This window comes from Enterococcus sp. S22(2020), from assembly GCF_020295385.1.
Lineage (GTDB): Bacteria > Bacillota > Bacilli > Lactobacillales > Enterococcaceae > Enterococcus_L > Enterococcus_L dunnyi.
Genome location: NZ_JACFUD010000004.1, coordinates 1 through 115,343, shown reverse-complemented (window position 1 = coordinate 115,343; position 115,343 = coordinate 1). Strand labels below are relative to the sequence as shown.

The 115,343-nt window shown below is 37.8% G+C and carries 102 protein-coding genes, 3 tRNA genes and 2 other annotated features (1 of these 107 running past the window's edge); of the genes, 14 read left to right on the top strand and 91 right to left on the bottom strand.

The features are described from left to right. Positions 1-441, bottom strand: partial view of a ribose-phosphate diphosphokinase gene (locus tag H3T55_RS09115; RefSeq protein ID WP_087641162.1) — the beginning only. The gene continues 525 nt to the left of window position 1, outside the view; only the first 441 of its 966 coding nucleotides appear in the window; it begins with the start codon at positions 439-441; its stop codon lies beyond the left edge, outside the window. Positions 442-685: 244 nt separating this feature from the next. Between H3T55_RS09115 and H3T55_RS09110 the strand changes: the two genes are divergently transcribed. The 4 genes from H3T55_RS09110 (at position 686) to H3T55_RS09095 (ending at position 4,836) form a co-directional block, all read left to right on the top strand. Further along, positions 686-1,879: a serine hydrolase domain-containing protein gene (locus tag H3T55_RS09110; protein WP_225534232.1), complete on the top strand. Its 1,194-nt coding sequence runs from the start codon at positions 686-688 to the stop codon at positions 1,877-1,879. Between the two features lie 424 nt (positions 1,880-2,303). Next, the gene (locus H3T55_RS09105) at positions 2,304-3,059 is read left to right on the top strand and encodes a metal ABC transporter ATP-binding protein (RefSeq protein ID WP_225534231.1); all 756 of its coding nucleotides are present in this window, start codon (positions 2,304-2,306) and stop codon (positions 3,057-3,059) included. Further along, positions 3,056-3,910, top strand: coding sequence for a metal ABC transporter permease (locus H3T55_RS09100; RefSeq protein ID WP_087641159.1), 855 nt, complete (start codon positions 3,056-3,058; stop codon positions 3,908-3,910). The genes H3T55_RS09105 and H3T55_RS09100 overlap by 4 nt, the downstream gene beginning before the upstream one ends. After that, positions 3,907-4,836 (top strand): metal ABC transporter substrate-binding protein, encoded by a 930-nt coding sequence (locus H3T55_RS09095; RefSeq protein WP_225534230.1) that lies wholly within the window; start codon positions 3,907-3,909, stop codon positions 4,834-4,836. Before H3T55_RS09100 ends, H3T55_RS09095 begins: the two co-directional genes overlap by 4 nt. Before the next feature lie 48 nt (positions 4,837-4,884). On the opposite strand, the gene H3T55_RS09090 is transcribed toward H3T55_RS09095, so the two are convergent. From H3T55_RS09090 to H3T55_RS09060, 7 genes are all read right to left on the bottom strand, one after another. Then, entirely contained in the window at positions 4,885-6,423 is a 1,539-nt protein-coding gene (locus H3T55_RS09090) for an ABC-F family ATP-binding cassette domain-containing protein (RefSeq protein WP_225534229.1), read from the bottom strand. A gap of 141 nt (positions 6,424-6,564) precedes the next feature. Further along, positions 6,565-6,711 carry a hypothetical protein gene (locus H3T55_RS09085; RefSeq protein ID WP_225534228.1) on the bottom strand — a complete coding sequence of 49 codons (147 nt, stop codon included), beginning with the start codon at positions 6,709-6,711 and terminating at the stop codon, positions 6,565-6,567. Positions 6,712-7,118: 407 nt separating this feature from the next. Further along, positions 7,119-8,318 (bottom strand): amidohydrolase, encoded by a 1,200-nt coding sequence (locus tag H3T55_RS09080; RefSeq protein ID WP_225534227.1) that lies wholly within the window; start codon positions 8,316-8,318, stop codon positions 7,119-7,121. A 15-nt stretch (positions 8,319-8,333) separates the two neighbouring features. Further along, complete coding sequence (locus H3T55_RS09075) at positions 8,334-9,167, bottom strand: MetQ/NlpA family ABC transporter substrate-binding protein (protein ID WP_087641155.1); 834 nt, start codon at positions 9,165-9,167, stop codon at positions 8,334-8,336. 53 nt (positions 9,168-9,220) lie between these two features. Next, the gene (locus H3T55_RS09070) at positions 9,221-9,901 is read right to left on the bottom strand and encodes a methionine ABC transporter permease (RefSeq protein ID WP_225534226.1); all 681 of its coding nucleotides are present in this window, start codon (positions 9,899-9,901) and stop codon (positions 9,221-9,223) included. A 16-nt stretch (positions 9,902-9,917) separates the two neighbouring features. Beyond that, positions 9,918-10,994, bottom strand: coding sequence for a methionine ABC transporter ATP-binding protein (locus tag H3T55_RS09065; protein ID WP_225534225.1), 1,077 nt, complete (start codon positions 10,992-10,994; stop codon positions 9,918-9,920). Positions 10,995-10,996: 2 nt separating this feature from the next. Further along, positions 10,997-11,830: a MetQ/NlpA family ABC transporter substrate-binding protein gene (locus H3T55_RS09060; protein WP_225534224.1), complete on the bottom strand. Its 834-nt coding sequence runs from the start codon at positions 11,828-11,830 to the stop codon at positions 10,997-10,999. 68 nt (positions 11,831-11,898) lie between these two features. Next, positions 11,899-12,148 (bottom strand) — a binding site (T-box leader). A gap of 70 nt (positions 12,149-12,218) precedes the next feature. After that, positions 12,219-12,450, bottom strand: a binding site (T-box leader). Between the two features lie 257 nt (positions 12,451-12,707). On the opposite strand from H3T55_RS09060, the gene H3T55_RS09055 reads away from it, so the two are divergent. The 4 genes from H3T55_RS09055 to H3T55_RS09040 all read left to right on the top strand — a co-directional run bounded on the left by H3T55_RS09055 (position 12,708) and on the right by H3T55_RS09040 (position 14,300). Continuing rightward, on the top strand, positions 12,708-13,115 hold the full coding sequence (locus H3T55_RS09055; RefSeq protein ID WP_225534223.1) for a DUF4234 domain-containing protein: 408 nt from the start codon (positions 12,708-12,710) through the stop codon (positions 13,113-13,115). After that, positions 13,087-13,464, top strand: a complete 378-nt coding sequence (locus H3T55_RS09050; protein ID WP_225534222.1) for a DUF2752 domain-containing protein — start codon at positions 13,087-13,089, stop codon at positions 13,462-13,464. Before H3T55_RS09055 ends, H3T55_RS09050 begins: the two co-directional genes overlap by 29 nt. Positions 13,465-13,663: 199 nt before the next feature. Further along, positions 13,664-13,736 (top strand) — tRNA-Thr (locus H3T55_RS09045). A gap of 75 nt (positions 13,737-13,811) precedes the next feature. Further along, positions 13,812-14,300 carry a GNAT family N-acetyltransferase gene (locus tag H3T55_RS09040; protein WP_225534221.1) on the top strand — a complete coding sequence of 163 codons (489 nt, stop codon included), beginning with the start codon at positions 13,812-13,814 and terminating at the stop codon, positions 14,298-14,300. Between the two features lie 397 nt (positions 14,301-14,697). On the opposite strand, the gene rpoN is transcribed toward H3T55_RS09040, so the two are convergent. After that, entirely contained in the window at positions 14,698-16,023 is a 1,326-nt protein-coding gene (gene rpoN / locus H3T55_RS09035) for an RNA polymerase factor sigma-54 (RefSeq protein ID WP_225534220.1), read from the bottom strand. A gap of 59 nt (positions 16,024-16,082) precedes the next feature. Between rpoN and H3T55_RS09030 the strand changes: the two genes are divergently transcribed. Beyond that, positions 16,083-16,154: transfer RNA gene (locus H3T55_RS09030), tRNA-Arg, on the top strand. Positions 16,155-16,737: 583 nt separating this feature from the next. On the opposite strand, the gene H3T55_RS09025 is transcribed toward H3T55_RS09030, so the two are convergent. From H3T55_RS09025 to H3T55_RS09005, 5 genes are all read right to left on the bottom strand, one after another. Continuing rightward, on the bottom strand, positions 16,738-17,712 hold the full coding sequence (locus tag H3T55_RS09025; RefSeq protein WP_225534504.1) for a tetratricopeptide repeat protein: 975 nt from the start codon (positions 17,710-17,712) through the stop codon (positions 16,738-16,740). Positions 17,713-17,842: 130 nt separating this feature from the next. Then, positions 17,843-18,133: a hypothetical protein gene (locus H3T55_RS09020; protein ID WP_087641147.1), complete on the bottom strand. Its 291-nt coding sequence runs from the start codon at positions 18,131-18,133 to the stop codon at positions 17,843-17,845. A gap of 157 nt (positions 18,134-18,290) precedes the next feature. Further along, on the bottom strand, positions 18,291-18,962 hold the full coding sequence (locus tag H3T55_RS09015; RefSeq protein WP_225534219.1) for an ABC transporter ATP-binding protein: 672 nt from the start codon (positions 18,960-18,962) through the stop codon (positions 18,291-18,293). A 4-nt stretch (positions 18,963-18,966) separates the two neighbouring features. After that, positions 18,967-20,058: an ABC transporter permease gene (locus H3T55_RS09010; RefSeq protein ID WP_225534218.1), complete on the bottom strand. Its 1,092-nt coding sequence runs from the start codon at positions 20,056-20,058 to the stop codon at positions 18,967-18,969. A gap of 137 nt (positions 20,059-20,195) precedes the next feature. Continuing rightward, the gene (locus H3T55_RS09005) at positions 20,196-20,777 is read right to left on the bottom strand and encodes a TetR/AcrR family transcriptional regulator (RefSeq protein ID WP_225534217.1); all 582 of its coding nucleotides are present in this window, start codon (positions 20,775-20,777) and stop codon (positions 20,196-20,198) included. Between the two features lie 365 nt (positions 20,778-21,142). Here H3T55_RS09005 and H3T55_RS09000 point away from each other — a divergent pair, with 365 nt between their 5' ends. After that, complete coding sequence (locus tag H3T55_RS09000) at positions 21,143-22,045, top strand: C40 family peptidase (RefSeq protein WP_225534216.1); 903 nt, start codon at positions 21,143-21,145, stop codon at positions 22,043-22,045. 267 nt (positions 22,046-22,312) lie between these two features. Here H3T55_RS09000 and H3T55_RS08995 read toward each other — a convergent pair whose 3' ends face one another. Continuing rightward, the gene (locus H3T55_RS08995; protein ID WP_225534215.1) at positions 22,313-22,579 is read right to left on the bottom strand and encodes a hypothetical protein; all 267 of its coding nucleotides are present in this window, start codon (positions 22,577-22,579) and stop codon (positions 22,313-22,315) included. A gap of 122 nt (positions 22,580-22,701) precedes the next feature. Here H3T55_RS08995 and H3T55_RS08990 point away from each other — a divergent pair, with 122 nt between their 5' ends. Continuing rightward, positions 22,702-23,400 carry a response regulator transcription factor gene (locus H3T55_RS08990; RefSeq protein WP_225534214.1) on the top strand — a complete coding sequence of 233 codons (699 nt, stop codon included), beginning with the start codon at positions 22,702-22,704 and terminating at the stop codon, positions 23,398-23,400. Next, complete coding sequence (locus H3T55_RS08985) at positions 23,390-24,889, top strand: sensor histidine kinase (RefSeq protein ID WP_225534213.1); 1,500 nt, start codon at positions 23,390-23,392, stop codon at positions 24,887-24,889. The genes H3T55_RS08990 and H3T55_RS08985 overlap by 11 nt, the downstream gene beginning before the upstream one ends. A gap of 302 nt (positions 24,890-25,191) precedes the next feature. On the opposite strand, the gene glmS is transcribed toward H3T55_RS08985, so the two are convergent. The 62 genes from glmS to map all read right to left on the bottom strand — a co-directional run bounded on the left by glmS (position 25,192) and on the right by map (position 101,403). After that, a complete protein-coding gene (gene glmS, locus H3T55_RS08980) occupies positions 25,192-27,003 on the bottom strand; it encodes a glutamine--fructose-6-phosphate transaminase (isomerizing) (RefSeq protein WP_225534212.1) in 1,812 nt (603 codons plus the stop codon). Positions 27,004-27,445: 442 nt separating this feature from the next. Next, complete coding sequence (locus H3T55_RS08975) at positions 27,446-28,978, bottom strand: glycoside hydrolase family 55 protein (protein ID WP_225550151.1); 1,533 nt, start codon at positions 28,976-28,978, stop codon at positions 27,446-27,448. A 51-nt stretch (positions 28,979-29,029) separates the two neighbouring features. Beyond that, the gene (locus H3T55_RS08970; protein WP_225534210.1) at positions 29,030-29,860 is read right to left on the bottom strand and encodes an energy-coupling factor transporter transmembrane component T family protein; all 831 of its coding nucleotides are present in this window, start codon (positions 29,858-29,860) and stop codon (positions 29,030-29,032) included. Continuing rightward, the gene (locus H3T55_RS08965; protein ID WP_225534209.1) at positions 29,857-31,566 is read right to left on the bottom strand and encodes an ABC transporter ATP-binding protein; all 1,710 of its coding nucleotides are present in this window, start codon (positions 31,564-31,566) and stop codon (positions 29,857-29,859) included. The genes H3T55_RS08970 and H3T55_RS08965 overlap by 4 nt, the downstream gene beginning before the upstream one ends. 97 nt (positions 31,567-31,663) lie before the next feature. Next, positions 31,664-32,215, bottom strand: a complete 552-nt coding sequence (locus tag H3T55_RS08960) for an ECF-type riboflavin transporter substrate-binding protein (protein ID WP_087641134.1) — start codon at positions 32,213-32,215, stop codon at positions 31,664-31,666. Between the two features lie 11 nt (positions 32,216-32,226). Next, positions 32,227-33,084 carry an S-adenosyl-l-methionine hydroxide adenosyltransferase family protein gene (locus H3T55_RS08955; RefSeq protein ID WP_225534208.1) on the bottom strand — a complete coding sequence of 286 codons (858 nt, stop codon included), beginning with the start codon at positions 33,082-33,084 and terminating at the stop codon, positions 32,227-32,229. A 233-nt stretch (positions 33,085-33,317) separates the two neighbouring features. After that, entirely contained in the window at positions 33,318-34,673 is a 1,356-nt protein-coding gene (gene glmM / locus H3T55_RS08950; RefSeq protein ID WP_225534207.1) for a phosphoglucosamine mutase, read from the bottom strand. Between the two features lie 68 nt (positions 34,674-34,741). Then, complete coding sequence (locus H3T55_RS08945; RefSeq protein WP_225534206.1) at positions 34,742-35,887, bottom strand: YbbR-like domain-containing protein; 1,146 nt, start codon at positions 35,885-35,887, stop codon at positions 34,742-34,744. Then, positions 35,884-36,771, bottom strand: a complete 888-nt coding sequence (cdaA, locus tag H3T55_RS08940; protein ID WP_087641130.1) for a diadenylate cyclase CdaA — start codon at positions 36,769-36,771, stop codon at positions 35,884-35,886. The genes H3T55_RS08945 and cdaA overlap by 4 nt, the downstream gene beginning before the upstream one ends. A gap of 141 nt (positions 36,772-36,912) precedes the next feature. Beyond that, positions 36,913-37,257: a YrdB family protein gene (locus tag H3T55_RS08935; RefSeq protein ID WP_225534205.1), complete on the bottom strand. Its 345-nt coding sequence runs from the start codon at positions 37,255-37,257 to the stop codon at positions 36,913-36,915. Positions 37,258-37,368: 111 nt separating this feature from the next. Further along, entirely contained in the window at positions 37,369-41,040 is a 3,672-nt protein-coding gene (gene nifJ, locus H3T55_RS08930; protein WP_225534204.1) for a pyruvate:ferredoxin (flavodoxin) oxidoreductase, read from the bottom strand. Positions 41,041-41,274: 234 nt separating this feature from the next. Continuing rightward, complete coding sequence (locus tag H3T55_RS08925; protein WP_225534203.1) at positions 41,275-42,381, bottom strand: DUF3114 domain-containing protein; 1,107 nt, start codon at positions 42,379-42,381, stop codon at positions 41,275-41,277. 138 nt (positions 42,382-42,519) lie between these two features. Further along, entirely contained in the window at positions 42,520-46,548 is a 4,029-nt protein-coding gene (locus H3T55_RS08920) for a pectate lyase-like adhesive domain-containing protein (RefSeq protein WP_225534202.1), read from the bottom strand. Between the two features lie 28 nt (positions 46,549-46,576). Next, a complete protein-coding gene (locus tag H3T55_RS08915) occupies positions 46,577-47,164 on the bottom strand; it encodes a hypothetical protein (protein WP_225534201.1) in 588 nt (195 codons plus the stop codon). After that, a complete protein-coding gene (locus H3T55_RS08910) occupies positions 47,161-47,793 on the bottom strand; it encodes a hypothetical protein (protein ID WP_225534200.1) in 633 nt (210 codons plus the stop codon). Before H3T55_RS08910 ends, H3T55_RS08915 begins: the two co-directional genes overlap by 4 nt. Before the next feature lie 6 nt (positions 47,794-47,799). After that, a complete protein-coding gene (pilM, locus tag H3T55_RS08905) occupies positions 47,800-48,840 on the bottom strand; it encodes a type IV pilus biogenesis protein PilM (protein WP_225534199.1) in 1,041 nt (346 codons plus the stop codon). A 29-nt stretch (positions 48,841-48,869) separates the two neighbouring features. Next, positions 48,870-49,652: a prepilin peptidase gene (locus H3T55_RS08900; RefSeq protein ID WP_225534198.1), complete on the bottom strand. Its 783-nt coding sequence runs from the start codon at positions 49,650-49,652 to the stop codon at positions 48,870-48,872. Positions 49,653-49,713: 61 nt separating this feature from the next. Next, positions 49,714-50,193, bottom strand: a complete 480-nt coding sequence (locus H3T55_RS08895; protein WP_225534197.1) for a prepilin-type N-terminal cleavage/methylation domain-containing protein — start codon at positions 50,191-50,193, stop codon at positions 49,714-49,716. A gap of 95 nt (positions 50,194-50,288) precedes the next feature. Beyond that, positions 50,289-51,500, bottom strand: a complete 1,212-nt coding sequence (locus H3T55_RS08890; RefSeq protein WP_225534196.1) for a type II secretion system F family protein — start codon at positions 51,498-51,500, stop codon at positions 50,289-50,291. A gap of 3 nt (positions 51,501-51,503) precedes the next feature. Continuing rightward, complete coding sequence (locus tag H3T55_RS08885; protein WP_225534195.1) at positions 51,504-52,634, bottom strand: type IV pilus twitching motility protein PilT; 1,131 nt, start codon at positions 52,632-52,634, stop codon at positions 51,504-51,506. 23 nt (positions 52,635-52,657) lie between these two features. Next, positions 52,658-54,403, bottom strand: a complete 1,746-nt coding sequence (locus tag H3T55_RS08880; RefSeq protein ID WP_225534193.1) for a GspE/PulE family protein — start codon at positions 54,401-54,403, stop codon at positions 52,658-52,660. A 28-nt stretch (positions 54,404-54,431) separates the two neighbouring features. Continuing rightward, entirely contained in the window at positions 54,432-56,468 is a 2,037-nt protein-coding gene (locus tag H3T55_RS08875; protein ID WP_225534192.1) for a hypothetical protein, read from the bottom strand. Beyond that, entirely contained in the window at positions 56,452-57,174 is a 723-nt protein-coding gene (locus tag H3T55_RS08870; protein ID WP_176372839.1) for a PilW family protein, read from the bottom strand. The genes H3T55_RS08875 and H3T55_RS08870 overlap by 17 nt, the downstream gene beginning before the upstream one ends. Before the next feature lie 17 nt (positions 57,175-57,191). Next, entirely contained in the window at positions 57,192-57,863 is a 672-nt protein-coding gene (locus H3T55_RS08865) for a type II secretion system protein (protein WP_225534191.1), read from the bottom strand. Between the two features lie 457 nt (positions 57,864-58,320). Further along, positions 58,321-59,661 carry a type I glutamate--ammonia ligase gene (glnA, locus tag H3T55_RS08860; RefSeq protein ID WP_087641116.1) on the bottom strand — a complete coding sequence of 447 codons (1,341 nt, stop codon included), beginning with the start codon at positions 59,659-59,661 and terminating at the stop codon, positions 58,321-58,323. A 42-nt stretch (positions 59,662-59,703) separates the two neighbouring features. Beyond that, positions 59,704-60,087 (bottom strand): MerR family transcriptional regulator, encoded by a 384-nt coding sequence (locus H3T55_RS08855; protein ID WP_087641115.1) that lies wholly within the window; start codon positions 60,085-60,087, stop codon positions 59,704-59,706. A 146-nt stretch (positions 60,088-60,233) separates the two neighbouring features. Next, complete coding sequence (locus tag H3T55_RS08850) at positions 60,234-61,559, bottom strand: DUF6056 family protein (protein WP_225534190.1); 1,326 nt, start codon at positions 61,557-61,559, stop codon at positions 60,234-60,236. A 119-nt stretch (positions 61,560-61,678) separates the two neighbouring features. Further along, positions 61,679-62,920, bottom strand: a complete 1,242-nt coding sequence (gene hflX, locus H3T55_RS08845) for a GTPase HflX (RefSeq protein WP_225534189.1) — start codon at positions 62,918-62,920, stop codon at positions 61,679-61,681. A gap of 3 nt (positions 62,921-62,923) precedes the next feature. Continuing rightward, on the bottom strand, positions 62,924-63,844 hold the full coding sequence (gene miaA, locus H3T55_RS08840; RefSeq protein WP_318652970.1) for a tRNA (adenosine(37)-N6)-dimethylallyltransferase MiaA: 921 nt from the start codon (positions 63,842-63,844) through the stop codon (positions 62,924-62,926). Positions 63,845-63,849: 5 nt separating this feature from the next. Further along, positions 63,850-64,614: a glycerophosphodiester phosphodiesterase gene (locus tag H3T55_RS08835; protein WP_225550149.1), complete on the bottom strand. Its 765-nt coding sequence runs from the start codon at positions 64,612-64,614 to the stop codon at positions 63,850-63,852. A gap of 95 nt (positions 64,615-64,709) precedes the next feature. Next, positions 64,710-65,675 carry an NAD-dependent epimerase/dehydratase family protein gene (locus H3T55_RS08830; protein ID WP_225534186.1) on the bottom strand — a complete coding sequence of 322 codons (966 nt, stop codon included), beginning with the start codon at positions 65,673-65,675 and terminating at the stop codon, positions 64,710-64,712. Between the two features lie 178 nt (positions 65,676-65,853). After that, complete coding sequence (locus H3T55_RS08825; RefSeq protein WP_225534185.1) at positions 65,854-66,372, bottom strand: hypothetical protein; 519 nt, start codon at positions 66,370-66,372, stop codon at positions 65,854-65,856. 15 nt (positions 66,373-66,387) lie between these two features. After that, positions 66,388-68,784 (bottom strand): C39 family peptidase, encoded by a 2,397-nt coding sequence (locus H3T55_RS08820; protein WP_225534184.1) that lies wholly within the window; start codon positions 68,782-68,784, stop codon positions 66,388-66,390. A 197-nt stretch (positions 68,785-68,981) separates the two neighbouring features. Continuing rightward, a complete protein-coding gene (locus H3T55_RS08815) occupies positions 68,982-70,406 on the bottom strand; it encodes a lipopolysaccharide biosynthesis protein (protein WP_225534183.1) in 1,425 nt (474 codons plus the stop codon). Between the two features lie 92 nt (positions 70,407-70,498). After that, complete coding sequence (locus H3T55_RS08810; protein WP_087641107.1) at positions 70,499-71,419, bottom strand: lipopolysaccharide biosynthesis protein; 921 nt, start codon at positions 71,417-71,419, stop codon at positions 70,499-70,501. A gap of 24 nt (positions 71,420-71,443) precedes the next feature. After that, positions 71,444-72,268, bottom strand: coding sequence for a LicD family protein (locus tag H3T55_RS08805; RefSeq protein WP_087641106.1), 825 nt, complete (start codon positions 72,266-72,268; stop codon positions 71,444-71,446). After that, positions 72,265-73,641, bottom strand: coding sequence for an O-antigen ligase family protein (locus H3T55_RS08800; protein WP_225534182.1), 1,377 nt, complete (start codon positions 73,639-73,641; stop codon positions 72,265-72,267). The genes H3T55_RS08805 and H3T55_RS08800 overlap by 4 nt, the downstream gene beginning before the upstream one ends. A gap of 29 nt (positions 73,642-73,670) precedes the next feature. Then, complete coding sequence (locus H3T55_RS08795) at positions 73,671-74,651, bottom strand: glycosyltransferase family 2 protein (RefSeq protein WP_225534181.1); 981 nt, start codon at positions 74,649-74,651, stop codon at positions 73,671-73,673. Between the two features lie 7 nt (positions 74,652-74,658). Next, the gene (locus tag H3T55_RS08790; RefSeq protein WP_225534180.1) at positions 74,659-75,711 is read right to left on the bottom strand and encodes an NAD-dependent epimerase/dehydratase family protein; all 1,053 of its coding nucleotides are present in this window, start codon (positions 75,709-75,711) and stop codon (positions 74,659-74,661) included. A 9-nt stretch (positions 75,712-75,720) separates the two neighbouring features. Beyond that, positions 75,721-76,425 (bottom strand): IspD/TarI family cytidylyltransferase, encoded by a 705-nt coding sequence (locus H3T55_RS08785; protein ID WP_225534179.1) that lies wholly within the window; start codon positions 76,423-76,425, stop codon positions 75,721-75,723. A gap of 3 nt (positions 76,426-76,428) precedes the next feature. Then, a complete protein-coding gene (locus H3T55_RS08780; RefSeq protein WP_225534178.1) occupies positions 76,429-77,310 on the bottom strand; it encodes a LicD family protein in 882 nt (293 codons plus the stop codon). A gap of 204 nt (positions 77,311-77,514) precedes the next feature. Further along, positions 77,515-78,339: a glycosyltransferase gene (locus H3T55_RS08775; protein ID WP_225534177.1), complete on the bottom strand. Its 825-nt coding sequence runs from the start codon at positions 78,337-78,339 to the stop codon at positions 77,515-77,517. Positions 78,340-78,353: 14 nt separating this feature from the next. Beyond that, on the bottom strand, positions 78,354-79,748 hold the full coding sequence (locus H3T55_RS08770) for a sugar transferase (protein ID WP_087641099.1): 1,395 nt from the start codon (positions 79,746-79,748) through the stop codon (positions 78,354-78,356). A 136-nt stretch (positions 79,749-79,884) separates the two neighbouring features. Next, positions 79,885-81,039 (bottom strand): EpaQ family protein, encoded by a 1,155-nt coding sequence (locus H3T55_RS08765; RefSeq protein ID WP_225534176.1) that lies wholly within the window; start codon positions 81,037-81,039, stop codon positions 79,885-79,887. A gap of 29 nt (positions 81,040-81,068) precedes the next feature. Further along, positions 81,069-83,030 (bottom strand): hypothetical protein, encoded by a 1,962-nt coding sequence (locus tag H3T55_RS08760; protein ID WP_225534175.1) that lies wholly within the window; start codon positions 83,028-83,030, stop codon positions 81,069-81,071. Positions 83,031-83,072: 42 nt separating this feature from the next. Further along, positions 83,073-85,217 carry a glycosyltransferase family 2 protein gene (locus tag H3T55_RS08755; RefSeq protein WP_225534174.1) on the bottom strand — a complete coding sequence of 715 codons (2,145 nt, stop codon included), beginning with the start codon at positions 85,215-85,217 and terminating at the stop codon, positions 83,073-83,075. A gap of 105 nt (positions 85,218-85,322) precedes the next feature. Further along, the gene (locus H3T55_RS08750) at positions 85,323-88,466 is read right to left on the bottom strand and encodes a glycosyltransferase (protein WP_225534173.1); all 3,144 of its coding nucleotides are present in this window, start codon (positions 88,464-88,466) and stop codon (positions 85,323-85,325) included. Next, positions 88,456-89,673, bottom strand: a complete 1,218-nt coding sequence (locus tag H3T55_RS08745; RefSeq protein ID WP_087641095.1) for an ABC transporter ATP-binding protein — start codon at positions 89,671-89,673, stop codon at positions 88,456-88,458. The genes H3T55_RS08750 and H3T55_RS08745 overlap by 11 nt, the downstream gene beginning before the upstream one ends. Before the next feature lie 50 nt (positions 89,674-89,723). Then, positions 89,724-90,518 (bottom strand): ABC transporter permease, encoded by a 795-nt coding sequence (locus tag H3T55_RS08740; protein ID WP_087641094.1) that lies wholly within the window; start codon positions 90,516-90,518, stop codon positions 89,724-89,726. 151 nt (positions 90,519-90,669) lie between these two features. After that, on the bottom strand, positions 90,670-91,014 hold the full coding sequence (locus tag H3T55_RS08735; protein ID WP_087641093.1) for a hypothetical protein: 345 nt from the start codon (positions 91,012-91,014) through the stop codon (positions 90,670-90,672). After that, entirely contained in the window at positions 91,014-91,355 is a 342-nt protein-coding gene (locus H3T55_RS08730; RefSeq protein WP_225534172.1) for a DUF2304 domain-containing protein, read from the bottom strand. Before H3T55_RS08730 ends, H3T55_RS08735 begins: the two co-directional genes overlap by 1 nt. Beyond that, the gene (locus tag H3T55_RS08725; protein WP_087641091.1) at positions 91,355-92,083 is read right to left on the bottom strand and encodes a glycosyltransferase family 2 protein; all 729 of its coding nucleotides are present in this window, start codon (positions 92,081-92,083) and stop codon (positions 91,355-91,357) included. The genes H3T55_RS08730 and H3T55_RS08725 overlap by 1 nt, the downstream gene beginning before the upstream one ends. Positions 92,084-92,211: 128 nt before the next feature. Beyond that, the gene (gene rfbD / locus H3T55_RS08720) at positions 92,212-93,054 is read right to left on the bottom strand and encodes a dTDP-4-dehydrorhamnose reductase (protein ID WP_225534171.1); all 843 of its coding nucleotides are present in this window, start codon (positions 93,052-93,054) and stop codon (positions 92,212-92,214) included. A gap of 182 nt (positions 93,055-93,236) precedes the next feature. Beyond that, complete coding sequence (gene rfbB / locus H3T55_RS08715) at positions 93,237-94,265, bottom strand: dTDP-glucose 4,6-dehydratase (RefSeq protein ID WP_225534170.1); 1,029 nt, start codon at positions 94,263-94,265, stop codon at positions 93,237-93,239. A gap of 24 nt (positions 94,266-94,289) precedes the next feature. After that, positions 94,290-94,862, bottom strand: coding sequence for a dTDP-4-dehydrorhamnose 3,5-epimerase (gene rfbC / locus H3T55_RS08710; RefSeq protein ID WP_225534169.1), 573 nt, complete (start codon positions 94,860-94,862; stop codon positions 94,290-94,292). A gap of 13 nt (positions 94,863-94,875) precedes the next feature. Then, complete coding sequence (gene rfbA, locus H3T55_RS08705; protein ID WP_087641087.1) at positions 94,876-95,745, bottom strand: glucose-1-phosphate thymidylyltransferase RfbA; 870 nt, start codon at positions 95,743-95,745, stop codon at positions 94,876-94,878. 127 nt (positions 95,746-95,872) lie between these two features. Beyond that, on the bottom strand, positions 95,873-96,586 hold the full coding sequence (locus H3T55_RS08700) for a glycosyltransferase family 2 protein (protein ID WP_225534168.1): 714 nt from the start codon (positions 96,584-96,586) through the stop codon (positions 95,873-95,875). Beyond that, entirely contained in the window at positions 96,587-97,420 is an 834-nt protein-coding gene (locus H3T55_RS08695) for a glycosyl transferase family 2 (RefSeq protein ID WP_225534167.1), read from the bottom strand. Next, positions 97,420-98,202 carry a glycosyltransferase family 2 protein gene (locus H3T55_RS08690; protein ID WP_225534166.1) on the bottom strand — a complete coding sequence of 261 codons (783 nt, stop codon included), beginning with the start codon at positions 98,200-98,202 and terminating at the stop codon, positions 97,420-97,422. The genes H3T55_RS08695 and H3T55_RS08690 overlap by 1 nt, the downstream gene beginning before the upstream one ends. Before the next feature lie 224 nt (positions 98,203-98,426). Then, positions 98,427-99,566, bottom strand: coding sequence for a glycosyltransferase family 4 protein (locus tag H3T55_RS08685; protein WP_087641083.1), 1,140 nt, complete (start codon positions 99,564-99,566; stop codon positions 98,427-98,429). A gap of 132 nt (positions 99,567-99,698) precedes the next feature. Then, positions 99,699-100,613 carry a YihY/virulence factor BrkB family protein gene (locus H3T55_RS08680; protein ID WP_225534165.1) on the bottom strand — a complete coding sequence of 305 codons (915 nt, stop codon included), beginning with the start codon at positions 100,611-100,613 and terminating at the stop codon, positions 99,699-99,701. A gap of 25 nt (positions 100,614-100,638) precedes the next feature. Continuing rightward, entirely contained in the window at positions 100,639-101,403 is a 765-nt protein-coding gene (map, locus tag H3T55_RS08675; RefSeq protein WP_225534164.1) for a type I methionyl aminopeptidase, read from the bottom strand. A 365-nt stretch (positions 101,404-101,768) separates the two neighbouring features. On the opposite strand from map, the gene H3T55_RS08670 reads away from it, so the two are divergent. After that, a complete protein-coding gene (locus H3T55_RS08670; RefSeq protein WP_087641080.1) occupies positions 101,769-102,212 on the top strand; it encodes a flavodoxin in 444 nt (147 codons plus the stop codon). Between the two features lie 52 nt (positions 102,213-102,264). Here the strand turns inward: H3T55_RS08670 and H3T55_RS08665 are convergent, their stop codons facing one another. Further along, positions 102,265-102,837, bottom strand: coding sequence for a TetR/AcrR family transcriptional regulator (locus H3T55_RS08665; protein ID WP_087641079.1), 573 nt, complete (start codon positions 102,835-102,837; stop codon positions 102,265-102,267). A gap of 244 nt (positions 102,838-103,081) precedes the next feature. On the opposite strand from H3T55_RS08665, the gene H3T55_RS08660 reads away from it, so the two are divergent. Further along, on the top strand, positions 103,082-104,320 hold the full coding sequence (locus H3T55_RS08660) for an aminopeptidase (protein WP_225534163.1): 1,239 nt from the start codon (positions 103,082-103,084) through the stop codon (positions 104,318-104,320). Positions 104,321-104,417: 97 nt separating this feature from the next. On the opposite strand, the gene H3T55_RS08655 is transcribed toward H3T55_RS08660, so the two are convergent. From H3T55_RS08655 to H3T55_RS08595, 13 genes are all read right to left on the bottom strand, one after another. Next, entirely contained in the window at positions 104,418-105,272 is an 855-nt protein-coding gene (locus H3T55_RS08655; protein ID WP_225534162.1) for a hypothetical protein, read from the bottom strand. Between the two features lie 243 nt (positions 105,273-105,515). Continuing rightward, positions 105,516-105,589 (bottom strand) — tRNA-Arg (locus H3T55_RS08650). Between the two features lie 106 nt (positions 105,590-105,695). Next, complete coding sequence (eis, locus tag H3T55_RS08645) at positions 105,696-106,883, bottom strand: enhanced intracellular survival protein Eis (RefSeq protein ID WP_225534161.1); 1,188 nt, start codon at positions 106,881-106,883, stop codon at positions 105,696-105,698. Between the two features lie 135 nt (positions 106,884-107,018). Next, positions 107,019-108,422: a PTS sugar transporter subunit IIC gene (locus H3T55_RS08640; RefSeq protein WP_225534160.1), complete on the bottom strand. Its 1,404-nt coding sequence runs from the start codon at positions 108,420-108,422 to the stop codon at positions 107,019-107,021. A 281-nt stretch (positions 108,423-108,703) separates the two neighbouring features. Then, on the bottom strand, positions 108,704-109,117 hold the full coding sequence (locus tag H3T55_RS08635) for a DUF3284 domain-containing protein (protein ID WP_087641074.1): 414 nt from the start codon (positions 109,115-109,117) through the stop codon (positions 108,704-108,706). Next, positions 109,117-109,314 carry a DUF3188 domain-containing protein gene (locus H3T55_RS08630; RefSeq protein WP_087641073.1) on the bottom strand — a complete coding sequence of 66 codons (198 nt, stop codon included), beginning with the start codon at positions 109,312-109,314 and terminating at the stop codon, positions 109,117-109,119. Before H3T55_RS08630 ends, H3T55_RS08635 begins: the two co-directional genes overlap by 1 nt. 21 nt (positions 109,315-109,335) lie before the next feature. Next, the gene (locus H3T55_RS08625; protein ID WP_087641072.1) at positions 109,336-109,554 is read right to left on the bottom strand and encodes a hypothetical protein; all 219 of its coding nucleotides are present in this window, start codon (positions 109,552-109,554) and stop codon (positions 109,336-109,338) included. Between the two features lie 81 nt (positions 109,555-109,635). Continuing rightward, positions 109,636-111,066: a PTS sugar transporter subunit IIC gene (locus tag H3T55_RS08620; RefSeq protein ID WP_412523573.1), complete on the bottom strand. Its 1,431-nt coding sequence runs from the start codon at positions 111,064-111,066 to the stop codon at positions 109,636-109,638. 148 nt (positions 111,067-111,214) lie between these two features. Next, positions 111,215-111,535: a PTS lactose/cellobiose transporter subunit IIA gene (locus H3T55_RS08615; RefSeq protein ID WP_087641070.1), complete on the bottom strand. Its 321-nt coding sequence runs from the start codon at positions 111,533-111,535 to the stop codon at positions 111,215-111,217. 37 nt (positions 111,536-111,572) lie between these two features. Next, positions 111,573-111,893 carry a PTS sugar transporter subunit IIB gene (locus H3T55_RS08610; protein WP_069661642.1) on the bottom strand — a complete coding sequence of 107 codons (321 nt, stop codon included), beginning with the start codon at positions 111,891-111,893 and terminating at the stop codon, positions 111,573-111,575. A gap of 549 nt (positions 111,894-112,442) precedes the next feature. Further along, entirely contained in the window at positions 112,443-113,279 is an 837-nt protein-coding gene (locus H3T55_RS08605) for an SDR family NAD(P)-dependent oxidoreductase (RefSeq protein WP_225534158.1), read from the bottom strand. A gap of 313 nt (positions 113,280-113,592) precedes the next feature. Next, on the bottom strand, positions 113,593-114,318 hold the full coding sequence (locus tag H3T55_RS08600; RefSeq protein ID WP_225534157.1) for a hypothetical protein: 726 nt from the start codon (positions 114,316-114,318) through the stop codon (positions 113,593-113,595). 219 nt (positions 114,319-114,537) lie between these two features. Further along, positions 114,538-114,681: a metallophosphoesterase gene (locus tag H3T55_RS08595; protein ID WP_225534156.1), complete on the bottom strand. Its 144-nt coding sequence runs from the start codon at positions 114,679-114,681 to the stop codon at positions 114,538-114,540. Between the last annotated feature and the right edge of the window lie 662 nt (positions 114,682-115,343).

Sequence of the window (115,343 nt, the reverse complement as noted above, 5' to 3'; positions counted from 1 at the left end):
AGGAATATCAAAGAATCCCTGCACCTGAACTGTATGTAAATCAAGCGTCAGCACTCGTGTTGCTCCTGCTTCTTCTAACAAATTCGCTACTAATTTTGCAGTGATCGGTTCTCTTGGTTTTGCTGTGCGGTCCTGTCTAGCATAGCCATAATAGGGTAAAACAACATTGATTGTTTTCGCACTAGCACGTTTTAATGCATCGATCATGATCAATAACTCCATTAAATGATCGTTTACCGGTAAATTAGTTGATTGAATCAGAAAGACATGATCCCCACGAATACTCTCTTCAATATTGATTTGAATCTCTCCATCACTAAATTGACGAACCGTACTCTTTCCTAATTCAGTCCCGACAACCTCAGCTATTTTCTCAGCTAAAGGACGATTGGCATTCAAACTAAAGATCCGTAATGTTTTATCCTTGTATTTTTGGGTCATGATTTCCTCCGCACTTTCGATATTTTTACTCTGTATTTTTACTCAAAGCTTCATTTTCCATTCTACCATTGATTCGATAAAAAATCATGAATCTTTTTCTTTCTTACTAGAAAATAAGTGTTTTTATATTGTCTCTTTTTTTATTACAGTATACTTACAAAATTGTTCGTTGATTCACACAGAATCAAATTGCGTTTCTTTTCCTCATCAGTAAAATAAGAACTATATTGGAGGTGATTCGCTTATGCGGCATTCAAAACATCACAAAGGATCAAACTCATGGCTGCCTATGCTCGTTATTTTACTACTTTTTGTAGTTGTAGGCTTGGAAATATATTTGCTATTTTTTCAGCATCAATCTCATTCTGTTTCCAAAAGTGCTACAAGCGAAACAACACTTCCGTCTACACGATCCTCTGCTTCTCTAACCACAGATGCAAAAAGAAAAGAAAACTTCGATCAGACGGTCGAACCGACTTCAGAACTTGCTGATCGATTAAATCAACAATTGATCGATAAAAGTTTTGTTGGTACGGCTCTCGTTGTCCATAAGGGTCAGATCATTTTGCAAAAAGGATTTGGTTATGCAAATGTATCTGAAAATACTCCGAATACCTATCAGTCAACCTTTCAAATTGGTTCTATCCAAAAAGCAATGACTTGTGTGTTGATTTTACGGCAAGTCCAATCTGGTCATTTATCCTTAGAGCAAACCTTAGATCAATTTTATCCTACTGTGCCTGGAAGTCATAAAATAACGATTCGACAGCTATTAGCTATGCGTTCTGGTTTGTACCAAAATGAATACCCTACAGAGATGATGTCTGAAGATGACTTTCTCCGTTTTTCGATCAACCATGCACGAATGGGAGATTACGACAAATATAAATATGACGGCGTCAATTATCGAATTTTAGCAGGTGTTTTAGAGCGTGTGACCAATCAAACCTATCGTGAATTGTTTGAGCAAGCCTTCGTTCAAAAAATACAACTGACCCACACTTCTTTTTATGATGATTTCCTAAATTCTTTCAATCGTACTTATGCGTATGAAAAAATCGACGGCAACGATTTGGGAAATGAAATCACGGACAATCAGCTAACCTTTGATCAAGAAGTTGGTACAGGTAATGTAGCAATGACTGTCGGTGATCTTTATCGCTTTTATGCAAACTTATTCGAAGGTCATTTGATCGACCAAACACTCAGCGATAAAGTGTGGACACCCGAAACTGAAACAAAGTATATGGGCGGTCTCTATAATTTTCCTACTTATATCAAAGGACATGGCTCAGAGGCTGGCTTTGAATCTAATGCATTATTTTCTAAAGATCAACAAGATGCGGTGATCCTTCTATCGAATCAGCATCCGAAAGATAAAACAAATTCAGATTTAGCTAATGCGATGTTCAATTTACTTGGCCCTTACAAAGCTTAATTATTTTACTTCCTTTGAGAAACTGTGACACATTTAAAGAGAGGTTGAGACAGAAGTGGCTAATCCCGAGAAATAAGAAAGAATTCACGAAAATTGTTTTCCAAATTTTTGTGAATTCTTTCTTATTTCTGACCTTCAAAGCTTAGGGCTTTAGCCCTTAGCATTTGATGAGATCGGAGTGAAACGTAGTGGGATTGCTTCTGCTCTCACCGTTTATCCAGATTCCAGGTATCTGGGATTTGACTCACAGAGTTTTGTCCCAGACCCTTTCATTCTAAATATATAGCGAGACAAAAGCAGCTCCTTCTATTTCTCAGAGCTAAACGCTTTTGTCTCGTTTTTTTAGGTTCACCTAAAAAAACTTGATTTCATTTTAGCTTTGTCTTATACTAATTTTAAGGCAAACCTAAAAAGGAGTTTTTTTATGTCTATAACTAATAATAATATTACAGTCCAGCATTTGACTGTCAGCTATCAAGGTCAAAAAGCATTACAAGATATTTCATTACAGCTCTCTTCTGGGAGTATTACCGGTATCATTGGGCCAAATGGCGCTGGTAAATCGACTTTTTTGAAAGGATTGCTCGGTCTGATCAAAACGGAGTCCCGAAACGTTTTGATCGGTGACACACCGATCGACACTCAGAAAAAGCGAATCGCTTATGTAGAGCAACGCAGTGCATTAGATTTATCATTCCCGATCAATGTTCTAGAAGTTGTCCTTTTAGGAACCTACCCTAAATTAGGCTTATTCCACCGTCCTGGTAAGCTGGAAAAAGAAAAAGCCTTAGCTGCTTTAAGAACTGTTCAACTGGAAGCTTTTGCCAAACGACAAATCGGCGAGTTGTCCGGTGGTCAGCTGCAACGTGTCTTTATTGCCCGGGTACTGGCTCAAGATGCAGATATCATCGTTTTAGATGAACCTTTCGTCGGGATCGATATGACTAGTGAAAAGGTCATTATGGATATCCTCAAAGCATTGAAAGACGTTGGCAAGACGATCATTATTGTCCATCATGATCTGCATAAAGTTGCTCATTATTTCGATGAAGTGGTCATTTTAAAGAAAGAATTGATTGCTTTCGGACCTGTAGCAACGACTTTTACCAACAGAAATATTCAACTCGCTTATGGCGAATCTATGGGCGATATTATCATCAAAGGAGTGGCTGATGCATGATCACAAATTTTATTGACGGTTTGATCCGTTACCAGTTTTTACAAAACGCACTGATAACCTCGATCATTGTCGGGCTTATCTCAGGAATCATCGGTTCATTTATCGTTTTAAGAGGCATGTCATTGATGGGAGATGCCATTTCTCATGCGGTGTTACCAGGTGTCGCAGCTTCTTATATGTTTGGTGCAAATTATATTTTCGGTGCATCTATCTTTGGTATTTTAGCAGCATTATTGATTGGCTTTATCACACAAAAAAGCCAATTGAAAAATGATACTGCGATCGGTGTAGTCTTCAGCTCCTTTTTCGCACTAGGGATCATCATGATTTCTTTTGCAAAAAGCTCCACTGACCTTTACCATATTCTTTTTGGAAATGTGTTGGCTGTTCGTGATTCAGATATTTTGATCACTGCAGTCGTAGGTATTCTCGTATTGCTATTTGTGGGCGTGTTTTATAAAGAGCTGCAAATTACATCATTTGATCCTACAATGGCGCAAGCATATGGATTGAATGTTCAATTTTTCCACTATGCGCTGATGTTTCTATTAACATTAGTGGCCGTTTCTTCATTACAAACTGTTGGAACGATTTTAGTGATCGCGATGCTGATCACACCCGCAGCTACAGCCTATCTTTTGACGAATCATTTACCGACAATGATCGGGCTTGCTTCTTTGTTCGGCATTTTAAGTTCAATTATCGGCTTGTTCTTTAGTTATTCTTATAACCTAGCATCAGGAGCAACCATCGTTTTAACTGCTGCCGGATTCTTTATTCTAGCTTTTCTATTTTCACCAAAAAAGGGATTATTTTTTGCAAACAAACCGAAGGAGGACCTCTCACTATGAAAAAAATAGTCATAACTATTGCTGCATGTGCAAGTTTATTTTTATTAGCTGCCTGTCAATCGAAATCAGAGACGTCATTAGATGAAAAGAAACTAAATATCGTAGCAACTAACTCGATTCTTGCTGACATGGTAGAAAATGTTGGTGGCGATTTAGTGAATATCCACAGCATTGTCCCCGTTGGAACTGATCCACATGAATACGAACCGCTACCTGAGGACATTGCCAAAGCATCAGAAGCTGATATTCTATTTTTCAATGGATTAAACTTAGAAACTGGCGGAAACGGCTGGTTCAGTAAATTGATGGAAACAGCTCATAAAAAAGAAAATGAAGATTATTTCTCTGTCAGTCAGAATGTCACTCCCATGTATTTAACAAGTGCTGGCCAAGAAAATGAGCAAGATCCTCATGCTTGGTTAGACATCCAAAACGGTATTTCATATGTAGAAACGATTCGAAATACGTTGATCGATAAGGACCCAGAAAATGAAGCAAGTTACAATAAAAAGGCAGACGACTATATCAAAAAGCTTGAGACTTTGGATCAAGAAGCAAAAGAGAAATTCGCTGATATACCAAAAGATCAAAAACTATTGGTAACTAGTGAAGGGGCGTTTAAATATTTTTCTAAAGCCTATGGGTTGACGGCTGCCTATATTTGGGAGATCAACACCGAAAGCCAAGGCACACCTGATCAAATGAAGCAGATCATCGATCAAATCCGACAAACCAAGGTGCCCGTACTTTTCGTCGAAACAAGTGTTGATAAACGTAGTATGGAACGCGTATCAAAAGAGACTAAATTACCAATCTACAGTACCATTTTCACAGATTCTCTTGCCAAAAAGGGAGAAGATGGAGATAGTTACTACACAATGATGAAATGGAATCTGGATAAGATCCATGAAGGCTTGATGCAATAAACGATAGAAAGTAGCCGCACCTTTGATGAACGAAGGTACGGCTATTTTTTATCTGATCATCTCCTCAATATCGATGATTCGATCAGCGATATCAGCATAAAATTCTTCTTCATGTGAAACGATGATGATCGTTCCTTGATAGTCTTGAATTGCTTCACGCAGACTTTCCTTTGCAGCTGCATCGATGTGATTCGTTGGCTCATCTAGAAAAATCAGATTGCTCGTTTCCATCGTCAATTCACATAATTTTACTTTTGTTTGCTCCCCTCCGCTCAATAAGCGCAGCTGTTGATTTACCAATTTATCTGGCAATCCGCATTTAGCTAAAAATGTCCGAATTTCTTTGACCGTCTTTTTAGGAAAACGATCGCTTAAATAAGCTAATGGAGTCAAATAATCATTTTCCCATGTTAAGTCTTGAGAAAAATAGGCTATTTTGGTATTGGCTGGGTATTGAAATTCGCCGCTCAGTGATTTGATTTTTCCTGTCAGTGTCTTGATCAGCGTTGATTTTCCGATTCCATTGAATCCTTTGATCGCAACCTTTTCACCACTATGAACAGATAAATCGATTGGGGCTAGCAATGGCTTTTCATACCCAATCACTAATTGATCTGTGATCAACGCTAAACTGGCAACGATCGACTGATAAGGGAAAACGATATGTGGTGTCATTAGACTTCCAGGTGGTGTCAGTCTTTCTAGACGATCTAATTGCTTTTGGCGGCTTTTTGCCATGGTTGCACGATTTCCTGCTTTGTATTTACGAATATACGCTTCTGCTTTTTCTATTTTTGCCTGCTGGGCGTGATATTGTTTCAAGTAGCTTTCTTTATTCAGCTCTTTTTGGGCAAAGGATTTTTCGACATTTCCGGTATATTTTGTCAGCTTGCCGAATTCAATATCACAAATACAGTTTGTTACAGCATTCAAAAAATGATAATCATGCGACACCAGAATAAACGTACCGTCAAAATTAGTTAAATAGCTGATCAGCCACTGAATATGAGTATCATCCAAATAGTTCGTCGGTTCATCTAAAAGTAGTACATCAGGCTCTTCCAGTAACAGCTTCGCCAAAATCACTTTGGAACGCTGTCCGCCGCTCAGCTCCTTCATCGAACGATCCAACCCGATCGCTTCGATTCCTAATCCGTTCGCCAAATCATTGATGATTGGATCTATTTGATAAAAATCACTTTCATCCAGTTGCGTTTGCAGGCTGCCTGCCCGCTCTAATAATTTATCTTCGCCAGTCTCACCATAGATCGAATACAATTCATTGATTTTAGACTCGATCTCATATAGCGGTTGGTACGCTTGATGTAAAAATTCACTGATCGTACTTTCACCGGTCACCTCCATATACTGATCCAAGTAACCGATTTTGATATTGTTTTGCCAAGTAATTGCTCCCTCGTCTGCAAGTATTTCTCCTGTTAAAATTTTTATCAGCGTTGATTTTCCTACACCATTTTGACCAGTAAGTCCTAGATGGTCTCCTTTATTCACACGTAAAGAGGCATCTTCATAAAGTATTTTTTCCCCGAAACGCTGGGTCAGATGTTCGATCGTTAATAAACTCATGTAGTTCATTCCTTTTCCATTTTATTTTGTAAATCACGTGACACGTCCATTCGTTCAGTTTCTGCTATCGAACACCAATGCTCCGCACGTAATATCTTAGGTAAACAAAAAACAAGCGATCAAAAATAAGTCTCCCTTATCTCATCCCTTGTTTACAATCAACAAAGAGAGTGAGCCAAACGAAACATCCGTTTTGCGCCACTCTCTAAGTCCGAATAAACGGCAAGAAAAAAGCAGCTCTTTCGGAAATAAGCCGAAATTTTCAAAAATTTGAAGAACAATTTTCATAAATTCCTTCTTATTTTCTCGGAGCTTAACGCTTTTGTCTTAGCCTCTCATTCACTTTTATTAAAAGCCATGGTCATCGTTTAAAATACAACACGAAATAAGACTAAGGCTTAGTCTAAATTTGCTAGTATTCTAACGATGAAGATTTCTTCTATTAAGCTCCGCAACAATGCTTCATCACATTCATTTGTTGGGAGCTGCTTCTTTTGACAAATTTATCTGAAAGAACAAACATTCTTGATCACCTTTCTTTACAGAACATATTTTAGCATATTCATTTTAAAAAGCAAAATAATCATTTGTTTATTCTTTTTAGTAAAAAACGAGCTTGACACCTAACCGAATAAACAACTGGAGCAGAAGCAATCCTCGTAGAAATAAATGCTTCTGCCTAGCCGTTTTTCATTTTATTCAGCGGCACCTAAGTATGATAAAGCATAGCTCACATGAAATTCAGTCGCTAAAGCTAAGCCCGCTTCATCGATATCAAATTTTTCATGATGGTGCCCATATTGAGTATCCGTATTTTCTAAATTGCGTGTACCTACACGTCCATAAACACCGGGAGCTTTGAGCAAGAAGTCCGCAAAATCATCTGCACCCAAGCTCTTTGTATGATCTGTCACGACATTTTCGATGCCCACGATTCCAGCAGCTACTTTTTGAGCCAACTCCGTTGCTGTATCATCATTGATCAACGGACCTGCCGCGTCATGAATCTGAAAAGAAGAAATTTTCGTGCGATGTGCTTCTGCGATTTGATTTGCGATTTCTTCCACACGTTTCAAGACAAATGCACGCGTTTCATGACTAAAGGCTCTCACCGTTCCTTCGATCGTTGCGTGATTTGCAACAATGTTATATCTTGTCCCAGCATCCAATACACCAATCCCAATAACGACTGGATCTAAAGGGCTAACTTCTCTAGCTGCGATTTTTTGTAATTCTACGACGATGCTTGCTGCAGATAAAACAGCATCACGACCAACGTTTGGTTGTGCCACATGGCTGCTCAAGCCCTCTACTTCGATTTTAAAAATATCACAAGAAGCATTTGTTGCTCCTTTCGTTGCGACTAATTTACCGACAGGAACACTCGAATCTAAATGGATACCAAAAACCTGATCGACATTCTCAACAAATCCTCCTTCTACAAACTGACAAGCACCTGCTCCGATTTCTTCTGCTGGCTGAAACGCAAGCTTGATCGTTCCGGCAAAGTCTTCTTCACGATTCTTTAAAATTTTTGCGGCGCCTAATAATGCTGCTGCATGGCCGTCGTGACCGCAGGCATGATTTAAGCCAGGATTCTTAGACTGATAAGGTTTTCCAGTGGCGTCTTCCAATTCCAAAGCATCGATATCTGCACGCAGGATAATCGTCTTCCCTTGGCCTTTTTTTCCTTCGATCGTTCCTAATGCGCCTGTTTCACCCACTGCTTCAAAAGGAATTCCTAACTTGGTCAGCTCTTCTTTGATTCGTTTGATCGTTTCATATTCTTTTAAACTTGCTTCAGGATATTGATGGAAATGGCGTCTTAAGGCAATGACTTCCTCTGCATTTTGCTTTATTTCTTCTTGGATCGTTTGTTTTGTTGTGACTGTCATAGTGATTTCCTCCTCTTATTTTCTTCCGAATGTTTCCCAAGCTGGGATACTTGAGCCTTTTGATGTTTCTTCGATCACTTTTTTAGTTTCTTCTTGTTGGTAAGTGTCCACTACTTTATTGTATGTTTCGTTGTCTTCATCTTCCTTACGGGCAACGATGATATTTACATATGGTTTTGATGTTTCATCTACTGGTTCTAGGAAAATTGCATCTTTTGCTGGTACAAAACCAGCATCGACAGCCATTCCACTATTGATGACAGAAGCATCGATGTCTTGAAGTGCTCTAGCCGTCTGAGAGGCATCTAGTTCAGTGATTTTTAAGTTCAATTTGTTTTCAGTGATGTCATTGACCGTAGGTGTTTGTTTTTTCGCCGGATCTACTTTGATCAAGCCAGCGCTTTGTAAAAGTAGTAAGGCACGTCCGCCATTCGTTGCATCATTTGGAATAGCGATTTCTGCCCCATCTTTCAATTCTTTCACGTCTTTGATTTTTGATGAATAGATCCCCAACGGTGCGCTGACCGTATTTCCGATCGACACTAAATTTGTTTTATGTTCTTCGTTATAGTTATCCAGAAAAATTTGGTGTTGGAATGAGTTCAGGTCGATTTCTTTTTCAGCTAAGGCTGCATTAGGTTGTGTATAATCAGAAAACTCGATCAATTGAAGGTCGATCCCATCTTTTTTTAGTCGCTCTTTAACTGATTCTAAGACTTCATTGTTGGCGCCTACCACGCCTAATTTTACGACTTCAGTTTTTTCACTTTTGGCAGTGCCGGAAGAACATCCTGCTAGGACAACCCCAACTGTTAATGCTAAACCAATGATTTTTACAAATTTTTTCATGCTATTTCCTCTTTTCAAGTAGTTTTTTATTTGCGGTTTTATTAAATAAATGATCAATGAGATGTTTTTCGAATCAACGTATTACTGATAAATTGACTGGCAAATACTAAAACCAAAATAATCAATGTTGCTACGATCGTCACATCCGTTTGAAATCGATTATATCCTCTAGTAATGGCTAGATTGCCCAAGCCTCCAGCTCCAATTGCACCTGCCATCGCAGTCAAACCGATCAAATTGATAATCGTTACAGAAGAAACACGAATAATACTTGGCAAGCCTTCAATGAGATATACTCTAAAAATGATCCCTAAAGGACTTGTCCCCATTGATTCAGCCGCTTCGATAACCCCAGGGTCGACCTCAAGCAAAGCATTTTCGATTTGTCTGGCAAAAAATGGAATCACTCCTATCACCAGCGGCACTAAAGCAGCCGTTGTACCAATCGTTGTTCCTGTTAAAAAACGAGTGATCGGCTGGATCAGCGCCAGCATAATGATAAAAGGGATGGATCTACATACATTGATAAATTTTTCTAAAATACTGTAAAGAACTGGTCTTTTTAAAATACCTTTTGGACCAGTTGCTACTAAAATGACCCCAAGTAGAGTCCCTAAAACTCCTGCAATTATTGCCGTCCAAAAAACCATATATAATGTTTCTATTGTACTGCTAATAAATTCTTGCTTTAGTTCGATAACATTTGGAAAATACTGTTGGAAAAAATTCTGCATAACTTCCGCTCCTTCATTATTGCGATACCGCTGGTAATGGTATGACGTTATTTGTTGAACCTGCTTCTTTTAAAATTTTGACTTTTACTTCTTGTTCCTGTAAGAAGTTCAGAGCCTTCTCTCTTTGTGTTTCTTCTCCCGAAAGAATCACGATCAAATTGCCGATCGGAACATTTTGTAAAATCTCGACATTCCCGTAAAGAATATTTGTAACCACATGGTATTGACTGTACAGTTGTGCAATCAACGGCTCACTTGTTTGCTCTCCCACATACGAAAATTCTACCAATACTTCATTTCCACCTAAATTTGTCAAGCTAGGATGCTGAACGATCGTCTCTAATGCTTGATCGATATGAGTTGCTGTTCGAATGAAATCCTTCGTCAAGGCTTCTTTTGGCTGGCTGAATACTGAAACAATGTCGTTTTGTTCAATGACTTGCCCAGCCTCCATCACAGCAACTTTATTACAAATTTCTTTAACAACTTGCATTTCATGTGTGATCAAAACGATCGTCAATCCTAGTTCTTTATTCAATTTTTTTAGTAGATCAAGAATTTGAATCGTCGTCTTAGGATCGAGCGCACTAGTTGCTTCATCACAAAGTAAAATCTCAGGATCATTGGCTAATGCTCTGGCAATCGCTACCCGCTGTTTTTGACCACCAGAGAGTTGACTCGGATAGGCATCTTTCTTGTCTGCCAACCCAACCAGATCCAGTAATTTTTCAATTTTTTCTTTTCGCTGCATTTTATTTAGACCAGAATATTTCAATGAAAAATCAATGTTCCCAAAAATCGTTCGTTCCTTCATTAAGTTAAAATGTTGGAAGATCATCCCAATTTTCTTGCGTTGTGCCCGTAATTCCTTCGGTGAAAAGGAAAGTATATTTTTTTCATTGATGATCACTTCCCCAGCCGTTGGCCGCTGCAATAGATTGATTACTCGGACCAATGTACTTTTTCCTGCGCCTGAATAACCTACGATTCCAAAAACATCCTCTTTTTCAATAGTTAATGTGACATCTTTTACTGCCTCTATCGCTTTTTTCTTTTGATAAAACGTTACGTCAATATGTTTTAATTCGATCATCTTTAATCCTCCTGCAATTCTTTTGGAACAAACCAATAATTTTCTTGGTTATGTTCATTTAAATAGGTTTTAAATTCTTTGGAGTGATAGGCATCAACAACTGCTTTTGCCCAATCACTCTCTTTATTTTTTTCATCGATCGTCGCGACTAGTTCATATTCTTTTAACACATCTTCTGAAAGCAGGCTTTCTTTTGGATCAAGTTTTGCACTGTAGACGATACTTCCTGGAATAACCGCAAAATCTAGATCTTCTAAACTTCTCGGAATTTGTGCAGAAGTCATTTCTACAAATTCCAGTTCTTTCGGATTGCTTACAATGTCATTTTTTGTTGCTTTGACGGGATCTATACCTTCTTTCAATTCGATCCAACCTGCCTTTTGCAGCAGATTGAACGCTCGAGCTGTGTTAGATGGATCATCTGGGATTCCAACCTTATCTTTCTTCTGAACATCCTCTAACTGACTTTTTCGACCTGGAAATAGACCTGCTGCTACTGTTGGAATCGGTGTGATGCCGATCAGATGAGCATCCTTGTTTTCATTGAAGTTATTGAGATAAGCGGTATGCTGATCTACATTCAAATCGATTGTTCCTTCCGCCAACGCGATGTCTGCCTGAATCAATTCTGTAAACTCATTTTGCTTTATTTGATAGCCTTGTTTTTCTAATATTGGTTTCACAGCTTCTAAAAATAATTCACTATATGGACCAGGTGAGGTACCCACTCTAATGATTTTATCTTTCGTTTCAGTAGAGCTACGATTGCTACTACAAGCGGAAACAGTGGCTACACCTATTAGAATCAATAGTGTTATCAACATCCTTTTTTTCATTTAACGTTCCTCCTTTTACTTTTTAGCTAAAAATAGAAAAAGCGTCCTCAAATGCATAAAATTATACATTTGAGGACGCTTTTGCGTGTTACCACCTCTATTTAGTATCTATTCACATAGATACCCTCATCAAGTACGTCAAAATTTTTGAGTATACTTTAGCACTATAACGGGTGCTCCCGTCGCTGTCTTATGAACCATTCACTCGAAGCGCTGCTCAATGGCCATTTTCCAGATTTCATTTATCGCTTGTTTTCAGCTACCCAAGCTCTCTGTTAGATAAAATTCCAGCTGTACTTTCCATCTCATTGCGTTATCTATAAAATTGTTTTACTGATTCTGCCTTCTCCGCCAAAGAACAAAAAAAGCCCTTTACCAGCCTGTGCTAGTAAAGGGCGAATAATCGCGGTACCACCTTTGTTTTAAAGTAATCTTCATTACTTTTCTTTAATCAAGTCAATCAACTTGCTGCTAGGATAACGGGTGCTGCCCGAAGCTGCTTACTTATCAACAACTTATCCTCAGAGGCCATCTTCAATCCTTCTGCATCTATCTCTTTTCACCAACCGAGACTCTCTATGAAATGCGCCCAAATTTACTCTTCTCTTCAACGGACTGTCTATTTTCTTTTTGTTACATCGTATTCTACTTGAAAAAATTTGAGCTGTCAAATACTTTTTTTTCTTCATAGTGAAGGCTATTAGAAAATAGAGTAAAAAATAATGAATCACTTTCAAAAATCCCTAGTCATACTATTCTTACTTTGTTATACTTTTCTCAAAGGGAGGCAACAGGTTGAGGTATGATCATTTAACGTGCAGTTATTTTTGATACTCGACCAAATAAAGAAAAAAGCTACAAATATGGAGGTTATTAAATGAATTATTCGTATCAAGCGAACAAAAAATCAGTCCCATTAATTATTTTATTATCTTTTATCACATGTGGCATTTATTCACTATTTTGGATGTATGATGTAACGCGTCAGCTTTGTGAAGTCAATGAAGATCAAACAACAAATCCAGGATTAGTTGTATTACTTTCCATCATTACTTGCGGTATTTACACTCTTTACTGGTGGTATAAGATCGGTAGTATGTTTGTAGAAAGTCAAGCTAGAGAAAATGTTCGACCAATTGTTGATAACAAAATCGTCTTACTTGTACTTTCAATCTTTGGCTTTTCAATTATTTCTATGGGCATTTTGCAAGCTGACCTAAACCGTTTCTGGGAAAAACTTGAAACAGGTGATCGTGATGGCTACAGTACTGGAATGGACGAATAATATAGAACTGTGTATTTTCAAACATTTGTTTGGTGTTCCTTGTCCTGGTTGTGGTATGACAAGAGCATTCATTCATTTTTTTCAGCTAGATTTAAAAGGGGCTTTTTACTATCATCCATTGTTTTGGCTAGTACCAATAATTTTTGTGATCATTGTTTTTAGAAAAAAAGTTCCCTTATTTAATCGAATTTGTCTTAATCATAACGTTATTTTTAGTGTTATAGGATTGTTTTTTCTTGTGTATATTATCCGGCTGACCTTATTTTTTCCAACTACAGCACCAATGGATTTCAATGCGCAGTCGTTAAGTGCCACAGTGCTTCGCTGGATAACAACCTATATACACTAATTAGATGTTACAACCCGTAAAATTTTGAGGTACGATATAAAAAAGTAAAAATATCTAAACATCTTTTGTATCGTACTTCTTTCTGATCTTTTTGCTCTTTCCCTAAATAACTTATCTGCGACTAAATTTTACTCTATTGAAAAACCGTTGACAAACATTCTAATCTACGGTAATCTGTTATCTGTATTCCAGTAATATTGCCGCCTTAGCTCAGCTGGTAGAGCACCACCATGGTAAGGTGGGGGTCGCCGGTTCAAGCCCGGCAGGTGGCTTTTTTAATAAGTAGTACTCTTTTTTAGAGTGACTACTTTTTTTATTTATTTCTATATTATGGGAGGCTGTAATCTATGGAAAAGGATCTCACGCTCAGTTTTTACGAAACGAGTGATCTACAATTATATAAACAGCTTTGTCAAGATATTCGTGTGATGCGTTATATCACAGAAAAAGCCGAGACAGATAATGAAGCCGCAGAAAATTTTCAAAAAATCCTTGCTTACAACGCTTTGCACAGTGATCACACTGGCTATTATAAAGTCTATGATCGATCCACTTATATCGGTTTTGCTAAATTATCTTGGGATAAAGAAAAGAAAATCGAAATCGGCTATATGCTTCTGCCTGAGTATTGGGGAATGGGTTATGCGCATCAGATCATTACCGATTTGCTTACCAAAATCACGCATTCAGACAGACTTTCTAAAGCTACGGTTTATGCTATTATCGATCCAAATAATGGTGCATCAAAACACCTGCTCCAAAAACATCATTTTGACTCTGTTTGGCTGGGAATTGAAGAAGGTCTCCCTTCAGAACATTTGATTTGGAAACCATGATTCCTAATAAAAAAGAGGATGGAATGTAAGGGTTCACCTCCAAGAAATAAGAGGGCGTTACCTCTACTTTCACCGTTTATTCGTTTTAAAAAGGGACTGGAACGTAACTCGCAGAGTTATGTTCCAGTCCCTTTAATTTCGAATTAATGGCGATACAAAAGCAGCTCCTTCTTATTGCAGTAAAACGAATGTGCTGATGCTTTCTCGTCAAAAACACGTCGCAGATAAACAGTGTTGCACAGTACCTGCTTCACTTTATTCCGATCTAATCAGCTAACGCATACAGTTTCACTATTGTTCAAAGAACAAAGTGAAGCTAGCAAATCTCTCAGTAGCAAAAATACTAAGGATTGAAGGACTTGTTTTTCTCATTTAAATGCTTTTGTCTAAGCCTCTTCTATTTATCATACCTTTTTCTCTTAGAGGAGGCAGGAATACCCAGTGCTTCGCGGTATTTAGTCACTGTTCTTCGCGATATGTCAATGTCCTGCTCTTTTAACAAGTCGACGATCTTTTGATCTGACAGCGGTTTTGCTTTATTTTCATTATCTACAAGACGCTGTAATTGCCTTTTTACACTGCTCGTTGACGTCTCTTCTCCAGTGCTTTCATTGGCCAGACCATGAGAAAAAAAGGAACGTAATTCAAAAACACCAAAAGATGTTTCCAGATATTTTCCATTTACTGCACGGCTGACCGTTGATTCATGAATATCAAGAGTTTCTGCGATTTCTCTGAGCGTCATTGGCACCAACGGGCGATCTTCATTGAAAAAGAAAGCCTGCTGACGTTCGACAATTTCTTTTCCTACTCTTAAAATCGTATCTCCCCGTTGAATAATTGTTTTTTCAAGCCATTCAAATTCATTTTTCTTTTCTTGAATGTATGCCTGGACTTCTTTATCTTCAACTGCCTGCATGCGTTCAAAATATGCCTGTTGAAACTGCAGTTTAGGTGCTCCCTTTTTATTAGAAAGTACCGTTATCTGTCTGTCCTTGGTTCTAATCGTCAAGTCAGGTCGAATATAAATTCCGGAGGTTGATTCAAAAATACTACCGGGTGACGGTGTCAAGGTTTGGATATAATCGAAAATTTTCTGAATATCAGACAAATCGACCTTAAATTTTTTAGCGATCGACGGCCATTTACGATTGGCTAGTTGATCGAACTCCTCTTCGATCACAATGTATGCTAAAGATGGCGCTGCATCATCCCGTTCAATTTGCAGCATCAAACATTCTTGCAAATTTCGTGCACCAACGCCTGCTGGGTCTAATTGCTGGATCAAGGTCAAGGCATCCAACATCTCAATAGCAGTAGCTCCCGTTTGTCGTGCTGCTTCCTCTAAATCAATGGTCAAATAACCATTTAAGTCAATAAATTCCACTAAAAACAATACTAACGTTCTCAAATAAGTATCTCGATAATTCAAATGAATCTGATCGATCAGGAATTCAAAAAGAGAGGTTTGATCGTCAGGAATTTGATTTAAGTAATTATGCTCTTCATTTGTATAAGTTCGACTGCCAGAGTTCGTAAAATCACTATGGCTAGTATTCGCTTGTAAATCGATCAATGGATTTTCCAGAGACTTGGTTTCTATATAAGCGTTGAGTTCTTCTGAGTTATACTGTAGGATTTGGATCGACTGCTGCAATTGTTGGGTCATAGCAAGTTTTTGGACTTGCTTTTGCTGTTGGGACAAATGCTGTTCAAATTTCATTAATTTCGTCATCCCCCTTGTAATTTATTAAAATATCAGCTAAACTAATACTCGTGCTTGCGCCCTTAGTGTAGTGGATATCACGTAAGATTCCGGTTCTTGAGACGGGGGTTCGATTCCCTCAGGGCGCGTCTGCTCAACCAAGACTTTCTGCTACAAATAGCATTATAGCACAGTTTATTCTTAGATGGCGTCTCTTCTTTTCATCTTTTAGAATATGACTGTACCTAAGCATCATCATGAAGATGATGCTTTTTTTATTCCCTACAAATAATTCTACACTATTTTTCCCATTTTTTTCTCATATTTCTGATGAATATAGCCAAAATTTGATAAAACGTCCGTTTATTTTTATGTTATGATAAATCTTCAAAATATATTTGTTAGGGTAGGGGTTATATTGGGGAGGCTTCACACACGGTTATTCGTTCTTTCTCTTTTTTTAGTGTTCACAGAATTTATTATTCAGCGTTATTTTACTCAAAGCACCATTTTTGATACAGAATCAGTGTATTTAGTGATTACCTTTATTCAAGGAGGAATTTTTTTCCACTTTCTTCTTTCATTTTTATTACTGATCTACTTAAAATTAACTTCAAAAAAATAAGTGCTTTTTACCAAAAAAGGGCTGGGACATAACTCTACGAGTTACGACCCAGTCCTTTAAAAAATGAATAAAAGGTGGAAGCAGAAGTGTCCGACGTCGATATTTTATCACTGAACCATCGTTTCTAGATCTAAACGAATTTCATGTTGTATTTTTTGAATCTTTTTGATTTCTTCTTTTTCTTCTATGTGATATTTTTGACCGATCGATTGATTGTAAGAGATGATATAGCTTATCGCCCACAATCTGGGATTTTTGATGATTTGATCTGCCAGCGGGTATAATAATGTAAAATGCAAACGAATTTCTTCAGTGATATCTACTAGTAAAATTGGAGCAACATTGATCAATTCTTTTTCTAAAAAGAGCAAGATTCTCTGATATGCTGCACAATCCAGTGGCGTTCCTACCGTTGCAGGAATAACTGTATAAGTTTGATCATCTCTCCACAAAAATTTTACTTCTTCTTTGACATGCAGTTTGACAAGTTCCTCTAAAATCCATGACCGAACTAAAATATGTACCCGTCCATCAAGTAATAAGTTTTTCCCAAGCCTAATAAAATCATCCTGAGGTAAATTCAGTGATTTTTTGATTACAGACAACTGCTCATAATAATCATATAAATTCAGCTGATTTAGTTCTTTTTTTACTTCCGAGATCTTTACGGATTCAAATTGCTGATACTTCAACTCAACATGCTTGACCTTCTTTTTCAGAGAAATAAGTTTTCTCATCTCACCGCTTTGTTCCATCAAAATCCGCTCGTTGATGATACTATGCGCTTGAAGGAATAGCTGATTCTTCGTCAGCACATGAATATAGATCTCTAGATAGTCCAGATATTCAAAATAGGACTCACGCATTTCCGAAACCACATACAAGGCTTTCTCATAGTTCTCTGTGTCCAAATACGTATTTACCAAAACCAGATTCAAAGGGAAATCCTGTTTAATTGCATATGCTTTTTCAAAATAAGAGAGTGCAGCCTCTTTATTTCCGAGTTGGAGTGCTTCTTGCCCCATCTCAATATATCGTTCATAATTTTTTGGAAATGGAATTTTATTCGACAAAAATAACACCACCTTCCTAGTGCTCATTCTTCATGTAGCTATTTCTTTATGCCTAAATAATATCAAAAAATAAATACCATGTACATTTAAAACCAAATATCGTACTCTAAGACATTTATACATGAAAAAAACGGTGATTTTAATATAGATTTCGGATGATGATCGCTGTTTCTGCCGTTCCTTCAGCATTCATTCGTTCAGCTTTTTCAAGCAAAGAATAGCCTACATAAAATTCCTTTGTCAATTCATCCTGAACTTTGAATTCTACGACCTCTTCCACATGAAGCGCATTCGGCTCAACCTCTTGTACACTATCCCAGCCCGTATCGATAAATACCTTCGTATCATCAGTGACCGTTTTATTTGATTCTAGCTCTTCCACCAGTTTTTTCAACTGTGAAAATGTCATTACTTCAACTCTATTATCCATTATTTTACCTCGCTTTCAACTTTCGATTGACTATTTTTCCAAACAACTCCTGTTTTACTTCTCTCCCCCATCATAACCTAAAAACAAGTTTTATTATACTTAAAATTAAAAAGAAGGAAAATAAACATTTCGTTTACTTCCTTCTTTTAAACAATCCTTATTCTTTTGTCAGTTCACCATCTTCAATTCGGTAAACATTGTCGCTCCATTCGATCATCCTTGGATCATGAGTCACCATGATCGTGGCTTTCTTTTTCTCATGTGCTTCTTTCGCTAGAAGTTTAACAACTTCATATGCATGTTCTGTATCCAAACTTGCAGTTGGTTCATCAGCTAAAATCAAACTAGGCTCATTGAACAGTGCTCTGGCGATCGCAACACGTTGCCGTTCCCCGCCGGATAAATCTCTAGGAAATTTTTTCATCAGATCTGCAATGTCCAGTGAGGCCAATAACTCTTCGACACGAGCTTTTTCAGGCTTTTTCTTTTCAATTTTATCTACCAGCGTAAATTGCTTTTCCACAGTCAAAAATGGAATCAAATTGGATGCTTGTAAAATAAAACCGATCTCTTCAAAGCGTAATCTAGAACGTTTCTTTTCATTTAAATGGGTAAAATCTTTGCCATTGATTTGAATGGTTCCGGCACTTGGTGTTTGCAAGCCGCCCGCAATCGTTAAAAAGGTACTTTTACCAGAACCTGAAGGTCCAATAATGCTAACAAATTCCCCTGCCTCAACATTCAGATTGACTCCTTTTAATGCTTCTACTGCAGCATGACCTTTTCCAAAGGTTTTTCTAATATCATTCATCACTAAAATATCAGCCATTTTTTTATCCTCCTATCGCCTTCATCGGATCAACTTTCGTAACGGTTCGAATCGAAAAGACGCCGCCAAACACAGCAACAATTACTAATACTACACTGTATATGAGCAAGTTCATCGTATCTAATTCAAATGGCATTGCTGCAGGTAATATCAAATTGGTCAATAGCGTCAAGATCACCCCAATTGCTACGCCGATCACACCCAAAATAAACGTTTGAGCAATGATCGATTGAATAATATAACCATTAGAGATCCCTTGTGCTTTCATCACACCAAACAAACTCGTTTTTTGAAGAGTCATCACATAAATAAAAATACCAATAATGGCTGCAGTAATGACAAACAGAAAATAGATCATTGCGTTCAAAGTCAAATTCTGTTCACTATAACCAGGTAATTTTTCAATAAAATCTTCCATTTTATATTTTACCAAATGATCATCACTTGCGTGTAACTCGATTTTACTCGTAGGCGTTGATTTTACGACAATACCATTGATCGGTGTCTGATCTCCCTCGATGATTCTGCCAAATTTGATTTCTTGCCATTGATCGATCGATGTATAGATCAATGGAACAATACTAAAGGTATTTTGTTTTGTTATTCCTACAACTTTTAATGGTTTGTCCAGTTTTCCTATTTTTACGGTATCGCCTAAGTGGATACCTTTATCTACTAAATTTTGTGGAACAATGATTTCCCCAGCCTTATCAAAATAGCGGCCTTCAGTCAATTCTGGCTTGATCGCACTTTTCTCAGTCACGCCAAAAAGAGAAATATTGATTTTGTCTGCTTCTTTATTTTGCCCTGTCTTATTCAACGCTCCAGCATATTGCCCTAAAGGCTCTTTGATTTTTGCATCTACCTGGTCAAGATCAGCGATTACTAAACTGGATGCATTTAAACTTTTATTTGCATCGTCCGATAAAATGATACTTGTAGCTCCCCAATTATCTACACCTTTTCTAACGCCTTGAGCCAATCCATTCGCTAATCCGGATAGCATAAAAGCGACATAAGCTACCAGCACAATGACTCCGACAACCAATGTGTAACGTAATTTGAAATACTTCATTTCTTCTAATCCTAAAAACATCCGATCCACCTCTTTTTTATCACTTGATAAAAAATCAATTAAAAAAACAAACCAATTTTTTATCGGTTGATAAAAATATTATCATAAAAAAAAGAATAGCACAACTTTTTTATCACATGATAAAAAAATACTATTCCTTACGCAACAACTCCATGCAAGACCATCTGCATCAATTCAGCGATTTGCTCTGAGCGTTCATTCTCTGTTCTCAGTTGATGGACTGTTGAAAATAATAACGATAAGCTCATCAGATAAAATTGGGCTGCCTTTTGAGCAGAAACATGACTATTCAACGTTTCTTTACTCGTTTCAAAAACTTTTTGAAGTGGTTCTAAGTAATACTCATTCAAAATATGAAACAATTGCTGTTTGTTCTCCGGCTCCATCTCTGCAGCGCTTTGATGGATAAAAGAAAAAATATCTCGATGGTATACATTCAATAATGCGTTAGTGCAATCGATCAATTGATTTTCAAGTGAATCATTCTTTTGAATGATTTGTTCGATCGCTGTTTTTAGCTGGCTGCCGATCTGCTTGTTGATCTCAACAAACAAAAGCTCCTTCGTTGAGAAATGGTAGTAAAGAGCAGGTTGTGTGATATTCGCAGCTTTAGCAATATCACGAGTGGATGTATTTTTGTATCCGTTCGTTAAAAAAAGCTCTTTTGCCGTTTCTAGGATCGACTGATGTGTAACATCAAATACTGTTTCTTTTTTCATCCTCATCCCTCCATTTCATCCTGCTTTGATCCTTTTTTCTTTCTAAACTATTTTAAATCAATTTAAAGAAAAAAGATAGTAAGGAAAAATGAACCACTAAAACGGACTACCAAGCAGCTATCTTTGTTTTTTTGTGACAGTCTACCATCAAATGATTTAAGTAGATTTGTTTTTGACATCTTAGAGCGGTTACATTACATAAAAGAAAAAAAGTGCAATAAAAGTGCATTTTTTGTAAAAAAAGCAACAAACATTTAACCTCCCTTTTACAGACTATTTTTCTAGAGTGTGTTTAAATACTAGTGGCCTTTGATTAGGTGAGCCATCAACTACATACGAAAACATCAAGCTAAAGGAGAATTTTTTTGAAAAAAAACACTACCTTGACCAAATTATTGATTGCAGGCATAGCACTATCTACTAGCTTATTTCTTAGTGATCAAGCACAGGCAGAAACCCCTGACCAAAATAAAGCTGCCACTGAAAAGCTTATTAGTGAATCCTCACAAAAATTGACACAATTAAAAGCAGTAAAGCTAAAATCTGTAGAACAAAAAACTGAAGCGGCGGATCAATTATCGTACATAGGAATGAAAATCCAAAAAACACAAACAGCTATTAAACAATTGCAAGATATCCAAACAATTGGATCAGTTACTGAATCTGCAAAAGCAAAAACTACTGATGCTTTGACATTGGATTTTGCTTCTTTGACAGCTCCAAAAGAAGAGACTAATGATCCTTTAGATGAAAAAAAAGAACGTCTAGCTGAATTAAACCAGCAACAAAAAGAATTGCAAACAGAGATCAGAGAGCTTACTGAAGAACAATCAGATCTAGCTGATCAGGAAAAACAGCTCTCTAAAAAAATCGAGCAGGCAAAAAATCAACAAGCCGAACAAAGTAAGCAAACCGATACACGATCAGCAGTCATAGCAGCAGCTAAAACACATTTAGGTAAACCATATGTTTATGGTGCTGCTGGCCCTGATGCATTTGATTGCTCTGGTCTAGTCCAAGTTGCCTTTGCTTCAATCGGTCACACTTTAGGCCGAACAACTGTTGACCAAGAAACAGCAGGTACTACGATCGCTGTTTCTGAAGCCCAAGCAGGGGACTTAGTTTTTTGGGGCAGTCATGGCGGAACTTATCATGTTGGTATTTCAACAGGAGACGGTTCTTATATTCATGCACCGGTTCCCGGTGATGTGGTTCAGATCGCGACCGTTGCTTCTTATTCACCAGATTTTGCTGTTCGAGTATTATAATTAGCTGCTCGATCATTGAAGTGAACCCCCAAAATTAGATCTGAGAAATCTAATTTTGAGGGTTCAAATTCATACTAAGCACTTTTTACATGTTTTTCCAAAAAATTCTAATTTAAATAATAAAAGACACAATCGTCTAGCGTTTCCTCTCATTTTTTTATACGAAATGCTAAATTCTTGAGAATTATGAGAAAGTATGCTATTTTATGGTTGTGTGTAATTTGATTTGTGTTCCCTCCATCGATCTCGGTGGGGGAATCTTTTTTTTTATTCAGCTGACCAGCAAGGGTGAGTTGAATATCGATGCGCTTTTTGCCTCATTTGATTTCTTCGCTCACTCCTTCCACTATAGGATTTTTCAGTATTTCGCTGCTTTCCTTGCTCTTTATTTTCTTGATTCCACATTTGTCTTTCTCTCATCTCATTTGAATACATAGCGTCCTCATCAAAACGCTCAATCGCTTCAACTGTCGTTGCAAAACTAAACGTCCCCAAAATCACCATACCCAATAATAATAGACTGCTTTTTTTCATTGTTTGATCCCTCCTATTTTTATTCAGTCTAACTAGTAATTGTGTCGAATATGTGTCGAAAAAAATTCCCCCAATTCCTTGATTATTGACTATAATAGAAAGAAGAAGCAGGAGGAAACATTATGAAAAAAATTTTGATCGTAGATGATCATCAGCAAATCACTGAAGTGTTAAAAGCATATGTTTTAAAAGAGGGGTTCACGCCAGTGGTAGTTTCTAATGGACAAGAAGCACTAAATGCCTTTTATGAACATACGATCGAGTTGATTTTACTGGACGTGATGCTTCCAGTTCTCGATGGATTTGAGGTCTGTAAAAAAATCCGTGAAACGTCTAATGTCCCGATTATCATGATCACTGCCAAAGGAGAGGACTATCACCGTATCATGGGGTTGGATATCGGTGCGGATGATTACATCGTCAAACCATTTTCTCCAAGTGAAGTCATGGCTAGGATACGAGCAATTTTACGTCGTATCGAACGAACAGAAGAAAACCAACAATCGATGGCCTATTTGACCTATGATAACCTCGCTCTTTATCTAGATGAAAAGAAAGTCACCATTGACCAAAAGGAAATTCTGTTGACCAAAAGAGAATTAGAACTGCTCTGGCTGCTTTTATCTCATCGGGAAAAAGTTTTCTCACGGGATAATTTGTTGGATAGCCTTTGGGGCATCGATTATTATGGTGACGCTAGAACGGTCGATACACATATCAAACGTTTGAGAGCAAAACTGGATGAAGTGCCCCATCCACAGTGGGAAATTGCAACAGTTTGGGGCCAAGGCTATAAATTCGAGGGAAAAAATGAAAAATAAACTAACAAACAAGCTTGTTCTATATTTCTCGTTGACACTACTACTGTTTTCTCTTGTGATCGGTTTTGCCTTTCGTTTCTTGTTCTCAAAGCAGACCATTACGATCCATACAGAAGAAATGACTCGCCGTGCTGCGGTGATCGCAGACAATTTAAATGACTATTTTTCTGAGCAAGTCTCTGTAGAGAATGACAATAATTCATCTATGCACGGGATGATGGGATCTGGTTCTTCCATGAAAATGGATATGCATTACGCTTCTTTTATCAAATTCATGGATCAATTGGCCATGGATGATCTTTGGATCGTAGATGAACATGCCCAAACGATCACAGTGGGACATGGGATGCATCAAAAAGAATACAGTGCGCTGCCTGAAGACGCACAAAAAGTCATTCAGCAGGTCTATGCAGGAAAAACGGCAACTAGTAATGCTTTTAGTAATTTTATTGGAGAACCAACTGTAACAGTGGGCGAACCAATCAAAGATACAAACGGTAATGTGCTGGCCGTCGTCCTACTCCATTCTGCTGTATCAAGCGTGCATAAAGAAGAAAGAAAAGGCTATATGCTGCTTTTAGCCAGTATCTTGATCGCATGGATCATCGGTCTCTCGCTTTCTGTCATCCTTTCAAAAAAATTCATCGCACCGATCAACAAGATGAGTGCTTTTACAGATGAGTTAGTGATCGAAACATATCAAAAGCCATTGATAATCTCAGAAAAAGATGAAATCGGTCAGCTTGGAGAAAAATTGAACATCTTACGAGAACGCCTCTTAACTGCTAAAAATCAGCGGGAAAACAGGGAGCAGGCTCAAAAAGATTTTTTATCTACTGTTTCACATGAATTACGCACACCTGTAACCGTTATTCGCGGCTCACTTGAATCATTAGCCGATGGTCTTGTCACACAGCCAGAAAAAGTAAACGAGTATCATCAGCAATTATTGAACGAAGCCATTGTCTTAGAGCGATTGATCAACGATCTACTCGAGTTGTCCCGTTTAGAAAATCCTGAATTCTCGATCACGATGGAAGCTGTACCGATCAATGATGTATTATCAGACAGCTTACGCAGCCTACGAATGAAAGCAGCTGAGAAAGATCAAACCTTGACACTTAAAACAATCTTAGATCGACCCGTGATCATTCAAGGAGACTATGGTCGTATTCGCCAGCTCTTGATCATTTTAATAGAAAACGCTCTTAAGTTTGCACCTGCTCAAACAACAATCACCGTCGACACCGAACGCAAAAAAGATTCATTGATGCTTAGTATCCATAATTTTGGCCCAGTGATTTCTCAAAAAGAACAGGAACAGATTTTCACCCGTTTTCATCGTTCGCAATCGAAACAGCAGTTTGATGGAACTGGGTTAGGTTTAGCTATCGCCAAAGAAATCGCGGACCGTCACCAATTTAAACTTAGTGTTCACAGCACAACAGAAGCAGGAACAACATTTTATTTAAAGATTCCATTAAAATAAAGTGTCTGGGGTAAAACTCTGCGAGTCAAATCCCGGACACCTGTAATCCGGATAAACGTTGAGAACAGAAGCAATCCCACTACGTTGCACTCCGATCTCATCAAATGCTAAGGGCTGAAGCCCTAAGCTTTGAAGGTCGGAAATAAGAAAGAATTCACAAAAATTTGGACAACAATTTCGTGAATTCTTTCTTATTTTTCGGGATTAAACACTTCTGTCTCAACCTCTACTTCTTAATAAGCGATGGTCAAAAGTTGGTTTCTTCTTATTTTTCAGAGCTAAACGTTTTTGTCTCAAACCACTTATTCCACAGTTACGCTCTTTGCTAAATTACGCGGTTTATCAACATCATATCCTCTTTGTAACGTAGCAAAATAGGCAATCAATTGCGTCGGAACAATGCTGACTAAAGAAGTCAGTAATGGATGGACATCCGGTAAAATCACTTGATCTGTCTCCTTAGCTAACGAAGCTAAAGAGATCACAAAATTGTGTGCTCCGCGGCTTTCGACTTCTTTCAAATTCCCTCTCGTATGAGCAGCTGTTTTCTCGTCTGTAATCACACCAAAAACAGGCGTTCCTTCTTCGATCAATGCGATCGTCCCATGCTTTAATTCACCCGCAGCAAAGCCTTCTGCCTGAATATAAGAAATTTCTTTTAATTTTAGTGCCGCTTCCATTGAAACATAATAGTCCGTACCGCGACCAATATAAAAAGCATTTCTTGTAACAGCTAAATAGTCTTCTACTAACTGGCTGATCGTAATTTTATCATCGATGATCGTTTCCATCACCGACGCAATCACACTTAGCTCATGCGCAACATCAAAAGCTTTTGAAACGGGACTTGCTTTCTTATCGCCGATCGCTTTAGCTAGTACCGCTAAAACTGCGATTTGAGCTGTATAAGCTTTAGTAGATGCAACAGCGATCTCAGGACCTGCGTGTAGCAATAAGGTATACATAGCCTCTCTAGACAGCGTAGACCCTGGAACATTTGTGAGTGTTAAGGATGGAAAACCTAAATCATTGATTTGAACCAATACTTGCCGACTATCAGCTGTTTCCCCACTTTGACTTAAAAAGATAAAGAACGGCTTATCTGAAAGCAATGGCATATTATAACTAAATTCGCTCGACAAATGAACTTCTACTGGGATGCCCGCAACCTTTTCAATGATCGTTTTCCCGATCCAACCAGCATGATAACTAGTCCCGCAAGCAACGATATAGACACGGTCGCTTTCCGTGATTTTTTCAATGATCGTTTGATCGATCGTTGTTCTGCCGACTTGATCAGTATACTCCAGAATGATCCTGCGCATAACAGCCGGTTGATCATCGATTTCTTTTAGCATGTAATAAGGATAGGTTCCTTTTTCAATATCACTTAAATCCAGTTGAGCTTCATAAGAATCACGATAAACGATCATTCCTGTTTCATCTTCGATCTCGATTTTATCTGCTTTGACCGTGACTAACTCGCCATCAGCGATTTCTACAAAGCGATTGGTTTGGCTAAGCATCGCCATAGCATCACTGCAGATTACGTTGAAGTCTTCTCCTAAACCGATCAATAGCGGGCTTTTATTCTTTGCGACATAAATCGTCTCTGGGTCATTTTTGTTGATCAACGCAAAAGCATAAGAGCCTTTAATAACAGCCAATGCCTTTTTAAACGCTTCTTTTGTATTTGGTGCTTCTTTCGAAAAATGGGCAATCAAATGGACAACGATTTCGGTGTCTGTTTCACCAGCTAGTTGTTCTCCTTGAAGAAATTCCTGTTTGATTTCTTCAAAATTTTCGATCACACCATTATGCACCAAAATAAATTGATGATCCCCAGCTGTATGAGGATGAGCATTCCGCTCACTCGGCTTACCATGAGTCGCCCAACGCGTATGACCGATTCCAACAGTGCCTTGAACTTCCTGACCGATTTGAGCACGAAGATCAGCGATTCGACCAAGTGATTTCACTAGGTGATCCTGCTCATTTACTCCTGTGACAAAAATCCCAGCTGAATCATATCCTCTATATTCTAACTTCTCTAGTCCTTGAACTAAAATATCCGTTGCATTTTCTTTTCCGACAATTCCTACAATTCCACACATAATGTCTATTTCCTACTTTCTCATTTGTCTTAGGTCATGATCAAAAAACAGTCGATAGGACATCAATGAGTTCCTGTTTGTCTCATTTTCTGTGATGATTAGACTATTTTTGATCGATCATTATATGTTTCTATTCTGCTTAGCTGAATCTTTGTTATAATTTTGCAATTATTTTTTATTTCCAGCTTGTAGAGTGCAGCCCCTAGAGCTATCCGCCGAATATTTCGATAAGCTCTCTCCTCGTCACCTGAAACAACAGGCCTGGCGCTATTCCTATATTGGTCTAACTATCCTCCTTAAATATATTCCAATAGAAACTGCATTAATAATATATCTAAACTAATGTCCCTGTCAACTTTTAATTATAAAAAGAAAATTGGTATACACAAAAACCTTTACGAAAAAGGAATCTATGTATACCAATCATATACAAAATTATGATTTATTCACTGGTCCCAACGGTCAAAATATCTTGGATCGGTATCGGAACAGATTGTTTTCTTAAATAATAATCATAGGCCTCAGCTGTCGTCATTTCCCGCCAATCCGTTGGCATCTTTTCATAATCTTCTGGTGTCCAGTATTGAACACCTAACACTTGATCCTCAGTGTCATCTCGTGTGTTTCGAATATAGGTACTTTCCGCTGGAAAACCATCACCCATAACTTTTGTGAAGCCGATTCGACGATTAGCTGGGATATTATTAAAATGAATATAAGCATTATCGATGAAAACCAAATCATGCATAAGCGGATCTGCTACATTTTCACTATGATACTCTACACCATATGAGTAATAACCGTCCCATTTTTTCCAGTCAAAAATATTATTTGCTACAAAAATATGAGAAAGCTCAGAGATCTTTCCATCAGAAAGAGTTTCTCCTAACCCATATTCTGCTGTTGCGTAAAAAATCATTCCTGTATTTCTTAAATAATTATTGACGATCGTAATGTTTCGACCAGACTTAAATTTGATTCCTCCAGCGGGACCATTATGCCAGCCTCTCAAATGGTTATTTGCGAAGTAAATATCTTGTGCTCCTCTTAAATAAATGGCGTGGTCTTGTCCTATGACATCTAAGCCATAGTCATCGTGGCACGAGTAAAATAAATTATTCTCGATCGCCGTCTTCTTCAAATTATTAAATGAATTGATTCCGGTAACGATAAAATATTGTTCATTAGCCAAAACAACTTCTTTTTTAAGAATGGCACTTTGTAATCGTTGAATCGTTTGATTCGTTGATTTTGGACTAAATTCTTTTACTGCATCCAGCTCATTCAACTTTACTCCAAATAGATTATTATTGATCTCGACATTTTCCGTCCATTGATAGCGACTAGCTGTCGCGTAACCGCCTATATAGATTGTCCGACCCCAATCTCTTGCGGCTCCAATATGGTTTTGATCTCTCAAAAAAATATTGTTGTTGATTTTAGCACCATTAGTTTTATTGACGCTTACCATAAATTTGCTTGAAGGATGATAAAAAACATTATTTTCGATACGTAGTTGGTCTACTAATTGAGTATAAATAGAAATATCATCTAAAAATAAATTTGTAATAGCTATATTTTGTCGATTTGGGTACTGATTTTTCGGACATTCAAATCCAACTTCTGTATTCGTTTCATTTTTGAGGATTGTTGTACCAGCAGGGTCACCACTGATTCTGACATTGCTGTACAAAGGAATCGTTTTATTGATGATATACTCACCTTCAGGCAAATACAGCCAGCGATTCTTTGCAGTCGCCACTTCTAAACACTTGATCAATTTTTCAGATTGATCTACTGGAGTATCCGCACTCAATGCATCCTCACCAAAAATAGCACTGTCTGTAGCATCTAAACTCTCTTCTTGAACAAATTCTAAACTACTCTCCTGCGCCCACACTGGACGGCTTAAACAAACACTACTAAAAAAAACAAAGCTCCCAACAAAAAAACAAATGAACAACCAATCTTTCATTTTGAACTTATTAGACAAAAAAATACGCCCTTTCTCCCATTAGCAATTTTATTAAAAAGGGTTATAAAATCTTCCCCCATTAACCTTAAATAAAGCAAAACTTAAAGCTGTCAGGATCAGCGCCAACCCGATTACAACAATATCAGCGAAATGAAACGGTTGTTGCGCATACCAAGTTCTTTTTTTCTTTTCACCAAAGCGGCGTAATTCCATCGCTGTACTAATGGTTTCAATTCGATCTAAACTGGATAAGATCAAAGGGAAAACGATTTGTGCTGTCCCTTTCAACCGTTGGCTCAATTTGCCTTTTTTAGACATCTCAAAACCACGCGCCTGCTGCGTTAATGAAATATTGATAAAATCTTCCTGGATATCTGGAATGTAGCGAATCGCTAAGGCAACTGCGTAACTGATTTTATAACTAACTCCGATTCGATTTAAACTAGAGGCAAATTCACTCGGATTTGTCGTCAAAAGAAAAATCAGAACAAGCGGAATCGTACAAAAATATTTTAAGACTAAATTGAACTCATAAAATAATTGCTCCTGCGTGATCGTAAAGCGTCCAAATCCTTGCCAAATCAATGTTTTCGAGCCATAAAGCTCAACACCATATTCTGGAGAAAATAGATACACCGCAATAATATTGAGTAATGAAAAAACGAAAATAAACTTAACGACAAAGGAAATTTGATGCCATTTGATATGCGAAAATTTGAATAAAATAAGTGAAAATACCGTCATCCCAAGTAAAAAACGCGTATCATAGGTTGTCATGCACGCTACAGACAACAAAATCAAGAAAATCAATTTTGCCGTACCGTTTATTTTATGAACCACTGTATCATCAGGAATATACCCTAGCATTTGATGTTCATTCATGTAAAACGGACCTCCTGATCATATGTCATAAAATTTTTAGTAAATAAAAATGGATCAACTAACTTTAGATGCTTAGCAAAGGTAAATAAACTCGTCTCTTTCAACGAAGCCTGCTCTACTAATTGAACATTTGTCAATACGTTGATAGGGGTCGTATCTGCAAGTATCTTTCCATCAGACAACACCAATGTACGTTCGGTATATTCTAACATCAGATGCATATCATGCGTAATCATCGCGATAGTCATGCCCATATGGTTCAGCTTTTTCAAGAAGCTCATCATTTCTGTATAATGCTTAAAATCTTGCCCTGCTGTTGGTTCATCTAAAATGATCATTTCTGGTTCTAAAACTAAAATCGATGCGATCGTCACTCGTTTTTTCTGACCAAAGCTAAGTGCTGATATCGGCCATTTTCGAAATGAATATAGTCCACAGATTTTTAAAACTTTTTCAACCTGCTGATTGATTTCAGCTTCTGGTAGCCCTTTTAATACTAAGCCTAATGCAACTTCTTCAAAAACCATCTTTTTAGAAATCATCTGATTTGGATTTTGCATGACAAAACCAATTTTATCCGCCCGTTCTTTGATCGAAAATTGCGTAAAGTCTTCATTCTGCCAATGCATCTTTCCAGTTTGAGGTGTAATAAAACCGCAAATAGCTTTACTCAATGTGGATTTCCCAGCACCATTTTTCCCAACGATACTAAACATTTCCCCTTTATTGATCGTCACCGAAACATCGTCTAGCACTAAACGGCCATTTTTTTGATATTGATACGTTATATTTTCTAACGTCAACAGCGGTTCCGTTTTCTTTTGTTCAGATTCCTGTGATTGCTCTTTCATCCAATTTTCCATTTGTTCCTTTAACCGTGGGGCTTGAACCTTCTCGTTATCTGATAAATGTTCGACAGTGGTCAGATCTACACCAGCATATTTCATTGCTGTTACATACAGCGGCTCACGAATTCCTTTTTCTATAAGGATATTCGTTTTCAGGAGGTCATCTGCCGGCAAATCAGCGACGATCCGTCCATCATCAAAAACGATCACACGATCTACTGAACGATATAAGACATCTTCTAATCGATGCTCAATGATAACGACCGTGGTCTTGACTTTTTTATGAAGATCATCGATCAATGCAATCGTCTCTTTTCCAGCTTTAGGATCAAGATTTGCCAAAGGCTCATCAAATAATAAGATCGGCGCTTCATTGATCAAAACCCCTGCCATCGATACCCGCTGCTTTTGTCCGCCGGATAAATCCTGTGGTCGATGATGTAAAAAATCACTGATTTCAACCACTTCTGTCCATTTCTTGACTTCTTGTTTCATCGTTTCTTGCGAGACTGCATCATTTTCTAGTGCAAAAGCCACATCTTCGCCCACAGTCAACCCGATAAATTGACCATCTGTATCCTGAAGAACAGTTCCAACATCAAATGATAAGTCAAATAAACTGGTTTGAGTCAATTCTTTCTCATTGATCTTCACACTTCCAGTAATTTCTCCTTCATAGCTGTATGGAATCAAGCCGTTGATGCACTGGGCAAATGTCGATTTCCCGCTACCGCTGGGCCCTAAGATCAAGACTTTTTCTCCCTCATAAATTGTTAAATCGATAGTATGTAATGTAGGTTCAGCTTGGCTATGATACTGGAAGCTGAAGTTATCAAATGTAATCAGTGGTTTTTTCATGGATGCCGCTCCTTTTTTCTATGTAAAAAAGACAAGAAAAGACGATTAGCTAAAATAGCCGTTTTTTCTTGTCCTTCATTTCTATTTTACTACATAACTAATCTTTTGTTAAACTCCCTTTTTTTGTTCGGGTTGCAGCATAAGCTGCCATCAACAATGTACCGATAATTCCAACAGCAATGATATTTAGGACTACTGCAATAACACCTTGTGTATAAACTTTACTAGCAGGCTCACTGTAGATCAAAACATCTAATGTCGGAGCGATCAATCCCCAAACTACAGCATTTCCAACTACTTGATATATATTAAAATGAATAATGTCTCTTTTCGTGAATTCGCCATGCTGTAGATCGATCTTTCTTCCTGCAAAACCATAGATAACACCAATGATCCCTGAGCAAACGATCCAGCTCCACCAAGCACTGCCGTAAGTTGTGAAATCCTTCAATGTGTGTCCGATCAATCCGATCAGACCACCTGCTACTGGTCCAAAAATAGCTGAAATCAATGCTAAAAACGGATAGGCAGTCTCAAGGTTCGTATTTGGAAAACCTGTTGGAATCACTACAAAACGTCCCAAAATAACAAAAACAGCTGAACCGATACCAATTGCTACGATCGTTTTTACTGAAAAATCTTTTTTCATTTTGTTCACTCCTATTCAAAAATAATCTTTGGTGCTTTTCTCAATTGGATCGTCCAGTCTGTCCCAGTTCCAATATGATATAACTTCGAAAATGAATCTTGGTTAACAGCTACTCCGATATTGACCAATGAGTTGACATACACCAAAGGCTCCCCGATATTGACATCTGCAAATGATTTTGCAAATTTCATAATATTTTGATACACTTTTTTCTTTTTATGATAGATCGTCACTTGCAGCTGATCTCCATGACTGATTGTTGCTTCCTTTAGAAATGCTAAAGGAATATTCGTCCATAGTGACCCAAAACGAATATCCAATACATCGATACTGCCTTCTAATATATGCTCATTTTGTGTTGCTTCAATCAATGGCAACGTAGTGATCGAAGCTGTATCAACAACACTGCCTAATTCTTCAAAAGAGATCTCACTACTAGCGAGACGCGCACCATTATACGCATAGATATCTCTACCATGAAATGTATGACTTTCTTCTGAGTGTGGTAAGCGACTAGTTACTTCATCGATTGCACGAATTTCTTCGATTCCTTGATAGTGTAAAATGTGTGTTAACGAGCCATTATCCGGTGTGATGATGTAATGTCCTGAACTTGTTTTCGCAACGATACTTCTGCGGGCACTGCCGACACCTGGATCGACCACCGAAACAAAAACAGTTCCTTTCGGCCAGTATTTGACTGTTTGATACAGCCGATAAGAAGCTGCCCAAATATCATACGGGGGAATCTCGTGGGTCAAATCTTCAATGGTGATTTCATCGCTGACCATATGTGCCACACCATACATCGCACTAACTGCACCATCACCAAGACCAAAATCTGTTTGTAAAACTAAATATTTCCCCATCTCATTACCCCTTTCATGTCTAAAATCACAAATAACTGTTGCCTTGAAAAAATAGATCTAATCAGTCTATCAATTCTCAAATAATACTACCTTTTTATCCCACATCTGTCAACGAAATTATCGAACGATCTTCCTGAAATATAAATAATCATTCGCTTTTAAATCATAAAAAAAGACAAAATAATAACTTGAGTTGTTATCACTTTGCCTCTTTTTTTACTATTTCTATCTAACTATTCTACACCGATTTCAGCTTTCACAACGTCAGCAATCTGATCCACATAATAATCTACTTTTTCTTGTGTTGGTGCTTCAGCCATCACACGTAGTAGTGGTTCAGTTCCAGATGGTCGAACTAAAATACGTCCGTCACCATTCATTTCTTGTTCCATCTGTTCAACGATTGCTTTGATTGCAGGTACATCCATCGCGCCATGTTTATCTGTCACACGGATATTTACTAATTTTTGTGGATAAACAGTCACTTCTGCCGCTAGTTCAGATAATTTTTTCCCTGTTTGTTTCATGACGTTCAATAATTGAATCCCAGAAAGCATTCCATCTCCTGTTGTATTGTAATCTAAGAAGATCATATGTCCTGATTGTTCGCCGCCAAAATTATAGTCGTTTTTACGCATTTCTTCTACAACATAGCGGTCACCAACTTGTGTGATGACATCTTTCATTCCGGCAGCCTCAACGGCTTTACGGAAACCTAAATTACTCATCACAGTGGTTACGATCGTATCTTTTTTCAAACGATTTTTTTCTGCCAAATATTTTGCACAGATAAACATGATCTTGTCTCCATCAATGATGTTCCCAAGCTCATCCACTGCAATAATGCGGTCACCATCACCATCAAATGCTAAACCTGCATCCGCATTTTTTTCAACAACCATTTCTGCTAGTTTTTCGGGATGTGTTGAGCCAACACCATCATTGATATTCAAGCCATTTGGACTAGTCCCCATAGTAAAGAACTCTGTTTCTAAATCTGCAAATAAACGGTTAACTGAAGTTGCAGTCGCTCCATTGGCAGCATCGATACAAACAGTGATTCCTGATAAATCGCCCGGAATCGTTTGAACTAGAAATTGTGAATATTTCAATAAGCCTTCTGGAAATTCATCTAACGAACCCAGACCTTCTGCAGAAGGTCGAGGCAATGTATCTTCTTGTGCATCAAGTAATGCTTCGATTTCCAACTCTTGATCATCGACTAACTTAAAGCCATCTGAACCAAAGAATTTGATTCCATTATCCTCAGCAGGATTATGAGAAGCAGAAATCATGACTCCAGCAGATGCTTTTTGCAGTCTTGTTAGATAAGCAACACCTGGTGTTGAGATGACGCCTAATTGGAATACTTCAATTCCTACTGACAACAATCCAGCAATCAGCGCTTGTTCCAATAATTGTCCGGAAATACGTGTATCGCGACCAACCAATACTCTTGGACGACGTGTAGAATCTTCATGCTGACTAAGTACATATCCGCCAAAGCGGCCCAATTTAAACGCTAATTCTGGTGTCAATTCTTTATTTGCAATTCCTCGAACACCATCTGTTCCAAAATATTTACCCATCTTAACTCTCCTTCTACTCTATAAAGGTCTGTTTATTCTTTTGATACAAGCCCAAACAAATCCTTTTATCATGTTGATTCAGTAGTATCATTTTCTTTTGGTGCATCATTTGTTGTCGTTTCTGTGACTGGCTCACTGGATGACGATGAAGAACTAGACGAACTGACAGATCCGCTTGAAGGCGTAGAATCAGGTACTTGCTGACTTTGATATCCTCCTGCTGACCCTTGAGTGCCATTCGTTTCCGAATAGCTGACACTGCTGTCTGTAAAAATCGGATTGATTGTTACTTCTACTTCCTCCGGTGAAACAATATACTCTGAACTTGTAGGTATCTTGACTTTCTTCTTAGTAGATGATCTTATATTGCTGATATCTACAGGAACTTCAATTGCATCGATCGAATCTAAAACAGAATTAGATCCTCTGATCTCCGCTTTCAACTTTGAAAGACTAAACGTATAATTCGCTACTCCAGACGGCGGTGATCCCGTTGGAGCCACTGACAAGCCTACCTCTTTTGAAGGCAAGGACAATTCAACCACTACTCTGACCTGAGGCGCTGGATTTTCAATACTCAATACTTGTCCTTTATTGTCGAGAGCCTGAACATTCACCGTTTGTTTGATCGTATCAACAGATTGCTTCACATTCGATAATGGAGCAACCACTCGTTCGATTGCTTTTGCCGTTTCTTCACCTGTCGTAATATCGACTTTTTTAGGACTGATCGTCGTTTTTTCTACAGTATACCCTTCTGCTTCGATGGACTCAGGCAACTGTACCTGTACATCAAATGATTGAGTCACTTTTTTCTCCACAGTCACAGTGATTGTTTTAGGCTCGATCTCAGCAGTGACGGCTGTGCTCAATCCTTTGACTCTCAACTGGATCTCAGAAGTTCCGAGTGAGGTCTTGGTCAAATCAGCAACTACTTGAAAATTCCGAGTATCTTCATTTGATTCACGGTTTAACTGGATTCTATTGGCACTGCTTAAATGAACATTGACTGTTTCTTCATACCCCGAAACAAAGTACTTGTCTTGATCATATTCCAGCTGAACGGGAATATTGTAGAGCATTTCATCATATACTTGATTCGTATTGACTAAAACAGAGGAATTGTTTGACGCATTTGCATTGAAAAATAGTAGTAATGCAAATAATAATGCGAGTAATGCAGAAAACCAATTGCTTTGAGAGGGTCGTTTCATTTCTTTTTCGCCCCTTTCGTTACACCATCGATAAAGTGCTGCAAAAGATTCTTTTTATCTTTGTTTCCTTCTTCTGGTACTAATTCTGCTCGAAGAATTTTAAGATATTCTTCCTGAGTCAAACGCGGAATCAGATCATTGTTCAACGTCAAGCTAACATCGCCTGTTTCTTCTGACACGATGATCGTTACCGCATCGCTGACTTCGCTGATTCCGACGGCCGCTCTGTGACGTGTCCCAAATTCCTTAGGGATCAAATTACTTTCTGACAACGGCAAGTAGGCACTTGCAACAGCAATTTTGCCCTGCTTTACAATCACCGCACCATCATGTAACGGTGTATTAGGAATAAAAATGTTGATCAGCAATTCTCCTGAGATATCTGCATCTAGATCGATCCCTGTTTCGATATATTCGTCTAATCCTGTATTTCGCTCGACGGTGATCAGCGCACCGATTTTCCGTTTTGACATATACTGGATTGCTTTGTCAAAAGCCAAGATCATCTTCTCGTCTTCTTGCTGCTCAGATTTTGTTGCTCTAAAAAAAGAACTTCGACCTAAATGCTCCAGCCCACGCCGGACTTCTGGTTGAAAAATAACGACAGCAGCAATCACACCATACATGATTACTTGATTCATCAACCATGATAATGTATGTAGTCCAATGATCTCACTTAGTATCCGAATGACTATAAAGACAGCGACTCCTTTAAGCAGCTGAACAGCTTTGGTTCCTCGAACGAGCATAATCAGCTTATAGACAAGATACCATACAACTAAGATATCAATAATATTGATAATATAATCACGGGATAAGAAATCAGATGATATCAATTGCTGCCAATAATTTAAATCGACTAATCGACTAAGTTGAAAAGACATCATAAACCTCACTTCTCTCTGAAGATTTCTTTATTAGTATACCACACTCTTTTATTCGGTTACAGAATGGAGAATAAAAGATAGAAAAAAATTATGAAATGAAATGTAAAATAACACGTTAATAAATATCTATGTCCTTCGTTAACTCAGATTTTTTACATAGGCACTGACAACTAAATGACTCGTTGATAAACCTGCAAAAATACTGGCAGCTAAAAGATTAGTCACATTAGCTAAAGAGAACGTAACTAAAATAAAAATAGAACTTTTCAGCAAAAGTAGTGCTGCGCCTTCTAAACGTTTGTCAGAACCCGGTGCACACCACCTGCCCCAAATCAAACAAACCAAAATAGGAGCTGCTAGTCCTAACAAAACTTGCACCATTTTTCCTGCTTGAAATGTAAATCCCCAGTATCCCAAAATAAAAACTGACAACACTTCAAGAAAGAAAGCAAACCCCGCATCCATCACTTGAAAGGGTTTCATCTATTCACTCCTTCTTTTGACCAATAGCAGCAATGAGGTTGAAAAAGTCGATTATGTTTAGAGTGCGAAACAAAACTGATTTTTAGTTTTGCTCCGCACTCGCTCCATTGATTATTCTTCTGATTTAGTTCGTTTTGCTGCCCGTTCTGCTCGTCTAGCAGCACGTCTAGCTTCCGGATCAACAACTCGTTCTTTTTTGACCCGCGGAGCCTTTTCAACAACTACGTCTATATCTGTCTTTTCTAGTTTTGCCCTGATTTTTTCTTCTTGCCCAGCCATTCGCGCATAATTATAAAACCGATTTTTCGCATCATCTACTGTTTTATCGAATAGCTTACCAGCAAATTCCGGCTGAGTGGATTCTAAAGAAGAGAAACGAACTTGTTTACGCATAAAGTCTTTCATTTCAGCAAAATTCGGCTTTTTATAATCTAGCGTCATTGGATTTTTTCCAGCTTCTCTAAGTTCAGGATTATAACGATAAAGTGACCAATAGCCAGAGTTGACTGCTTCTTTCGCTTCTTGTAAAGTCTTGCTCATACCGCCCGCTAAGCCATGAGTGATACAAGGTGTGTAGGCAATGATGATCGAAGGTCCAGGAAAGCGTTCAGCTTCTTCAAACGCTTTGATCGTCTGCATTTGGTTTGCTCCTGATGCGATCTGCGCCACATAAACATTGCCGTAGGTCATCGCCATCATCCCTAAATCTTTTTTAGAAACGTATTTCCCGCTGGCTGAAAACTTAGCAATCGCAGATGCAGGTGTGGCTTTTGAGGTTTGTCCACCAGTATTGGAATATACCTCATTATCTAAAACCAGCATATTTACATCTGCTCCACTAGCTAATACATGATCGATCCCGCCGTAACCAATGTCATAGGCCCAGCCGTCGCCGCCGATCATCCACTGACTATTTTTCACAAATAGATCATGATCCGCGTACACTGCTTCTAAAGCAGGCTGGTTCGTTTTTTCATCCAGCAATGCTGCTTTCAGTTTCGCTGCACGCTGCTGAGTTCCTTCACCAGTATGCATATGTTCGATCCAGTCTTCCATCAACAGTTTTAATTCAGGAGAAGCAAAAGGCATCGCTTCTGTCATCTTCAAGGCTAAATGTTCACGGCGTGTTTGATTCGCCAATAGCATTCCATAGCCAAATTCCGCATTATCTTCCAACAAAGAGTTAGACCAAGCAGGCCCTTGTCCTTCATCATTTGTCGTATAAGGTGACACAGGAGCTGCACCGCCCCAAATGGAAGAGCAGCCTGTTGCATTTGCGATCATCATCCGGTCGCCAAACATTTGTGTTAATAATTTTACGTATGGCGTTTCACCACAGCCTGAACAAGCACCTGAAAATTCTAATAATGGTTTATTGAATTGAGTCCCTAACACTGTATTTGGTTTAGCAGGATTTTCTTTTTGTTTCAAGGTCATCGAAAACGCCCAGTTCATCGCTTGTTCTTTTTGCTCTTCGTATGGTTTCATAACCAAAGCTTTTCCTTTAGCAGGACAAGCATCTACACACAAACCACAACCAGTACAGTCCTCTACTGAAACTTGGATTCGGTACTTCAAGCCGTCTTTACCGCGCATTTCTCTTACGATATATCCTTCTGGCGCTTCGTCCATCTCTTCATCATCTGCCAAAAATGGACGAATCGCTGCATGAGGACACACAAATGCACATTCATTACACATTGTGCAACGATCGCTGATCCATTCTGGAACTTCAACCGCAATGCCGCGTTTTTCAACAGCTGTTGTTCCAAGCGGCATCCGGCCATCAGTCATATCATTTTTGATAAACGCTCCAACTGGTAGCTCATTTCCTTCTTGACGATTGATCGGCTCAACAATTTCATGAACATAATCCGTTACATTCGCTTTACGGACTTTCGGTTTCACTTCTATTGTTTTCCATGCCTCCGGTACTTCAACTTTATGCAATAGTTCTACTGTACGTTCGATCGCCTGCACATTTTTTTCAACGACAGCCATTGATTTTCTAGCATAACTTTTGTGGGCTTCTTCTTTTAAAATCGGCAGCACTTCGTCAAACGGCATAATGTCAGCAAGCTTGAAAAAAGCTGTTTCCATCGCCGTATTGATGCGGCCGCCTAAACCTACTTCACTCGCTAATTTAACTGCATTGATCGTGTAGAAATTGATTTCATTTTCAGCGAGATATTTTTTTAGCTTGTTAGGTAAAAAGCGTTCTAATTGTTCATCATTCCAAACGGTATTCAGTAAAAACGTACCGCCTTTTTTCAATCCTTTGACTAAATCATACGTATGCAAATAAGCTGCTGTATGACAAGCCACAAAATCAGCATGTTCGATCAAGTAAGTCGAACGGATCGGCGTTTCACCGAAACGTAAATGAGAAACGGTCAGCCCGCCGGATTTTTTAGAATCGTAGTAAAAGAAGCCTTGTGCATATTTATCAGTATGATCACCGATGATCTTGATTGCAGATTTATTGGCTCCAACAGTACCGTCTGAACCAAAGCCCCAGAATTTTGCTTGGTATGTTTTTGGGTTCGTTAAATCAAGCGCTTCACCACAATCCAAAGAAGTATATGTTACATCATCAACGATTCCGATCGTAAAGCGTGATTTTGCTGCTTTCTTTTCTTTTTTAAGCTCATCATAAATCGCGACGATTTGGTTGGGCAAGACATCTTTTGACCCTAAACCGTAACGTCCCCCGATGATCATTGGACGTAACTCTGATTCATACATTGCACTTTGAACATCTAATAATAATGGTTCTCCGCCAGCACCTGGTTCTTTCGTACGGTCCATCACTGCAATAGCTTTAACGGTTTTGGGCATTTTTTCTAAAAAGTTCTCAACTGGAAACGGACGATATAAATGAATATTTAAAAAGCCGACTTTTCGTCCTTGCTTGGCTAAGTAGTCGATCGTCTGTTCGATTGCTTGAGCAGCAGACCCCATCGATACAATGACTTCTTCAGCGTCTTCTGCACCATAATAAGTGACTAAATCATAGTCTGTTCCTCTTAAAGTATTGATTTCATCCATATAGCGCTTCACGATCGTTGGAATTTCTTCATAGTAACGGTTGATCGTTTCACGTTGTTGGAAATGGATATCTGGATTTTGATTTGTTCCGCTGACAGAAGGATGATTTGGGTTCATGCTTCTACTGCGGAATTCTTTGACTTTTTCCTGATTTAATAATGGCGCCAGCTCATCATATTCCAGCACTTCGATTTTTTGAATTTCATGACTTGTTCTGAAGCCATCGAAAAAATTAATAAACGGTACGCTTGATTCGACTGAAGCCAAATGAGCAACGGCCGATAAATCCATCACTTCCTGCACACTGCTCTCACACAACATGGCAAATCCAGTTTGGCGGGCAGCCATCACATCCCCATGATCGCCAAAAATATTCAATGCATTCGTTGTTACAGCTCGACTGGCAACATGAAATACTGACGGCAGTAATTCTCCAGCGATTTTGTACATATTCGGGATCATCAATAATAAGCCTTGTGAAGCTGTATATGTCGTTGTCAAAGCACCTGTCTTCAATGAGCCGTGTACGACTCCTGCTGCTCCAGCTTCTGACTGCATTTCAACAATTTTGACCGGTTGACCAAAGATATTTTCTTTGCCTTCTGCTGACCATTGATCAACTAATTCAGCCATTGTTGAGCTAGGTGTGATCGGGTAAATGGCTGCTAGTTCTGTAAAAGCATACGATATGTAAGCAGCTGCTGTATTTCCATCCATCGTCTTCATTTTTCGCATTATGATCGTCATCATCCTTCTATTATATAAGTAGAATAGTTGCACGCATATTCTTGTTTATTATAACGGAAACGAAATGATTTTGAAACGGTTTGTCGAACTTTTTCACAAACTTTTACACATTTCTTACTTTTCACATGGAAAGATTTGACTATTTTTAGTTAAAAATAGAAAAAGGACTTCACAAACTCTACTTTTGGCGTAAGTAAAATTTGGGAATATCCTTTAAAATGATTACTTTACTTTTTTCTTAAATCGACAACCTTTTTCAGCTAAGCGGCGAATCACTTGATAAAACCAGTCATCTTTTGGCGAAATCCAATTCTTTTTGATCTGCATCCGCTGAGTTGGATCAAAATAATGAGGTGGCATACCATCTAATCGATTATGGCTCTTGGTCGAGTCATACCGAGGGCGTTCGCCGTAATTGAAAGATTCACCATTGGCGATCGGCATTTGCTGGTAAGCTGTTTCTTGTGTTTTCGTCGTCCACTGGCTGATCAGCTCTCCTGCTTCATCAATGATAAATTCACTATGATAATCAGCAGATAAAATTTTTCGATAGAAGCCGCGCTTTCTGATTTTTTTGAGCAATCCTCTTTTTGTTAAGACTCGTTGCCCGCTACGAATATCACCTGCTGTCACATCTATACCTAAAAGTGCTCGATTGTGATACTGCGGATCTGCGTAAAACCAGCCATCCTTTAGAATCATTTTGATTGCTGCTTCATCGGTGGGTAGATTATGCTTCTGACGATATTCTTTTACATATAACACGTTGTGTTTGTCTAATCGATGGCGAAATTGATGCAGCATGATCTCATCAGGATAATTTTTTTTTAGAGTTGATCGGTCTATCTTTTTATCTGAGTCTTTGATTTTCAATCCATTTGGATACGCTTTTTGAACAGTTTTTGCAAAAATATCTAAAAAAGAAGAGCCTGGCGCTAGATCTGGATCAACTGCATACTCTGTCAGAGAAAATGCCAAATCATTATTATCATTCAGAAAACCACCCAATTGTTTTATAACCAAATGAACTTTCTCTTTATTAGATAAGTTACTATGAATAAATAATTGTTCGTATAAAGGAGACCCAATAAGAAAAAGTTGCTTCTCACTCTCTTCAAGTAAGTGTTCAAATACTATCGGTTTTTCATCTATTCTTTTTTTTAGATATTCTGCATAGCAATTTAGTGCATCCCTATCCCAACCATGATCGACTTGTTTATTACATTGGATTTTGAGCGTAAGAGTATAGACAGTTCTTTCAGTCAGTGAAAGAGTTTTAGGGATGTAATCATCAGGGATAGTTGTTAATAATTCCTTTTTCACCTTCATCTATCTCCCTTCTTTCTGATTAGTATACCATTCGTCTGATCAAAATGACGGTCTTATAGTTTCTGATTCATAAAACAACCTTATCATAGCTCCCTTTTAGGCAACGATCGATAAGGTTGTTTTTTATTTCTCTCTTATTTATTGGTCCGTTTTCTTATCCAAAGCATCATTTACTGCATCATTCCACTTATCTTTATTCCAGCTGGCAATTTTTTTAACAACATTCCCTGCATTATTTGGATCAGGGTAATAATATTCTGCTGTGATATTTCTACGGTGCTGATCGATCGGAATATCCAATAAAATAGATTTTTCTGCAGTCGCTAGTTGTGGGGTATATGTTTTATACTTGTCCCCATCTATTTTGATGATGATCTTATTGACATTGCGGTAATAGGCTGTCAGTCGTTTGTTCACCACTGAAAGTCGAACATAGGCATTACCGTCTTCGATAATAGGATCAGGATCTGTCGGCTTCGTGTTTTCCGGCATCGGACTGACCATTATCACTTCTGCAGCTAATACACGCTGATTTTCAGGAATAAAGTCTCCCGGCACAAAAGGAATTTCCTCTGGGGAGCGACCTTGTGCTTTGACCGATAAGCTAAAGGATGGAGAACCTTCTGGAATCCTCGTCACGATGCTGCTAAATGAAAAAAGAATTTCGTCTTCTATCGATAGATTGACTTTATCCGTCTCCGTCGTGAGCATTCTAGTTACCGGATCATATGTTGCGCTGACTTCTACTGCTTTATCTTCTGAATCTGAGATTTTCTTTTTCTTGAAGGTAAAATTTAATTCCTCCTCAGCTAGATCTTCTGGTATCACTATTTGGGCAAAAACGTTCTGGACAATCTTTCTGGAATTTGACAGATTGTCTTCACTTCTAATTTTCCCTGTATAAGTCAATCGACTGCCAACTCTAGTAATATCGATCTCTTGATTGGTTACAGAATCTTTCACTTTCGTGCTTGATTTTACAGAATCAGGAAAAATAACCAAACCTTCCGGAATAATATCTTCCACAGTCAAAAGTGTCGCCGGCTTAAAGCGCTCGTCCTTCTTACTGGTTTTCACTGCATCATGATACCCTTTGTAGCTTTCATATCCACGTGCTGTCGGCATCAGATTCCCCCACAAATCATTTGGCTCTTTAGTATGAGTCAAAAGCTTATCTTTGTCTTGCAGCTCACCAATGTCACTGTGATCTTTTGCATAGATTTCAATTTGGCTTCCAGCTGATAAATAGCTCGGTAAATTTATCGTCCAGGCAACGATCGAATCACCTTTTTGTTTCCCTTCACTGGTGATTTTTGTGATGCTTTCTTTTACGAACTGATCATTGATTTTAGGAAAAACATAAATTTCATCCATTATTTTTTCTTCCCGCTCGTCATACAGATCGATCGTGCCTTTAATTTGTTTCGTTGCGTTCGTGATTTTGCTCGAACTTTCTGCTAATGGATCTTTTGTAACTGTTAATTTTTGAGGTGGAGTTACATCGACTGTTGTGACCGGTTTAACCAAAATCGTCTCTTTTTCTTCACTGGTTTCACCGACCTCATTTTTTCTCCCACGATGGGCACCGATCACTTCAACGGTATCTCCTGTACGTAAAAAATCATCGCGATCCATCACAAAAATACCGCCTCTAGCTTCGTCTTCGTCCCATTGCTTGACACCTGGCAAATCATTATTGATTCCTTTCGTAGACAAAACTTCTTCTGAGAGGATCTTTCCGTCTCTTTTCACCTGCACCGTGACCCAAACTTCATCTTCCCAAGCATCACGCATCTCATCTCCATAGCCTACTTTGACACTCACATGACCATAGATTGTTTTATCTGCATTCGTCGGAACTCTAAGTTCATCCACTGTCGGAGCTGAGCCGTTCCCGCTCATCCGACTATAGCGATTCGCTCCTTTATAAGTCGATGTATTAAACTCATTAGGATAATCCGTACTCACGATTCTTTCAAAATGTGAGCCGGTCAATTTATAGGAGATCGGCGCCCAATAGGCATCTGGGTCTTTATCTAAATCAACATTATTTTTGATTTCCCACACTGAAAGATAGGATTTGTTTGCTTCAAAAGTTCCTGAATTTGTGCCGCTGGAAAATACTTGTCCTCCATTTGACCGATTGTTTCTTAAATCATAAAAACGTGGCTGATCGATCTCAAAGCTGGCTGTGCCTGCTGATTGAACGATTCCGCTTGTTTGACTATTCGTAGTGCCTTCTGCTCTAAAAATCGTATCTTTGCCAATTAAAAAGCGCAGGTTCCCATATTGTGTCCAGAGCGCTGGACCTAAATCGGCTTTAATATAGACCTCGCTGCCTTTGCCCTCTAAAGCAAAAACCGAGGTTCGTCCACTTCCATCTACTGGAAATTGCACGCCTTGTTTCCCTGCTAGATCTCCGCCATTTGTCGGACGTCCGCCGCTAGATTTATCTGCTTGATTATTGATCGACAAATTCCCTCCAGCTTGCACTAAAAATTGATTATTCTGTCCATATAATCGAACACCTGAAGCTTCACCGTATCTTTTATCGATCGTTACCTTCCCTTTATTCTTGATCAGAAACGTTTGGCCGCCGACCAGACGAAAACGTAGAACAGCACCAATGTTGTTCCCTTCTCCTTCTGAGATCAAATTTAATTCCGAACCTTCTCCATCTACATGAAAATTACTATCTGTGACTTGATTGATCATCGCCGGCTGTGCTCTTTGTTTATTGTTAGTCAGACCTAAACTATGGACATTGATCTTAGCACCCGCGGTTACTTGTGTAAGTGATTTTGTAGTATCAGAGCTATTATTAGAGGCACCACACAAGGAAATCGTTGCACCGATCGCTCCCGTTTCATTCCCATTAGAGGTTGCATTGACGACAGTTTCTTGATCTCGCGCTTCAAAATAGACTCGATTACGACTACCTTCTACATTCGCATAAATCGCCTGACGCTTTCTGCTGTGGATATTTAAAACTGACCCTTTTTCAGCGACAAATGTTGTGTTGATACTATTATTTTGAGGATAGAGGCGAATCGTCGTTCGTTCACCTGTGAGATCGACCTTCGCACCATCTGTGATCAAGATTTCTGTAGCATTGATCACATCATCCGTTCTTGTTCCTGACACCCAATTTACTATACCTTTCATGACCAAAGAAGCTCTCGGAATATTGATAAAAGAACCGATTTCTCCACGATAAGTATTCGAGACATTTTCAATCAACACTACCCATTCATTATCATTAGAAAGTAAGTTATCACTTTGGATCAGTCCGCTTGAATTTCGAATGTCAACTTTCATGTTCACGAAAGCAAATGTTTGCGGTGTTTTTGTTCGTTCCAATCGGAAGGTTCTGTTAGCATTGGAAGTTGCTGTAGAAGAAAACGTAAAGTTTTTACCATCGATTCGTAATGACCGATTGACTTTAGGCAGTTCAGCAGTACCGGATATATTTGCGCCAAATTCAATATCATCGATCGAAGAGTCCTTTAGCGCATCGATCAACTCTTGATAATTATAGACGATCCTTTTCTTACTTGGATTGAAATTTTGAAGCTGTGTCATTAATGGTAAGTGAAACATATCATAGTTGGTATTCGTTTTTGCAACAGCGCCGGTTGTTGCATAAAGGGTATCTTTAGATGCTAACGCTGTATTTCGGCTCTTTTTTTGCTTTTCTTTTGGCAAAGAATAGTTGATTTTCGTCGATTTTATTTTGCGACCTTCTCGATAAATTTCAATGGTATCTTGGCTATCTTGAGCAATTGGGATCGGCAGTTTAAAGGTTCTTGTTTTATCAGACTTCTCAATTTCAATCTTTACACCATCAGATGCGGCGTTTTCTCCTGAGAGTATCTTTAGTCCCTCGATATCCAGCCCTTCCAGTGATTCTGGTGAAATCACTTGATCCTGTTTTGATTTGAGCACTATCGTTTCTTTCTTTGGCTCTTTTATCTCTACTTCCAGCAGCACTCCGATTTGCTCTTTTAGTTCCGGCTGGATATATTTTTCAACCGTTAAATGATAGTTATTTTTCCCAAAATCTCGAATAAACCAATAGCCCTGATACACTAAAAAAGAAATAAGCATCAGAAAAATGATACTTCCAATACCGTATATTCGTTTCTTTTTTCTTACTCCTTTTTTCATAGATCGAGTCCTCCTTGAACGTTCTAGATCATTCCTCTTCTTCTTCGACATTCAGATAATACAAATTAAACAATAACGTCGATTCAAATGTGCTTTGCTCCCCTTCTTCTGAACCAAATGTGTAACTATAGTCTGTTACTTTGATAAATCGTTGATCATTTTCTAATGCTTGGATAAATGCAAAGAGCTCATTTTTGCCAGCTGCACTATAATCCAAAACGATTTTACTGGAATAAACTTTTTTTGTTGGATCACTTGGTGAAGAAAACAGCAACGTGTCTTCTGCAGTGATTTGTTTCAGCTGAATTTTATTCTTTGCCACCTTTTGCTCAAGTCCGCTTAAGTATTCTTGAATTTGGATGCCCTTAGAAAAACGGGGAAGCTCATTAACGATAGCTGAATCAAGTAGATTTTTCTTGCTGGATAATGTTTGACTAGTTTGTCTAAGTGCGGCAACTTCACTTTCCAACCCCTGAATATCTTTTTGAATCTTACCTACTTCAGCTTGTTTGGCTGAAATACCAGTAAACCAAACAGTTATGATCATGAACGCTAGAAGAAAAAACAAAACAATAGTAATTACAATATGCTTTTTAGTAAAAATGATTGTTTTCATTCCTGCTCTCCTCCACGTTTGATTGCCGGTAACTTTTCCTTCAAGGCTTGAATCTGAATCACTGATTTATATTCTTGAGATGCCTCTTCCTCAGCAGATGAAGAAATAAAAATCGCTTGATGTACCCAATCGATTTTATTTAATGCTTCTGTCAATGCACCAATATTCGCTAATTTTTGACCTTTGATCGATAAATCTATTTGAATCACTTCTTGTCCATCATCTGTTTTCACGACATTTGCTTGAGTTGCTTCCTCTTCTTCCATGCCTTCATTGAGCGGAACAATGATTTGATAGTTTTCGATCACTTGTTGATGCTTGATAACAGTTTCATCCAAGCGTTTGGCCATTTCAGCAAATTGAACCTGCGCTCCTTTTAGTTCTGTCAAATACGTCTGTACCTCTTCTGATTGTTCCTTCTTTTGCTTAGAAATCATTCCCGTCAGCTTCGCTTTTTCTACCTGTTTACTTTGAGCGGCCTGCTGCAGCGTCTTTACTTGCTGTTGAGAAACGAGATACACCGTCGTCAACCCACCTCCAGCAACTAAGAGCAATAAAAGAAAAACAAAGAGTATCAGTAATGTTGCTTGATTTTTATAAAATTTATCAGGCAATAGATTAATATTCATCGCTTCTTAAACTCCTTTCATCGCAAGTCCGGCAGCTAATAAATAAGGTGAAGGAATGCTAAATCTTTTTTCTGTATTGACTGCGATCACAGGAATTTCCACTCTCTTTTCGATAGAAGAAAGTACATTTTTAAATAAAAGCGGATTTTCTCCTACTAGGTAAATTTTGTCTAATTTTTTACCGTTGGATAGCGTACTTGTGTAGTAGTACAAAATATTTTTTGTGATGTCTGCCAACTCCCCAAGTTCCTCGATTTCTTTCGGCTTATTAAATTCAGCTTGGTAAGTGTCATCGTCATTTGCAATGTACTTCCAGTTTGCACTATTGTACTCTTCATATTGACTATAAATCGGGATATGGTTTTCAAAAATAGTAAATGTTGCCACACCACAATCTACCTCGATCAAAAGTAAAACATCTGTCCACTTGATATTTCGATTGATTGCTCTAGTATAAGCAACGGAATTTAGATCTACAGCACTTGGAATACCACCGGCACGCTGGATCTCGTCACCGACTTCAGTCAATGTTTTCTCTGATGTTGCAACAAAATAAATTTCACCATCAACGACCATTCGATCACGTTTTACCGTCTTGGTGTTCTTTTTAGCAGCCTTCTTTTTCACTTGCTTTTTTTGTCTAGCATTTTGCTTTTCAAATATCAATAGATCAAAGATCGGCTGTTCAAAGGGGACAGAAATTGATTCACCTAGTTCCAGGAACAAAAATTGTTTGACCTCTTTTTCATTACGCATCCCATTATCGGGAATGCTGCGAATCAACAGCTCATGATTGAACGCTGAAAATATCACATGAGGATTTTTGATATGATGCTCTTTAAATAGTTGCTTCAACCCTTCATATAACAAGTGCTTATTCGCAAATTTTCCATTTTTGAAGATACTGGCTTTTAAAACCAGCTCTCCTTTTTTATGGATCACAACTGGATTTGTACTTTTTAATATTACAAAACGGATCACGTTTTTTTTAATATCTAAGCCGACAATCGTTTTTAACCCTTTTTTTAAAATGATCTTTCCCTCCATTTCAAGCTATTTATCCTACTTCTAAAAATCTAACCGAAAAGTATTGACCAGAGATATTGAAGCTGTCCCGTTGCATAGGAGTAGACAACCCACGTTCCTAAAGCGATAAACGGACCAAACGGGATATGTCTTCTTAATTTTTTTCGAACGATCATCTCACCGATTGCGTAGATCAATGCGAATACACTTGCTAAAACCAAAGTGATCATGACATAGATCGGACCAATGAATATCCCTAAAACAGCGAACAATTTTATATCTCCGCCAGCCATCCCGCCTTTACTTAAAAGAGCAAGCAGATATAAGCAGCCAAAACCAGCAACAAAGCCAGCAATCGGAAACCACCAAGGATTCAATTGTTGCAGAAATACTCGTTCAATAATAGCAAGAATAAAAAAGGGCAACAGCACTTTGTTTGGTATTTTCTGAGCTGTGATATCCGTAACAGTAATGATCAGCAATAACGATAGTAAGGTCCAAGCAACTAGGGTTTCATTCGTCGTCCGCAGTAAAAAAGCAGATAAAGAAAATAAAGTTCCTGACAGCAATTCAAACCTAAGATAGACAGCACCGATTTTTTGGTGGCAATGGCGGCATTTTCCTCGTAAAAAAACATAAGAAAAGATGGGGATTAATTCTAAAAAAGTCAAGGAGTGATCGCAATTCTCACAGTGTGAACGTTTTTTGATGATATCTTCTCCTCGCGGAAGCCGTTGACCGATCAGTAGAAAAAAAGATCCTAAACAAGACCCTAGGATGAAGATGAATATGTAAAAGAATAGGTATTCGTATGTGGAAGGTGTAATGTTCATAATATTCTCCTTTATATATCAAGCAAAGCTTTGGCTTTGCTTGATATATATTACTATTGAATTATGGTGCTGCTGTTTCTGCTCCTGTAAGACCATCTTTCCAAAGTTGATCCCTTGTCAGCTCAGCAACTTCTTTTTCGTTCACATGATCAAGTTTTTTACTTCCTTTTGACCCCGCAGTTAGCGTATCCGCTGCTACAGTGATCAATATATTACCTTTGCTAGTTGTATGGAATGTTACGTCAGTTCCTGTCTTCAAAAAACCAATCTGAGTAATGTAGTTTTTAGTTTCAAGATCAGCCGCTGTTACTGCAGGGCTCTTTTTACCAATGGCATCGTCTCCTGTTTCAGACATTTGATATAAATTAGCTGAACTCATTAATGACTGCACATTTGAAATTCCTGCATCCTCTCTATTTTTTTGAATAACATTGGAAATCGCTACTGCACCAATCCCAGCAATAATCGCCATGATTACCACAACTGCAAGTAACTCTACTAACGAAAGTCCTCGCTCATCCTTCATTACATTTTTTAACATTTTTGTTTCCCCTTTCTGTGTACATTCCATATGTACGGTTGTTTTTTTATATGATCAACATAGATTACCGGTATTATCTATGTGTAATCCTTTGATTAGCCTTGAACGGCGTCATACATCGAGAACATCGGCAGCATGATGGCTGCAACGATCAATCCAACGATCACACAAATAATGATGATCGTGATCGGCTCCATGATCAGCTTGATCCGTTCTCCCAGCATTTCTACTTCTTCTTCAAACATATTGCTCAGTTTTTTCAGCATGCTTTCTAAAGAACCTGTTGATTCTCCGACGATCGTCATTTGCGTAACTAACGGCGGAATGATTTTATCTTGGCTGAATACACCACTCATCGAGCCGCCTCGTTCAACCTCTGCCTGACATCTGAAAATCAACTGTTTGATATATAAGTTATCCACTGCATCCGCTGACATTTCTAATGCTTTAGAAATAGAAACGGAACTTTCTAATAAGGTCGACAATGTACTTAACATCACATTCAAATTACTTTTTTGAACGAGCTCACCAAAAATCGGCATCCGTAAAAGAAAGCTATGCCATTTGAACTTTATTTCATTGTTTCTCATCGCCAGCTTAAAGCCAACAAAACCTGAAACGATCATGACTAGTAGCAGCCAGCCTTTACTTGTTAAAAAATTACTTAAGCCAATCGTTACTTTGGTGATTGCCGGTAGTTCTGCATCCAAACTTTCAAAAACAGTCACAAACATCGGCACGATACTTACGATCAGAAAAATCCCTACACATAAGGAAAGGACCAGCATGATAATTGGATAGATCATCGCCGTGATCACTCCACCTCTTGCTTTCGCTTTCTTCTCATAATAAGTACTCATACGAACGAGTGTTGCATCTAAAGTTCCCGACATTTCAGCTGCTCGTACAATACTGATCAGCATAGAAGGAAAGGCATTTGGATGCTTGCTATAACAATTAGAAAGAGAATCTCCGCCACGAATGTCTTCACAAATCTGCAGCAAAATCTTTTTCAAGTTTTTATTTTGTTCTTGCTCAGCTAACATTTCACAAGCAGCTGTGATCGAAATACCACAATCGATCAGCGTCGCAAATTTTTGCAAATATTCCGCCAGCAACTTTACGCTGACTCGATTAAATAGCTCAATTTCTTTTGTCGCAAAGGTTTCTTCCTGCTCCACTAAAATCGTAGAGCGCAGACCTTTTTTCTTTAATGCCTGACTCGCTTCATAGGAGCTTTCCGCTCTTAAGCGTCCTTTTTTGATACCACCAGACATTGATTGTGCTTCGTAGGAAAAAATCGCCATTGCCTATTCCTCCTCGCCCAGTAACGCTTCAGCCGCATCAACATCGACTTTGCCGGCAGACACCAAACGGTTGATACAACTTTCCATCGTATACATACCGTCACTTTTACCGATCTGCAGCATATTACCGATTTGATGGGTTTTATTTCCACGGATCAAATTAGCGATCGATTTATTATTTACAAGCATTTCCGTTGCCGCTACCCGACCATCGTTAGCTCGTGTAGGCAATAGTCGTTGAGCCAAGATCCCAACTAAAGCTCCGGCTAGCTGTGTCCGAATTTGTGACTGCTGTTCAGGTGAAAATACGTCAACGATCCGTTCAATGGTTGCTGCAGCACTAGTCGTATGAAGAGTGCCTAAAACCAAGTGTCCTGTTTCAGCAGCTGTCAATGCAATCGAGATCGTATCAAAATCACGCAACTCACCAACGAGAATAATATCTGGATCTTGCCGTAAGGAGGCTCTCAATCCGTTTGAAAAGGACTCTGTATCTACACCGACTTCACGTTGATCGATAACACTCATATTATGATTGTGAACATACTCGATCGGATCTTCTAATGTGATGATGTGGGTTTTCTTCGTTCGATTCAGATAGTCGATCATTGAAGCAAGAGTCGTTGATTTTCCAGAACCCGTCGGCCCCGTCACTAAGAATAGTCCTTGTTTTTTTTGGATCATGCTTTTTAAAACGGAAGGAACACCTAAAGAACTTAATTCTGGGATCTTGGTAGCAATGATCCGTAAAGCAATCGAAACATTCCCTTTTTGTTTGAAGATATTGACACGAAAACGACTGGCATTTTTCACTTCATAAGCTAAATCGACTTCGCCATTTTCTTTAAATTCGGTCCATTGATCTGAATTACACATCACACGTCCATACATAGAAATTGTTTTATTCGTTAAAACTTCTTCGGAAGCTACTTCATTCAATTCACCATTCAATCTAAAAATCGGAGGCAGCCCAACCGTTAAATGAATATCAGATACTTTCTGACGAACAGATTCACGTAACAACTCATCGAACTGCTCTTTAAATGGTCTCAACTTAGGATTTATTCCCCGTCCGCCTTTTTCTTTTTTCATCGCTGAATGCAGCGGCAACTCCATTTCCACTTCCTGACTCATCATTTCCTCCTTATGCCACACATTTATTCACTAGATGTTGCTTTCAAGACTTCTGCAATTGTTGTATACCCTCTAACGACTTTATCCAGACCATCGTCTAAAAGCTTTTTCATACCGTTTTTCTTTGCTACTTTTTCTAACTCATTAGCTTCTCCATTTCTAGAAATCACCAATCGAGCATCCGGCGTTACAATAAATAATTCCTGAATAGCCATACGGCCTTTAAATCCTGTCATGTTGCACTTTTTACATCCTGTACTGCTGTACAGTGTATCTGTGTACAGATGATGCTTCTCTAAAAATTCGATTTCCTCTAAACTGGCTGGTTCAGCTACTTTACAGCTTGAGCAGAGCGTCCGCACAAGCCGCTGAGACAAAACACCTGTCAATGCATTCGCTACTAGAAAAGAGTCCACACCCATATCGATCAGACGACTAACTGTAGCGATCGAATCATTCGTATGCAATGTACTTAAAACTAGGTGCCCTGTCATCGATGCCCGAATGGCGATTTCTGCTGTTTCACCATCCCGAATTTCTCCAACCATGACGACATTTGGATCTTGACGTAAAATCGAACGCAAGCCCGCCGCAAAATCTAAGCCGATATCGCTATTGACTAAAACTTGATTCACACCGTCCAGCTGATACTCCACTGGATCTTCCACAGTAATAATATTGACATTCGGCGTATTCAGCTCATTCAATGCTGCGTATAGTGTAGAAGATTTCCCTGATCCAGTTGGACCTGTCACTAAGAAAATCCCGTGAGGCTGTTTCAGTAAATGCTTGATGCCTTTTAAAACGTCTGGATCGAAATTAAACTCATCCAGTCCTCTTAGCCCCGAAGACATATCGATGATCCGAATAACAATTTTTTCACCATAGATCGTTGGTAAAACGGATACCCGCAAATCGACCATCCGTCTGCCATTTGGAATACGTGCTCGGCCATCTTGAGGCAACCTTGTTTCAGTGATATCTAAAGAAGACATTATCTTTATTCTAGAAGTCACTGCTGACTGAACATTCTTCGGTAATTGATTTAGATCCAACAATTCTCCATCTACGCGAATCCGAACATTCAAGCTCTTTTTCTGAGGATCAAAATGGATATCACTGGCCTTTTTATCAACAGCAGTCTGCAGCAAAGAATTGACCAGCTTTATAATGGGAGAGTCATCCTCTAGAACCGAATTCACTTGGGCTGCTTCTCCCGGCAAATCATCTGAAGCATCCTGCAGCCACTCTTCCAGCATCATATCTTCTGGATAATGGTCGGTGATCATCTGCTCGATATCTGAACTTAAAGAAAAATAAGGTAAAATAGATAAGCCCGTCAGTAAACGCAGCTCATTGATCACGTCATAATCCATTGGATTGACCATGGCCACTACTAAGCGTCCTTTTTTCTTCTTAACTGGAAATAACTGATTTTTTTGAGCAAATTTTTTCGATACTAAATCAAGCACAGCAGAATCTCGTTCCACATTAAACAAGTCCATGATACGAATACCCGTTTGTCGACTTTTCAATGACATCAACTGCTCTTCGCTCAAATAATGTCCCTCGATCAAAAGACGTTCTACTGTCATTTTGGGAGATAGTTGTGCTGAGACTTCATTGGCTTGCTTTTTTGTCAGCATTTTATATTGGACTGCTAGGACTAAAAGCTCAGCTTTGTCAAGACCGCTTGCTGATGTAGCAGAATGACGATCAACTTGTTCTGCTGTTCGAACTTTTCTTCTACGTTTTCTTCGTTCTTCCATTTCCCTAGCCTCCTCTTGATCAGTTCATTTATTTTAGTTCACTATAGTCAAAAACACGCTGCGCGACCCAATCTGCATTGGGATTCTTAGGCACAGTTGGTGAAACAATGGTGACTTCTCCATTGACTGCATCTTGTTCGTCTGATTTTACGTTCAGTGGAATATCTCCAAGCCCTTCCAACATGTTTTTTAGCTCAACGGTGTCTTCCGCTGTGGCTGTTTTTAAAATTAGTTTTCCTTTGATCGTCGGCTTTGTTTTATTAAATCCTTTTTCAATAAAGGTCGGATCAAAAAGGGTTAAATTCGGCAACAGTTCCATAGCCACCACCGTATCTTCCTCCATTTCTAAATTGAACGGTTCTACACCGACTGTTCCAAGATCCAGCTTGCTTTTATCGCTTAAACGAATCGTATTCCACCACTTTTTATCGTTATAATAGGAGCCTTTTTTTTGTCCGTCTGACCTTCGTCTCATCTTAGGTGCATCAATGAAACTCACTCCATTTTCAACCGTTAGCTCTGTTTTGCTTCCAGACAATTCCAATAACGCAGGCTGACGTGGCTTAGATGTGTAATCTCCCTGATCAGCGTAAGCAAAATCAGATTCCCCTCCGTCTTTCATCGCAGCACTGGTCAGCATAAAATGACCATTTTTCACTTGGATTTTTCTTGTATCATTTGATCCGGAGTTTACAGACACACCCTCTATTTTTATCGTGTTATCAGTAGGCGTTAAATGTACCTGTGAACCAGAAATCACTAGCCCTCCGTTCATGAATTCTGACCAGTATTTATCTTGTGGATTGTTCTTTTTAGAGTCTCCAGCGTATTCGGTAAAATTACTATTTGTTGTGCCTTTATCTAATAAAATCGTTCCTCTTGCTAAAAAGAATCCATTCGTTTTTTTGTTTTTCCCTGTATGGTTGATCAAGAGATTAGGTGTTTTGATTTCCTGGAGATCATTGTCTATGTATAGACCTGCATCATTACTTTCCACTGGCATATGAATGTAAATGCCTGTATCAGCGGTAACATTGAGCTCTTTGATCAGATTTTTCCCAGCAGAGGGATCCGTTTCACTTCCTAGATACAGTAAGTTGTTTGTGCTAAGTTGAGCATTCGATTTGCCACGTAAGAGCACTCCTTGATTCAAGAAGAATGAGCCATCGAAAGTAACTTCGTTAGAGATCGGTTTTGCATTTAAAAAATCTAGCAGCTGCTGATCCTTATAATCCACCAGAAAATTGTTTGAACGACCAAAAGTCGAAGCTGTTCTATGATCAAAATCATCATAGGGAAAATCCAACGGTTGTTTTTGGTAACGATAGATTCGATCCATCTTACGAATCCAAGTATCTGCTGAAAGGTATTTATCGCCACTTGTCAACGGAGCTTCATAATAAACATACCGCCATGAGTCCAGTTGCTGTTCTTCATCAATTTGAAGCTTTTTCTCCCACTGAAACTCATAAACATAATCCGCCTTTGCCGCCGTTCGTTTTTCCTGACCATTTTTCCCTGTCTGTTTCACTTTTACCTCTAAAGAAAAAGTAGTTTTAGTATTCGTGATTCCCTTTGTATCGCTAGAAGCTTGAGCTTTCAACCAGCCATTTTCACCAGTATCATCATCTGAGATAAATTTATATACTTCATCTGTCGCGGTAACAGTTGGTGTTTTATCTATTAGCACTTCATAAGAAAAATCTTGGTTTTTACCAATGTTTTCTTGTTTTATCTGATTTTCCAATTCATCTGCAACTTCCAGCATCGTTTTTTTTAAATTTGCCGCATCTTCTTGTTTATTCCGACCTTTTCCAAGTTCTGTGTTTTCGGAAACTTTGGTTTGGATCAACTGGTTTACTTTAAACGAAGCTTCCTGCAGCGCATATTCTTTGATATCCTTCATTTTTGTGATTTGATCGACTGCACTGATTTGCAAAAAGTTATTCCTTGCATGGATGAAAATCCCCATCATCACGAGGCTGACCAAAATGATCGCTCCTAATGTATAAAGCAACGCATATCCTGTTTCATCATGTTTTATTTGTTTACCAGCGTCCTTCACCGGGAATCTCTCCTCTCGCTTTCATCTCATCTCGATAGGTCAACTCTGCTTTTCTTACATATAAAATCTTAGCAGCCTCTTTTTCCTCGATTCCTTGTGCTCCTGAAAGATTGATATCCTCTCCACCCGCTTCAAGATAATCGCTAAAATCGATCTGGTCTTTATAAAAAAGAATCGTCACACTCGTTTGAATCGTAAAGGTATCACGGTAATTTGGTGTTTCAAATTGTGTTTTTAGTGATTCGTTCTTATTTTTTTTCTGAAACACTTTGATTTTGTAGTCCTTATTTTTCAATTGATACGTTTTACCTGCACTTTTTTCAGCATCTAAAACATCAGTGATCCCTATTTTGTTTTTCCCAGCATCTATCCAGTCGATCGATTTTAAATCCGCTCGTTCAGGATCGAATACAGTAATGACTTGCTGGTCCAGCCAAGAGCTCTTTCCTGTTGTACCATTTGTAGTGAACTTGCCAAGATAACCAGCTTTTTCGTAAAGACCTTTTTTATTCATGATTCCATTCATTTGTACGATCATATCATTAGCTATTTGTTGGAATTCAACTTGCTGCCCTTGAATCGTAAAGGCTTTGCCAAGACTGTTGATGATCATGCCAAAAAAAAGAATCACAATTGAAAAAATCGCTAACGTCGCAATCATTTCTACTAAGCTCAGCCCTTTTTCATCTTTGAGAAGCTTTTTCATGCACGTATCATCTCCCATCAATAATCGACTACCCAATTAAAAACAGTATCTGTCATAAACGCCCCCGTCTTTCCATCATAAATCTCTAGATTCAGCTCGATCCCATCTTTACGAAGATCCTTTGTTCCCTCCTTGTAGTTCACTTTGCAAAGGACAACAAAAAAATGATTTGTCTGATCTCCTATGTACTTACCCAAATAATGTGCTTCTTCTTTGATCGATCCATCAGAATTTTTCCAACGGTCAGGCAGCTCTGCTTCCTTTTCTGAATAGTGATAGTCTACTTTTCTTTCTATATTCTCTTTTCCTGCTTCTACTCTCCCTGTATAATCGATCTTTTCTTCACCATATAAGGGAATCTGCTTACTACCAGCATCTTTCATTTGAATACCCGAGTTATCAAGAATCAAATATGCTCTTCTTGATTTTTGTTGATCCGTCAAATGACGTTCATCTCTTATACTAAAAACATAAGGATTCAAGCCAGCTAAATCCTGCGTTTGACCACGATACCCCATCCATTCTTTTAACTCATCTCGAACATACTGAGCTTCTTTCTTTTTTTCGTTCAATTCTATCAATTGCTGATTTCTGATGAGCATTGATGCCAATAGCATAAAAGTTGTTCCCAAGATGACAACTGAGACCAAAACTTCTGCAAGAGTCAGTCCCTCTTCATTTTCCAGCATCAACAACTCCCCCTTTATTAACGATATCTCGCGAAATTATTTCCATTACATCCAAATTATTAAATGTTCGAAGTTACTATACTACAAAAATAACACCGTTTCAATATAAAATAACGATATACCTGAAATAAAAAAAGGTCCCCTATAAATATAAATAACCACAAATGACACAACAGATTTTTTTGAACAAAAAAATACCTTCATTTTAATCAAAATAATAGACTTTTATCCAAATTTCCCATCATAAAAAGCCTTTTATTTTTCTGATAGAACTAGAAATTTTATATAATTATCAAAAAACTAGAATTTTTAAAAAACTTAAAATTAATATTAAATAACAAAAAAACAGTATATTTTGATCGGATTCATTCGAAAATAAACAAAAATAAGGCTGAAATAAAAGCTAATCACTAGCTTTTATTTCAGCCTTTAAACTGTTAAACAGTATCAATAATTTTTAGTACAACTCTAAATATTGTTCTCTTTCCCATTCAGAGACTGTTTGACGAAACGCAGCCCATTCCATTCGCTTAGCTTCAACAAAATTCGCGTAAATGTGGTTACCTAAAGCATCGATCATCACTTCATCTTTACGTAATTCTTTGATAGCATTATGCAACGTTGATGGTAGATCATGAATTTGCGCTTCATTACGCTCTTCTTCATTCATCACATAGATGTTACGATCCACAGCATCAGGTGGCGTGATTTCATTTTTGATTCCGTTCAACCCAGCTTGTAAAAGAACTGCCATCGATAAGTAAGGATTTGCAGAAGGGTCAACTGAACGTAATTCTAAACGAGTAGATAAACCGCGCGATTCTGGTACACGGACAAGCGGCGAACGGTTTCGACCACTCCAAGCCACGTACACAGGCGCTTCATAACCAGGCACTAAACGTTTATATGAATTCACAGTCGGATTGCAGACCGCTGTGTACGCACGTGCATGTTTCAGCAGTCCACCAAGAAAGTGATAAGCGGTTTGACTTAGCTGCATTGGGCCATTTTCATCATAAAAGACATTTTCCTCGCCTTTAAACAACGACATATTACAATGCATTCCCGAACCACTGATTCCATAAAGCGGTTTTGGCATAAATGTCGCATGCAGTCCATGCTTACGAGCAATTGTTTTTACAACTAACTTGAATGTTTGGATGTTGTCACACGCTTCGATCACATCTGCATATTTAAAGTCGATTTCATGTTGGCCTGGCGCTACTTCATGATGAGAGGCTTCCACTTCAAAACCTAAGCTTTCAAGCTCAAGCACAATATCTCTACGGCAATTCTCACCTAAATCGGTGGGAGCAAAATCAAAATAACCTCCGCGGTCATTTAGATCTGTCGTGATCTTTCCATCTTCATCCAATTTAAATAAGAAAAATTCTGGCTCAGGACCTAAATTGAAAGACGTAAATCCAAGCTCTTTCATATCTTCAAGTGCACGTTTTAAGTTTCCACGAGGATCTCCAGCAAAAGGTTCTCCACTCGGATTATAAATATCACAAATCAAACGAGCAACCTTCCCGTGATCGCTCTCCCACGGAAAAATCATCCATGTAGATAAGTCTGGATATAAATACATATCACTTTCTTCGATCCGTACAAAACCTTCAATAGAAGAGCCATCAAACATCATTTTGTTGCTTAACACTTTGTCTAATTGACTCACTGGAACTTCCACATTTTTGATCGTTCCCATAATGTCTGTGAACATTAATCGTAAAAATCGAACATTTTCTTCATCGGCGATACGTTTGATATCTTCTACTGTGTTTTGTTTCTTCGTCATTGTCTTCCTTCACGTCCTTCATTTTTTTGTAGAATACAGCGATTATAACTTTGGTCCTCTGGATTGGAATGGATTTTGTTGAGTAAGTCCCCCTTGAGAAATAAGTTCATCATATAAAATCTTCCGAACATCCTCATCTGTCAACGGTCTGTTCGACTCTTGGGCATGTATTTGTTCTTCCAGCTTCATTTCATAGACACGTTTGATTCCTGCCATATTTAGACCGTCAGACAAGTAATCTTTGATTTCAAGCAAAACATCAATATCATTCAGTGAATACATACGGCGATTTCCTTCGCTTCTTTCCGGATGAATCAAATCTTGCTCTTCATAATAACGGATTTGACGTGCTGATAAATCGGTCAGCTTCATAACTGTACCAATTGGAAAAACCGACATCGATCTTCTCAGTTCCTTCTCTCTCATATCCACCCCCCTCTCTTAGATAGGTATAGAATATCAATACTTTTTTCTCTTGTCAATGATTTATGTAAGGTTTTCTAACATAAAATAAAAAAAGGCTCCTTGAGGATACCTTTCTTGCATCAAAGTAAAATCGATCTTTATTAAAACTATGGTAAAAAAAGAACAAACAGAAGATTGATAGCTGGTAAAAAGCAAGCATAAACCGATATCTTCCATTCAGCTTCTTTACCTTTCGTTTTCAAAAGTTGTTGATATAGCAAATATAAATTAATAATCAAGAAAACAGATGCACACATAAAAACTCTAGCCCCTGATGCATACATCGTAGGCGAAAACCACATGATCATTGAGGAAAAGACTGCGGCGCAATAACTTAACATTAGAAAAATTTTTTGCTCAGATACAGTAATTGAACAGACAATGACCAACAGGAAAAACAATCCCCATAATACAAATGGTGCCACAGCTCCTAGTACACTACCATGAAACAAGTTTCCTTGCTTGATTTCTAAAAGTAAATCGATTTTGGTAATCGCTTGAAAATTCGTAAATCGATCAGGAAATGTATGAACTAACAATAATAAGAACGCTGTATATACTCCTGTAACTTTAATTGACATCTTCTTAGCATCGATGAGCGCAGAAACAATAAACAGAACAATAAATAGCAACAATAACTTCGTTTGCCAGCCCTCAAACAACCATGAGCTCCCTCTGAGAACCTTTGTAAAAATAGACAAATCATGATAATCCGGCATCCACATTTTCACTTCTTGCTGCAAACGTAAGTCATTTCCAGGGGCAGAAAGCATGAAAATAGCACCGCCAATGAAAAATGAAGTCGGAAGGAAAAGAAGGTAATTCTCTTTTTGTTTCCGTAGAAAAATTGCTACATGATAAATCAAGACAACCCCAATAACACAAGCAATCAATTGTTCATTTGATAAAGAAAACAGAAATGCTGGTAACAAATAAGGCCACACAGTCGTTTGTTTTCTTCTAAAAAAGTTATCTGCATAAGGAATCAATGCAAATAAACCTAAAGACAGCGGCCATAGATAATTGGTCGCTCCAGTGATCCAAAATAATGCATCCTTCATCACAAAAACGTTCATAAATCCTAAAGAAAAGAACGCTACTAAAAAGTTCACCCGAGTGACCTTTTCACTGAATAGTCGAACTAATGAATAACTATATAAAAACCAGGCACAAGCACTAATGAAGTGATGCACAAACAGAGGGACTAAGAAAATAAAATACAGTGTTGTCTCTGGGAATAATCGCGCCGACCACTCTTCATATCGCCACTGAAGATAGCTGAACAAATCATATTCTCTAGGAGCCGTCATAAACCATCCGTCATCTGTTTTTACATCGACCTTAAAATTTGTGAGGTACAAAAAAACCAAAAGGAACAAGCCGCCATAAAAAAATAAATTCTTTTTATTTTTCTTGATAAAATCAACCAACATACTATACCACCTTAACCCAAACTTTTAATCAGTATATCATTTCACTTCCAAAATAACTATACCAGTTCAAAAAAAATACATACAAAACAGAAATCGTTTTGTATGTAACTTTTTCCTCTTTACTCTTCTTCAGCCCTTAGCCACTTGGAAGCTTTTTTAGCAAAGCCTTTGACATGATAGACATTTTTTTCTTCATCAAAATTCTCTGATAGCAACAATGTATGACGAGTCACTTCACTTAATTGTTGTCCTTGGTCAGAGCGTATATCAAACTCATAGGGAAGCAGTAACTCCATCATTTTTTCTCTGACAACGCGAGTTAAATCTTCTTTGCCGCGTGTACTTTTAGCAGAAATCAGTACGTTAGGAAATAAAGTCGGTGTAAAATCGTTCGGATCGATTTGGTCGCACTTATTATAAACCGTTAAAACTGGGATCTGCTCTAGATCAAGGTCATTTAACAGCTCAACGACTGTTTGTTCATGCTGTAGACGATCTTCCGCACTCGCGTCAACAACGTGCAGCAAGAGATCCATACTACGGCTTTCTTCTAGCGTTGATTGAAACGCTTCGATCAACTGCGTCGGCAAATCTTGAATGAATCCTACCGTATCAGTAATCGTCACGATCATTCCTTGTGGAAGCTGCCATTTTTTAGTTAATGGATCCAGCGTTGCAAACAACTGATCTTCCGAGTAAGTACCAGCTGTCGTTAATAAGTTCAAAATCGTCGACTTGCCGGCATTCGTATAGCCGATCAAACCAATTTGAAACAAATCTGAAGATTGACGCTTTTGTCTACTTCTTTCACGATGAGCGGTCACTTCTTTCAGCTCACGCTTGATTGCTGTTATCTTGTTACGGATATGTCGTCGGTCTGATTCTAGCTTTGTTTCCCCTGGTCCTCTTGTTCCGATTCCTCCGCCTAAACGAGATAACTGTTTTCCTTGCCCGATCAATCTTGGCAATAAGTAGTTTAGTTGAGCAAGCTCAACCTGCAACTTTCCTTCTTTTGAACGGGCCCGCATCGCAAAGATATCAAGAATCAGCTGTACACGATCGATCACTTTTACCCCAAGCGCTTCAACGATCAGTTGATTCTGTCTCGGTGTTAATTCATGGTTGAAAATAACCAAATCAGCTTCATAAGCATCAACCAGCTGAAGTAACTCTTCTATTTTTCCCTTTCCAATGACCGTCTTTTGGTCGATTTTGGGACGTTTTTGGATCAAAGAAAAGACAACTTCACCTTCTGCTGTTTTTGTTAAGTTTTTCAATTCTTTCATTGAACCTTCAAAACGAGTATAATTTTCTTCGGTTTCTACACCAACTAATATAACTTTTTCTATGTTTTTTTCCATTTCTTATCCTTCCGAAGAGCCTAGCCAGTCAACTATCGCTTGTTCCAGCTCCGTCTGTGTTTCTGGATGCTGAACTAAATCCCACCAATTAGCATTCATACGATTTTTAAACCATGTCAACTGCCTTTTCGCATATCTTCTTGAGTTTTGTTTCACTTGGGCAACTGCGTCTTCTAAGTCTTCCTTTCCCTCAAAATAAGGGAAAAATTCTTTGTAACCAATTCCTTGGATCGATTGCTGTGGTTGTTCCTCATAAAGTTGAGCTGCTTCTTTTAAAAGACCAGAATCAAGCATGAGCTCTACTCGCTGATTGATACGCTCGTATAACAATGTACGATCCGTTTCTAAGCCCACTAAAAAATAGTCATATAAAGGTTTAGGTGTTTCTCTTGGTGTCAAGATACTGTATCCTGTTTTATCAAATACTTCGAGTGCCCGAATGATTTTTTTTTGATTATTGTAATGGATGCTCTCAGCTGCTTTAGGGTCTTTTTTCTGAAGCAATGCCCATAATTTTTCGTTTCCATTTTCTTTAGCGAATCGTTCATAGCTTTCTCGAATTTCAGTTGACTCATCTTTAGCACCTAATTCAAAATCATACAGCAACGCTTGGATATACAATCCTGTTCCTCCCACAACAATCGGTAACTTGCCTTTTTTGATGATCTCATCGATCATTCGACGTCCTTCTTTTTGAAAATCAGCAACCGAATATGTTTCTGACCACTCACGGCAATCGATCAAGTAATGAGGTACTCCAGCCCGCTCTTCCTTTGTTGCCTTAGCCGTTCCAATATCCAAGCCTTTATACACTTGCATTGAATCTCCACTGATAATTTCACCATCCAATTGTTTTGCCAATTGAATACTTAGAGCTGTTTTACCAACTGCTGTTGGACCTGCTATAACTAATACTTTTTTCAATTTCTTCATCCTTTAGCTTGTACTTCTTTACGCACCTGCAGTGCGATTTCTGGAAAATCTGTATGGATTCCTGACAATCGAGACTCGATACATCTCTTCATTTTCTCTTTATCATTCACAGTCCAGGGTCGAATCGCTTTAGGAAAATCGCTCAACTCTTTTATATGCTCAAGCACCCATTCAATATTTGGATGGATCCCCTCGATAAATGATGATTTCACTGCTTGATCTTTTTTACGCTCAGAGGCTTTGAATATCAGCGCGATCGATCGGTTCTTTTCAAGCGTCCAAACCTTTTCCAGACTAGGATAATGAAAACTTGAATACATATAATCAAACATCCACGATCTGCTTTGCATCAGCTGAACAAGCTGCGATTCGATTCCTTCGTACTGGATTTGATCCGTTTTTATTTCGATATTCAATAAACCGTAAAATTTCTCTTCTTCAAGCAACTGTAAGACTTCTTCTAGCGTTGGAATCTTCTGTTCAACCGGAAACGGCTTAAACCATAGACCAGCATCCAGCTGTTTTAGCTCCGCAAGAGTTAGATCGGCTACGAAACCAGAACCATTCGTTGTACGATCAACCGTTTCATCATGAATCACGACTAGCTGTTTGTCCTTTGATAAATGAACATCGAGCTCTATACCATCTGCTCCCACACGAACCGCTTCTTTGAATGCGATTAATGTATTTTCCGGATTTGTTCCTTTGCTCCCTCGGTGAGCGATTATCTTGGTCACAACGATCCCTCCAGTCGCACTCATTGTATCATTCCTACTAATGAGTATCAAACAATAAAAAAAGACAGACGAGCATTTTTGCCACCTGTCTTCATTCACTTACTATTCTTGATTTCTTCCTATAAATCGCTTTTTTCTTGAGCTAGTTCATAAGAAACATATTTTTCAAGCCCAGCTTTGGTCGTATGCTTCGGCTCATAACCAATCGCTTTTATTTTTGAAATGTCTGCTAAAGAGTACTTTATATCTCCAGAACGTTCCGGTTGATTTTGAACAGGCAACTCGCTAGCTAAAAGCTCATCTAACGTTGCAACTAAATCATTAAGGTTGATTGCTGTCCCTGTACCAACATTATAGACTTCACCTAAAGAAGCATTTGATGTAGCGACTAAATCTAACGCCTGAACAACATCCTCGATGAAAACAAAATCTCTCGATTGTGATCCGTCACCAAACATAGTAAATGATGTCTCTTCTTTATTTAGAAGCTTTTTGTACCGATCCATAATAATCGATATCACTCCAGAATAAGGTGATTCAGGATTCTGTTTTGGGCCATAGACATTAAAGAAACGAACTGCGCTTGTTGGGATTTGATATAAATGATAATAATCTACCACATATTTTTCCGCTGCAAACTTATCGATTGCATAGGGTGTCAATGGACGGATCACTGATTCTTCTGCTTTAGGTAAAGTAGGCTCATCTCCATAAACTGCTGCTGAGGAGGTAAAGACCAAACGCTTCAAATCAACTTGATGGGCTCTGATCAATTCTAATAATTGAAATACACTGTCAAAATTTACCTGATGTGTTTCAACTGGTCGTTCAACAGAATCAGCGACACTAGCAACTGCTGCTAAATGAAAAATGTAATCGAATTGGTTTGTTTTCAACAGCTCCTCCATCAATGAAAAATCTGTAACAGAACCTTCAATAAAACGAATATTATCAGAGTGATCTAAATTGTTTTTATTTCCCATCGATAAATCGTCTACAACGATCACCTGATGATTTTTAGAATAAAAATTTGCTAAGGTCGAGCCGATGAATCCAGCACCACCTGTAATCAATATATTGTTCATTTATCCGTAACTCCTAGCTTTTATATAGAATATAATTATACGATGTTCTTAACGTTCTTAGTTTATCATTCTTTTTGAGTATGGTCTACTTTAATTAAAAAAGACTAGTGGATGATCACTGATCCATCCACTAGTCTTGAAATGCATAGCTACTCTAAGAACTTATTCATTAAAAAGCTTATTGTTTTTCTTTTGCTACCTCTACGACTGATTTCTTTTCTTTCTTCGCTTGTTTGAGCAATTCAACGATCTCATTATTATGCATTTTATCTGGATCGATTCCTGCAGCTCTAAGTGATTCACGAGCAGCTTCGATCTCCTCATCATCAATTGTTTCAACATCTAGTTCTTTTAGATAGTCCTTAAGAGACTGTCCGCTTTTTTTGATTTTCTCTACCATAGTTTGTACTTCCTGATCTGTAAACTGCGTACTGTCAAATCCTGCCTGTTCAATTTCTGAGCGATATTTTTCCAATTCTTCCATGCTCATCGTAATTTGTTCATAGCTATATGAAACATCTGTTTCATCGGAATGATCGATCACGCTTGATTTACTATACACATCAGCCGTTTGAGTTGATTTCGTTGTAGAAGCTTTGGTCTCAGCTTCTTTTTGATTATTCAATTGTATAAAAACAATGACACCTACTAATAGGATGAGCGCAGAAATTAAAAAGAAAGCTTTTCTATTTTTCATAAATGCCCCTCTATTCTATTTATCAATCGCAACAGCCATTTTGTTTGGACTGTATGAAAGAGCTACGGTTCCTTCACTGACCCACATTGTTCCGTAGATTGGATCCGTAACATGGAAACTATTTCCATCAAATCCAGTGATCAACCAAACGTGTAAATTGGCAACTTTTAATGAACCATAATAGGTTCCATCAATGATCGGTGCTGCTAAATATGGGTAAGTTCCCCAAACAACTAAAGGATTCCCTTTCATCAACTCTTCTTTGAATTGAGCTGTACCAACGCCACTGATATCTCTTGAATTTGGTGCATATCTTTTTGCATAGGGTGTAAATGCTCTTGGGTATATCGTATGGAAGCCGTATTTATCTGTTGGATGTCCGTTGAAGCCTTCATGCGGATTGCCCCAAGAAGGAACTTTCGGTACTGCTTCTGTGACCTGATGAATATTTTGGCCACGGGTCGCTCCCAGATAAGCTAATGCCATATAAAGCGAAAATTCTTCACACCCGTTTGGATAGCCCATTGCCATTTGATTATAATAAGGAACATCCATAAATGTCTTTTGGTTTTTACTTGTCGCAGCAACAATGTTTTTATGTGCTGTCACATAGCCATAAGGTGTCTCTAAAATCGGGTAACCATTTTTATCAAGCACTCGTTTTTTCACATCGATGACTGTACCAGCAGAAATATCATTTCCTCTATTTAATGAACGGTCTGTATAGTAATGTTTCGTTTTTAACTCAATTCGTTTAGGCGCATCCATGTAATAGTTGCCCATACCGGCTGGCGCCTTCTTGTAGTTGTTTGAAACTGCCGGACCATTCAACATCTTTCTGACTAGAACGATATCAAAAGCTTCCATTCGAAAACGGTAACCAGATGTCCCACTAATTCCTCCATTTTTATTCCAGCCTAACCAGCCAAAATACTCAGCATGTGTCCGATAATACACATCGAAATGTTTTGCTAACTCACCAGTCAAGCGAATGTCATAAGCTTCTACTCGTTTAGATTCCCCTGTCGTTCCGCTTAATTGGTTATTCGACACATAATTTTGCCAACCTTTGTCCTGTACATGTGTTCTATATTCAACGCCGCCTGACACAGGGGCATTTTCAATTTTTACTTTGATTGCTTCTACTCGTTTGCTTTGACCCATCGAGCCATTTGTTTGCCCATTTTTGCTTGGTGTTTGCCAGCCTTTGTCTTGCACATGGCTTTGGTAAATAATATTTGGTTGTTTATATTGTACAAAATAACGGGTCACTGAACCAGGTGCAGCCGCTCCTTTTTTCACCAATTGGACTTCAACCGATTCTAACTGATAACTAAATCCCGCTGTACCAGAGTTTTGACCATTACTTGCCCAATCCAGCCAGCCAAAGTTTCTAGCATGTACACGGTAGTAAACATCAAAGTGCTGAGCTAACTCACCAGTCAAACGAATGCTTAATGCTTCCATACGCTTAGATTGTTTCACTGTTCCAGTCACCGCATTGTTCGCAACATAATCCTGCCAGCCAATATCCTGAACATGACTGCGATATTCAATACCGCCTGACACAGGAAGATTGTCGACTGTGAGTTTCATTGCTTCCATCCGTTTAGATTGACCTGTAGTTCCACTCATTTGTCCATTAGATTTCACGCCTTGCCAACCGATGTCCTGGATATGGCTTTGGTATTTTATATTTGGTTTTTTATACTGAACAAAAGGACGTGTTGTTTTTCCAGGTGCAGCTTGACCCTTCTCTACCAGTTGAATCTGAATGCCTTTGATCTCATAAGAAAAACCAGTCGTTCCAGAATTTTGACCGTTCACAGACCAATCCAGCCAACCAAAATTTTGGGCCTGCACTCTGTAATAAACATCATAAGTTTCTTTAAGCATCCCAGTCAGTTGAATTTGAATCGCTTCCATTCTTTTTCCGGAAACACCGCTGATACTATTGGCGTCAGTAAAGTTTTGCCAACCGACCTCTGCTACATGTGCACGATATTGGATGCTGCCTTGATCCGGCTCTCCTCCAGTAAGTGCTACCTTTAACGCTTCGATCCGACCAGCTGAAAGAATGGCTTGTGTGCCATTTGTTTGTTCTGGCTGCCAGCCTGATTTTTCATTATAGATCGAATAGCTGACTGTAAGAGGCGCTGTGCTTTTTTCTAGTTGGCTGCTTCCCTCTACTGAATCCTGAGTTTCAGTACTTCCATTTTCTTCGACACTACTCATTTGAGTTGTACTTGTATCTGTAGACTCCATAATTCGCTCTGTATCGCTAGTTGATACAGCTTGTGATTCTTCCACCGTATTCATTGAACCCGTCTGTTCCTGCGAAAAGACCATAGACGGCATAAAAATAACAGAAGCTATCATACCGACAAATAAATACCCTAGTTTCTTTTTCAACTTTTCCACCCCTCATCTTTCAATAAAATAATTGTAACAAAGTTAACTCTTTTTGTCCATCAAAGTAATTATTACTTTAAGTTATTTTATACAATCTAAAAATCCTGTTTTACACTCTTTTTTTTGCAATAAAAAATAGCAGAGAACTGATTTTTTAAATCAGCTCTCTGCCATTTGAAAAAGAATAAATAACGTTTTTACGTTCCCTTCAATAATCCACGGAACTCATTAAAGCTTTGAAGCATCTTTTTATGATTCACTAATAAATAAAGTAAATAACATACTCCATACACAGCTGTACTGATAAAACTACCGCCGAAAAACAAGTTACTTAAGATAAACAACACAGTCATTGATGTCTCTAAAAGTAGAGATTTGATTATAGGAATGTTCATCGATTTGCACAAAAACAACTCTGCAAAGTTACATCTAAAGGCTAAACTGATCAAAATAAGACCCACCGCCCAAGTCAGGTTGCCGAAGCCAAAAATAATGATGACCGACAAAATAAGCGATAACGATAATGTCGTTAAGTTAACTAACAAAATCGTCTTTTCTTTTCTCAAAGCTTTTAGGTATGTATTGATCAGTAGAGACATTCGTCCTTCGTAAATAATGATCGGGAACAAGATCCCCATAAACTTCAAGCTCTCAGCATATTCAGGCAGCCAGGCAGCCAAAATATATTTTGCAGGAACATAGAATAGTAAAATCCCGTACGTAATCGGAACAAATAAATTTCTTAGCGTAACAAAGAGGTTCGGTAATTTTTCTTGGTTCGTTCTTCTGAGCAATGGAAACATAACAACGCCAACTGCATTGACGAAGGTCAAAAACATATTAGAAATACTCAATGTGAAAGACAATTTCCCAAATGTTTCGATCGTCCATTTTTTTTCAACAAAAAAGCGAATCGTTCCGATGATCAACATACTTGCAATACTGCTGATCATCAATTTACTACCAATGTTGATATTATCGATGATTTCAGGTAAGACTTTTCTTAAGCGAATCATTTTCAAGCTGAGCATATCTCTAATACGATACATTCCCCAGATCGTCATGATAAGTCTAGACAGGATATCCATCGTAATCAACCAGAAAAAGTTCCGCCCGCCCATAAGCAAGTAAACTCCGATGAACATGACATACAAATACCGATCTGTTCTAGATAATTGCGCATATTCTTTGATACGGTTTGTTGATTGAAAAATAAAAAGAATAAATGTTTTCGAAATAGTGATCAAAGAGACGACCGCAGTTAATATCAAAATAAGTGATTTATTGCTTGGTGGTAAAAAGAAAAAGGCCCATACGATAACTAATGATGAAAGAATGACCTCAAATATAGCTAAATACCAAAATTGAGAGCCCAAATTTCTCTTATCCAGATCTTCGTATTCTTCCCCGCCAATCTTCAAATAAATTCCATCGATCCAGCCTAAATGGAAAAAACCAACATAAGATGAGTAGAAAACATACAGTTGCCAATAGCTATATTCTCTGACACCTAATAATTTTGGAACAAATAAATTTAGTAAGACAGAGATCCCTAACGTAGCAAAGTTAGCTGCAACTGTATAATATAGATTTTTTATGACTGACTTAGCTTTTTCATTCATAATACATTCCTCTTATTTTCTCTCATTTAGCCCAAACGATCAATAAAATCAACTATCGTTCTTATTTTACATTACAAATCCAAAGTTCTAATTTATCTCTTAAAAAAATTAGCAAACCAACCACTGAATTGATAGTTTTGTGTGACACTTTCTGGAAGTGGAACCATAGGAACTTCAAGGAAAGCAGCTAGTTCTTCTAGATTTGTTTCAGACAAAATGAACATATTTTCCCATCGATAAAAGTCCAGGTTCTGTACACTTGGATTATTCGTGATCAATTTTTTATTAAGAAACAATGCTTCTAATGGTCTAAGGGAAATCCCTTGTTGATCACTTTGAACAATATCTAAAATAGCTCCTGTATTGCCCTCATAATTGATCAATTCGCTGTACGGCAATGCTTCTTTATAAGCATAATCTGTTCGAGAATTTTTAGATGAATCGACAACATAAATCAACGGTTTCAATTGCTTGCTGATAAAGTACTGCTCCAGTTCTAATAAAAGCGGTAATCGATTCTTATCTACACCAATAAAACAAACATCTGAATGATAGCTGTCATCTGTTTTTGTAACGGTCAGCTTTGTCCGATCAATAAATTGATTATTCGGATGCATCCCATATTTTTCACAGTCTTTTTCATCAAACGACCATAGTTCACAATTTAAGTCCGAATAAAGAGAAACAGGTGTATCTCTAATCACAGGATTACTATACCAGACAACAATCCGTATTTCAGGATACTTTCGGTTCAAATATTTAATCAATGGACGAGAGAAAAAGTGTGAATTCACCAAAATAAAATCGATCTCTTTCAACTTTTTTTTCCAGTTTCCATAAAAGAAAGACGCCAATTGTAAATTCAACTTTTTATCTAGATAATTGAGCAGTTTGATTATAAATGTCCGTCGTTCAAAATATTTCTCTACGTGGATACCTAATTTTTGTGCATCCGTTGAAAATAAAACCGATTTCTCATCCAGCGTAATGATCATCATACGACTATAGTCCATTGATCTCAGACTCCTTTGTTTTGCTTATTTCCAATAAAAAGTATAAGGATGATGGGTCACTCGCTCTGATTCAGGCGGCAATTCCATGTAGTCTCCATAACGCAGCGTCAAAAACTTTTTGCGGTCTTTGATTGCACGAACTGTTTTACCAGCAAAGATAATATCTTCGTATTCTTTAAACCAATCCGTCGGGAAAATTCCCCATTCTTCATCAATAAATTCGATATAACCGCAAATCTCTGCTTCCTCAAAAGGATACTTGTGTATTTCATCCATAAGTAAACTTCTCCAATGCGCATAATTTCCCTGCTTCAATAACTTACGATACTTTGGATAGTATAAAACTCTTTTCCCATATGCCTTCCATCTCGTTTTGGAGATTGCATAAGAAGCATTCAACGTTGCTAACATATTATCTAGATACAACATGCAACGCTCTCCAAAAGCTTTTCTTTCAGCTTGATCCGCTGGAAAACCATCTATTGGAAAAATGTCTACAAAAACACCTAGTTCTGGATCTTCACTATGATAAAATTGTTTTGTTTTCATACAAGTTCTTTTGTCGATCAATTTTGCAAATGGATAGCGATATTCAGTACGTGTCTCTAGACTTAACAGCAAATACGTTTCGTCTTTCGCTAAAATCTTTATCAGACGGTCATAATTTGGACGCGTCAGCACAATATCTAGGTCATCATCCCAAGGAATATACCCTTGATGTCTTTCTGCTCCAATCAAGCTTCCATAATAAACAGAATACTCAATGTCATTCTTTCGGCAAATCTGATCGATATACACAAGCATCTCGACACCAATTTCCTGTATTTCATTAATACTCAATTCTTTCATAGCTCTAATTCACTCGTTTCCTGCTCATTTTTTGAGTTCAATCTACCGATATAAAGGAAGAATACTAATGCACCTAATCGATTCACTAATACAATATCCGGGATCAAGCATGCAGATATCAAAATCGCCAAGACGATCAAGCTATAAAATAAGTATTCAAGATAATTCGTTCTATTCATCTTGAAAAGAGTAACTAATGCTTTGATCATGTTATATAAAACAAACAACGTAAATGGAATCGTCCCTAAAAGTCCTGTCGTCGCCAATAAGAAAAATAGAAAATTATGTGGGGTTTGCTCTTTTATTGCAATCCAAGTATTTGGTAAATTTTTCTGAGCATAGTGAAGTAAACCTTTTGGAGATGGCCCAATCAATGGCTTAGTCTCAAATATTTCAACCGCGCTTTTCCATAGCTTAAATCGGCTATTAGAAATATCTGAATCCTCTCCTGTGTCAGGTCGATCCAAAGAAATATCATCTTTTCCATCGTTTGTCTTGATCACGATCACCTTGCTGACAGCTTCAGCAGTAACAACTGAAACTTTTTGAGTGACCGTCATCGTCAGAGAAAGAACCACAACAGCAGCTAATGCAAGACCTGTTGAAAGCAAGAGACGTTTGAAAAGCGCCATCGTCTTTTTATTATAATAAAAATAGAAAAAGACCCAGACGACCACAACTGCCATGCTTTCGATCATTGCAGTTCTTGAACCTGAAAGGACAACGAAAAAGAAAGATACGATTAGATTAGTAATCAAAAAACCTCTATATAGCTTTGACTCTGCCTTTTTGAAAAGGTGTATAGAAAAACAAAAAGAAACAACAGAAATGGTTGCAGCATAGTTCGGATCTACAAATACACCATACAAGCGATTTTCAAAAAAGCCCATCCGAATCCCATAATACAATTTATCTAAAGGCATCGTATACTGGAATTGTACAAAAAACATTCCTAATGAAATAACTAATAAAACAAACCATGTAAACACTAAAACTTTTTCTACTAGTGAAAATAAATCTTTGCGGTTTTTCTTCCCAAGTTCGTAAGCCACAAAGAAAAGAAGTACTTCCCATATAATCAATTTAAAATTAGCAACTAAACCTGTCGGTGCATTTGCGATGGAAGTAATGACCAACGCTAAAGTAAAGATCAGCAACAAGAAACTTGGCTTCTCACGTCTTTTGATCCAATCAAACCCGTTACGAATGAATAATAATCCCCCAGCTAATGAAATAACAGAAAAAATAATACTGTCAAATTTTGATGGAATCAGACTATAGGTACTGATCATACGCATGATCAACATAAATTCCCAAACGAGAATAAAAGGTATTTCTACCTTATCAAGAACTTCATTAGCTTTTTTTATCATTAACCCTATCTCCTTAACTCAATTAAGATCTACTTGTTTATTTTCCTTACCATTCTACTCTCAAAACGTGATAAGAGCTTGTATAGGTATGGATGTATTTTTAAAGCGAACATCGCTATTTTTCTCGATTTAGTAAAATATTGATTTTTAAGTACAAAAGTAAAATTGCTACGTAAAAATTTGATAATTTGTCTTTGTGTCTCCATATCCTCATTTGTTAGAGGACTATTCATCATTTTATCCAAGACAGTAAAATAAGCCCAGCAAACCCTAGTATGAGCAACATTGACTAATTCTGGATACTTAGCTACAACACGTGTTTCATTATCTTCCCATGCCTTGATCATATCCAAGTCTTTATGTGTAAAGTGATTACTGGAAATACTATTTTCCCGATGAAAGTAACAATATTTTTGACTAGTGTCGATGACTACTTTTTTAGTTTCTTCAAGCACATCTAAAATGACTGCAGCATCTTCTGTGATCATACCGACTGGATAACGAACATGATCAAATATTTCTCTTTTATATAGCTTATTTGTTGCACTGATCGTACTTAGCTTTCCTTCAAACATTATTTTTGCTGCGCCGACCATATCTGTTACGATATACTTTTTCTCTTTGATCACAGGTTCTTTTCCCGCATAAACATCCAAAAATCCAACTGTTGCTAAATCAGCATCTTCTCTTTTTAGATTATTATATAAAAGTTCATACATATCTTCCATGATATAATCATCACTATCAACAAAGCCTAGGTAACGACCTTTAGCTACTTCGATCCCAGTATTTCTTGCTGCGCTTAAACCGCCATTTTCTTGATGGATAACAGTGATCCGTTGATCAGCTTTCGCATATTCATCACACATCTCACCGCTTCTGTCCGGTGAACCATCATCGACTAAAATCAGTTCAAAATCTTGGAATGTTTGAGCTAAAATGGATTTTACACACTTATCTAGATATTGCTCTACTTTATATACCGGAACAATAATACTTATCTCAGGCACTACTTTTTCACTCCTCGGTTTTCATAATTCTTATGACTTGCTCTAAGCCTTCTTCTAAGGAATAAATCGGCTGCCACCCCAATCGTTCTATCTTATCAGTAGCTAGAATCGCCTGCGTTGCTTTAGAATAACCCGCAGCTTCTGTTTGATCTGGGATTTCAAAGATCACTTTTCTACCAACGATCGCAGCCAGCTTTTCTGCCAACTCTTTTAGTGTTAAGTCAAATTGGCTATTGGCAATATTGTACGCTTCGCCAGATTTACCTTCTAGAAGTAAATACAATAATGCGTATGCTGCATCAGCAACATAACAATAAGAATAATACTGTGTTCCTGCACTCTTTAAAACGATATCTTCGTCGTTCACAGCGTTTCGAATAAACTGAGAAGAAGCTTTGGAATCTTCTTTCAGCATCGTTGGACCAAAAATGCGACATAATCTAGGAATCACTACATCGACATCATACTGCTGAATATACGCTTGGCACAGTGCTTCACTTGCTCGTTTCCCTTCCGGATAACCAGCCCTTAACGTATTACTGTCTATATAGCCACAATATTGCTCATCAAATTTCTCTACGTCGCCCCTATTTTCTCCGTATATCTCAACAGTGGAAAGAAACAATACCCGTTCAACAGAATGCTTCGCTGCATAGTTCAGCACCTGTTCTGTTCCTTTGATATTCGTCATGATCGTATTGATCGGATCTTCTACGTAGGCTTTTGGATGTGTATTACTTGCACCATGAATAATGAAATCATACGTAATATCAGAGACTAACGGTTCTAAAACATCTCCTGCCACTAGATGAAAGTGGCGATCACCCAGATATTTTACAAACCTTGACTCCAGTTTTCCTAAATTTCTTCCCATCGCATAAACTGAGATGTTGAGAGCTTGTTTCTTATTCAAAGCCATTAAGCAGTCGATCAAAAACGTTCCAATCATTCCTGAAGCTCCGATAATCAAGATCGATTTATTTTCTAATTTGTTCCATGCCAATTGTTCCTGAACAACTTTTTCGATATCTTTTTGATAATCAAGATTATTTGAAAACATAGTGTTCTCCTATTCTTCTTTCATTCGAAGATAGCCTTTGAATAATTGCAGGTCATCTTGTGTCGTTAGTTTGATATTCTTATCAGAACCCACAGCAAAATAAAGAGTTTCTCCTAAATCGACCATCATTGTATTAGCATATGATGATTCTGAGATACCAATGCCTTCTTTGAAGGCTTTTTCATAAGCCCAAGCAAGCTTATCGAATTGGTATGCTTGAGGTGTAGATACTCTTCTCAATGTTTCTCTATTAATATATTGTTTCGTTGTTTCTTCTGTCTCTTTCACAAAAATTTGTTCGTTATAAGGCAGTGAAGTCACTGCATTACCGAATTCTTTACATTTTACGATAACATCAGATAATACGATCTCATCGACTAATGGACGAATCCCGTCGTGGATCACAATCGTATCCTCTTTTTCAGAGTGTGCTTTTAAGAAATCTACACCATTTCTAATGGATTCCTGACCGCTGTTGCCGCCTTCAATGATCCACTCCAGTTTATCGATATGATACTCTTTTGCATATGCTGATAGGGTATCCTCCCAGCCTTTCTTACAAACAACCAGGATTCGGTCGATCATCGGATGCTTTTGGAAAGATTCCAAAGTATAAATAATAATCGGTTTATCCTCAACCATAATGAATTGTTTTGGAATATCCTGTCCCATTCTTTTACCGACACCACCGGCAATAATCAAAGCTGTAATCATCAATTATTCCTCCTTCGAGTGATCCACACAATAGTAGATTCCTTTATATTTTTTATAAGTGTTCTCTGTATCAATATACACTGCATCATGATGAGAAATACGATCTTTTTCATCCGGCAACTCCATATAATTACCGAATACTTGAGTCAAATAATGATCATACCCGATCGGTACCGGCATCGTTGTATCTTCAAAAGGCAAGTACACTGCCTTTTCAAAGTCTGTTCTCTTATACAAATTCCCCATGTAACGCGGACCTACACAAAGCTCAGTCACATATTCAGACGTAGAAAAATCATATTTTGACATCTGTTTGCTGGCAAATGACCAGATTCTATAGCGACCTTTTTTAGTAGGAACAAGTTTTAGGAGGACTTTACTGCCAAACGCCATGACTCCACCATGTTTTTCCGGAACCACTTGTGAGCAAAACAACGCATAGATCAATGCCCATAGCTTTTGAATCTTTCTCTTGACCGCTCCGTCTGGTGCGCCGTCTAGTGGAAAAATATCGATCGGCAAACCGTGAGGCATATCCAAATCCTGCTGATAAGGTTTGATAAAGGTTGTTTCCGCTGCTCGGATCGTTGTAAAGGAATTATGGTCAATAAAGGTTTTAGATGGTTTCATCAATGGATATTTTTCTACATCCGCATGTACTTGCCATAAGTCAGATAATTTCTCATAATCCTTACGTGGCATAAAAAAATCCAAATCGTCATCCCATGGTATAAAGCCTTGATTTCTGACTGTTCCGATACAGCCGCCACCACAAAAATAACACAACAAATCGTGTTCATTGCAGAAGCTGACAAAGTAGTTTGCCATTTCTAAATTGACCCTTTGGATTCTTTTGATTTGCTCTGTGTCTTCTATCTTATTCATCGTTCAATACTAAACTCCTCAAAGTACCTGTTTTCAGAATACATCTGGTCTATTTTCTCACATCTGATAAAAACTTTCAACAACTTACCAGTGTTCTTAATACAACTGTAAACAAGTCAAAGCACTTCAAGTATCAAGGAAAACAAAAAACACCACATAACTAATCGTTATGTGATGTTTTCTTTCTGATTAAGAAATGACATACTATTTTCTAAGCATTCGTTTGTAAAATTTCCCCCGTAGCTGTGTAGGCATTAGACAAATAACAATATGGATCGCTGATACTGAAACGAAATCAGTAAAGCTGCCTAGTCCTTCTTGATAGATCCTCTTTCTTGCTTTTAGACCAGGCATCAAGTATTTTAGGCCGCCACGACGATTATACATATCATTTCCTGTACGTGCGTAAACTAAAAACTCTGGTAAATTCTGACCTTCATAACCAGCTTTTAATAATCTGACCCACAAGTAATAATCTTCAAATCCTTGTAAAGGAAGATAATTCCCGACAGCGATGACCGCTTCTTTTTTATACATAACAGTCATATGATTAAAGGGATTTCTTTTTTTGGAAAACTGGCGAATCTCTTTGTTCGTTAGAGGCATGTTCTTTCTTGCCAGCTCATTTTCGATCGTATCTTCAAATTCAATGATATTTGAACCTATGATAGCTAATTCGCTGTTTTTCAAAAAAGTATTATATTGTATTTCTAATCGAGTATTGGCCATGATATCATCCGTATCCATTCGAGCAATCAAGTCATTGCGGCAGTTCTTCACACCAATCGCTAATGCTGTGCCCAAACCTTGATTTTTCTCTAGCGAAATGACAGTCAATTGACCAGCTAAGCGATCACGGTAATGCTGGATCTGCTCATATAATTCATCTGTCAAAGGTCCATCTTCGACCAAAAGAATCTCATCCGGCTGAATGGATTGAGCAAGCGTACTTTCCATCGTTTGGGTAAAATATTCCGGTTTTTCTTTCTTGTAGACAGACATCAACACGCTAACAGGTATAGTTTGCATTTTATTCACTCACTTTATTTAAATAGCTCAATTTTATTTTCACTTAAGAATGACAGATCTTTTGTACTGCGTTCAACCTCTTCTACACCTTGAGAAGAAACTTTATCAAATAGAATCTTGATCGTTTGCAACAAGATTTTCAGATCCAGCAGTAATGAATAGTTTTTGATATACAATAGATCAAAATTTAATTTACTATTATAATCTGATGCATATTTTCCATACACCTGTGCATATCCAGTGATTCCCGCTCTGACATTGTGTCGTAAGTAATACTGAGGATTCTCACTATTGAATTGATCCACGAAAAAGGGTCTTTCTGGTCTTGGGCCGACAATCGCCATATCTCCTCTGATCACATTGATCAATTGAGGCAGCTCGTCGATCCTTAACGCTCGTAAGTATTTACCAACAGCAGTTACACGAGCATCATTACTGGTTGATAAAACTGGACCAGATTTGGCTTCTGCTGTTGCAGACATTGTTCTAAATTTTAAAATTGGAAATTCTTTTTGATCCAATGTGATTCTTGTTTGCTTGTAGATCACAGGACCAGGAGATGTTACTTTCACTAAGATCGCTGCAATCAGCATCAAAGGAGAAGCAATAACTAACAACACAAATGAAAGAATGATATCAAATAGACGCTTCATGAAGTTGTCTTCTCCTTTGATTCTAAAATCAGACACCTCAATGATACTTTCATCTTCAAAATTCATCATGTTCGGTTTTAACATAATTAGATTTTCAAAGCTGGTATTTAAAAATAGCTTCTTTTCCGCTTTTGTTACGAGTTTATAGATTTTAAATTTTTCGTTCTCATCGATATGGCTAGAAATATAAACGATATCGATTTCATCAAGCTGTTTGACCAAATTTTCATAATAATGGTCAACGATCACTTTGGTCACCTGATGCTTTTTATTTTTATGACTGATAAAGTTCTGTGCTGCAGAAACAACACTTTCCTCGGTTCCTATAATCACGACTTTTTTGATCGAGCTGACTTTTAAATATAAGAAATAAACCAGAATCCGCCACAAGCTCAACAATATAATACCGACGATAAATGTATACACAAGGACCGATCTCGGAAATGTGAACCAACGACCTGCAAATGTGATCGTCATGATAAACAAAATCGTCAAGAATTGACCGATCACGGTGACAAAAACAATATCATTGATCGTTCGATTATAGAACACATACGCACCTAATAGCATATTTAAAAAGATAAAAAACAGCGAAATATAGATAGCAGATTTCTCATAGGATACAAAATTATATGAAGGAATGTTAGATCCAAATTTAATCCAAAATCCAACCAATACCGAAAAATTAAAGACAAGCACGTCAATAATAATAATCGCAATTCGCTTTGCATTATTCCATTCACTTTTAGTTGTCATTTTTACCTTCCTTCCTGAATAAACATTTAACCTATTTTTTACTGATAAAAACTTTCCGTTTCATGTTACCACAATGGGGCTAAAAAAAACAATAACCTCTCCCGCGTTCTAGGGAAGATTTATCGAATCGATTCCGTTACTTTACTGTTTTTTCTTCACTTTTCTGCAGTGCAAGCCCAACAAAGGAGTACACGATCGGCATCCAGTAGTTAGCAAGCAAGGTATCTTCCATCGTTGCTTGGATACAAATCGCTAAAAAGGCTAAAAACAAACTCACTTGAAGTGCAGAAAGTTTTGTTTTAGCGAATACATTAGTCGCTAATAAGTAAAGCAGCACGCTAAAAATCAATGTATAGCCGATAATGCCATAATTGCTTAAGGTATAGATAAAGCTATTATGAGTTCCCAGCGATTTCCATGAAGCCGTAAAAGGTTCCATTCCTATGAACATATTTTGAGTGTTGGAAAACCATTTTTCAAAAAATTCAGCCCAAATATTTTCTCTACCAGTGAATAAATTCATCGCATCCGACTCAGCAAACTGATAAAAAATAAACGGACCTGCTACAAAAAATAGTGCAAAACCAGCAAGCAGCAGATAGTTATTTTTTAATAGTTTCTTAGGAACGATATTGTCGACTAAAATAAAGAAAATCAACGCACCTAGAGAAGCTTTCGACTGACATACCCAAACACCTAAAAGTCCGGCAGCGTATACTGGAATGACCAATAATTTAAAATAGCCGATGTTAAATGACTTGATAATGATCGTCAACATCATCACTGATAAGAAAATCGTCATACCGATCGTATTTGTATTGATCCAAATCGCTTCTAGCTTATTGTCATTTTTCCAAATCAATGCAGGATCGATCAATTTGGGCAACTCGACATACATTCTATAAATCGTCACAAACAGCGCCGTCCCAGAAATACCAGCCAACAGACCTAAATCGATCTTGGTGAACTTCGTTTTTTTAAAGCAAAGCAGTAGTAAAATAATCAAAGGGATCGATGCATTGATAAACCGATTACTATGCCTCATAGAAGACGTCAATGTATAAAATACAAAAATCACTGCAGCTAATATTATCAATATCCAATCTGCTTTCGTTAGTGATTTTATTCTCAGCAAAAGAACCAATGCAATGGCTGCTGATAATAGATAGACACTATTAGCGTAAATCCAGCCAGTTGTAGGTGTGCTGATCCCAACGACCCACATTAAGTAAGAACCAGCAATCGTAACCAATAGAATCAGGTTACTTATTCTATTTAAGATTTTATCCATCTTGACATCCTTTCAATAAGCGTATGTGGTCAATAACTCACTTTATAAATATACGCATTATTTGTATCTGGTCCGTATAATTGTTTCACTTGGATTTTTTCTGTAGCTAATTCATCGATCGTTTCGTAGGTGACTAGATAACGAATGTTGTATTTCATCAAATCTTCCAAGCTCAATCGTACTTTGAATGCATCTGCATGAAGTAACTCAAATTGAGGTTTCTCTGTGCTGATTTCAACGTAAATGTGAGAGTAACGATTATAAACCTTTTCATATTTCCCAGTAGGATCAAGTGGTTTCCATGAATCCAAATTGGGGGTAAAAGCTGTTCCATTAAAATTATGAACTCCTAGCATAGGTAAGAAAGCATGCATCATCCGCTCTCCAGCCCACAATTGCCCTGGATCTTCTTTTTCGATCGCCATCACTTTCTGAGCAATTTGCTTATCGTAAACAGGACTAACCCCTTTGCTGACTGGATTGACTGTCGTCCCTCCAACTAATACTGCAGCAAGCAATACTAAAGAAAAAAGGTATTTTCGCTGATTCAATAATAAAATGATCAATAAACCTGCAACTAGAAGCGTCCAAATAATATCCATCCGGCTTAAATACAATCCTAGATTTCCCTTATAGAGTGAAAAGAAATACAAACCTAGATTAATTACAATGATCGGTACTTGCCATTTAAATGCTAGTTTTTTCTGTTCCCATACGTATTGAATAAACCAAATACTCAATAAAATCGCTGCAAAGCCAAACGCTAGATTCGCTCTTTCTTCTGGAACATAAGAATACATCGTGATTTTAGCAAGAATTGTTGGAAAACGTAAGCTCATCCAAACTATATTGAATAAACAGAAAACAAATAGCAAAAAGCCATATAAGTTTTCTTTGATTTTTTTGTAAAATACCCAAGGTGAGACGAATAAAATAACGAAGAAGAAGTGATAAAAACTACTTAATTCAGAGTTATTTTCATAAACGACATCTTTAAATGACATTTTCCAATTGACTAAAAAGTTAAATAGATCCTTTTTAGCAAAGTCACCACCAAGACTCACTCGGTTCCCCGGATAGATCGTATGCATCACCCGCATCAACGAATCCCATGATGTAACAAGTGAGACACCGACGATGATTCCTGTCATCACTACAGCTAAACTGATAAACAGACCGTCAAATTTATCTAATTTTACTTTCTTACGAAATTCGAAGAAAAAGCCAAGTAAAAATAATAAGATCAAATAACCGAAAGGCACTTGAAGAGCCGGATACAAGACTAAAATAAATCCGGAGGCACATAATGCAGCTAGTATAGCACACAATAAACGCGCCCATTTTTTTTCATGCGCATAGAAATAATTATACATACCTACTAAAAATCCAAAAGTAAAGAACACTAAATCTCCTACTGGAGAAACAAACCACCATTGAATCGCTGCTGAAAATGGAAGCCAGACACTGGTCAATAAAGCTAGATACTTATTACGCTTAGTCAAAATCAAACCCATTTCAAAAGACAGCAGCATCAATCCGATCAGTTTTAATCCCCAATACCAAGACAATCCCCGCTCTTTCCCTAAAAGAACATAGCCCCAAGTAAACGGTTTTGCCAATGTAGCTAAATTCAATGCAGGTGAATTATAACCGATGACCATATCTTGCCCATCTACTGTGATCACTTCATTGTGATTTTTTAATCCTGTTTGTGTTTGTGATAAGCTGTAAGGGGTTTGCACCATCCATTCATCTGATCGAATGGGCCTTGGTTCTCCTACGATCACACTTTCACTATTACCATCTTTAGCATAATCTGAAACATATTGGTCCCACATCGCTAACGAACTGCCATGGATTTTGAAAACCAGCATCAAAATGAATACGAGCAATGCAATGATGAATCGTGCTCTGATGATTTGATCAAGTGCAGCTTGGCCCCCTTGTTTGATCGTACTATTTTGCTTATGTTTTGCTTGATGTATCTCCATTTTCTAACTCCATTTCCTAGTCATAACTCACTTTTTATTGCACTAATTTCGATAAGAAAAATTCGGGATCTCTCTAGTCAAGTTTGGATTATAAAACGGATCATTGTCGATCAACCCTGCCCATTTTTGCTCCATCATTGCCTTTTCCTGTTCAAATCGTTTTTTCTTTTTCCCTTTATCGTCATAGCCTCTAGTTTGAGATTCAAAATGATAAAGTTCCGCTTCATGAAGCCAAACATTATCACGGCCAAGCTCTTTGACTTTTAAACATAAGTCTACATCATTGAATGCCACAGTAAAATCTTCGTCAAAACCTGAAACAGCATCAAAATCGCTTTTTTTCATTAATAAGCAAGCTGCCGTCACTGCTAAATAGTCAACATTCAACGCTAATTTTCCAAAGTAACCTAAATCTCCGTGAGGATATCCATAATGTCCATGCCCTGCGATTCCGCCAAGTCCTAAAATAACTCCAGCATGCTGGATCGTATTGTTTGGATATAGTAGTTTTGCACCAACACAGCCGACCCGTTCCAACTGTCCAAATGAAACCATCAAAGTCAGCCAGTCTGCATTGATCACTTCTGTATCGTTATTTAGGAATAATAGATATTTTCCCTTAGCATCTTTAGCAGCAATATTGTTGATCTTAGAGAAATTGAACGGAATGTCGATCGTCGTCACTCGAAAACGTTCTTGAAGCGTTTCTTCAAATGACGCATAAAGTTCCTTCATCTTCTCATCTGTGCTGCCATTATCTGCAATAATGATCTCATAATTTTTATAGGTCGTTTTTTCGATGATCGAAGTGACACAACGTTTGACATCATTATACCCATTTTTAGTAGGAATAATGATCGAAACTAGCTCTTGTATTTCGATATCATAATAAACATCATACAAGCCATTGGCACGACCATGCTTTGCATGTCCCTTGATACCGCGGCGGAGCAAGGCATCCTGGACGGCTTTCAAGCCAGCTTCAAAAGCATACCCTTTTGTGGACTGATCGACCGCAGTTGATGTCGGCAGCATACGCCAATGGTACAGAACCTTTGGAATATGTTTGATTCGATCAGCTGATGTTTTTTCGGTAAAACGAAGGACTAAATCATAATCCTGAGATCCTTCATAGCCTTTTCTGAAGCCGCCAATTTCTTCGAGTATCGTTCTGCGGTATACACCTAAATGAGAAATATAATTTGTTCCTAACAGTAGATCCGGTGACCAGTCCGGTTTAAATGACGGATCTGAGCGATTGCCTTCCATATCGATCTTGTCTTCATCACTATAGAGCAAATCAAGCTCCGGATTTTCGTTCAGTGCTTTGACCACTTCATAAAAAGCAATTCTAGGTAACTCATCATCATTATCTAAAAGAGCGACAAACTCACCTGTTGCAAGCTCAAGAGCAGAATTCGTTGCTTCTGAAATATGTCCATTTTTTTGTCTAAAAAAGACTTTGATCCGTTCATCTGATTCCTGATATTCTGTCAAAAGCTCTTTGACTTTAGGGTCAGTAGAAGCGTCATCTGCCATACACAATTCCCAATTCGTATAATCTTGAATCAAAATCGAATCAATACAACGACGCAGCCACTTTTCCTCAACATTGTAAACGGGCATCGCAATCGAAATTTTCGGCTGATAATCAAAAGCTGCGATTTCCTCCTTGATTTGATCAAAATCAAACTGCTCGTTTCGCTCCAACCAGCTAGGATATGAGGACTGTCTGCGGATTTTTTCGATCTTCACACGCTGGATCGTGCCTTTTAGACCATTTCTTTTTAGATAACTGATTCCTTTATGTACATTGATCATCAATCGAGCCATCTTGTCTTCTGTTCCAGGAATCAATGGATGTTTCTTTCCTAAATCGATCCATTGAGAATACTTTGTTTTATCTTCATTTGATGTAAAACAAATTTCCAGCTTATCTTTCTTTAATAAGCCTTCTAGTTTGATCTCAAATCCAGCTAAAACAGACGGATCCGTTTCATAAATCTGGTTTACATCTTCTCTCAGTACGCGCTTGATATCGTAAGAAGTGACCTGCTCTTGATTGATAACCGAAATTTCCGGACTGGTATTTGTTTTCGTATTCAAAGCCCAACCGGTGATCGTTAAATTATTGGTTTGTTTCTCTCGATAGATACTATCAATAATGACTTTGATCTCATCGCTCATGATTTGTTCTCCTTATAATTTAAAGGTTTGACAGCTATTATTTTTTGGGCTGCTGCCCTTAAAATAAATAATAGCTGTCGTTATCTTTATACTTGAAATACGTTTCTATAATCGCTTAGGATTTCTATATTTGTCCATCATTTCTGCTTCAGACCATTTGCTCGCTAACTCTTTGAAGTTGCCTTTTTTATCAACACTCTTGATTTTTTCATCTGCCTTAAAAATAGCATATGAACAGTAAATGATCGTTTTATCTAGTTTATTAGCAAATTGCAAGGATAAGTCTGTTCCCATCAGATCTTTACCTAATCCTTCATCGATTCCTGAAACAGCAAGGTAATCTGCCTTTCTAAACACCATACATCTTTCTGATGCTGCCTGGATATTTCTAGGTAATGCGATTCGGTAGTAATAACCTAAGCTCTTACCTGGCGTTCCTTCTTCTGGATACTGTAGACGTTTTTTCTCTAAATCGATCGACATCCCTACATTTTCGATTCGATAGCGATAATCGACGATTCGACCCATGACGATACCTGAAGACGGTTGCTGTGCCATATTCATCATTTCAAGCAGCCAGTTACTTTTAGTTGGGACAAGACCTGCATCTAAAAGAACAATGTATTCACCTGAGCTTGCTTTGATCAAAGCATCTCTTGTTTGCCCTTCATGATAAACAAGTTTATTGCTTGTTGACTGAACGCTTGACTTTAAGGCTTCCGGTAAGATGATTTCGTAATTCTCGTAAATTGTTTTTTCAAGAATTTTTTTCAGATAATCATTGATATCTGCTGTGTCATTTGTAATGATCACTGAAACTTTTGGTACAGTTTCATACGTATAATTGACCTTATATGAGCCATAAAACTCGGCGATCTCAACGTTGGCTTTGATCCCACGGCGGTCCATCGCCGCTTGCAGGGCTTTTTGACCAGCAACATAGGCATACCCTTTACTTTCAGGATTCAAGGCCGTTGACGATTCGATCGCACGCCAATGGTACATCATTCCTGGAATATGTGCGATATTCTCTGCATTTTCTGTTGCACGTAACACGAAATCATAATCTTGTGCACCATTAAATTCTGTATTTAGTCCGCCAGTTTTTTCTAAAACTGAACGTTTGACTACAACAAAATGAGTAATGTAATTATGATTCAAAATCAATTCAGGGTTCCATTTAGATTTGTAAAAAGCATTGAAACGTTTGCCGCTTTCAGTAACTTTGTCTTCATCAGTATAAATGAAATCGATCGTTTGATCTTCATTCAGCGCCTTGACTACTTCATATAGTGCTTGCGGCGCAAGCTCATCATCATTATCCATAAAGCCGATATATTCACCCGTTGCGATCGTCAATGCTGAATTGGTCGCTTCAGAGATATGGCCATTTTCTTCACGGTAGATCACTTTGATTCGATCATCTGCATCCGCATATTTTTTTAGTAATGGCTTGATATAAGCACTTGGGGACGCATCATCAGCTAAACAAAGTTCCCAATTTTCATAATATTGGTTTTGAAGAGAAGAAACACAGGCATCCAACCATTTTTCTTCTACATTATAAACTGGCACAGCTACTGAGATTTTTGGCTGATAAGTAAATGTTTTGATCTCTTCTAAAATAGCCGTTGCATCGACAGGTGTTTCTAATTGTTCTTGACGTTTGAAGTACCATTTCATTGATCCAACTAACCCTCTTGTTTGGATCGAACGTAATGCACGCTGAACTTTTCCACCTGGTTGCACCATGTTCGGTTTTTCTAAACGATACTGTAATTTCCGGCCATTGTTGGCAGCAACATTTAAAATATATGTTGGCTGATCTTCCGAATCTTTGACCTCGATCTCAAAACCGTAATCCTGATCTCCTTTTAATTCAAACATATCGATCACATCACGACGATATTCTGTCGTCACAGCATATTCAATCGCTGATTCAGCCGTCACTTCAAAAGTAACAGGCAGTTTATCTTCTCTAGAATAAGCCCAGCCACGAATGACCGTCTTTTTTTCTTCAACGTGCCGAACGATATCATCGATGTTCAATGAAACGAACGAATCAAATTTGCTGATCGACACTTTTTTATATTTACTCATTTGTTTTCCACGCACCATCGACTTCTTATTTTTTAATTCATTTTGTTCATCTCTTTTTTCAATTGCGTAATCGATCAGCTCATGAACGATCTCAGAAAATTCACCTTCATATCGGTAATCAAAACTAAGCATCATTGGCTTACCTGAGATTGTTTTATCATCGATCTCCATTACTGGTACTTGATCATCTGAAAAGAAGTAGCGATTTTCTTTCACATAAACGGCATTCGTTGCACTTGGTTTGATTTCCACATCAGACGAAGTCATTGAAATATCGACAACAGCTCCTGTCATGCTTGGAAAAATTTTCAACAGTTTGATATTTTTAGGAATATCGATCGTGAATGTTTTATTTTCACCTGTGACATTGTTTATTTGAATATCAAACTCTGTTTGTTCTTCTTCACCACAATCATATAAAAAATGGATATTCTTACTATAGCTTGAGTTTTCCGGAATGATTCGAATGGGATTATCTACCGCTTTTGCACTAAGTGCATAGAAATACTGATATACTTCGCCGAATGGACGAGCTTTAAAAGCCGCTCGTGCCTCCACCGGTAAGTCTTCATAGGTCGAATCAAGTTCATTATAACCGACTTGATTGATCGTAAAGTCTTCTTTAACGATAAATAAGCCTACCTCTTCAAAGACTTTTTCAAAGCCGCTTTGAACAAAGAAAGACTTGTGGGTGGCGTCCAATAGACCTGTTTCACGCCAATCTAATTTATTATTGAATAGGTCGATCAGGACAGAATTATGCGCCAAGTTAGGGAAGGTAATCAGAATTTGACCTTCCTCGCTCAAGAAAGGTTTCACTTTCTTCAATGCACTTTTTGGGTCCATCAGATGTTCAAGAACGTCCGCAAAGATAATATAATCAAAGGTTTGTCCTTCAAAATAGTTTATCCAAGCCTCTTCGTCGATGTTGCCATAAAATCCGTCAGTCGCAAATTCACTTACATGGTCGAAAAGCTCTTTGTCCAGCTCAACGATCGAAACTGAACAATGCTTTTCTTCCATTAAATATTTCGTCATTCGGCCATTTCCTGGTCCAAACTCTAAAACATTACTATTTTCTTTTATTTGGGCGACGATTTTACCAACACTGGTACTCTCATCCACTTCCATCTCAAAATCATACTTCATCTTTAATAGTATCCTTCCATTCATGATCTAAAATGACAATGCCTTCGCCTGCATAGCGACCGCTAATAAACATGTTCAGGTATTTCGTTTTATAAACCAAAGGTACTGTAGCGTGTTCTTCAAAGAAAGCAATATCAAAATAATATTCTCCCGTTAAAAGTGACATTTTGCCATATTCTAAATAAAAAACATTTTTACCTTTCTTCCAAGGTATCTTGATTTCATCCAGTAAGGTATTTAGTCCGCAAACATAGTTGTTATCTACTGTTCGAATCGCAACACCGCAGACAGGTGACTTGATCGTATCGTTTTTGACGGTATATTCGATCTTCAATATCACTTTTTCATCTTGAGTAACGATATCTAAAGGCTCTAACGCGCTATTCAGTAAAGTTGCTTTCTCGATCTCGATGATATCTGGAACCGTTTCTTCATTTTGGATCGTTTTTTCCCGATCGACCGTTTTGATCGATTTTTTCTTTAAGAAGTTTTCGTAATTCGTCGTGACATCCATCGTATCACCAGACTCAACTATCTCACCATTTTTCAGCCAAAAAGTCCGGTCACAAAAACGGCGGATCGAATTGACATCATGAGACACGAATAAAATCGTTTTACCAGAATTTTTGATTTCAGTGAACTTCTCCATACACTTCAGCTGAAACTCCAAGTCACCAACAGCAAGCGCCTCATCTACGATCAAAATATCTGGATCGACATTGATCGCTACCGCGAACGCTAAACGAACAAACATCCCGCTTGAGTACGTTTTGACTGGCTGATACAGATGATCACCGATATCTGCGAATTGGATCACATCATCTACTCGTTCTTCCATTTCTTCTCGCGAGAATCCAAGGACCATCCCGTTTAAAAAGATATTTTCATATCCGGAATATTCAGGATTGAAGCCTGAACCTAATTCTAGCAATGCTGAAATTTTTCCATCGATTTTCATTGTTCCAGAAGTCGGTGTCAACACGCCTGTGATAATTTTCAGAATCGTTGATTTACCTGAACCATTTTCACCAACAAATCCGATCATTTCTCCTTTTTCGATTTGCATCGTTACATCTTTCAATGCATAAAAAAGGTCGTGATAGCTCTTTTTAAGAGGATTAAGTGCTTCTTTAAACCGATCTGACGGCTTTTTGTACATATTATATGTTTTTGTAATATTTTGTATATCGATTGCATACTCTGCCATGATTTACTCTCCTTGTACTTACCTGTCCGAATCTTCCGTCTCAGTAATGATTATAATACGTCTGAAAAATGCGGTTTTAGGCGTCTAAATACAACTGAACCTGCTAATAAAAGAATGATCGTAAAGCCCCAGAAATACAAGCCGTATTGCCAATGTTCCCAGAACCAGGGACCGTTTGTAAAGGAATCTCGATAGCCCTGAACGACATAGTACAGAGGATTGATTTTTAAAAGCTTTTCAATCCAACCGCTTGGTGACCAAAGAATCGGCAAGGTCCACATGATCGTTTGCATCGCCACATTGATAAACTGCATGATATCTGGTAAAAAAGGCTGTGTTGAAGCCGTTAACCACGTCACGCCTGTTAAAAAAATGATCAGACAGAACAAATAATAGATCAACTGCAAAGCTTTCAATGTTGGGAAAATACCACTCAATGAAGTGATCCCGAAACCGATCAAGATAAAAAATAGATGAGTATACAAACTAGATAGAATTTTTGATGTTGGTAGAATTTGTACATTAAAAACGACTTTTTTTACCAAATAGCTATACTCTCTAAACACATTGGTCGCCGACAATAATGAATCAGAGAAAAAGAACCACGGGATCAGCCCCGTTACTAAGTAAACGATAAATGGATACGATTCGTCCGCTCCCCGCGCACGAATTTGTGAAAATACAAACCAGTATGTCAACACGGTCACAAGAGGTGTAATGAACGCCCACACAATCCCCAGTGCAGAACCTGCATATTTTGATTTAAAATCGTTAAATGAAAACTGAACCAGCAGTTTTCTATTCTCAAAGATATTTTTAAAAATCGATAGTGTCGCTCGTATCATTGACTCTTTTCCTTTCTTATTTCCGTTGCTTGATATTCTTCGTTAAAAATAAGCTGCATAACATTACTAGTTTAAAGAATATGTACTCTTTTTTCAAGTTATGTAAGTATTTTCTTAAGATTTAAGCAGCCTGTACTTTTTTTGAGCACAGCTATTTCGCTAATTGAATGATGACGATCCCCACAATGATCACTGCTGTACCGATCACGGTCCCTAAGGTCACTTGCTCATGTAAAATTAGCTTTGAACCTAATAAAACAGCAATATTCGTACATGCAACACCTAGTGGGACGATGTAAGAAACTTCTGATTTACTCACAATGACCATCCAAAGCACAAAGCTGAACATGTAACATAAAAAGCCAATGATCGTTGTCAACGACATTGAGAAGGAAAAAACAGCATTCGTAAAGTGGATCGCTGTTGCTTGCGATCCTAATTTCACCAAAATCAGACCTGAAGTGGATAAAACAACATATAATAAAAATAGTAGCATTATTTTTTCTCCTTTTTATCCTTTAAAATCGATAGTTCCTGAGTCAATAATTTAATTTGGTTTTGCTGCTTAGACAACAATGCAGAGTTCTTGATTTCAATAAAAAGCAATACGAAGATCGCCATGATCAACAAAAAATTCGATGTCGTTTCAAATCCCAGCTTCTTGCTGAACCACTCTGGTAATTCAGGAAATATCGCAACTACGACCAAGCCAACAGAAATGATCAGCCAGCGGATCGCATTTTTTAATAAAAAAACATTTTTATTGATGGAACGAATAATATAAATAAAGAAAATCAATGAGAACAAAACCATCTCAACACGTAAAATGCCACTCATTAATCTCCCTCCCTCATAAAGCTTGATACAAGAATCGCCAAACTAACTTCAAACATGTAACGGACTGATGTAAAAGCACGAATCGAAGATTGTCCGCCAGAACGTTCTCTCATATCCGCCGCAACTTCTTTGATCGTAAATTTCTTTTTCAATAAATGAACCGTCGATTCAGGTTCAGGATAGCTCGTAGGATATTTCTTCGAAAAATAAGCAATGATTTCTTGATTACCAGCTCGATACCCTGATGTGACATCGTAGATTTTTTTTCCTGAAGAAAGATAAATCAAAAATGAAAGGATCCTGATTCCTACACGACGCATAAAGGTCGTTTGAAAAGCCGTTTTTTCATTTGGCAAAAACCGAGAACCAATCACAAAGTCTGCTTGCTTTTTAATGATCGGCTGTACTACTGCATCTAAACTGCGAATGTCGTGCTGTCCATCTCCGTCAAATTGTACAGCAATGTCATACTTATTCTCCTCAGCATAACGGTAACCGGTTTGCACTGCACCGCCGATTCCAAGATTCATGACTAAATGAACGGAATTGATCTGATGTTCATTTAAGATCATTTGCGTATTATCCGTCGATCCATCATTGATCACAACGTAATCGATCGTATAAGAATAATTATCTTTGTGGTCTTCTTTGAATCGTTCGACCGAGTAGATCGTATTCAAAATCGTTTCTTCTTCATTATACGCAGGAATAATCAAAAGAATCCGCAAGATAAACCCTCCATCCAGTAATATACACTTTCTTTTTACACCTTTATTGAATACACTATATTTTACAACAAGAGAAGAAGTAATAGAAACAGATACTCACTTCTATTACTTAATCGCCTGTGTGCAGTCTATTTTTTTACTTGTTCTAACATTGACGCTAAGGCTTCTTGCCAAGTCGGAATAGTAAAACCTAGATTTTTTGTTTTACTTAGATCCATCACAGAATATTTAGGACGAATCGCTTTTTGTGGAAACTTGCTTGAATCTACAGGTAAAACGTCAACATCTTTGTCTTTTAAAATTTCCTTAGCAAATTCATACCAGCTGCAGCTGTTGTCATTTGATAAATGATACACACCATACGGCACTTTTTCTTTAATAACAAATGTCATAAATTCTGCTAATGTTCTTGTCCACGTAGGGCGGCCAAATTGATCATCCACTACAGTCAATTGTTTGTTCGTTTCGGCTAAACGCTGCATGGTAAAAACAAAGTTATGTCCATACTGTCCAAAAACCCAAGAGGTCCGGATAATATAGTAGCTTTCCAAAATTTCTTGAACGATTTGTTCTCCTAATAGTTTTGTACGTCCATACTCATTTTGAGGATTAGTTGGATCGTCAGTCTTATAGGTATCTTCTTTTTTAGTACCATCAAAGACATAATCTGTACTTACATATACCAAGGTTGCACCGACTTTTTTTGCAGCAAGCGCTACATTGCGAGTCCCATCGACATTGATCTTTTCATCCAGTTCCTTGCCTTCATCTTCTGCTTTGTCTACTGCTGTATAAGCAGCACAATGATAGATCACTTCAGGTTTTAGATCAGTAATGAACGTCATCGTTTGTTCTGCATCCGTGATATCCATTTCTTTAGAATCTGTAGATACATATTCTAGTCCCTGTTCATCTAATAGATGGCGTAATTCTGTTCCCAATTGGCCATTTCCACCAGTTAAAAGTATCATTCGTAATTTCCTCCTTCAAAAAACGATCTGCGTAAAAGTACTCTCTTTTACAGCCTTTGTCATTTCGTATTTAGAGCGTGGAGCAAAACCAATGCTTAGTTTTGTCCCACGCTCAATAAGTCACTATTTTAATCTTGCTTGGTTAAAATCAGGTGCATGACATCTATAAAAATGATATCGATTTATTGACCGCTTTTCGCATAGTTGGCTTCTACAGCATCTTTATCTGCTTTCCACCAGTCTTCATTCTCTGTATACCACTTAATCGTGTCTGCTAAACCGTCACGGAAATTCGTAAATTCTGGTGACCAGCCTAATTCTTCACGTAGTTTTGTTGAATCGATCGCATAGCGTAAGTCGTGTCCAGCACGATCATTCACATGCTCATAAGCATCTTTAGGTTGTCCCATCAATTCTAAGATCATTTCGATCACTGTTTTATTATCCTCTTCACCATCAGCACCGATCAAATAAGTTTCTCCGATACGGCCTTTAGTCAAGATAGCCCAGACAGCAGACGAGTGATCATTCGTATGAATCCAATCTCGAACATTTTTTCCTGCCCCGTATAATTTCGGTGTGATCCCGCTTAGAATATTTGTGATCTGACGCGGAATGAATTTTTCGATGTGCTGATACGGCCCATAATTATTTGAACAGTTCGAAATCGTTGCTTTTAAGCCAAACGAACGACCCCAAGCCTTCACTAACAGATCAGACCCAGCTTTTGTTGATGAATATGGGCTTGATGGATTATAAGGTGTTTCTGCAGTAAATTTCTCTCCCGCTCCTTCTCCATGTCCCGGTAAATCTTCACGTAACGGCAGATCACCATAGACTTCATCAGTTGAAACATGATGATAACGAACATCATGTTTACGACATGCTTCAATCAATGTGTACGTTCCAATGATATTCGTTTGGACGAACGGAAATGGATCGTTCAATGAATTATCATTATGCGATTCTGCTGCATAGTGAACGACTGCATCTGTTTCTTTGACTAATCGATCGACTAATTCAGCATCAGCAATATCGCCTACAACTAGTTCAACACGATCTTTTGGTAAACCTTCTAAGTTCTTTTCGTTTCCTGCATAAGTTAATTTATCTAAGACAGTGACATGTACTTCCGGATGATTGTTCACTACATAATGAACAAAGTTTGATCCGATAAAGCCTGCTCCACCAGTAACAATGATCTTTTTCATTTTTAAGATCTCTCCTAAACTTTTTTAGATTTCACCATAGACAAATGGATTTTCAGCTTCAAATTCTTTTAATGTCGGGTGATTTTTATCCTTTTCAGACGTAATCGCTTTTTGAATATCGATCGGCCAGTCGATCGCCAAATCCGGATCATCGAAAGCGATCCCGCCGTCTGCTGCTGCATTATAGTAATTATCGCATTTGTATAGGAAATTGACATTCGGTGTCAACGTTACAAAACCATGGGCATAGCCCTTTGGTACTAACAACTGACGATGGTTATGCTCAGATAAAATATAGCCTTCCCATTGACCGTATGTCGGGCTTTCTTTACGAATATCTACTATAACGTCCAATACTACACCTGTTACCACACGGATCAATTTCGTTTGAGCAGCATCTCCTTTTTGGAAATGAAGCCCACGCAATACGCCTGCTTCAGTTGAAAGAGAATGATTGTCCTGAACGAAATCAAAGTCTAACCCCTGCGCTAAAAATTTTTCCTTTGAGTAGCTCTCAGTAAAAAATCCACGATGATCACCAAAAACATCCATTTCAATGATCTTTACGTCTTGTAATTTAGTATCAATAACTTTCATTTATCTTTCGCCCCTACTCTGCTTCTGCTAAACGTAATAAATATTGTCCATAACCATTTTTCTTCAACGGCTGTGCCAATTCGATCAATTCTTCTTTTGAAATGTAGCCCATTCTATAAGCAATTTCTTCTAAACAAGCCACTTTCAAGTTTTGACGTTTTTCGATCGTTTCGATGAATGTAGATGCTTCTAACAGTGACTCATGAGTACCGGTATCTAGCCAAGCATAACCTCTCCCCATAACCTCAACTGATAATTTATTCTTTTCTAAATATACCTTATTCACATCTGTGATTTCTAATTCACCACGATCAGAAGGCTTGATATTTTTAGCGATTTCGATCACATCGTTATCATAGAAATACAGCCCAGTAACAGCATAACTTGATTTAGGTTTTTCTGGTTTTTCTTCAATTGAAAGAGCCTGCATATCCCCATCAAATTCCACAACACCAAAACGTTCTGGATCATTTACATGGTAACCAAAGACAGTCGCACCACTCTCTTTTGAGGCTGCACGCTGAAGCATATTGGATAATCCTCCACCATAATAAATATTATCTCCTAATACCAAGCAGACGCTATCATCACCGATAAATTCTTCTCCGATGATAAAGGCTTGAGCTAGTCCATCCGGGCTTTCTTGTACAGCATACTCGATATGGATCCCTAGATCTTTTCCATCTCCAAAAAGACTCTCAAATCTCGGTGTATCATCCGGTGTTGAAATAATCAAAATTTCTTTGATTCCTGCCAGCATCAGTGTTGACATTGGATAATAGATCATTGGTTTGTCATAGATAGGCATTAGTTGTTTTGATGTGGCTTTCGTTAATGGATATAGTCTGGTCCCACTTCCTCCAGCTAAGATGATCCCTTTCATGAAAAAACTCCTTACTACTATTTTATTTTATTTCTTTTTCATTCGCATCACTAGTTATTATTGCATTATTACCTTTAATTGTCATTCATTTTAACGATATTTTACAAAACTGTAAAATAGTGACTTATTAAATATTGAACAGAAGGCGTTTCAATAAGGCATAACTGATAGCTGATCGCCATTTCAGCTGTTGATAAAAGCTCGCTTTCGTATTGATCTCACTAGCATTCGTATCATGTCTTCTATATAAAGTCAGCGGCTGCGTGATCAAAGCACTTTTTTTCTTATATGCCGCAATCAAACCGATCCACATGTCATGCATCGGAACTTCTGCCGGGATCGGTAATATCTTCGCTTTCAATCTGCTTCTAAAAGCCATACCGGCACCAATATATTTGTTTTTCACTATATTATGAAAAAAGCCCAATCTGACCTTGCGGTACGTAAAATAAGAGGGCTCGATCGTATGCAATCGCTCATCAACAATGACCAAATCACTAATGACCAAATCGATTTTGGGCTGGTTCTCGAAAAATGCCAACGTTGTTTGAACTTTTTCCGGAAGCCAAACATCATCCTGATCTGCTAAAAAAATGTACTCTCCACAACTTTGCTCAATAGCAAATTCAAAATTAGCAATCACGCCTTTTCCGGGACCTTTGAACAATTTGATCCGCGAATCTCTTGCTGCATATTCTTTTAGTATAGTGCACGTTTCATCTTTCGATCCATCATCAGAAATGACCACTTCATCTTCCTCTGACAGCTGGACCAAAATACTATTTAATTGTTCCTGCAAATATTTTTCGCCATTATACGTAGCAATACAAACTGAGATCATTTATTTTCCTTTCGACAATTTACGATATTCTGAAAATGTACGGCGCCAAATCGCTCGATTTTTTACCCGTAGAAACTGTTTGATGGATCTAAGCAATAAATGTTTTTTATGTTCAGTAAATTTATCATGATCGTATTTTTGGTAAAAGAGTGATTCCGCTTGAATGATCGATTCATAGCGTTTAAGACTTACAGCTGAATAATCTAATACAGACAACTCGTGGTCTACATGTTCATCTAGTACACAAATCTTTTTCTGCAATCGATGCAGCTGCCAAAATAACCAATGATCTAAAAAATCCAGCGGAAATTCTAGGTTGAATGTATTTAAAAGCTGCAATGTTTCCATGGGAAGAGCCGTACCAGAATTGATACTCATGATTTTCTCTGTATACATTCCTGCCTCAGGAAAAGTAGAGGCTCGACCGATATATCGTTCTGACAACACAGGCGAGATTTGTCTGCCATGTGATTGGACGATTGGGACATATGCACCGATATCTGTGGCAATATTTAGCCCAAGAAGCGTTTCGATATAAGAAGCCTTGATCGTTGTGTCTTGATCCAATAATAATAACAAGTCTCCTTGAATTTCTGTACAATAATCTTTCGCAGCATTGTAAGCAACAGCTAATCCTGGATTGGTTCCATCATGGAAGTAATGGACGTTCTGTTCATGAAACAACACATCTTCTTGTGCTTTAGCACTATTATCATAAACAAATAAATGGACTGATTCTTTTGTCAGCAGGACATCTTTTAACAAGACATAACTCGGGGTCTGTGCAAATTCAGTTTGGTATAAAACGATCGCAATGACCAGACTATTTGACATCAGAAAAACCTCCAACCCCATTTATTGAAAAATTTAACCATCGATTGTAAAAAGATTTTAAAGAGCTTTTTGTTTTTGTGCGCTCCTTTTTCATATAAATGAACCACCGTTTCAAAAGGGGTATATAAAATTTTATAGCCCGCTTTACCAAAGCTCATACACAAATCATTGTCTTCAAAATACATGAAGAATCGTTCATCAAAGCCGCCTATTTCTTTAAACTTATCTACATCGACTAGCATCAGACAGCCAGAACCCATCTTGATATAGGTCGTTTTGTCTTCAGGTAAATCGCGGCATTCATAATAACTCAAACGTTTATCGAACATTTTTTTGACAAATTGAAATGGAACAAAACGAAGCATATAATCAAAAACGTCTAACTTTTGGCGAACCAAATATTGTGTTGTCCCATCTGTATTCAATACTTTGGGACAAACGGCTGCAAGCTCTTCTTCCGTTTCTAGTCGCTGAACCAGTTTATCCAAAACCGCTTTTGTAATCAAAACATCCGGATTAAAAATCACGCCAAACTTAGTGTCGACCTGCTTCAATACCTGATTATGCCCATGACCAAATCCACTATTTTCCTCCGATAAATGAAGTGAAATAAACGAACCGTAGCTTTTTAAACGTTCTATGTAGTTTTGCTCTGATGCATTATCAAATATATGTATATCGTATTTCGACTCTATTCCTAGCTCATTTTTTAAATTATCAAGCACGTCAAAAATATGACGGCTGTTGTGAGTAACAATGGAGATCGTTATTCTATCATTCATATTTTTGCCCCTCGTTAAAAGTAAACGTCTAGTGGATCTTCACGTTTTGTTTGATAGTATCAATGAATCGATGATTCTTTCATTGATACTCATTTTCTTGATACATTGTTGAATTTTATGAGAGCGGAGCAAAACTTGATTTGTTTTGTCCCGCTCTCTTACTTTACTTAATGACTAAATTATAACATAGCCCAAAATGCCAGCAAAGATTCTTCTAAACACTTTTACTTTTTTTTAGAATGTTTGCCTAGCCGCTTTTCAAGTTGTTGATGGCGAAATTCTCGATTTCCAAACATACGTAAAATAAACATCAATGGTTGATGATTCTCACCGACCAATCCAATCATCTCAATAAACAGCTCTAACCCGATCGCACTGAACACGATCAATAGAATCGAAGCTAAATTGCTCGCATAACTAAACAACAGCGCCACAAAAGAAAAGACCAACGCTAAACCGTAAATAGTCATAACTGCCCCTTTATGTGTAAATCCTAAAGAAAGTAAGCGATGATGCAAGTGCATTTTATCTGCAGATGAAATCGGCCGCTTGTTCATCAAACGTCGAATAATTGCATAAACCGTGTCTGTGATCGGTACACCTAAAATGATCATTGGCGTAATCACTGTAATAAATGTCGCATTTTTCAATCCCTGCAAAGACATGACAGCAATCATAAATCCTAAAAACAGCGCACCTGTATCTCCTAAAAAGATCTTTGCTGGATAAAAATTATATGGGAAAAACCCTGCAATACTTGCAACTAAAACAAAGATCACAATTGGAATATACACTGTTTTCGCATGAAGGAAAAAATAGCCTATAACCCCAATCGTTGTCAAGCTTATGATCGAAACACCTGAAGCTAGACCATCTAATCCATCGATCAGGTTGATAGCATTCGTAATTGCCAAGATCCAAAATAAAGTCAATGGTAAACTCAGCCAGCGTAAATCAATCTGTCCTAAAAAAGGTAAGGTAACCATCTCAATACGAATATCTTTAACAAAGAAATAAACCACCAAAGCACCTAAAAGAACACCAACTGTTTTTTTCTTTGGTGATAATTCATAAATATCGTCGATCAGCCCTGTGGCTACAACAATTCCTGCGCCTAAGATGATGGGCCAAATATAATTTGTTGGAATGATCGATTGAAACAAGACTAGACAAGAAAACGAAAAAACAAAATAAATGCCCAACCCACCTGCTGTTGGCATATTTTTCGTATTTACTCTTCTTTCCCCTGGTGCATCATATGCCCCTATTCTAAAAGCCAATAACTTAACGATCGGCGTAACAATCAAGGATAAAATAAACGTCAAAAAAAGACGAATAAAAATTTCGTAAATAAACATTGACATGAAGGAACCTACTTTCTTAATGTACATCGTATATTATACCGAATCATTTCACATTTACAAGTTGGAACAAGTGTTTCGGTCAAGGCAGAGAAGACTCTCTGGCTAAAGGTCACTCACCCAAATACATTTAAACTATTTCTTGATTTTTTCTTTTATTTTATCCATTAATCGATTGATCACGCCATAACGATGCTCGATTTGCTCGTTAGATGTATATTCTTTGACCACAGCATTGATGATTCCACCCAAAATAATGATCGTCGCAGCAAAATTCAGCCACAACATCAAAATAATAAAGCTTCCGATGATCTGATAACTGGCAATTTTTGAACTAAAATATTTAATATACAATCCAAATACCTGCGATAAAAGCATCCAGCCAATCGTTGAAAAGACTGCACCAGGGATGATCGACCGAAAATTCAAGCGGGCATTTGGCACTACACGATAAATCAAACACATGATGACCATCAAAACAAGTGTTGTTATCGGCCATTTCAACGTCTGGAACGTATCGATAACGTCTGTTGAAAAATGAAAGATCGGCTGTAAAAAATCTAAAATCGTTTTTCCAAGACCTAATACACCGACCACTCCGACTACCGCTGTCAACAATAAAACGATCACAAATAGGGACATCAAACGGACAATAATGAAGTTTTTCCGCTGCTCCACACCAAAAGCCTTATTCATCGCGATTTGTAGTGCATTGATACTTTGACTTGCACTCCATAAAGCAGTTAACGCTGAAATAGATAATAAACTACCTGATCTTTGAGTCAAAAGAGATTTGATCGCAGATTGCAGATCATTGAAAATCGTTTCTGGTATAGCTTCTGCAATGTAAGGAAGCACATCGTTTGGATCAATATGTAAATACGGCAGAATATTTCCTACCGCAATCAATAGAGGAAAGAGAGACAAAAGTAAATAATAAGCCACTACTACCGAAGTATTCCCAATCTCAGAATCAACCATACGGCGTTGGGTCGTTTCAATGAAACGCATTAAGTTTTCATTGTTTTTTACTTTGTCCACTAATTTCATGCATACTCTCCTCTACTCTTTTTCATTAATATGTTAATTCTTCACCTTGAGAAGTCAAAATTTTAGGACCTTCCTTGGTAATTGCTAATGTATGTTCAAATTGACAGCTAAGACCGCCATCCAGCGTATAAGCTGTCCAGCCGTTTGGATCCATTTTCATGCGCCAAGTTCCAGTATTGACCATTGGCTCGATCGTAATAACCATACCTTCTTTCAAACGTAAGCCTTTACCAGCTTCTCCATAATGAGGGATCACAGGACTTTCATGAATCGTTGGTCCAACACCGTGACCTACAAAATCTCTAACAACGGATAAGTTTTCACTTTCAACATATGTTTGGATCGCATGACCGATATCACCAATGCGGTTCCCTACTTTTGCTTGCTCGATTCCTAAATACAATGCTTTTCTTGTCACTTCCATTAAATGATCAAGCTCCGGCGTCGAATTACCTACGACATACGCCCAGCAAGAATCAGAAACAGCCCCTTTAAGGTCGATACACATATCCACTTTGATCAAATCTCCATCTTTCAGTGGCTTTTTCCGAGGAAAGCCATGGCAGATTTCATCATTGATACTGCAGCAGGTAGCATATTTATAATCTTCAAAGCCGATTTGGGCAGCAACCCCGCCGTGACTTTCAATAAAGTCACGAACAAAAACTTCGATATCCCAGCTTGTGATCCCTGGTTTGATAAATGTGCGTAGATGACGGTGGACATCTGCCAATAGTTCTCCAGATTCATCCATCATTTCAATTTCTCTTGGTGATTTTAGTGTAATCATTCAATCTCTTCCTCCTAAAATTTAAAAGCGTATCAGGCTTGCTCAATTCTGATAAAAAAATAGCCAGGTAACGCTTTTGTTCAGCGATATATTTTAGTCTCTTCCTATTTCTGGAGACCGGCTAGCCAAGCTAGATAATCTTTATACTAAGAGTATTTTATCATAATTTGTGAAAATTTCACTGAAAAGTCGTTTTGAAATCTTGCACAAACGATATTTATACTAAACAAACATAAACAATCACTTGATATCAAAGGTTTATTCATTCAATGAGCTACTTCTTAGAAATGCCTCATTTTGTAATTTACACGACCTTCCTTCTTCTGCTATAATCATGATTGTATTACTTGAAGGAGGAAATTCTAATGACCTTAGCTAAAATTGTTTATGCAAGTATGACTGGAAATACAGAAGAGATCGCTGATATCGTCGCAGAAGCTTTCGAAAACTTAGATATTGAAGTTGAAATCAACGAATGTACTCAGGTAGACCCTGAAGATTTTGAAGATGCAGATATTTGTGTTGTTGCTACATACACTTATGGAGACGGCGAGTTGCCTGACGAGATCGTTGACTTCTATGAAGAGCTTCAAGAAATCGATCTTTCTGGAAAAACATACGGTGTTTGTGGTTCTGGAGATACTTTCTATGATGATTTTTGTAAATCTGTAGATGATTTTGACGCAGTATTCACAAAAATCGGTGCAACTAAAGGCGCAGATAACGTAAAAGTTGATTTAGCTGCAGAAGAAGAAGACATCCAAAACTTAGAAGCCTTTGCTAAAAAATTAGCAGAAGCCGTTAAATAATCAAGAAAATAGACTGGGAAAAACATTGTATATGCTTTTTCCAGTCTATTTTTTAATTATCAATATCGATCGGTGTATCTCGTTCAAGAATCTGCTCAATAGCTTCTAGCATCAAGCGTTCGATTTGTTCATCACTTGGGTGGATAATACCGGATGTCATCAAAGCAGCGATCCCTGTTGCAACGATCCATGTGCCCATATGCAAAGAATTGATTTCAGTATCATTCAGTTTTTCGTAATCCGGATCTTGTTTGACTGCCGTTGAAAAGTAATTATAAGAAAACTCCTGCATTCTCTTCCCGCCGCCATATTCTTCCAAATATAACGCGCGATACAATTTACTTTCATTTTTAGCAAAGTGGATATAATTCAACGCTAGATCGACAATCGTATTTCCTGTGTGAGCGACAGGGAATACTTCGTTTGCTAAATATTGATGGATTTTTTCGAAGAGTTCTTCTTTTAAATCATCCATATTTTTAAATTCTAAATAAATAGGTTGTGTTGAGCATTTCATTTGGGTTGCAATGTTACGTGCGGTGAATTTTGAAAAGCCTTCGTTGGCCACTACTTCGTATGCAGCATTTAAAATCTGATCTTTAGTAATTGTTTTTTTTCTTGCCATAATCCTTCAATCCCCTCTACCTATCCTTTACAACGCTTCCATATAAATACTATAGTTATTGTAACACGATTTAAGTTTTCTGCAAAATACTAGTCCTTTATTTTATTTATTCGATTATACCTACCTTTATAGCCCTTTTTTATATAATTAAATAAACAAAAATCAATGCTCGATCGTTTGAGTTCGCACGTTCTCCATGTTATGATATTCACAGTCAAATGAATGAAAATTAGGAGGTTACACTATGACTTTACCGAATTTTGAGGAAACGTTAAAAAAATATGCTCGTTTAATTGTTGAAACAGGTGTAAACGTTCAAAAAGGACAAAGCATTGTTCTACAAATCAGTGTGGATCAAGCACCCTTAGCTAGACTGATCACTGAAGAAGCATACAAATTAGGTGCAGGAGAAGTGATCGTTCAATGGACGGACGATCAGGTTCAACGTCAATTTTTACTGCATGCTGATGAAAAATATTTAGAAAATATCCCACAATATAAAATCGACCAAACCGATGACTGGGTCAACAAAGGTGCTAGCAGAATCAGTGTTGTTTCCGCTGATCCTGATGCTTTATCCGGTGTGGATACTGATCGTGTCGCTTCTTTCCAAGCAGCCTCAGGTAAAGCTTTGATGAATTTAAGAAAAGCAACACAAGCAAATAAAGTCAGTTGGAGTGTTGTCGCAGCTGCTGGTAAAGAATGGGCAGCGAAGGTTTTCCCTGATTTAGCAGATAGTGAACAACAAGTCGATGCTCTTTGGAATGAAATATTCAAAACAACTCGCGTATATGAAGAAGATCCAGTAGCAGCTTGGCACGCACATGACGTGAAGTTAGCAACAAAAGCGGCCGAATTGAATGAAGAACAATTTGATGCACTGCATTATACAGCCCCTGGCACAGATTTAGTGATTGGACTTCCTAAAAACCATTTATGGGAAGGCGCAGGCAGTGACAATGTCCGTGGAGAAAAATTCATGGCAAATATGCCGACAGAAGAAGTCTTTACTGCTCCTGATTGTCGCCGTGTGGACGGCGTTGTTTCTAGTACCAAACCATTAAGTTATGCCGGAACGACCATTTCTGGAATGACATTTACGTTCAAAGCTGGTAAGGTCACTGATTTTTCTGCTGAACAAGGCCAAGAGGTTTTAGAAACATTGCTCGACACAGATGAAGGTGCTCGTCAGTTAGGCGAAGTCGCTTTAGTTCCTGATCCGTCTCCTATTTCTCAATCTGGTATTACTTTTTATAATACTTTGTTTGACGAAAATGCTTCAAACCATTTAGCTTTTGGTTCTGCCTATGCTTTTAGCGTTAAAGGTGGTACTGAAATGACTGAAGAGGAATTAGAAAAGGTAGGCCTAAATCGCAGTCAAACCCACGTTGATTTTATGATCGGTTCGGATCAAATGAACATTGATGGTATTCGCACAGATGGTACAAGAGTTCCCATTTTCCGTAATGGAGATTGGGCATAAGAATTCATTTAACTCTTAATAAAGAAAGGATTTCTACGAACAAATAGATACTAAAAAACCTGTGAAGCGAATGTACGCTTTACAGGTTTTCTTTATATTAATACGGGAAGTAAAAGTCTACTGTGTAACCAATTGTTTTCAGGCCTTGTCTAATTTGATAAATATCACAAGAAACAGCTTTACGATTTTTATCATTCAATACTGATAATGCAAATGCTTCAACTGATTTAGTATCTTTAAATAGTTTCAATCCATTTTTCAAATATGAATTTGGTACACCTAATTTTTTAGGATCCAACTCACCAGCATATTTTTTATTTTCTCTATAAGACGTTTTCGCTGATGTATTGATCGTTACATAATTTTTCTTAGGTACTAGTTTGACTTCGATCGCTTCTAGGCGATAAGAATATCTTGATGTTCCAGCAGGAAGTCCACCTTTTTCCCAGCCCATCCAGCCAAATTCTTGTGCATGGACACGGTAAAACACATCATATACTTGCGCTAATTGACCTGTCAAATTGATTTGAATCGCTTCTAAACGTTTCTTTTGACCAGATGTCCCTGATGTTTGACCATTCTTTTTCCAAGCTTGCCAGCCAATATCTTGTACATGAGTACGATATTGGATATCACCTGTATAACCAGAATTGACTTTCAATTGAATGGCTTCTAAACGTTTTTTCTGTCCTGACGTTCCAGAAACCTGTGCATTCTTCTTCCAACCTTGCCAGCCAATATCTTGCACATGAGTGCGATAAGTTACTTCCGGCGCTGCAGCAGCACGTGAAATAGCTGGTGCCACATCTGGCTCTACAGAGTCCGATAAAACGCTCTCACTTTCAAAATTACCATAGGGTGTAATAGTGACTTCTTCTTCGGCATGGGCAGCAGTTGTACCAAAAATAGCAGCTCCAACTAAACCTAACAACAATAAACGAACCTTTTTCATTTTCTCACATTCCTTTCTTTGTAACATCATAATTATATAATAGTTACTCATTAGATTACAATAGTCATTCGAAAGAAATACATCAACTTTCTGCATTATTTTTATGCATAATGATAACTAACCTAAAAAAAATAAGCATGTATACAACATGCAAATCCATCTTTTACACACTTATTTCTTCATCTGTCATACTAGCAGCCTTCGCCAAGCTATTGATTTTAACCATTATCCATGATCATTGAACGTCCCCGACACGATTTGAACGTGCGACCTATTGCTTAGGAGGCAATTGCTCTATCCAGCTGAGCTACGGGAACTCAAGAGATGTTTTCATCTTTCAATGAAAACATCTGTTTTTATTTTAAAAGTCTTTTCAATTGATGTCAACAGGAATAATGCTCTATCTTTTTGAGTATGTTTTTTTTAAAAATACTCTTCTAAAACAGGTTTTCCTTTTGCCAGCCGGTCACCCAATTCCTCTAGCAGCTTGCTTGCTCCATGTATTCTTTCATAAAAGAGCAATTCACTACTTGTGCAATACCCCATAAACAATTGCGTCCACGCTTGAATCGTTCCATTGATCACCTTTGAAGAGTCTATTCTTTCAGAGCATTTCTCTACTGTTCCCTGTCCAGCTTCATTGATGTTCAGCCTCCACGTTCCTTCATTCCAAGGAGCGTAAAAATCCACTACTTCAAAATAATACGTCTCTTTTTTTCCAGGCGCAAAAGGATATCGATGCAAGAAAGCTTCGATCGAGACGATTCTCCCCATCATAAAAGGTGTCAGCTTCATATCAACGAGAGGAGCCGGCATCAAATGACTTAAATCATGGCCCGTATGTCCTGTTTCAAAATAGAATTCTTGTGAAGAGCCATTGTGCGAACCGATAAAGCCCACAAGCGCCTGAAATGCTTGGTTAGACAAATAGCCCCATTCCTTGATAGTGAAACGCGCTGCACTGGATCGATAAATTAAATAACCCTTTACATTCCCCTCTTCGTCTTCATAAATGGCAAATGAATTCTTTTCATCGGAACCCAAGCTATAATCCAGCCACCAATGCTCCCGAATCATTCCACCTCGCTGATTTTTCTCTAAACCAGCATAAATCGTTTGACAAATCGGCTTGATTTCTTCAAAATTTACACGCTTCATCTTTCCTAAACCGACTTTTACATGCGGCCAATCTGCCGCCTTGATAGTATAGCTAATTTGCTCAAATAGCTGTTCAAAACCATATTTACGATAAAAAGGATAAGAAAATGGTGCCAGGTAAGCCAAAGAAACCTCCTGCTCTGCCAAATCCTCCAATAGTTTTGACATGATCGCTGAAATACTGCCTTGCCCTCGATATTCAGGATAAGAAGACACACAACCAATTCCCGCCATTTGATGAACCGTTCCATGGAAATCAACAGTGAAAGGTGTCGAAATCACCTGACTCATCAATTTTTCTTCTGAAAAACAGCCATAATTTTGTGAATGTGCAACGATTTGTTTAAAATGTTCTTTCCGTTTTTCTGTTGTCTCTGCATTGAATGCATAAGCTGCTAAGTCAAACATTTCATTTAATTCTTTTATACCGATTTGACGAATTTCTTTTTCCACATCATTTCACCCCAATTAAAGTAAACTTCATTTTCATTGTACTCCAAGTTAAAACTAGGCACCAGAAAAAAAGAAAATAGATGTGAAACAAAACGGATCACCCGTTTTGCCTCACATCCATCAATTTAATTCTTGTTATTCCTCTGGTTCGCCTAAATTTGGATCCATTTTATTTGCTGCAAGAACAAACGGCGCCCAAATGACAAATGCCACAGCTAGATTGACGATAGTCAGAACGATCGCACGCCAGTCTCCTGCAGTTGCCAAGAAACCGCTGATGATCGTTGGCATCACCCAGATCACATTCACAACAACAGGATTGACTAAACCGGCCATCGTAGCAAAGTAAGCGATCGTAGCCGTTGCCAATGGAGCTAAGATAAATGGAATCAGCATGATCGGATTCAACACGACCGGCATCCCAAACATCACCGGTTCATTGATGTTGAACAAGCCTGGACCCACACCAAGTTTTCCGACCGTTTTGTAGTCTGCACGTTTAGATAGAAGTAAAATCGAAATGATCAAGACCAGCGTAACACCAGCTCCACCCGGCCAAACAAACGCCTCAAATGAACCAGCAACCCATTTATAAGGAATTTCTTGTCCTTGCTGATACGCATTAGTATTGTCGACCATCGCTACCCCATAAATCGATTGTAAAACAGGAGACATGATATTTGTTCCATGTAAACCAAAGAACCATAGCACATGGACAAGCAATACGATTAAGAAAACTGCTCCATAGCCTTGAGAAAGTCCGATCAATGGCGTCTGAATCGATTCAGAGATCCAGTCGATCAACAATTTTCCAGTGATTTTCTCAAAGATATGATAGATCATCGCTGATACATACAAAGCAACGACGCCTGGAATGATTGCTGCAAATGCTTTTGATACTGCCGGCGGCACTGAATCAGGCATTTTGATAATAATATTTTTCTTCATTAACTTCGCAAAAATAATAACAGAAATAAACCCAAAAATCATTGCTGTAAATAAGCCTGTTCCACCCATATATTTACCAAAAGGGAAATAACCCCAAGCACCAGCTTCAATAGCTGATACACCGTCAACCGTATTGACTGTCGCTCCAGCATCCGTAAAAAGTTGAGTGATATTTTTTGGTAATTTCTCAGCTAAAGTAACGGTCGTTGTCGCACTTTGCGGTAATCCGATGAAAAATGCTGCTAGCGAAACTAACATTCCTGATAACACATCGACATCGTATGCTCTTGCAACATTACATCCCAATGAAGCCGCAAAAACAACTGCCATAATCGCTAACGTGCCTGTCCAAACTAATCCGTTGACTGCAATCACAGGCGTAAAGAATGTTGTAATTCCATTTCCTTCGCCCAAATACGTATTAGGAAAATCCCGCATAAACGCATTTAGCAACACTGCAATTGCCCCTGCCATCGTTACAGGCATCATCCCAATAAAGGCATCTCTTAGCGCAACTAAATGCTTCTGCGAGCCAATCTTCGCAGCTACCGGCAAGATGTACCTTTCCATCCAAGCTGTTAATCCATTCATTCTTTTCTTCCTCCTAAACATTATTTATTTAAAAAGTTTACACTTTTTAAAACAACTCCCCAAACAGTGACACATACAGCTAAAAAAAGATTGCATCATTATAACTTTACATTCTTATAACAAGCAAGTAGTATGCCAAAGTGATCTAGACCAAAAAGTCGTTGTTTCCGCGGTTTATAATAAAGCGCTTTCTTTACACACTGTGTAAATATAAACGCACAGTGTATTTTGTGTGTAAAAAATGTGCAAAAAAAAAAAGAGCGTCTCTATGACACTCTTACTCAATATGATTGTTCCATCATTTTTAACATTTTATTAAACTGACGCTTTTTAAAGAACATCATGATCGTTCCAACTGCTGCATCATTGATTTTTTGTAAAAACCCGTAGGATTCCATTTTCTCAACATAATGAATCTCACAAGATTTGTCATCCAGCGGCTTGATATCATATTGAACTAAAAAGTCATTTTTGGTTGTAGACGTTCTAAAATGGTAAGCTGTATTTTCAACTACTTTTTCGACTTTGATACGTGCCCGGCTATTCTTTGAGAATTGTTTGACATATTCAAAATTGTTTAGTTGTTTTCTTGTTAGGCTTTTACCAGTATGTTTGCGTACGTCAAACAAAACAGAATCCATGACTTGGCCATAAAAAACAGATGCTGGAATATTTAATGTTTTTACGATTTCCATTATCGTTTCACCTCGTTGTTCTCTTTCTTATTTTGCTCTTCTTTCTTTTTTCCTTTAAAGAAAAAATATCCTCCGACTGCGACTAAGAAAATTCCTGTCGTCATACTTAACAAATCATACTTCATTGATGCAGGATTTAGCGCATATAAGATGATCAATGATCCAATACTGCATACAAATAAGCCATTTCTTACCATTTTACATCCATCCAATCTTTTTTAAACTGCTGCTGCTTGGAAGTATAAGACACTGCCCCAAGGCTGAGCTTTGATCAATTCTTTTGCTTTCTTGGCTGCTTCTTCTTTATCTCCAGTTACTTCAAATACTAGCTTGATCCCTTGCTTTTGACTAAATTTATAGGTGAAATCACCACCGTCATAGCTTTCTAATAATGCTTTGATTTCTTCTTGCTGCATTGCACTTGCGATTGTAATCATTTTAACCTCTCCCTTTTAAACAATGAAGCAGCTGCTTTCACTTTTATTAAGTGAAAGCAACATGCTATTTAATTTTTCTTCTTACAGATCTGTTGGTTCCATCTTATTCGCTGCAATAACGAATGGTGTCCAGATCAAGAATGTTACGACCATACACACAAGGGTAACTACTGGTGCACGCCAGTCTGCTCCTGTTGCTAAGAATGAAAGCAATAGCGGCGGTACAACCCATGTTACTTGTTGTGATACTGGTGCTACTAAACCAAAGTATGTTGCTAACCAGCCGATTGTAGTGGCTACTACTGGTGCAACCAAGAATGGTACAAACATGATCGCATTCAATACGATCGGTAAACCAAACATAATCGGTTCGTTGATATTGAAGATACCAGGTCCTAATGACAATTTACCTACAGTTAAGTAGTCCGCACGTTTAGAGAATAACAAGATCGCAATGATCAGAACGATCGTACCACCTGAACCTCCAAACCATGCAAATGCGTCAAATGAACCACGTACCCACATATATGCTTTTCCATCATCAATGGCTTTCAAGACCGCTGGTGTACCAGTTAAGCCTTTGTAGCCCTTTTGGAAAATATCGATATTGATCAATTGTGCTTGTCCCCAGATACCTTCTAATACTGGTGCCAATACGTTTGGCCCATGGATACCGAAGAACCAGAAAATTTGTACAAAAATCGTAACGATCAATACTGCACCGATCCCTTGAGATAAGCCCAAGAACGGTTCTGCAATATATTTTTGAACTAGATCGATGATCAATTGTCCATCTGTTAATTTACCTACGACAAAGTTAATAATTGCGATAACATATAATGCGATCGTTGCTGGTAAAATCGCAGCAAACGCTTTTGATACTGCCGGCGGTACTGAATCAGGCATTTTGATCGTGATATTCGCCAACATTAGTTTACAGAAAATGATAACAGAGATTGCACCCATGATCATTACTGTGAAGTATGCATTTCCATTTAAGTGATCAAGTTTCAACCAACCCCAGCCGCCTGCTGTTAAGCCTTCTGCTGTTGCTGACCAACCTGTATCGGCTGATCCTGCATTGATCGTGTTCATCAATTCTTTAGGAACCGCTGTTTCTAATGTATTAGAATAAGCAAAGGCAATCCCTTGAATCAATGTAGCTAAACCAACGATACCTCCAGCTAAGTCATTTACTTTGTATGCTCTAGCTAAATTATAGCCCCAAGAAAAGGCAAAAATCAAACCGGCAATCGCCAAAGTCCCATTCCAAACAAATCCATTGATCCCAATAATGACGTTAATAACTGCGAAGAATCCTTTATCTGCAGCAAGATTCGCTGCATAGTCTGAGAAGAATTGCTGCGGCAGATCACGAATGATCGCGTTGATCATTACGGCGATTGAGCCGGCCATTGTTGCTGGCATTGTACCGATAAAAGCATCACGTAACGCAACTAAGTGTTTTTGTGCACCGATTTTACCAGCTACCGGCAGAATGTACTTCTCCATCCAGGCTGTTAATCCATCCATTTTTTGTTCCTCCTATAAATAATATTTATTTAAAGAGTAAGCTACTCTTCAAACCCGTTTGACTGAAGTCCCGTTCAAAAAACTTCATTGTCTACTTTCTCCCGTTCAAAAAAGAAAATAAAACAGTTTATTCGTTGTCCATACGACGATACAAATCGATGATCTCTTTCGCTAAATCTGTAAATGCAATCGATGTCATCAAGTGATCTTGACTATGAACCGTTAATAATGTGACTTGAATATGATTTCCTTGGGCTTCCTGCGTCAGCATTCCTGTTTGAGAATGATGGGCTTGCACCAATGATTCCTCTGCATCCGCAATTTTTTGATCTGCCAACTCAAAATTTCCAGCTTTCGCTGCGGCAATCGCTTCCATTGCATCGCTCTTAGCATTACCGCCATACATGATCAAGCCCATTACTGCTTCTAAATTTTGTTGATCTTCCACTTTTTATTAACTCCGTTCATCGATTATTTTTTCTTGCTTATTTATCCATCAAAGCGATTGCTTGATCCAATACTTTTTCACCGTTCATCATACCGTAGTCTGACATATTGATCACATCTAATGGAATTCCTTTTGGTTCTAATTTTTGTTCAAATTGTGATTTCATGAAGCGTACTTGTGGGCCTAAAAGTAATACGTTTACATCCTTTGCTTCTAAGTTATTGTCTGCATCTGATGCTGATACAGCGAAGATATCTGCTTCCATTCCGCGATCTTCTGCCGCTTTTTGCATTTTTGTTACTAATAAGCTTGTGCTCATTCCTGCTGAACATACTAACATGATTGTTTTTTTAGCCATTTTCTGACACTCCTTCTAAGTTGTTTGTTGTACTTACACTTTTATATAAAGCAAAAAGCGTGCCAAAAATTGTATAGACCAAAACCAGTATTAGCAAGGTTTTGGTCTATACGTTTTGTGTACACACTAAGATTTTTCGATTACACTGTATAAAATGTGTGCGTTTTCTTTGTTGATCCAATAGCGTTTGAAGCGGTTTCTATATTCATTGTTTTTAGCAATTATTCATACTCTTTATTTACTAAGCCAAATCTTTTTCTTTTTGCTAAGTAATGCTAAAACGAGAGAATCATAAAAATTTACAATTGCTTCAACTAAACTTTCCATGCAATTACTCCTTCTTATCGTTTTTGATCCAGTCGTAACTTAATATAGAGGACCTTTTTAAATTCGTTTACATAATATTCTTCATCGTCTATTCAGCTTTTCCATTCTCTCAAATTTTCCATTTTCATTTGTGCCTTCAATCGAATCTTTTTCAGTCAAATTCATTTTTTTTAAAAGTCTGCAATTTAATCACCAATTTTATAACTGATTGTCACGAAGCGCTCATATCAAATAATCTCCTAACATCTCACTTGATTTATCCCAATGTTGTTGAATCAATTCGTTATTATAGGCCTGTGAATTTGTGCGACTAATTTTTCTATTGCTACCATAAAACTGTCCGGATTCCCAATCTTTATCAGGCATTCCTTCGATAAAATGCACTAAATTTTCACCGCCTTTTTGCGCTGATATGAGAAATATTTTCAGAAAAGAATGATACACATGACGAAAATAACTATTTGTTTCTGAAGCAAAATTGGTTGCTACATTTCCTGGATGAAAGGCTACAGTAGAGATTCCATGTTCGTGATAGCGGTTATGTAGTTCCTTCGTAAACAAAATATTCGCTAATTTCCCATTTCCATAAGCTCGATTCGGACTAAAATCCTGCCAGGTATTCATATCCTCAATATTGATTTTTCCATATAATTTCGCACCTATACTTGAAGTATTTACAATGCAAGCATGACTATCGATTAAACGATCCATCAAGAGGTTAGTCAACAAGAATGGCGCCAAATGGTTGACTTGAAAGCTCTTTTCAAAACCGTCTGATGTTTTCGTTGGTCCACTAAAAATACCACCCGCATTATTGACCAGAACATCGATCACAGGGCAACAATCAAGAATCTTTTCCGTTAGTTCTATCACACTTGATAAATTTTCATAATCTGCTATAAAGTAGTGCTTCGCCTTAACTTTTTCAGCAACTCTTTTCATTTTACTCTCTGATCTTCCAACCAAAATCAACTGATGTTGATGATTTGAAAGAATCTGCGCTGCAGCCGCTCCAATGCCATCACTCGCTCCTGTTAATACAATTGTTTTACTCTTCATTCTTACTCATCCTATCTAAAAATAACCGCTTGCGGCACATCCTTATTATGACTTTTTTCAACAAACGTTAAATATTCATTGTAATATATTCGTCCTTTGTTTTTTCTTTTGTTCTTCAGTCATGTTCGAAATATCTATTTTTTTAAGCCTTTGGATAATTGCTGCTCATTGCTCTTCCTAAATCCTAGCATATGATTTTTCCGTTTTTTTCTTCCTTCAGTTGTAATTCTTTTTAGCAATCAATGTTAGTGTCTACTTAGCTCTTGTAACTTTTGATCGTTTTTGGATCTCATACACACTGCCACTTATCCTTTTAAGAAACCTGATTTTCAGAATTGATTACGTTCAACCATTGAGCACCAAGTGTTTCAATCCACTCAACTAGAGTTCTACACTTGTTAAGTGTATAAAAAGTATATTCAGGATAACCTTGACATCGTTGAGTATAATCACTTGAGTTATCGTGAGCGAAAAGGTATATTTTTTCTGTATTTCGATCGCACAGAGTGACATCACCATTAGCCTCCAAATCTACAATAAATAATGCCTCTAAATCAATATATTCAGTATTCCTTCCAAACTCCTCCTTCCCATACTGCTCTAGCTCATACCGTATATCTTCTAAATATTCCTTACTATCTAACTCATCAAAACCTAATATCTTAGTTTTATTTTGCCAATAAAACTCACCTTCGCCTATAGACAATTCATAGTAAAACTCTAAAATACCTCCTAACATACTCATAAATATTGTATAGGGCTCCACTTCAATAAAGTTTTCTTTTTTAGGTGGTAAACAAACTATTTCAAAGATATGACCCTTTATTTCCCAGCATAATACCCAATAATTTATTTCTTTTTTTCTATCTTTCGTAAAGATTTCTAATAGTGTTGCAGATTTTAACATCAATGTAAATTTAGGGAATAAATCTCTAAATTTACTAGTTATGTTTAGTTTTTTCTCTTGCCATTTCAATATCTTATTTTTGTTAAAAGTATAACTATTTTTCTTTGAAAGGTAGTCAACATATTTTTCCATCATACACTCCTTATTGATCCTTTTTGCCATCAACAACTTTATCAGCTGAAATTTTCATTTTAATCAAGTAAGTCAATCAACAAAGCCACTATTTAACACAACTGCCCAATCATATTGAATCTCTCTAAAATTGAATGTCCACCTATCTAATCCATTCGTTTTTCTTCTAGCAATATCTTATCGCAGTTTCCAGAAATACTTATTACATTGAATGCCTTTTTAAGTATTGAAAGTTCCCACTAGGGCTAGTGGACTGTCTCCAAAATTTAAAGTACTATCAACCTTTTGATCTTTAATGTTTTTAAGAACAGCGCTTAATGCCTCCTTATTACCATGAATATCTGAAATTACTGCATATTTCATATTTATCTTCTTTCAAAATTTTTATTTTGATTTTTTTCAGTAAAAGTCGTTGGACTTTCTTCGATTGCAGAACACTTTTTATTCTTTATAGATCCTATTTGTATAATGCCATTGAATAAAAAACTTTGAGCGCATTATTATTTGGAAACTTTTCTACCTCACTCTTTAATGTTTTGCAGCTAAACCATACTTACCCAACGTTCTATAGGTACTGCCTACACCAAGAAATGCTCCTTCTAAGTCGGCACTATTAAACCTTTCTTGATCGATTTTTTCGTAATAATATATTGCTTTAGATTCTCTTTCTAAGATATCAAAACTTCAAGCAATTTAATAGTTTAAATAAGGAGTATCATTTATATTATTTTCCATTCGTTACCACCCTTTTGGGGAACTACTTTTCATTGGTTCTCATGAAAGAAACTTTCCTAAACAGTCTTATTGCCCAGTCGAAAAATAAAAGGTGTATATTCTCCTTCTAATATCTACATACCGCCATTACGCTTTTACTTTAGCATTGTTTTGGGCAGGTGCTTCTGATACAATGTTAGTAATTTCTTAGTTCGACTATTGCCGATAAGGTGAAGCGATTACATAAGATTATTTTGGAGGATAAAACATGAATTCAACAGTTACTTTCTATATTACTCGACATGGTGAAA

Coding starts and splice junctions, on each gene's coding strand:
- H3T55_RS09110 (WP_225534232.1), top strand. CDS start 686: ATGCGGCATTCAAAACATCACAAAGGATCAAACTCATGGCTGCCTATG.
- H3T55_RS09105 (WP_225534231.1), top strand. CDS start 2,304: ATGTCTATAACTAATAATAATATTACAGTCCAGCATTTGACTGTCAGC.
- H3T55_RS09100 (WP_087641159.1), top strand. CDS start 3,056: ATGATCACAAATTTTATTGACGGTTTGATCCGTTACCAGTTTTTACAA.
- H3T55_RS09095 (WP_225534230.1), top strand. CDS start 3,907: ATGAAAAAAATAGTCATAACTATTGCTGCATGTGCAAGTTTATTTTTA.
- H3T55_RS09090 (WP_225534229.1), bottom strand. CDS start 6,423: ATGAGTTTATTAACGATCGAACATCTGACCCAGCGTTTCGGGGAAAAA.
- H3T55_RS09085 (WP_225534228.1), bottom strand. CDS start 6,711: ATGAAAATTGTTCTTCAAATTTTTGAAAATTTCGGCTTATTTCCGAAA.
- H3T55_RS09080 (WP_225534227.1), bottom strand. CDS start 8,318: ATGACAGTCACAACAAAACAAACGATCCAAGAAGAAATAAAGCAAAAT.
- H3T55_RS09075 (WP_087641155.1), bottom strand. CDS start 9,167: ATGAAAAAATTTGTAAAAATCATTGGTTTAGCATTAACAGTTGGGGTT.
- H3T55_RS09070 (WP_225534226.1), bottom strand. CDS start 9,901: ATGCAGAATTTTTTCCAACAGTATTTTCCAAATGTTATCGAACTAAAG.
- H3T55_RS09065 (WP_225534225.1), bottom strand. CDS start 10,994: ATGATCGAATTAAAACATATTGACGTAACGTTTTATCAAAAGAAAAAA.
- H3T55_RS09060 (WP_225534224.1), bottom strand. CDS start 11,830: ATGAAAAAAAGGATGTTGATAACACTATTGATTCTAATAGGTGTAGCC.
- H3T55_RS09055 (WP_225534223.1), top strand. CDS start 12,708: ATGAATTATTCGTATCAAGCGAACAAAAAATCAGTCCCATTAATTATT.
- H3T55_RS09050 (WP_225534222.1), top strand. CDS start 13,087: ATGGCTACAGTACTGGAATGGACGAATAATATAGAACTGTGTATTTTC.
- H3T55_RS09040 (WP_225534221.1), top strand. CDS start 13,812: ATGGAAAAGGATCTCACGCTCAGTTTTTACGAAACGAGTGATCTACAA.
- rpoN (WP_225534220.1), bottom strand. CDS start 16,023: ATGAAATTTGAACAGCATTTGTCCCAACAGCAAAAGCAAGTCCAAAAA.
- H3T55_RS09020 (WP_087641147.1), bottom strand. CDS start 18,133: ATGGATAATAGAGTTGAAGTAATGACATTTTCACAGTTGAAAAAACTG.
- H3T55_RS09015 (WP_225534219.1), bottom strand. CDS start 18,962: ATGGCTGATATTTTAGTGATGAATGATATTAGAAAAACCTTTGGAAAA.
- H3T55_RS09010 (WP_225534218.1), bottom strand. CDS start 20,058: ATGTTTTTAGGATTAGAAGAAATGAAGTATTTCAAATTACGTTACACA.
- H3T55_RS09005 (WP_225534217.1), bottom strand. CDS start 20,777: ATGAAAAAAGAAACAGTATTTGATGTTACACATCAGTCGATCCTAGAA.
- H3T55_RS08995 (WP_225534215.1), bottom strand. CDS start 22,579: ATGAAAAAAAGCAGTCTATTATTATTGGGTATGGTGATTTTGGGGACG.
- H3T55_RS08990 (WP_225534214.1), top strand. CDS start 22,702: ATGAAAAAAATTTTGATCGTAGATGATCATCAGCAAATCACTGAAGTG.
- H3T55_RS08985 (WP_225534213.1), top strand. CDS start 23,390: ATGAAAAATAAACTAACAAACAAGCTTGTTCTATATTTCTCGTTGACA.
- glmS (WP_225534212.1), bottom strand. CDS start 27,003: ATGTGTGGAATTGTAGGAATTGTCGGAAAAGAAAATGCAACGGATATT.
- H3T55_RS08975 (WP_225550151.1), bottom strand. CDS start 28,978: ATGAAAGATTGGTTGTTCATTTGTTTTTTTGTTGGGAGCTTTGTTTTT.
- H3T55_RS08970 (WP_225534210.1), bottom strand. CDS start 29,860: ATGAATGAACATCAAATGCTAGGGTATATTCCTGATGATACAGTGGTT.
- H3T55_RS08965 (WP_225534209.1), bottom strand. CDS start 31,566: ATGAAAAAACCACTGATTACATTTGATAACTTCAGCTTCCAGTATCAT.
- H3T55_RS08960 (WP_087641134.1), bottom strand. CDS start 32,215: ATGAAAAAAGATTTTTCAGTAAAAACGATCGTAGCAATTGGTATCGGT.
- H3T55_RS08955 (WP_225534208.1), bottom strand. CDS start 33,084: ATGGGGAAATATTTAGTTTTACAAACAGATTTTGGTCTTGGTGATGGT.
- glmM (WP_225534207.1), bottom strand. CDS start 34,673: ATGGGTAAATATTTTGGAACAGATGGTGTTCGAGGAATTGCAAATAAA.
- H3T55_RS08945 (WP_225534206.1), bottom strand. CDS start 35,887: ATGAAACGACCCTCTCAAAGCAATTGGTTTTCTGCATTACTCGCATTA.
- cdaA (WP_087641130.1), bottom strand. CDS start 36,771: ATGTCTTTTCAACTTAGTCGATTAGTCGATTTAAATTATTGGCAGCAA.
- H3T55_RS08935 (WP_225534205.1), bottom strand. CDS start 37,257: ATGAAACCCTTTCAAGTGATGGATGCGGGGTTTGCTTTCTTTCTTGAA.
- nifJ (WP_225534204.1), bottom strand. CDS start 41,040: ATGCGAAAAATGAAGACGATGGATGGAAATACAGCAGCTGCTTACATA.
- H3T55_RS08925 (WP_225534203.1), bottom strand. CDS start 42,381: ATGAAGGTGAAAAAGGAATTATTAACAACTATCCCTGATGATTACATC.
- H3T55_RS08920 (WP_225534202.1), bottom strand. CDS start 46,548: ATGAAAAAAGGAGTAAGAAAAAAGAAACGAATATACGGTATTGGAAGT.
- H3T55_RS08915 (WP_225534201.1), bottom strand. CDS start 47,164: ATGAAAACAATCATTTTTACTAAAAAGCATATTGTAATTACTATTGTT.
- H3T55_RS08910 (WP_225534200.1), bottom strand. CDS start 47,793: ATGAATATTAATCTATTGCCTGATAAATTTTATAAAAATCAAGCAACA.
- pilM (WP_225534199.1), bottom strand. CDS start 48,840: ATGGAGGGAAAGATCATTTTAAAAAAAGGGTTAAAAACGATTGTCGGC.
- H3T55_RS08900 (WP_225534198.1), bottom strand. CDS start 49,652: ATGAACATTACACCTTCCACATACGAATACCTATTCTTTTACATATTC.
- H3T55_RS08895 (WP_225534197.1), bottom strand. CDS start 50,193: ATGTTAAAAAATGTAATGAAGGATGAGCGAGGACTTTCGTTAGTAGAG.
- H3T55_RS08890 (WP_225534196.1), bottom strand. CDS start 51,500: ATGGCGATTTTTTCCTACGAAGCACAATCAATGTCTGGTGGTATCAAA.
- H3T55_RS08885 (WP_225534195.1), bottom strand. CDS start 52,634: ATGAGTCAGGAAGTGGAAATGGAGTTGCCGCTGCATTCAGCGATGAAA.
- H3T55_RS08880 (WP_225534193.1), bottom strand. CDS start 54,403: ATGGAAGAACGAAGAAAACGTAGAAGAAAAGTTCGAACAGCAGAACAA.
- H3T55_RS08870 (WP_176372839.1), bottom strand. CDS start 57,174: ATGAAAAAGCTTCTCAAAGATGAAAAAGGGCTGAGCTTAGTAGAAATG.
- H3T55_RS08865 (WP_225534191.1), bottom strand. CDS start 57,863: ATGCTGGAAAATGAAGAGGGACTGACTCTTGCAGAAGTTTTGGTCTCA.
- glnA (WP_087641116.1), bottom strand. CDS start 59,661: ATGACGAAGAAACAAAACACAGTAGAAGATATCAAACGTATCGCCGAT.
- H3T55_RS08855 (WP_087641115.1), bottom strand. CDS start 60,087: ATGAGAGAGAAGGAACTGAGAAGATCGATGTCGGTTTTTCCAATTGGT.
- H3T55_RS08850 (WP_225534190.1), bottom strand. CDS start 61,559: ATGTTGGTTGATTTTATCAAGAAAAATAAAAAGAATTTATTTTTTTAT.
- hflX (WP_225534189.1), bottom strand. CDS start 62,920: ATGGAAAAAAACATAGAAAAAGTTATATTAGTTGGTGTAGAAACCGAA.
- H3T55_RS08835 (WP_225550149.1), bottom strand. CDS start 64,614: ATGAGTGCGACTGGAGGGATCGTTGTGACCAAGATAATCGCTCACCGA.
- H3T55_RS08830 (WP_225534186.1), bottom strand. CDS start 65,675: ATGAACAATATATTGATTACAGGTGGTGCTGGATTCATCGGCTCGACC.
- H3T55_RS08825 (WP_225534185.1), bottom strand. CDS start 66,372: ATGAAAAATAGAAAAGCTTTCTTTTTAATTTCTGCGCTCATCCTATTA.
- H3T55_RS08815 (WP_225534183.1), bottom strand. CDS start 70,406: ATGAATGAAAAAGCTAAGTCAGTCATAAAAAATCTATATTATACAGTT.
- H3T55_RS08810 (WP_087641107.1), bottom strand. CDS start 71,419: ATGGACTATAGTCGTATGATGATCATTACGCTGGATGAGAAATCGGTT.
- H3T55_RS08805 (WP_087641106.1), bottom strand. CDS start 72,268: ATGAAAGAATTGAGTATTAATGAAATACAGGAAATTGGTGTCGAGATG.
- H3T55_RS08800 (WP_225534182.1), bottom strand. CDS start 73,641: ATGATAAAAAAAGCTAATGAAGTTCTTGATAAGGTAGAAATACCTTTT.
- H3T55_RS08790 (WP_225534180.1), bottom strand. CDS start 75,711: ATGTTTTCAAATAATCTTGATTATCAAAAAGATATCGAAAAAGTTGTT.
- H3T55_RS08785 (WP_225534179.1), bottom strand. CDS start 76,425: ATGATTACAGCTTTGATTATTGCCGGTGGTGTCGGTAAAAGAATGGGA.
- H3T55_RS08780 (WP_225534178.1), bottom strand. CDS start 77,310: ATGAATAAGATAGAAGACACAGAGCAAATCAAAAGAATCCAAAGGGTC.
- H3T55_RS08775 (WP_225534177.1), bottom strand. CDS start 78,339: ATGCAAACTATACCTGTTAGCGTGTTGATGTCTGTCTACAAGAAAGAA.
- H3T55_RS08770 (WP_087641099.1), bottom strand. CDS start 79,748: ATGACAACTAAAAGTGAATGGAATAATGCAAAGCGAATTGCGATTATT.
- H3T55_RS08765 (WP_225534176.1), bottom strand. CDS start 81,039: ATGGATAAAATCTTAAATAGAATAAGTAACCTGATTCTATTGGTTACG.
- H3T55_RS08760 (WP_225534175.1), bottom strand. CDS start 83,030: ATGGAGATACATCAAGCAAAACATAAGCAAAATAGTACGATCAAACAA.
- H3T55_RS08755 (WP_225534174.1), bottom strand. CDS start 85,217: ATGAGCGATGAGATCAAAGTCATTATTGATAGTATCTATCGAGAGAAA.
- H3T55_RS08750 (WP_225534173.1), bottom strand. CDS start 88,466: ATGAAGTATGATTTTGAGATGGAAGTGGATGAGAGTACCAGTGTTGGT.
- H3T55_RS08745 (WP_087641095.1), bottom strand. CDS start 89,673: ATGGCAGAGTATGCAATCGATATACAAAATATTACAAAAACATATAAT.
- H3T55_RS08740 (WP_087641094.1), bottom strand. CDS start 90,518: ATGATACGAGCGACACTATCGATTTTTAAAAATATCTTTGAGAATAGA.
- H3T55_RS08735 (WP_087641093.1), bottom strand. CDS start 91,014: ATGCTACTATTTTTATTATATGTTGTTTTATCCACTTCAGGTCTGATT.
- H3T55_RS08730 (WP_225534172.1), bottom strand. CDS start 91,355: ATGAGTGGCATTTTACGTGTTGAGATGGTTTTGTTCTCATTGATTTTC.
- rfbD (WP_225534171.1), bottom strand. CDS start 93,054: ATGATACTTTTAACTGGTGGAAATGGCCAATTGGGAACAGAATTACGC.
- rfbB (WP_225534170.1), bottom strand. CDS start 94,265: ATGAAAAAGATCATTGTTACTGGTGGAGCAGGCTTTATCGGATCAAAC.
- rfbC (WP_225534169.1), bottom strand. CDS start 94,862: ATGAAAGTTATTGATACTAAATTACAAGACGTAAAGATCATTGAAATG.
- rfbA (WP_087641087.1), bottom strand. CDS start 95,745: ATGAAAGGGATCATCTTAGCTGGAGGAAGTGGGACCAGACTATATCCA.
- H3T55_RS08700 (WP_225534168.1), bottom strand. CDS start 96,586: ATGATCTCAGTTTGTATTGCTACGTATAATGGCGAAAAATATTTGCAG.
- H3T55_RS08695 (WP_225534167.1), bottom strand. CDS start 97,420: ATGTCAAATAGTCTGGTCATTGCGATCGTTTTATACCAAACTGAATTT.
- H3T55_RS08690 (WP_225534166.1), bottom strand. CDS start 98,202: ATGAATGATAGAATAACGATCTCCATTGTTACTCACAACAGCCGTCAT.
- H3T55_RS08685 (WP_087641083.1), bottom strand. CDS start 99,566: ATGTCAATGTTTATTTACGAAATTTTTATTCGTCTTTTTTTGACGTTT.
- H3T55_RS08680 (WP_225534165.1), bottom strand. CDS start 100,613: ATGAAATTAGTGGACAAAGTAAAAAACAATGAAAACTTAATGCGTTTC.
- map (WP_225534164.1), bottom strand. CDS start 101,403: ATGATTACACTAAAATCACCAAGAGAAATTGAAATGATGGATGAATCT.
- H3T55_RS08670 (WP_087641080.1), top strand. CDS start 101,769: ATGACCTTAGCTAAAATTGTTTATGCAAGTATGACTGGAAATACAGAA.
- H3T55_RS08665 (WP_087641079.1), bottom strand. CDS start 102,837: ATGGCAAGAAAAAAAACAATTACTAAAGATCAGATTTTAAATGCTGCA.
- H3T55_RS08660 (WP_225534163.1), top strand. CDS start 103,082: ATGACTTTACCGAATTTTGAGGAAACGTTAAAAAAATATGCTCGTTTA.
- H3T55_RS08655 (WP_225534162.1), bottom strand. CDS start 105,272: ATGAAAAAGGTTCGTTTATTGTTGTTAGGTTTAGTTGGAGCTGCTATT.
- H3T55_RS08640 (WP_225534160.1), bottom strand. CDS start 108,422: ATGAATGGATTAACAGCTTGGATGGAAAGGTACATCTTGCCGGTAGCT.
- H3T55_RS08635 (WP_087641074.1), bottom strand. CDS start 109,117: ATGGAAATCGTAAAAACATTAAATATTCCAGCATCTGTTTTTTATGGC.
- H3T55_RS08630 (WP_087641073.1), bottom strand. CDS start 109,314: ATGGTAAGAAATGGCTTATTTGTATGCAGTATTGGATCATTGATCATC.
- H3T55_RS08625 (WP_087641072.1), bottom strand. CDS start 109,554: ATGATTACAATCGCAAGTGCAATGCAGCAAGAAGAAATCAAAGCATTA.
- H3T55_RS08620 (WP_412523573.1), bottom strand. CDS start 111,066: ATGGAGAAGTACATTCTGCCGGTAGCTGGTAAAATCGGTGCACAAAAA.
- H3T55_RS08610 (WP_069661642.1), bottom strand. CDS start 111,893: ATGGCTAAAAAAACAATCATGTTAGTATGTTCAGCAGGAATGAGCACA.
- H3T55_RS08605 (WP_225534158.1), bottom strand. CDS start 113,279: ATGAAGAGTAAAACAATTGTATTAACAGGAGCGAGTGATGGCATTGGA.
- H3T55_RS08600 (WP_225534157.1), bottom strand. CDS start 114,318: ATGGAAAAATATGTTGACTACCTTTCAAAGAAAAATAGTTATACTTTT.
- H3T55_RS08595 (WP_225534156.1), bottom strand. CDS start 114,681: ATGAAATATGCAGTAATTTCAGATATTCATGGTAATAAGGAGGCATTA.